At 58.2% G+C, this 112791-nt stretch carries 112 protein-coding genes, 1 tRNA gene and 1 pseudogene (1 of these 114 only partly in view); 61 read left to right on the top strand and 53 right to left on the bottom strand.

What is annotated here, in order from left to right:
- Together C7H10_RS09775 and C7H10_RS09770 are read left to right on the top strand one after the other, a co-directional pair.
- Window positions 1-581 carry the final stretch of a cryptochrome/photolyase family protein gene (locus C7H10_RS09775; protein ID WP_106694713.1) on the top strand. 952 nt of this gene lie to the left of the window's left edge, so only the last 581 of its 1533 coding nucleotides appear in the window; its start codon lies beyond the left edge, outside the window; the stop codon is at window positions 579-581.
- A gap of 237 nt (window positions 582-818) precedes the next feature.
- Window positions 819-1973 carry a type 2 periplasmic-binding domain-containing protein gene (locus C7H10_RS09770; protein WP_208622822.1) on the top strand — a complete coding sequence of 385 codons (1155 nt, stop codon included), beginning with the start codon at window positions 819-821 and terminating at the stop codon, window positions 1971-1973.
- 5 nt (window positions 1974-1978) lie between these two features.
- Here the strand turns inward: C7H10_RS09770 and C7H10_RS09765 are convergent, their stop codons facing one another.
- Window positions 1979-3667: an HAD family hydrolase gene (locus tag C7H10_RS09765; protein WP_106694712.1), complete on the bottom strand. Its 1689-nt coding sequence runs from the start codon at window positions 3665-3667 to the stop codon at window positions 1979-1981.
- Between the two features lie 69 nt (window positions 3668-3736).
- Here C7H10_RS09765 and C7H10_RS09760 point away from each other — a divergent pair, with 69 nt between their 5' ends.
- Window positions 3737-3880 (top strand): DUF2256 domain-containing protein, encoded by a 144-nt coding sequence (locus tag C7H10_RS09760; RefSeq protein WP_106694711.1) that lies wholly within the window; start codon window positions 3737-3739, stop codon window positions 3878-3880.
- Window positions 3877-5397, top strand: coding sequence for an FAD-binding domain-containing protein (locus tag C7H10_RS09755; RefSeq protein WP_106694710.1), 1521 nt, complete (start codon window positions 3877-3879; stop codon window positions 5395-5397). The genes C7H10_RS09760 and C7H10_RS09755 overlap by 4 nt, the downstream gene beginning before the upstream one ends.
- On the opposite strand, the gene C7H10_RS09750 is transcribed toward C7H10_RS09755, so the two are convergent.
- From C7H10_RS09750 to C7H10_RS09675, 16 genes are all read right to left on the bottom strand, one after another.
- A complete protein-coding gene (locus C7H10_RS09750; protein WP_106694709.1) occupies window positions 5380-6858 on the bottom strand; it encodes a complex I subunit 5 family protein in 1479 nt (492 codons plus the stop codon). The two genes, C7H10_RS09755 and C7H10_RS09750, sit on opposite strands and share 18 nt — an antisense overlap.
- Window positions 6858-8354 (bottom strand): complex I subunit 5 family protein, encoded by a 1497-nt coding sequence (locus tag C7H10_RS09745; RefSeq protein ID WP_106694708.1) that lies wholly within the window; start codon window positions 8352-8354, stop codon window positions 6858-6860. The genes C7H10_RS09750 and C7H10_RS09745 overlap by 1 nt, the downstream gene beginning before the upstream one ends.
- Window positions 8351-9817 carry a complex I subunit 5 family protein gene (locus C7H10_RS09740; RefSeq protein WP_208622821.1) on the bottom strand — a complete coding sequence of 489 codons (1467 nt, stop codon included), beginning with the start codon at window positions 9815-9817 and terminating at the stop codon, window positions 8351-8353. The genes C7H10_RS09745 and C7H10_RS09740 overlap by 4 nt, the downstream gene beginning before the upstream one ends.
- A complete protein-coding gene (locus C7H10_RS09735; RefSeq protein WP_106694707.1) occupies window positions 9814-10164 on the bottom strand; it encodes a cation:proton antiporter subunit C in 351 nt (116 codons plus the stop codon). Before C7H10_RS09735 ends, C7H10_RS09740 begins: the two co-directional genes overlap by 4 nt.
- Window positions 10161-10862: an MnhB domain-containing protein gene (locus tag C7H10_RS09730; RefSeq protein WP_106694706.1), complete on the bottom strand. Its 702-nt coding sequence runs from the start codon at window positions 10860-10862 to the stop codon at window positions 10161-10163. The genes C7H10_RS09735 and C7H10_RS09730 overlap by 4 nt, the downstream gene beginning before the upstream one ends.
- Window positions 10859-11143 carry a Na(+)/H(+) antiporter subunit B gene (locus C7H10_RS09725; RefSeq protein WP_072676423.1) on the bottom strand — a complete coding sequence of 95 codons (285 nt, stop codon included), beginning with the start codon at window positions 11141-11143 and terminating at the stop codon, window positions 10859-10861. Before C7H10_RS09725 ends, C7H10_RS09730 begins: the two co-directional genes overlap by 4 nt.
- Window positions 11136-11456 (bottom strand): cation:proton antiporter, encoded by a 321-nt coding sequence (locus C7H10_RS09720; protein WP_106694705.1) that lies wholly within the window; start codon window positions 11454-11456, stop codon window positions 11136-11138. Before C7H10_RS09720 ends, C7H10_RS09725 begins: the two co-directional genes overlap by 8 nt.
- A complete protein-coding gene (locus C7H10_RS09715) occupies window positions 11449-11739 on the bottom strand; it encodes an MrpF/PhaF family protein (RefSeq protein ID WP_072676421.1) in 291 nt (96 codons plus the stop codon). The genes C7H10_RS09720 and C7H10_RS09715 overlap by 8 nt, the downstream gene beginning before the upstream one ends.
- A complete protein-coding gene (locus C7H10_RS09710; RefSeq protein ID WP_106694704.1) occupies window positions 11736-12251 on the bottom strand; it encodes a Na+/H+ antiporter subunit E in 516 nt (171 codons plus the stop codon). The genes C7H10_RS09715 and C7H10_RS09710 overlap by 4 nt, the downstream gene beginning before the upstream one ends.
- Before the next feature lie 139 nt (window positions 12252-12390).
- Window positions 12391-13224, bottom strand: a complete 834-nt coding sequence (locus tag C7H10_RS09705; protein ID WP_058092659.1) for a cytochrome b5 domain-containing protein — start codon at window positions 13222-13224, stop codon at window positions 12391-12393.
- Window positions 13221-14540 carry a ferredoxin reductase family protein gene (locus C7H10_RS09700; RefSeq protein WP_106694703.1) on the bottom strand — a complete coding sequence of 440 codons (1320 nt, stop codon included), beginning with the start codon at window positions 14538-14540 and terminating at the stop codon, window positions 13221-13223. Before C7H10_RS09700 ends, C7H10_RS09705 begins: the two co-directional genes overlap by 4 nt.
- 24 nt (window positions 14541-14564) lie before the next feature.
- Window positions 14565-15074: a hypothetical protein gene (locus tag C7H10_RS09695; protein ID WP_208622820.1), complete on the bottom strand. Its 510-nt coding sequence runs from the start codon at window positions 15072-15074 to the stop codon at window positions 14565-14567.
- Between the two features lie 117 nt (window positions 15075-15191).
- Window positions 15192-18317, bottom strand: coding sequence for an efflux RND transporter permease subunit (locus C7H10_RS09690; protein ID WP_106694702.1), 3126 nt, complete (start codon window positions 18315-18317; stop codon window positions 15192-15194).
- Window positions 18317-19588 (bottom strand): efflux RND transporter periplasmic adaptor subunit, encoded by a 1272-nt coding sequence (locus tag C7H10_RS09685; protein ID WP_106694701.1) that lies wholly within the window; start codon window positions 19586-19588, stop codon window positions 18317-18319. The genes C7H10_RS09690 and C7H10_RS09685 overlap by 1 nt, the downstream gene beginning before the upstream one ends.
- A gap of 5 nt (window positions 19589-19593) precedes the next feature.
- Window positions 19594-20937 (bottom strand): TolC family protein, encoded by a 1344-nt coding sequence (locus C7H10_RS09680; RefSeq protein ID WP_244178243.1) that lies wholly within the window; start codon window positions 20935-20937, stop codon window positions 19594-19596.
- A 141-nt stretch (window positions 20938-21078) separates the two neighbouring features.
- Window positions 21079-21429, bottom strand: coding sequence for a DUF3147 family protein (locus C7H10_RS09675; RefSeq protein WP_058092654.1), 351 nt, complete (start codon window positions 21427-21429; stop codon window positions 21079-21081).
- Between the two features lie 167 nt (window positions 21430-21596).
- On the opposite strand from C7H10_RS09675, the gene C7H10_RS09670 reads away from it, so the two are divergent.
- The 3 genes from C7H10_RS09670 to chrA all read left to right on the top strand — a co-directional run bounded on the left by C7H10_RS09670 (window position 21597) and on the right by chrA (window position 24399).
- On the top strand, window positions 21597-22331 hold the full coding sequence (locus C7H10_RS09670) for a HupE/UreJ family protein (RefSeq protein ID WP_208622819.1): 735 nt from the start codon (window positions 21597-21599) through the stop codon (window positions 22329-22331).
- A 15-nt stretch (window positions 22332-22346) separates the two neighbouring features.
- Window positions 22347-23018: a hypothetical protein gene (locus tag C7H10_RS09665; RefSeq protein WP_106694700.1), complete on the top strand. Its 672-nt coding sequence runs from the start codon at window positions 22347-22349 to the stop codon at window positions 23016-23018.
- A gap of 79 nt (window positions 23019-23097) precedes the next feature.
- Window positions 23098-24399 carry a chromate efflux transporter gene (gene chrA, locus C7H10_RS09660; RefSeq protein ID WP_106694699.1) on the top strand — a complete coding sequence of 434 codons (1302 nt, stop codon included), beginning with the start codon at window positions 23098-23100 and terminating at the stop codon, window positions 24397-24399.
- Between the two features lie 2 nt (window positions 24400-24401).
- Here the strand turns inward: chrA and C7H10_RS09655 are convergent, their stop codons facing one another.
- From C7H10_RS09655 to C7H10_RS09635, 5 genes and pseudogenes are all read right to left on the bottom strand, one after another.
- Window positions 24402-26678, bottom strand: coding sequence for a heavy metal translocating P-type ATPase (locus C7H10_RS09655; protein WP_106694698.1), 2277 nt, complete (start codon window positions 26676-26678; stop codon window positions 24402-24404).
- Window positions 26678-26905 (bottom strand): hypothetical protein, encoded by a 228-nt coding sequence (locus tag C7H10_RS09650; RefSeq protein WP_106694697.1) that lies wholly within the window; start codon window positions 26903-26905, stop codon window positions 26678-26680. Before C7H10_RS09650 ends, C7H10_RS09655 begins: the two co-directional genes overlap by 1 nt.
- Window positions 26906-27067: 162 nt before the next feature.
- Entirely contained in the window at window positions 27068-27757 is a 690-nt protein-coding gene (locus C7H10_RS09645; protein ID WP_244178275.1) for a copper resistance protein B, read from the bottom strand.
- A 44-nt stretch (window positions 27758-27801) separates the two neighbouring features.
- The gene (locus tag C7H10_RS09640) at window positions 27802-29520 is read right to left on the bottom strand and encodes a copper resistance system multicopper oxidase (protein WP_106694695.1); all 1719 of its coding nucleotides are present in this window, start codon (window positions 29518-29520) and stop codon (window positions 27802-27804) included.
- A gap of 13 nt (window positions 29521-29533) precedes the next feature.
- Window positions 29534-30082, bottom strand: a pseudogene (locus C7H10_RS09635) (cupredoxin domain-containing protein).
- Window positions 30083-30287: 205 nt separating this feature from the next.
- Here C7H10_RS09635 and C7H10_RS09630 point away from each other — a divergent pair.
- The 4 genes from C7H10_RS09630 (at window position 30288) to C7H10_RS09615 (ending at window position 33457) form a co-directional block, all read left to right on the top strand.
- Window positions 30288-30956, top strand: a complete 669-nt coding sequence (locus C7H10_RS09630; RefSeq protein WP_106694694.1) for a response regulator transcription factor — start codon at window positions 30288-30290, stop codon at window positions 30954-30956.
- On the top strand, window positions 30940-32280 hold the full coding sequence (locus C7H10_RS09625) for an ATP-binding protein (protein WP_106694693.1): 1341 nt from the start codon (window positions 30940-30942) through the stop codon (window positions 32278-32280). The genes C7H10_RS09630 and C7H10_RS09625 overlap by 17 nt, the downstream gene beginning before the upstream one ends.
- Window positions 32281-32290: 10 nt before the next feature.
- Entirely contained in the window at window positions 32291-32740 is a 450-nt protein-coding gene (gene cadR, locus C7H10_RS09620) for a Cd(II)/Pb(II)-responsive transcriptional regulator (protein WP_106694692.1), read from the top strand.
- Window positions 32741-32815: 75 nt separating this feature from the next.
- Window positions 32816-33457 carry a cation diffusion facilitator family transporter gene (locus tag C7H10_RS09615; protein ID WP_106694691.1) on the top strand — a complete coding sequence of 214 codons (642 nt, stop codon included), beginning with the start codon at window positions 32816-32818 and terminating at the stop codon, window positions 33455-33457.
- 5 nt (window positions 33458-33462) lie between these two features.
- On the opposite strand, the gene C7H10_RS19100 is transcribed toward C7H10_RS09615, so the two are convergent.
- Both C7H10_RS19100 and C7H10_RS09610 read right to left on the bottom strand, forming a co-directional pair.
- A complete protein-coding gene (locus C7H10_RS19100) occupies window positions 33463-33705 on the bottom strand; it encodes a DUF6174 domain-containing protein (RefSeq protein WP_146136806.1) in 243 nt (80 codons plus the stop codon).
- Between the two features lie 49 nt (window positions 33706-33754).
- Window positions 33755-34678 carry an AEC family transporter gene (locus C7H10_RS09610; RefSeq protein WP_106694690.1) on the bottom strand — a complete coding sequence of 308 codons (924 nt, stop codon included), beginning with the start codon at window positions 34676-34678 and terminating at the stop codon, window positions 33755-33757.
- Between the two features lie 184 nt (window positions 34679-34862).
- On the opposite strand from C7H10_RS09610, the gene C7H10_RS09605 reads away from it, so the two are divergent.
- From C7H10_RS09605 to C7H10_RS09580, 6 genes are all read left to right on the top strand, one after another.
- A complete protein-coding gene (locus C7H10_RS09605) occupies window positions 34863-35312 on the top strand; it encodes a c-type cytochrome (RefSeq protein ID WP_072676399.1) in 450 nt (149 codons plus the stop codon).
- Between the two features lie 10 nt (window positions 35313-35322).
- Window positions 35323-36738 (top strand): cbb3-type cytochrome c oxidase subunit I, encoded by a 1416-nt coding sequence (locus tag C7H10_RS09600; protein WP_106694689.1) that lies wholly within the window; start codon window positions 35323-35325, stop codon window positions 36736-36738.
- A gap of 62 nt (window positions 36739-36800) precedes the next feature.
- Window positions 36801-37751 (top strand): 4Fe-4S binding protein, encoded by a 951-nt coding sequence (locus tag C7H10_RS09595; protein WP_106694688.1) that lies wholly within the window; start codon window positions 36801-36803, stop codon window positions 37749-37751.
- 13 nt (window positions 37752-37764) lie between these two features.
- Entirely contained in the window at window positions 37765-39588 is a 1824-nt protein-coding gene (locus tag C7H10_RS09590; RefSeq protein ID WP_106694687.1) for a nitric oxide reductase activation protein NorD, read from the top strand.
- Window positions 39589-39599: 11 nt separating this feature from the next.
- Window positions 39600-40175, top strand: coding sequence for a cytochrome c oxidase subunit 3 (locus C7H10_RS09585; protein ID WP_106694686.1), 576 nt, complete (start codon window positions 39600-39602; stop codon window positions 40173-40175).
- A gap of 12 nt (window positions 40176-40187) precedes the next feature.
- Complete coding sequence (locus C7H10_RS09580; protein ID WP_106694685.1) at window positions 40188-40427, top strand: cytochrome C oxidase subunit IV family protein; 240 nt, start codon at window positions 40188-40190, stop codon at window positions 40425-40427.
- A 216-nt stretch (window positions 40428-40643) separates the two neighbouring features.
- Here the strand turns inward: C7H10_RS09580 and C7H10_RS09575 are convergent, their stop codons facing one another.
- Genes C7H10_RS09575 through C7H10_RS09560 form a run of 4 tightly spaced genes read right to left on the bottom strand, consistent with a single transcriptional unit; the run spans window position 40644 to window position 43393 of the window.
- Window positions 40644-41018 (bottom strand): hypothetical protein, encoded by a 375-nt coding sequence (locus C7H10_RS09575; RefSeq protein WP_072676393.1) that lies wholly within the window; start codon window positions 41016-41018, stop codon window positions 40644-40646.
- The gene (locus tag C7H10_RS09570) at window positions 40990-41772 is read right to left on the bottom strand and encodes a CbbQ/NirQ/NorQ/GpvN family protein (RefSeq protein WP_106694684.1); all 783 of its coding nucleotides are present in this window, start codon (window positions 41770-41772) and stop codon (window positions 40990-40992) included. The genes C7H10_RS09575 and C7H10_RS09570 overlap by 29 nt, the downstream gene beginning before the upstream one ends.
- A gap of 36 nt (window positions 41773-41808) precedes the next feature.
- Window positions 41809-43011 (bottom strand): cytochrome D1 domain-containing protein, encoded by a 1203-nt coding sequence (locus C7H10_RS09565; protein ID WP_106694683.1) that lies wholly within the window; start codon window positions 43009-43011, stop codon window positions 41809-41811.
- 43 nt (window positions 43012-43054) lie between these two features.
- Window positions 43055-43393: a c-type cytochrome gene (locus C7H10_RS09560; protein WP_228263751.1), complete on the bottom strand. Its 339-nt coding sequence runs from the start codon at window positions 43391-43393 to the stop codon at window positions 43055-43057.
- Window positions 43394-43609: 216 nt separating this feature from the next.
- On the opposite strand from C7H10_RS09560, the gene C7H10_RS09555 reads away from it, so the two are divergent.
- The 11 genes from C7H10_RS09555 (at window position 43610) to C7H10_RS09505 (ending at window position 56151) form a co-directional block, all read left to right on the top strand.
- Window positions 43610-45337 (top strand): nitrite reductase, encoded by a 1728-nt coding sequence (locus C7H10_RS09555; protein ID WP_106694682.1) that lies wholly within the window; start codon window positions 43610-43612, stop codon window positions 45335-45337.
- 29 nt (window positions 45338-45366) lie between these two features.
- Window positions 45367-45831 (top strand): AsnC family transcriptional regulator, encoded by a 465-nt coding sequence (locus C7H10_RS09550; protein ID WP_106694681.1) that lies wholly within the window; start codon window positions 45367-45369, stop codon window positions 45829-45831.
- Window positions 45828-46364 carry a siroheme decarboxylase subunit beta gene (gene ahbB / locus C7H10_RS09545; protein WP_106694680.1) on the top strand — a complete coding sequence of 179 codons (537 nt, stop codon included), beginning with the start codon at window positions 45828-45830 and terminating at the stop codon, window positions 46362-46364. The genes C7H10_RS09550 and ahbB (C7H10_RS09545) overlap by 4 nt, the downstream gene beginning before the upstream one ends.
- Window positions 46348-46836, top strand: a complete 489-nt coding sequence (locus C7H10_RS09540; protein ID WP_106694679.1) for an Lrp/AsnC family transcriptional regulator — start codon at window positions 46348-46350, stop codon at window positions 46834-46836. Before ahbB (C7H10_RS09545) ends, C7H10_RS09540 begins: the two co-directional genes overlap by 17 nt.
- A complete protein-coding gene (gene ahbB / locus C7H10_RS09535) occupies window positions 46811-47317 on the top strand; it encodes a siroheme decarboxylase subunit beta (protein WP_106694678.1) in 507 nt (168 codons plus the stop codon). The genes C7H10_RS09540 and ahbB (C7H10_RS09535) overlap by 26 nt, the downstream gene beginning before the upstream one ends.
- 11 nt (window positions 47318-47328) lie before the next feature.
- Window positions 47329-48528, top strand: a complete 1200-nt coding sequence (nirJ, locus tag C7H10_RS09530) for a heme d1 biosynthesis radical SAM protein NirJ (RefSeq protein ID WP_106694677.1) — start codon at window positions 47329-47331, stop codon at window positions 48526-48528.
- A gap of 10 nt (window positions 48529-48538) precedes the next feature.
- Window positions 48539-49399 carry a uroporphyrinogen-III C-methyltransferase gene (gene cobA, locus C7H10_RS09525; RefSeq protein WP_106694676.1) on the top strand — a complete coding sequence of 287 codons (861 nt, stop codon included), beginning with the start codon at window positions 48539-48541 and terminating at the stop codon, window positions 49397-49399.
- A 40-nt stretch (window positions 49400-49439) separates the two neighbouring features.
- Window positions 49440-50945 carry a cytochrome D1 domain-containing protein gene (locus tag C7H10_RS09520; RefSeq protein ID WP_106695145.1) on the top strand — a complete coding sequence of 502 codons (1506 nt, stop codon included), beginning with the start codon at window positions 49440-49442 and terminating at the stop codon, window positions 50943-50945.
- A 264-nt stretch (window positions 50946-51209) separates the two neighbouring features.
- Window positions 51210-51908: a Crp/Fnr family transcriptional regulator gene (locus C7H10_RS09515; protein WP_106694675.1), complete on the top strand. Its 699-nt coding sequence runs from the start codon at window positions 51210-51212 to the stop codon at window positions 51906-51908.
- Window positions 51909-52105: 197 nt separating this feature from the next.
- Complete coding sequence (locus C7H10_RS09510; RefSeq protein ID WP_106694674.1) at window positions 52106-54604, top strand: Ig-like domain-containing protein; 2499 nt, start codon at window positions 52106-52108, stop codon at window positions 54602-54604.
- Window positions 54605-54624: 20 nt separating this feature from the next.
- Window positions 54625-56151 (top strand): OmpP1/FadL family transporter, encoded by a 1527-nt coding sequence (locus tag C7H10_RS09505; RefSeq protein WP_106694673.1) that lies wholly within the window; start codon window positions 54625-54627, stop codon window positions 56149-56151.
- Window positions 56152-56237: 86 nt separating this feature from the next.
- On the opposite strand, the gene wrbA is transcribed toward C7H10_RS09505, so the two are convergent.
- Window positions 56238-56837: an NAD(P)H:quinone oxidoreductase gene (wrbA, locus tag C7H10_RS09500; protein ID WP_106694672.1), complete on the bottom strand. Its 600-nt coding sequence runs from the start codon at window positions 56835-56837 to the stop codon at window positions 56238-56240.
- Between the two features lie 186 nt (window positions 56838-57023).
- On the opposite strand from wrbA, the gene trhA reads away from it, so the two are divergent.
- Window positions 57024-57701: a PAQR family membrane homeostasis protein TrhA gene (gene trhA / locus C7H10_RS09495; RefSeq protein WP_244178242.1), complete on the top strand. Its 678-nt coding sequence runs from the start codon at window positions 57024-57026 to the stop codon at window positions 57699-57701.
- 27 nt (window positions 57702-57728) lie between these two features.
- Here the strand turns inward: trhA and C7H10_RS09490 are convergent, their stop codons facing one another.
- Entirely contained in the window at window positions 57729-58292 is a 564-nt protein-coding gene (locus C7H10_RS09490) for a YIP1 family protein (protein ID WP_106694671.1), read from the bottom strand.
- A gap of 183 nt (window positions 58293-58475) precedes the next feature.
- Between C7H10_RS09490 and C7H10_RS09485 the strand changes: the two genes are divergently transcribed.
- The 3 genes from C7H10_RS09485 to C7H10_RS19200 all read left to right on the top strand — a co-directional run bounded on the left by C7H10_RS09485 (window position 58476) and on the right by C7H10_RS19200 (window position 61709).
- Window positions 58476-59591 carry an NnrS family protein gene (locus C7H10_RS09485; protein ID WP_106694670.1) on the top strand — a complete coding sequence of 372 codons (1116 nt, stop codon included), beginning with the start codon at window positions 58476-58478 and terminating at the stop codon, window positions 59589-59591.
- Window positions 59592-59860: 269 nt separating this feature from the next.
- Window positions 59861-61453 (top strand): MFS transporter, encoded by a 1593-nt coding sequence (locus C7H10_RS09480; protein ID WP_106694669.1) that lies wholly within the window; start codon window positions 59861-59863, stop codon window positions 61451-61453.
- Window positions 61454-61511: 58 nt separating this feature from the next.
- Entirely contained in the window at window positions 61512-61709 is a 198-nt protein-coding gene (locus C7H10_RS19200; RefSeq protein ID WP_167392889.1) for a hypothetical protein, read from the top strand.
- A gap of 109 nt (window positions 61710-61818) precedes the next feature.
- Here C7H10_RS19200 and C7H10_RS09475 read toward each other — a convergent pair whose 3' ends face one another.
- Entirely contained in the window at window positions 61819-63324 is a 1506-nt protein-coding gene (locus C7H10_RS09475; RefSeq protein WP_106694668.1) for an MFS transporter, read from the bottom strand.
- A 48-nt stretch (window positions 63325-63372) separates the two neighbouring features.
- On the bottom strand, window positions 63373-63834 hold the full coding sequence (locus C7H10_RS09470; protein WP_061332956.1) for a universal stress protein: 462 nt from the start codon (window positions 63832-63834) through the stop codon (window positions 63373-63375).
- A 17-nt stretch (window positions 63835-63851) separates the two neighbouring features.
- Between C7H10_RS09470 and C7H10_RS09465 the strand changes: the two genes are divergently transcribed.
- Entirely contained in the window at window positions 63852-65465 is a 1614-nt protein-coding gene (locus C7H10_RS09465) for an MFS transporter (protein WP_341865213.1), read from the top strand.
- A gap of 18 nt (window positions 65466-65483) precedes the next feature.
- Entirely contained in the window at window positions 65484-65942 is a 459-nt protein-coding gene (locus C7H10_RS09460) for an EVE domain-containing protein (protein ID WP_106694666.1), read from the top strand.
- A gap of 28 nt (window positions 65943-65970) precedes the next feature.
- Here C7H10_RS09460 and C7H10_RS09455 read toward each other — a convergent pair whose 3' ends face one another.
- On the bottom strand, window positions 65971-67323 hold the full coding sequence (locus C7H10_RS09455) for a hypothetical protein (RefSeq protein ID WP_072676374.1): 1353 nt from the start codon (window positions 67321-67323) through the stop codon (window positions 65971-65973).
- A gap of 216 nt (window positions 67324-67539) precedes the next feature.
- On the opposite strand from C7H10_RS09455, the gene C7H10_RS09450 reads away from it, so the two are divergent.
- Window positions 67540-68361, top strand: a complete 822-nt coding sequence (locus C7H10_RS09450) for an ion transporter (RefSeq protein WP_106694665.1) — start codon at window positions 67540-67542, stop codon at window positions 68359-68361.
- 5 nt (window positions 68362-68366) lie between these two features.
- Here the strand turns inward: C7H10_RS09450 and C7H10_RS09445 are convergent, their stop codons facing one another.
- A complete protein-coding gene (locus C7H10_RS09445) occupies window positions 68367-68744 on the bottom strand; it encodes a SirB2 family protein (protein WP_106694664.1) in 378 nt (125 codons plus the stop codon).
- A 125-nt stretch (window positions 68745-68869) separates the two neighbouring features.
- On the opposite strand from C7H10_RS09445, the gene C7H10_RS09440 reads away from it, so the two are divergent.
- A complete protein-coding gene (locus C7H10_RS09440; protein WP_106694663.1) occupies window positions 68870-70054 on the top strand; it encodes an NnrS family protein in 1185 nt (394 codons plus the stop codon).
- On the opposite strand, the gene C7H10_RS09435 is transcribed toward C7H10_RS09440, so the two are convergent.
- Window positions 70006-70539: an SRPBCC family protein gene (locus tag C7H10_RS09435; RefSeq protein ID WP_106694662.1), complete on the bottom strand. Its 534-nt coding sequence runs from the start codon at window positions 70537-70539 to the stop codon at window positions 70006-70008. The genes C7H10_RS09440 and C7H10_RS09435 overlap by 49 nt on opposite strands.
- Window positions 70540-70788: 249 nt before the next feature.
- Between C7H10_RS09435 and fabA the strand changes: the two genes are divergently transcribed.
- Together fabA and fabB are read left to right on the top strand one after the other, a co-directional pair.
- Complete coding sequence (gene fabA / locus C7H10_RS09430) at window positions 70789-71298, top strand: bifunctional 3-hydroxydecanoyl-ACP dehydratase/trans-2-decenoyl-ACP isomerase (protein ID WP_072676371.1); 510 nt, start codon at window positions 70789-70791, stop codon at window positions 71296-71298.
- 11 nt (window positions 71299-71309) lie between these two features.
- Window positions 71310-72521: a beta-ketoacyl-ACP synthase I gene (gene fabB / locus C7H10_RS09425; protein ID WP_072676370.1), complete on the top strand. Its 1212-nt coding sequence runs from the start codon at window positions 71310-71312 to the stop codon at window positions 72519-72521.
- Here fabB and C7H10_RS09420 read toward each other — a convergent pair whose 3' ends face one another.
- Window positions 72522-72878, bottom strand: a complete 357-nt coding sequence (locus C7H10_RS09420; RefSeq protein WP_072676369.1) for a helix-turn-helix domain-containing protein — start codon at window positions 72876-72878, stop codon at window positions 72522-72524.
- A 187-nt stretch (window positions 72879-73065) separates the two neighbouring features.
- On the opposite strand from C7H10_RS09420, the gene trhP reads away from it, so the two are divergent.
- The 8 genes from trhP to C7H10_RS09380 all read left to right on the top strand — a co-directional run bounded on the left by trhP (window position 73066) and on the right by C7H10_RS09380 (window position 81346).
- Window positions 73066-74388 carry a prephenate-dependent tRNA uridine(34) hydroxylase TrhP gene (gene trhP / locus C7H10_RS09415; protein ID WP_106694661.1) on the top strand — a complete coding sequence of 441 codons (1323 nt, stop codon included), beginning with the start codon at window positions 73066-73068 and terminating at the stop codon, window positions 74386-74388.
- Between the two features lie 509 nt (window positions 74389-74897).
- Window positions 74898-76346, top strand: a complete 1449-nt coding sequence (gene sufB, locus C7H10_RS09410; protein WP_106694660.1) for a Fe-S cluster assembly protein SufB — start codon at window positions 74898-74900, stop codon at window positions 76344-76346.
- Window positions 76347-76540: 194 nt separating this feature from the next.
- On the top strand, window positions 76541-77302 hold the full coding sequence (gene sufC, locus C7H10_RS09405; protein ID WP_072676366.1) for a Fe-S cluster assembly ATPase SufC: 762 nt from the start codon (window positions 76541-76543) through the stop codon (window positions 77300-77302).
- A 15-nt stretch (window positions 77303-77317) separates the two neighbouring features.
- Window positions 77318-78604: a Fe-S cluster assembly protein SufD gene (gene sufD / locus C7H10_RS09400; protein ID WP_106694659.1), complete on the top strand. Its 1287-nt coding sequence runs from the start codon at window positions 77318-77320 to the stop codon at window positions 78602-78604.
- A 4-nt stretch (window positions 78605-78608) separates the two neighbouring features.
- Window positions 78609-79862: an aminotransferase class V-fold PLP-dependent enzyme gene (locus C7H10_RS09395; protein WP_106694658.1), complete on the top strand. Its 1254-nt coding sequence runs from the start codon at window positions 78609-78611 to the stop codon at window positions 79860-79862.
- A gap of 12 nt (window positions 79863-79874) precedes the next feature.
- Window positions 79875-80231 carry a HesB/IscA family protein gene (locus C7H10_RS09390; protein WP_058090506.1) on the top strand — a complete coding sequence of 119 codons (357 nt, stop codon included), beginning with the start codon at window positions 79875-79877 and terminating at the stop codon, window positions 80229-80231.
- Between the two features lie 117 nt (window positions 80232-80348).
- Window positions 80349-80891 (top strand): putative Fe-S cluster assembly protein SufT, encoded by a 543-nt coding sequence (sufT, locus tag C7H10_RS09385; protein WP_058090505.1) that lies wholly within the window; start codon window positions 80349-80351, stop codon window positions 80889-80891.
- Complete coding sequence (locus C7H10_RS09380) at window positions 80888-81346, top strand: SufE family protein (protein ID WP_072676361.1); 459 nt, start codon at window positions 80888-80890, stop codon at window positions 81344-81346. The genes sufT and C7H10_RS09380 overlap by 4 nt, the downstream gene beginning before the upstream one ends.
- A 2-nt stretch (window positions 81347-81348) precedes the next feature.
- On the opposite strand, the gene C7H10_RS09375 is transcribed toward C7H10_RS09380, so the two are convergent.
- The gene (locus C7H10_RS09375; protein WP_106694657.1) at window positions 81349-82551 is read right to left on the bottom strand and encodes a flagellar assembly protein T N-terminal domain-containing protein; all 1203 of its coding nucleotides are present in this window, start codon (window positions 82549-82551) and stop codon (window positions 81349-81351) included.
- A 33-nt stretch (window positions 82552-82584) separates the two neighbouring features.
- Entirely contained in the window at window positions 82585-83124 is a 540-nt protein-coding gene (locus C7H10_RS09370; protein ID WP_106694656.1) for an LPP20 family lipoprotein, read from the bottom strand.
- Between the two features lie 248 nt (window positions 83125-83372).
- On the opposite strand from C7H10_RS09370, the gene traF reads away from it, so the two are divergent.
- From traF to trmL, 5 genes are all read left to right on the top strand, one after another.
- Window positions 83373-84617 carry a conjugal transfer protein TraF gene (traF, locus tag C7H10_RS09365; protein WP_106694655.1) on the top strand — a complete coding sequence of 415 codons (1245 nt, stop codon included), beginning with the start codon at window positions 83373-83375 and terminating at the stop codon, window positions 84615-84617.
- 162 nt (window positions 84618-84779) lie between these two features.
- A complete protein-coding gene (locus C7H10_RS09360; protein WP_106694654.1) occupies window positions 84780-85892 on the top strand; it encodes a tRNA nucleotidyltransferase/poly(A) polymerase-related protein in 1113 nt (370 codons plus the stop codon).
- Between the two features lie 15 nt (window positions 85893-85907).
- The gene (locus C7H10_RS09355; RefSeq protein ID WP_106694653.1) at window positions 85908-86648 is read left to right on the top strand and encodes a pteridine reductase; all 741 of its coding nucleotides are present in this window, start codon (window positions 85908-85910) and stop codon (window positions 86646-86648) included.
- Window positions 86649-86787: 139 nt separating this feature from the next.
- Window positions 86788-87966, top strand: coding sequence for an acetyl-CoA C-acetyltransferase (locus tag C7H10_RS09350; RefSeq protein ID WP_106694652.1), 1179 nt, complete (start codon window positions 86788-86790; stop codon window positions 87964-87966).
- Window positions 87967-87971: 5 nt separating this feature from the next.
- Complete coding sequence (gene trmL, locus C7H10_RS09345; RefSeq protein WP_061332976.1) at window positions 87972-88436, top strand: tRNA (uridine(34)/cytosine(34)/5-carboxymethylaminomethyluridine(34)-2'-O)-methyltransferase TrmL; 465 nt, start codon at window positions 87972-87974, stop codon at window positions 88434-88436.
- Here trmL and C7H10_RS09340 read toward each other — a convergent pair.
- From C7H10_RS09340 to C7H10_RS09305, 8 genes are all read right to left on the bottom strand, one after another.
- On the bottom strand, window positions 88394-89209 hold the full coding sequence (locus tag C7H10_RS09340) for a heme ABC transporter ATP-binding protein (protein ID WP_106694651.1): 816 nt from the start codon (window positions 89207-89209) through the stop codon (window positions 88394-88396). The two genes, trmL and C7H10_RS09340, sit on opposite strands and share 43 nt — an antisense overlap.
- Window positions 89209-90246 (bottom strand): FecCD family ABC transporter permease, encoded by a 1038-nt coding sequence (locus C7H10_RS09335; protein ID WP_106694650.1) that lies wholly within the window; start codon window positions 90244-90246, stop codon window positions 89209-89211. Before C7H10_RS09335 ends, C7H10_RS09340 begins: the two co-directional genes overlap by 1 nt.
- Window positions 90236-91090: a heme/hemin ABC transporter substrate-binding protein gene (locus tag C7H10_RS09330; RefSeq protein WP_244178239.1), complete on the bottom strand. Its 855-nt coding sequence runs from the start codon at window positions 91088-91090 to the stop codon at window positions 90236-90238. Before C7H10_RS09330 ends, C7H10_RS09335 begins: the two co-directional genes overlap by 11 nt.
- The gene (locus C7H10_RS09325) at window positions 91087-92160 is read right to left on the bottom strand and encodes a hemin-degrading factor (RefSeq protein WP_106694649.1); all 1074 of its coding nucleotides are present in this window, start codon (window positions 92158-92160) and stop codon (window positions 91087-91089) included. Before C7H10_RS09325 ends, C7H10_RS09330 begins: the two co-directional genes overlap by 4 nt.
- Before the next feature lie 3 nt (window positions 92161-92163).
- Window positions 92164-93288, bottom strand: a complete 1125-nt coding sequence (locus tag C7H10_RS09320; RefSeq protein ID WP_106694648.1) for an HmuY family protein — start codon at window positions 93286-93288, stop codon at window positions 92164-92166.
- A 37-nt stretch (window positions 93289-93325) separates the two neighbouring features.
- Window positions 93326-95329 (bottom strand): TonB-dependent receptor plug domain-containing protein, encoded by a 2004-nt coding sequence (locus C7H10_RS09315; protein WP_106694647.1) that lies wholly within the window; start codon window positions 95327-95329, stop codon window positions 93326-93328.
- A gap of 138 nt (window positions 95330-95467) precedes the next feature.
- The gene (gene secB / locus C7H10_RS09310; RefSeq protein WP_058090491.1) at window positions 95468-95965 is read right to left on the bottom strand and encodes a protein-export chaperone SecB; all 498 of its coding nucleotides are present in this window, start codon (window positions 95963-95965) and stop codon (window positions 95468-95470) included.
- Window positions 95966-96097: 132 nt separating this feature from the next.
- On the bottom strand, window positions 96098-96514 hold the full coding sequence (locus C7H10_RS09305) for a rhodanese-like domain-containing protein (protein WP_106694646.1): 417 nt from the start codon (window positions 96512-96514) through the stop codon (window positions 96098-96100).
- Between the two features lie 217 nt (window positions 96515-96731).
- Between C7H10_RS09305 and gpmI the strand changes: the two genes are divergently transcribed.
- From gpmI to C7H10_RS09285, 4 genes are all read left to right on the top strand, one after another.
- Window positions 96732-98279, top strand: a complete 1548-nt coding sequence (gene gpmI / locus C7H10_RS09300; protein WP_106694645.1) for a 2,3-bisphosphoglycerate-independent phosphoglycerate mutase — start codon at window positions 96732-96734, stop codon at window positions 98277-98279.
- Between the two features lie 53 nt (window positions 98280-98332).
- Entirely contained in the window at window positions 98333-99436 is a 1104-nt protein-coding gene (locus tag C7H10_RS09295; protein ID WP_106695143.1) for a murein hydrolase activator EnvC family protein, read from the top strand.
- Window positions 99437-99523: 87 nt separating this feature from the next.
- Window positions 99524-100918 (top strand): S41 family peptidase, encoded by a 1395-nt coding sequence (locus C7H10_RS09290; protein WP_106694644.1) that lies wholly within the window; start codon window positions 99524-99526, stop codon window positions 100916-100918.
- Window positions 100919-100953: 35 nt separating this feature from the next.
- On the top strand, window positions 100954-101733 hold the full coding sequence (locus tag C7H10_RS09285) for a divergent polysaccharide deacetylase family protein (protein WP_106695142.1): 780 nt from the start codon (window positions 100954-100956) through the stop codon (window positions 101731-101733).
- Here the strand turns inward: C7H10_RS09285 and hisF are convergent.
- The 5 genes from hisF to C7H10_RS09260 form a co-directional block, all read right to left on the bottom strand.
- Window positions 101730-102503: an imidazole glycerol phosphate synthase subunit HisF gene (gene hisF, locus C7H10_RS09280; RefSeq protein WP_072676352.1), complete on the bottom strand. Its 774-nt coding sequence runs from the start codon at window positions 102501-102503 to the stop codon at window positions 101730-101732. The genes C7H10_RS09285 and hisF overlap by 4 nt on opposite strands.
- A 9-nt stretch (window positions 102504-102512) precedes the next feature.
- Window positions 102513-103250, bottom strand: a complete 738-nt coding sequence (gene hisA / locus C7H10_RS09275) for a 1-(5-phosphoribosyl)-5-[(5-phosphoribosylamino)methylideneamino]imidazole-4-carboxamide isomerase (RefSeq protein WP_072676351.1) — start codon at window positions 103248-103250, stop codon at window positions 102513-102515.
- 209 nt (window positions 103251-103459) lie between these two features.
- The gene (gene hisH, locus C7H10_RS09270; RefSeq protein ID WP_106694643.1) at window positions 103460-104101 is read right to left on the bottom strand and encodes an imidazole glycerol phosphate synthase subunit HisH; all 642 of its coding nucleotides are present in this window, start codon (window positions 104099-104101) and stop codon (window positions 103460-103462) included.
- Window positions 104102-104128: 27 nt separating this feature from the next.
- A complete protein-coding gene (gene hisB / locus C7H10_RS09265) occupies window positions 104129-104722 on the bottom strand; it encodes an imidazoleglycerol-phosphate dehydratase HisB (protein ID WP_058090483.1) in 594 nt (197 codons plus the stop codon).
- A 106-nt stretch (window positions 104723-104828) separates the two neighbouring features.
- Window positions 104829-105290: an SRPBCC family protein gene (locus C7H10_RS09260; RefSeq protein WP_106694642.1), complete on the bottom strand. Its 462-nt coding sequence runs from the start codon at window positions 105288-105290 to the stop codon at window positions 104829-104831.
- A gap of 193 nt (window positions 105291-105483) precedes the next feature.
- Here C7H10_RS09260 and C7H10_RS09255 point away from each other — a divergent pair, with 193 nt between their 5' ends.
- From C7H10_RS09255 to C7H10_RS09230, 6 genes are all read left to right on the top strand, one after another.
- Entirely contained in the window at window positions 105484-107658 is a 2175-nt protein-coding gene (locus C7H10_RS09255) for an AsmA family protein (RefSeq protein ID WP_106694641.1), read from the top strand.
- Window positions 107655-108719, top strand: a complete 1065-nt coding sequence (gene mutY, locus C7H10_RS09250) for an A/G-specific adenine glycosylase (protein ID WP_106694640.1) — start codon at window positions 107655-107657, stop codon at window positions 108717-108719. Before C7H10_RS09255 ends, mutY begins: the two co-directional genes overlap by 4 nt.
- Window positions 108720-108802: 83 nt before the next feature.
- A complete protein-coding gene (locus C7H10_RS09245) occupies window positions 108803-109075 on the top strand; it encodes an oxidative damage protection protein (protein ID WP_061332992.1) in 273 nt (90 codons plus the stop codon).
- 118 nt (window positions 109076-109193) lie between these two features.
- Window positions 109194-109269 (top strand) — tRNA-Phe (locus tag C7H10_RS09240).
- A 196-nt stretch (window positions 109270-109465) separates the two neighbouring features.
- Window positions 109466-109987, top strand: coding sequence for an ImmA/IrrE family metallo-endopeptidase (locus C7H10_RS09235; RefSeq protein WP_106694639.1), 522 nt, complete (start codon window positions 109466-109468; stop codon window positions 109985-109987).
- Window positions 109988-110476: a hypothetical protein gene (locus tag C7H10_RS09230; RefSeq protein WP_106694638.1), complete on the top strand. Its 489-nt coding sequence runs from the start codon at window positions 109988-109990 to the stop codon at window positions 110474-110476. It abuts the gene before it with no gap.
- A 6-nt stretch (window positions 110477-110482) separates the two neighbouring features.
- On the opposite strand, the gene C7H10_RS09225 is transcribed toward C7H10_RS09230, so the two are convergent.
- Window positions 110483-111451 carry a phage integrase gene (locus C7H10_RS09225; RefSeq protein ID WP_106694637.1) on the bottom strand — a complete coding sequence of 323 codons (969 nt, stop codon included), beginning with the start codon at window positions 111449-111451 and terminating at the stop codon, window positions 110483-110485.
- A complete protein-coding gene (locus tag C7H10_RS09220) occupies window positions 111448-112713 on the bottom strand; it encodes a hypothetical protein (RefSeq protein WP_106694158.1) in 1266 nt (421 codons plus the stop codon). Before C7H10_RS09220 ends, C7H10_RS09225 begins: the two co-directional genes overlap by 4 nt.
- Window positions 112714-112791 lie beyond the last annotated feature (78 nt).

Below are 112791 nucleotides of genomic sequence, written 5' to 3'. Positions count from 1 at the left end.
TTTACTGGCTGCTGATGCCGGATTACGCCAAAGAGAACCGGCTGAACAACCAGCGCAGCCTGCCCTGGTTCTACTGGACCGGTGAAACCAACATGCGCTGTATGCACAAGGCCATTGATGCCACCGCCAGAAACGCCTACGCCCATCACATCCAGCGCCTGATGGTGACCGGCAACTTCGCCCTGCTGACCGGCATACATCCGGAGGACATCTGTGACTGGTACCTGGCGGTCTACATCGATGCCTTCGACTGGGTAGAACTGCCTAATACACTGGGCATGGTGATGCACGCCGATGGCGGCTATCTGGGTTCCAAACCCTACGCCGCCAGTGGCAAATACATCCAGCGCATGTCGGACCACTGCCAGAACTGCCATTACCGGGTGCAGGATGCCACTGGAGAGAAAGCCTGCCCGTTTAATGCACTTTACTGGCATTTTATCGACCGCCATCGGGATGACTTTGCCAACAATCCGCGCATGGCCATGATGTATCGGAACTGGGATAAGCAGCCAGATGAGCGGCGCCGTGCCATTCTCAGCCGCGGGGAGTGGCTGCTTGCCAATCTTGAGCAACTGTAACCTACCTGGGAAAAACAGCTAAGAGAAAATAAGCCGGTTGACTGCTATGCTGTATCCATTGGCAAATTGTCAGCAATAAGGACGCTGGAGTCCGGCATGTCTATCAGGCCCATAGCAGCAGGATTACTGTTCACCTTGATTCCGTGGACAGTTGCTGCAGACCATGAAACAATCAGTTTATATACATTTGACTCTCCCCCCTACCAGCAGGCCAACCCGATCCCAGGCGGCCCGGAGGTGACCGGGGAAACGGTCGAGACCGTTCGATGCGCCATGGAACATGCGGGGGCGCAGGTAAACATTCGCCTGATGCCCCAGAACCGCGCCCGCTTCGCACTGCAGCGTCAACTCGTGGATGGCTACTTTGCCGTAGATCCATCACCCGATATGGATGAGGCAGCGGATATCAGCCACCCGGTGGCATTGGAAAAATGGTACTGGTTCTACCTTGGCCAACGCCCTGACCCGACAACTGCAAAAATCGGTGTTGTCGGTGGCAGCAACGAAGAAGTCTGGCTCATCCAGAACGGCTTTGAGCCGTTTGTGACCGTCAGTTCAACCGAACAATTACCCGCTTTGCTGAAACGCCAACGAATTGACCTTGCACTGATGGATCAACAGGTGATGGAGACACTGCGCGAAGACTCACTGGCACTTGGCCAAACGCTGAACCGGGAATTCCTTCGTTACGCCCCGCTGCACCTCTATCTCAACCGACGATTTGTCAGCGAACACCCGGGGGTCCTGACCCGATTCAACCGTCAATTGCCGGCGTGTATGGAGCAGCACATGCTGCTGTCTGCAGATGAGTATCAGCATGTAGCAGGGCAAGCCAGGGGGCTCATACAAGACCTGGAGCAACGTCTGAATCTGGCTCAGGCAATTCATCAGGGGCCAGTCTACGACAGCTTCACAGAGATTCTCACCCAGGACACCCTCTGGCAGGCTCTCGCCCCTGAGCAACCGACACCCTTGGCCTCTGAGATACTCGGGCTACCGGCATCTCAGGCCCTGAAGCAGTGGCAAGACGAGCAAGGCGGATTGGTAACGGAACTTTTGCTGACCGACAACAAGGGCGCATTGGTTGCCATGAGTCAGCTGTCATCCGATTACTGGCAGGGCGACGAGCCAAAGTTCCAGGAAATTGCCGTTGAAACCGAACGTGGTATGGAGCGCAAATCCGATTTATGGATATCACCCATTCGCTACGATGCGTCTACCCGCCAGTTCCAGATTATCGTCAGTGTGCCCATCCCCCTGAAAGAGCCGAATAACGGCCTGGAAGGTATTCTGGCGATGGGGCTGGCCATCGAAAAAACGCTACACAACTACGAACGGCTGGCGCGGGCTCGTTCTGAGCAGGTCCCCAGGGAGTTACCGGTAGCCGAGTAACACCCTCAGGCCGGCCCTAGCTCACAGGCCAGCACCAGAGCCCAGAACTCGGAAAAATCATTCACCACCACGTCCGGTTTGTCCGGGTGTTTGTGAGTGCCCGGAAAAATCCGGTTCAGCCAGGGCAAGTCCCACTGGGCACCGTTGAAGAACACCGACGTCATACCTGCCCGCTTCGCGGCAATCACATCGGTAGTAGAATCTCCCACGTACCACACACTCGGGTCCGGCGGGTAATCCAGTTTCTGCACCGCCAGCAGTAACTGATCCGGGTGCGGTTTTCTCAGGGGCGTGTCGTCACCGCACACATCCACATCGAACAGATGGGTCCAACCGGTGTCTTCCACCGCCGCCAGCTCGTGCTCAAAGAACTCCCTATCCCGGTTGGTGATCACGCCCACCTGCATGCCCAGTCGTCGCAACCCCTCCAATACTTCCCGGACTTTCGGCTCAAAGGCCTTCACCGTGCCGTAGTGCTTTCGGTAGTGGTGGTTAAACGCCTTGTGGGCAACCTGCTTGGCTTGCTGATCTTCCCCAAACAGCACCTCGAAAATATCGGTGCGGGAGATTTTCCGGTCTGCCTTTACCTTGGGGTGCAACTTGGCGTACTCCCGTACATAGGCCACCAGCCGGGCATCTTCCGGAGTTTTGCTGTCTTCCGGCGCAACCATCCGGTTCATCAGCCCCAGCGTGTGGAAATCCGGCAGCATATCGTCCACCGCGTGGTACATGGCGTCCAGGGTGTCCACCAGGGTGGCATGCCAGTCAAACAACACCACCGCCGGGCGAATCAACTTCACCACCGCCGGGTGCCAATCCGGCTCAATACGCGGCTCCGGCCGTTCGGGTGGCGGGAAGGGCTTCGGGCGCACTTCCGCCGGGCTGGCGGCGAACGTCTCAGGCTGTTCCCGCTCCAGCAACGCCAGCAAATCCATAAGGTCTTCAAAACTGTCGAGCACCGCCGCCGGTGCATCCCGGGAGGTGAACCAGCTCGAAATCCGGTCTGACTCCCAGCAGGCGCCGTTGTAGAACACGCCGGACACCCCGGCACTGTGAGAGGTGAGCATATCGACGTAGCTATCGCCCACATACCAGGCCCGGGCATCTGCCGGCAGCCCCAACTTCTCCAGGGTTCTGAGAATCACCTGCGGGTCGGGCTTGTATTCGGTCACATCATCGGCGCATACCGTTGCATCGAACAGATGATGCCATCGGCCCTCATCCACCGTTTGAAGTTCCTTGTCCAGAAACTCCCGGTTGCGGTTGGTCGATACCGCCAGCTTGATGCCCATGGCTTTCAGCGCACACAGATACTCATAGGCACCCGGCTGAAATGGCTTCACCTGGCCAAAATATTTCCGGTAAGCGTTGTTGTAGGCTTCGTGGGCAACCAGTTTGGCGACTTTGTTATCACCGAAGATGGCATTGAAGATATCGGTTCTGGACACCCGCCGCTCCGCCAAAATCCTCGGATGCAAGCGCCGGAAGATACGGATGTAACGCACTAGCCGGGCATCATCCTGTGTGCGGCATTGCTCCTCCGGCAGCAACTTTTCCACCAGCCCCAGATCTTCCAGCTGCGGCAACATATCCTCCATGGCGCTGAACATGGCATCGTGGGTGTCCACCAAAGTACCGTGCCAGTCAAAGATCAGAACCGAGGGGGGTTGAATGCCTTCGTTCAGTGTGGTCATAACAAAACCTTTGCCGTTTCAGTCACGTATATCTGCCCACATTCATTCAGTTAAAACCAAAAACCGCGAATGCACAAAAAACCACACTTGCCCGAGAAAACCTGCCCGGTGTGCCAGCGCCCCTTCAGCTGGCGCAAGAAATGGGCAAAAGACTGGGACCAGGTTCGCTATTGCAGCGAACGATGCCGCCGTAACCGGAGCCTGCAGCCATGACCACCGTGGTCTGGTTCAAGCGGGATTTGCGCACCCGCGATCACGCCCCGCTGGTAGCGGCCGCCAATCTGGGTGAGCCGGTTATTGCACTGTACGTGATTGAAGACGACTACTGGCAGCAACCGGATACCAGCGGGCGGCAATGGTGTTTTATCCAGGATTCCCTGGATGACCTCGATAAGCAGCTGCGCAAAGCGGGCAACCAACTGGTGGTCCTGCGAGGGTCCGTCATCGCAGCCCTGAGAGAGCTCAAGGCAAGCCATGCCATTGAGCGTGTGTTTTGCCATCAGGAAACCGGCGGGCAATGGACCTTCGAGCGCGACAAAGCGGTTATCCAGTGGTGCTCCGACAACCAGATAGAGTTCAGGGAGTGGAACCAGTTCGGGGTGGTACGCCGGCTCAAAGACCGGGACATATGGGACAAAGCCTGGACAGAACTGATGAGGCAGCCCGTACTTGAGGCACCTGGCTCCGTGCCGTTTGCCGGCGCCATTCAGGGTGTAGCCTGGCGCGGTATCGAACCCGGCACCACCGCAGCAGACCGGTGCCCGGATCGACAAACCGGCGGCAGCATTCGCGGCGAAGCGTTACTGGCGTCGTTTCTGGAGCGCCGCTGCGTGGGTTACCAGTACAATATTTCCAGCCCCAATACCGCCGTGCGCGCCTGCTCCCGGCTGAGCCCTCATATCGCCTATGGCACGGTCAGCCTCCGGGAAATATACCAACAGGCCAAGGCTGCCGGCCATCACCGTAATACCCTGCCCCGGAAACAGAAAAGCCTGACCAGCTTTCGCTCCCGGTTGCACTGGCATTGTCATTTTATCCAGAAACTCGAAGACGAACCGGAGCTGGAATTCCGCGCCATGCACCGGGAACTGGAGGGCATGAAAACCGGGCCGAACGATTCCGAACGGCTGCAGCGCTGGCAGCAAGGGCAAACCGGTTGGCCTCTGGTAGATGCCTGCATGCGCAGCCTGCAACACACCGGCTGGCTCAATTTCCGAATGCGGGCAATGCTGATGGCGGTAGCCAGCCACCAACTGTGGTTGCACTGGCGTGAACCTGCCCTGCACCTGGCGCGACTGTTTACCGATTTCGAGCCGGGCATTCACTATTCCCAGACCCAGATGCAATCCGGCCTGACCGGTATCAATGCTCTGCGTATCTACAATCCGGTTTTGCAAAGCAAGAAGCTGGACCCGAACGGCGAGTTTATCCGCCGCTGGATTCCGGAACTGGCCGGGGTTCCCGCAGAAATGATCCATACCCCGTGGTTGATGACGCCCGCCCAAAAAGCGAAGTTCGGCGGCAACACTTACATTGCGCCGGTGTGCGATCACGAACAGGCCGCCCGGGCGGCGCGCAAAGCGGTGGGCGACTTCCGAAAACAACACGTCAGCCGGGAAGAGACTGGCCGGGTGCTGCACCGCCACGGCAGCCGCAAGGGGCCGCATCAAACACGGCCGAAACCGGCAAGCCAGCCGCCGCCGGACAACCAGCTATCGCTGTTTGACTGAACGCCAGGCCAGCGCCGCGATAACCGTGGCCGCCAGAATGGGCCAGAACAGGCTCCAGGCCTCATGAACCATGGTGGCTAGCCAGGCTTTATTCGGCACGGCCCCGGGCCAGGGCAACCACCAGAACAGTACCAGGCTGCCAGCCGTGGCCAGGCCCCAACCCAGACACATAAACGCAGGATTGCTGCCAACACTGGCAGCTGCCCGCTGCACCCACAAAAAACGCCATACCAGCAGCATGGTGGCCACAGCCCCCGCGCTCATCAGCATGGGCAGGTAGGGCGCCATGGCAAACTCGAAGTTGCCCGGCTTGAGCAGTTCCTTCATGGCCAGCTTGCTGGCAGCGCCACTGGTAAACGGCAGCCCCGCCAGCGACAGCCCCGGCAATGCGATCAACAGCCACAACAGCCATTGACCACCCCGTCCCGCCGGCAACGCCATGGCAGTAGAGAGGAACAAGCTACCTTTGGCCAGGCCATGATGCAGCACGTACAGCGCCATCACCGCAAACAGCGGGCCCGCATACTCGGTATTGGCCAGCGCTGCGCCCACCATCAGTGTCATCAGGCCCATCTGGCTAATGCTGGAATAGGCCAACACGGTTTTCGGGCGCCGCTGGCGAACACCCAGCACAGCACCACCCAGGGAACCGACAGCGCCCAGGATCACCAGCGCATTGCCCCAACCCGGCAAAGACACCTCACCAAACGGCAAAGTGACCAGCCAGCCCAACAGGCCGGCTTTGATCATGGCGCCACTGAGCACTGCACTGGCTGGCGTCGGCGCTACCGGGTGCGCCAGGGGCAACCAGAAATGCAGAAGCGGCAAACCCGCCTTTACCCCAAAACCCGATAGCAACAGCAGCATGATCAACCAACGCCGGTCGGCCTCCGCCACTGCGGCAGGCAGATCGGCCAACAAGCCACTACCTGCCTGCTGGGCGGCCATCAGAAGGCCCGACAGAATGGCCATTTCACCCACCACCGCCATGGTCAGGTAGACGCGCCCCGCGTGGTTGGCCTCTCCCGTTCCCTCGTGCACCACCAGGCCATAACCGGCAAAGGTCATCAGGGCGAAGAAGCTATAGAAGCTGGCAATATCCTGGGCCATCACCAGCCCCAGATTCCCGGCCAGGGTGAGCGCCCAGAACACACAGAAACGCCGCAGGTAATGTACCTTCAGATAGCCGACGGCGAAGACACCGGCCACCAGCCAAAGCGTTGCCGTCAGAACCAGGAATACCTGGCGCAGCTCATCCAGCCCCCACCGGCCGCCTAACAGCAGCCCCGGCAATTCAAGGGACGCGTCTGGCCCCAATGTCAGGCCTGCCAACAAGGCGGGCAAGGGCAACAAGGGCAAACAGTAACGATAAGCCTGCTGCCAATCGGGTCGCAGCGCCAGTAACAACGAGGCCAGCGGCAGGATAATCACCAACAACAGCAAGAGGTTTGACGCAAACATCACAGCGCCACCTCCCTTGCCACAATCAACTCAGCCCAACTCAGGGGGCTGAATGGCAGGTTGGCAATCAGCCCGGCTACCAGCATAAGAGCGGCAGTAATCAACGGCGGCCATAGCAGCCAGGCGCTGGTTTCAAGGCGCCCCCAACGGCGCTCGTGGGGCCACGGCTCGCACTGTTCAGCAAACCAGAGCCGGTGCAGTATCGGGAGAAAATACGCCGCATTGAGCAGGCTGCTGATCACCAGCACCGCCACTACCCAATCCATACCGACCGCCAGTGCACCGCTGCCCATGGTCCACTTGGTAATAAACCCCGCCAAAGGTGGTGCGCCAATCATGCCAAAGGCCCCGAGGGTAAACGCCACCGAGGTACCTGGCATGCGTTTACCGGCGCCGTCCAGTTCATCGATGCGGTGCACTCCGAGGGTTTCAGCGTAATTACCAGCACAGAAAAACAGGGTGATCTTCATGATCCCCTGATGCACCAGATGCACAAGGCCACCGGCCACGCCCACGGGCCCGAACAGGCACAGCCCCAGCACGATATAGGACACCTGGCTGACCGTTGAAAACGCCAGTCGACGTTTCAGGTCAACCTGGTACAAGGCACGGGTGGAGCCATAGATAATGGTGAAGGCTGCCACGACCGAAAGCCCGGCCAGCAGCCCCATGTCTTTGGCCGCTTCCAACCCGTAGATCTCAAAGACCACGCGGATAATGCCAAAGGCACCAGCTTTCACCACCGCCACGGCATGCAACAGGGCACTGACCGGTGCCGGCGCTACCATTGCCTGGGGCAGCCAGCCGTGGAATGGTACCAGGGCTGCTTTTACCCCCAGTCCGACAATCATTAGCACGAAAATGATCGTCAGAGGCCCCTGCATGGATGGGTCAATGTCTGAGAAGTAGCCCCCTTCCTGGAACCTGAGATCCCCCACAAGGCCGTGCAGCCAGGCAATGGCAAACAGCAAAACCGCACCACCGGTCAGGGTGTAGATGATGTAGTTACGCCCGGCTCGCAGCGCTTTGGTCGTGCCACGATGGACCACCAGCGGATAGGTGGAGAGGGTGAGCATTTCGTAGAACAGAAAGAAGGTGAACAGGTTGCCCGCCAGGGCAATACCCATGGTGCTGGCCACACACAGACTGAAGAACCCGAAGAACCGGCTCCGGTTCGGGGAGTCCTCTAGATAGCCAACAGCATAGATGGTGGTCAGTAACCACAGCAGGGCAGACAACCCGGCAAACAACATTGACAGCGCATCGGCCCTCAGCACGAATTCCACACCGGGTACCATGGTGAACGCGGCCTCGTACTCGCGCCCCTGGGCCACACCCCAGATCATCACACCCACCAGGGCAATCTTCAGAATGGCGGCTGCCAGGTTAATGATGGTTCTCAGACGATGCCCTTTCTCCGGCAGCGCGAACAGAACCACCGACGCCAGCAACGAAGTCATCAAGGCGAAAACCGGCATTAATACACTCAGGGTCATTGGCTGGCCCCCTCAAACGGCAGGGACATCACCGACAACACCGGCTCCGCCACCAGGCCAAGGCCAAGCGACATCAACGCCAGAATCATCGGTATCACCTCCAGGCTCCTGGACGGGTGATAGAACTGGTCCGTGTCTGTCGCTTCAATGAACGACGCCCGGTAAACCCGGAAGACATAGGCGGCAGAAAGCAAGCCGCCGGCCAGCAGAACCCCCAGCCACCACCATTGGCCACTGGCCAGGCTGGCCTGGAGGAGCAACCACTTCGCTGCAAAGCCCCCGGTAGGCGGCAGCCCCATCAACGACACCCCGGCCAGCCCGAAGGAAAACAGCGAAAATGGCAGGAACCGGCTGACACCCGCCAGGGCATCTACCCGGTTGCTGCCTACCGACATGATCAGATTGCCGGCCGCCAGGAACATCGCGGCCTTGGCCAGGGCATGGCTGACCACCTGCAGGGTAATGCCCTGTTGCGCCTGTTGGGATATGGCGTCGGTGACGCCCCAGGTGAGCGGGAACAGCAAAAACAGATAGCCAATCTGCGCCACGGAGGAATAGGCAACCACCTGTTTCAGTTTGGCCTGCCGGAACGCCAGCCAGCTACCCCAGATAACCGCCAAACTACCCAGCACTCCTATCAACTGAGCCAGGGCGTAGCCACCCAGGTCGCCTCCCAGGTCCAGCCAAAGCCTGGCTGCAATGTAGAACGAGGCTTTGACCACTAACGCAGACAACAGCGCACTGACCGGCGACTTGGCAATGCCATGGGCCGGCGGCAACCAGCCGTGCATCGGGAACAGCGCGGTTTTCAGGGCCAGGCCCAGCAGCATCAGAATCAGCGGGAAAGTCAGGCCCGACTGAACATCACCGCTATTGATCAGCTCGGTCACACCTGCCAGCGACAGGGTGCCAAACTGGCCGTAGATCAGGGCCACACCAAGCAGGTACGCCAGGGAACCCAGCAAAGCCGCCATCAGGTAGCGAATGGCAGCCCTGAGTGCATCCGCCTGGCCGCCCAACGCCACCAGCCCCACGGCGGCAAGGCTGATCAGCTCCAGCCCCACATACAGATTGAACAGATCGCCGCCCAACCAGACCGCATTCAGCCCGGCCCACAGAAACCAGAACAGCGGCCAGAAATAGCGGTGCCACGGCTTGCCAGGGTCCAGGTAGATGCTGGCGTGCCAGCCGCAAGCGGCCGCGACCAGGGCCGTCAGCAACACAAAGGTTACCGCCAGGCCATCCACCCGCAGCTCAATTCCCAGGGGCGCCTGCCAACCGCCGAGCAGGTAAAGAAACCCGCCGTCGCTGGCCACGGCGGCCCACAAGCCCAGAGACACCAACACCTGCACCAGGATTCCAAGCCAGGTCACCACCCGGCCTTTGCTGAAATCCAGCAACAGGGTCAGCACCGCCCAGGCCAGGGGTGTGAACAGCAATCCCGCCATTAACCACAGGGTCATTCGGGGGCGCCCTCCCGGTTCACAGACCGAGCCTTGGGCCTGAAGCTCTTCGCGGCAGGCTCGGCCAGCGTCGTCTGGCCTGACAAATGGTAGTACCGGCGGATTAACACCACGGCCAGTGCCGTCGCTGCAATAGCCACCACAATGCCCGTGAGCACCAGGGCCTGGGGCACAGGATCTGGCTGACCGTTGCGCTGGGCGAGACCAACCATGATGAGGAAGACGCCGGAACCGATCAGGTTAAACGCCATCAACTTGCGCAGCAGGTGCTGCAGGCGCAGAAACCCGAACAGGCCAATACCACACAAGGCAACGCCAGCGAATGCATACAACAGGGCCGAGGTCATCCGCGCTCCCCTTCTTCCGGCTCTTCAGCGCCGTTTACCGGTGCCGACACAAACAGAGCCAGCAATACCATCGCAATGGAGAAGGTCAGCACGGTTTCGATGACCAGAATCAAGGGTTTGTTAAAGGCTTCCGGGTACGCCAGGAACGCATCGCCGGCCAGGGCACTGGCCACCGCCACCAGAAGGAATACGGAAAAGCCCAGGGCCAGCCCCAAACGCAACAACACGCCAGGGCGCAGGAACTCCATCGGGATCCCGCCAAGGCGCATCATCACGCCCGACGCCGCCAACACGGCCCCAGCCTGGAACGCTCCCCCGGGGCGGTCGGAACCCGCCCACAACAGGTAGCCGGCAAGTACCAGCATCAGCGGCACAAACCAGCGCTGCAGGGCATACAACAAGGAATCTGAAGTGCGCAGGAGAGGATCTTCCAGGGACGTCGTTTTCGCCATGGAGATACCCGCAATCCCGGCGATGACCAACACGCCGATCTCAAGCAGCGTGTCGTAACTGCGAAAGTTCAACAGCACAGCGGTGATCGGATGCTCTACCCCACTGGCCTCCAGGTTCTCCACCAGCAGTCCGGGCAGGTCGACCGGCGCCTGGGTACCAGAAATGTGCCAGACCGTGATCATGAGGGCACCGGCAAAGGCCAGACACACGGCGGCGAGGACGGTAACGCCAAAAAAACGCCTCATCCCGACGCCCCACCCTGGTCATTGCCTTCACCACCGCAACGCCGGTTGTAGCCCAAATGTCTGGCCGCATCCAGCAGCAACACGCCGGTCAGGCCGGCGCCGATGGCGGCTTCTGCCAGGGCAATGTCCGGCGCCTGCAGGCGAACCCAGGCCAGTGCCATCAGCAGGCCAAAGGCGATAAACATCACCACCGCCCGAAACAGGTTTGCAGACCACAACACCCCGATCGCGGTCGACAACAGCGCCAGCACCAAGATGGAGTCCACCAGCCAGTCAATCATCAGCTGCCTCCTCAACCGCGGAATGCTCCGGGCGCACATGAACGGCGCGGGCAATCAGGTGCGCAGACGTTGCGCTGGCAGCCAGAGCTGCGGCCCAGATCAATACCATTTTTACGCCACCCGCCAGCGACGGCGCCAGTGGCAAAAGCGCCAGCACAATAAAGCCCAACCCGAGGTTGTCCACCTTGGTCAGGGCATGGATACGAGTCAGGGTGTCGGAGAATCGGAACAGGCCGAGGGTGCCCACGGCAAAAAACAGACAACCAAGAACCAACAACACCACCTGAACCGCAATCACGGCAGAATCAATCATGGCGGCCTCCGTCATCATCCACGGGCTGTTCGATGCGCACCACCCGGGTCACAAACGCCACGATCGCGAGTACCGACAACACCGCCAGTGTCAGCGCCACATCCATCAGTGCGGGCATGGATTGGGCATAGGACAGCACCAGTAACAGGGCCACGCCGGTTGTGCCAAACAGTTGTGACGCCAACATCCGGTCCGCCGGTTCCGGCCCCCGCCAGATGCGGATCAGGGCAATCAACAGGGTCAGCAACAGGAAGGCCGCAACGGCATTGAGTATCAGGGTCACTGCACCGCCCTCCCGATGTCGTTCAGGGAGAGCCCGAAAACCCGCGCCACCTGCCGCTCAGTCTCCCGCACGTCCTGCTCTACTGGCTCTCGGGTATCCAGGCAGTGCAGAGTCAATTGATCGCCCTCAAGCAAAGCGCTCAGGGTGCCGGGCATAAGGGACAGGGTGTTGGCCAGCAGCCAGCGAGGGCTGCCCTCGGGCAAGTGAAGGGTCAGGGTGATTTCACCCGGGTGAACCGGCAAGGCCGGTGACAGCAAACGCCGCGCGACATCCAGCCCGGCCACCACCGAGCGGGTGAGAAAGTAACCGAGAAACGACAGCAGCCCAAGGGGCTGGAGGCGATAGCCGGATGGGGGAAACAGGCGTACCGACAGCCAGGCCACGAGGGCGGTCACCCCCAGGCCAAAACCCAGGGCAGACGTTTCACCGAGCGTTAGCGCCCACCAAACCACCAATAACGCAGCGCCACGAAGCAACAAACTGAGGGCGGGTAACGATGGCGCTGACTGCATAGGGTCTCCTGTCCCGGGGTTCAACAGGGTCTTGGTTCGCTAACTCCCTGTTAAAGTTCCCAAAAGCCTAACACAGTCTGCCCGCCGGCCGGAAAACAAGCCCCGCAGGCAGCGCAGTCACCTGCCCACTACTACCGGCTTACCAGCTGTAGACGCCCCGGTTCAGACCATCGCGAAAAGCACTGATCACCTTGGCTCCACGAAGCGTTGCGCCGGTGTAGCCGTCAATATCATCCACCACGTTCTCTGGCTCATACAACCGGAAAATTGCCTCCATCGGCTCGCCCTCCAGGCGCTCCGTGATCTGCTGATACTGACGCAAAACCGGGTAAAGCTCGGCGGAACTGTCCATCTTCAAATAGTCTTCATCCCGATAGAACAGGTGCCGGTAGGACATTCCCTTGATTCGCCCGCCTTCAAGCCGGAACTGCAGGCTTACCTGAATCAGCCCACGGTCGATAAAGTTGCCACGGTAGGTGCCATCAAGATAATTACCCGGCGCCAAACCCAACAGCATTCGCCCAAGGCGGTCATCGCCAGTGGCGGGCTGTGTAGCCGAATCTGCGGTTTCAACCGGTGCTGGTGCCGGGGCGCCGCCTTCAAGCACACCTATCCGATAATCCTCCAGCCGGGCTGCGGCCCGAGGGCTGTGGGGCCGGCCGTTGCCCTTATCGAGCCAGGCCGACGTTGCCTCTTTACCGCACCAGCGGGTGAAGACCTCTTCCTCGGTGGGGTGATTCGGCAGGTACTCGGTGAGGTCGTACACCACACCGTTAATCACCTTCCAACAGCTGCCGGCATGATTGTGTTCCGCCACATCATCGAGCCGGAAAACCGACTCACCATCGGCATTCTCAGCGGTACCACCTGCTGTGGGTTCGGGGTTGCCCTGAACCAGGTTAACCACCACCAATGTCAGAACTACGCTGACAAAGGCAACAAATCCTGTATAGGCAATTCGGTTGCTGGTCATAGGAAATCAAACGCCTCCGTGTGAATGCGATGGGCAGGCACGCCTTCCTGCCTGAGCAGGGTTTGCAGGTGATTGATCATGCCCGGCGGCCCGCACAGGTAGATGTCCCATTCGGCGAAATCCGGGCAGCGCTCGGCCAGATAATCCCGGGTGATCACGCCGTGTTCGTTCATGTAGTGCGTGTGAACCTCAAAGCCATCACAGGCCTCGGCAATGCGGACCAGCTCGTCCAGGTAATAGGCCCTTTCCGGCCGGTTTGCCAGATAGAACAAACAGGTATCCGGCGCCTGAACCGCTCCGTTCCCGACCCTGTCCCGTGCGCCAGAGACAAACGGCGTAATACCTATACCGCCGGCCAACCACAGTTGCTTGCGCGGTTCACCGGGCAGGCTATCACCCTTTTGTGCCAAAGCCGCATTCTCAAAAAAGGTCCCGTAAGGGCCTTCGATTCGCACCTCTGCCCCCGGCTTGATGTCCAGCAACGCCCGCGTGGCATCGCCGACCGCTTTAATGCCGATTTTTAGTTCATCATCCCTGGAGCCCGAGGCGATGGTGTAAGGGTGTTCTTCCCTGTACCCGGCCACCAGGGAAGAGTCCATCGGTGTCAGATACACAAACTGCCCGGCCTGCCAGCGAATCCCCTTGCCCTTCGGGCGCAGGCGTAGCTCCACCACATCCCGGGCAAGCTGGTCGATGCCGTCTACCACATAGGGTTGCCTGGCCAGCCGGGGTGACAATAACTTACGCCAGGCGATGGCAGCCAGAGCCAGTGCCGAGAGCAACCACCAGACCCAGGCAGTGGCCGAGAGCATCATGGTATGCACCAACGCCAACACCAGTGCCGGCGCAGACAGCAGGTGCAGGCGTTTCCAGTTTTGATAGTGCAGAGTGCCAATGAACCCCAGCGTGGGCGCGATGAAAACCAACATGGTGAGAAAGGCGGCCCAGCCAACCCAGACCTCCCAATGACTAAGGGGCGGGAACAGCGTGGCAACACTGGTGCCAAGAGACATCGGCAAGGTGGCCAGTGCCAACAACAGCGCATGGACCATCACCAGCATAAAGGCCGAGAACCCCAGCCAACGGTGAATGGTCCATAGCCGCACCAAGCCGCCAAACCAGGGATCCATACCGGGAACACGGGCCGACAGCATACCCGCCAGCAGAAACGCTGACAGGGCAAACACCCCGGCTAGCTCCGCCAGCGAATACAGCCAGCCCTGACTGCCCCAGGGCAACGCCGGAGCAACAACAACGACAGGCAGTAAAAAGAGCCCCAGCAACAACAGATCGCCAGGGTATTTTCTAAGGGTCATAAACGCTCCATGTCAGTGAGCTATTTAACGTCCTGTCTGGCCCTGCGCCTGGTGCTCCAGCATTTGCTCCATCATCATCTGCATATGCTCCAGGCGCTGTTCCATCATTTCCATTCGCTGTTCCGGCTCCATACCCGCGCCACCCGAACGAGGCCCTTTGCCGCCGGACTGACCTTTCGGCTGGTTACCCATGCCCTGGCCACCGCCCATCTGGCCCTGGTGCTGCCCCATCATGCCCTGCCCTTGGCCCTGGCCCATGCCCTGCCCTATCATGCCACCACGCATCATCTGCATGTGCTGCTGCATGGACTCCATGTGCTTCTCACGAATACGCTGGCGCTCCGCATCCGACTTGGCGTTGCGCATTTCCTGCATCATTTCCTGCATCTGCGACATGTTCTGTTGCATCTGCTGCATCTGTTCCTGGTTCATCATGCCACCCCGCGGCATTTGCCCGGAGTTGCCCTGGGCAAACACCAGAAGGGGTGCGGAAACGAGAACGGAACATGCGATTAACCTTGTAAACCTGTTCATGACATTCTCCTTTTCATCACAGTTGATGAGTGTCTACTACAGTTAAGACCATAAAACTGAATCGAACCTGAAATAGCGGCCAAACCTACAACCTCTCTTGGCAAGAATTGACGCAGGTCATCGGTGCGCAAGGCCCCTTCGTTTCCAGAGGTAGAACAATACGGGAATGACCAACAATGCCAGCAGCATAGCGCTGACCATACCACCCACCATCGGGGCTGCGATGCGCCCCATTACTTCCGAGCCCGTCCCGGTGCCGAACATGATGGGTAACAGCCCAATGATGATGGAACTTCCGGTCATCATGATCGGCCGAACCCGCAACCCGGCACCATGCAGAACGGCATGCCGGAGAGTTTCACGCCTGGGCTCAAGACCTTTTTGCTCGCAACTCTCAAGCATCGACTGGTAAGACTGGTTAAGGTACACCAGCATGATGACCCCGATCTCTACGGCAACCCCCGCCAGGGCAATGAATCCCACTCCAACGGCAACCGAAAAGTTGTAACCCAATAGATACATAAACCAGACTGCGCCCACCAGAGCAAACGGCAGTGTGCCCAGGATCATCGCCACCTCAGCAATGCGGCGGAAGCTCATAAACAACAGTATGACAATGATCGCCAGGGTCAGCGGGACCACATAGGTCAGCCTTTCCTTGGCCCGGAGCATGTATTCATATTGGCCGGACCAGGCCACGGAGTAGCCTGCCGGCAGCTGCAGTTCATCATTTACAACCGCCATGGCCTGCTCTACGTAGCTGCCCACATCAACACCCTCGATGTCCACAAAGGTCCAACCATTAAGCCGGGCATTCTCACTTTTTATTGCTGGAGGGCCGTCCTCAATCCGAATGTCGGCCACATCCGCCAAGGCAATGCGTTGGCCGGACGGCGTCACGATCGGCAGCTGCCGGAGCTTCTCGGGGGAATCGCGGTAGTCTTGCGGATAACGCACATTGATAGGGTATCTTTCCAACCCCTCGATGGTTTGAGACACGTTAATTCCGCCCACCGCCGAAGCGATCACCTGCTGAACATCGGCAATGTTGAGGCCATATCTCGCCGCCCGTAATCGGTCGATATCGGCCTGAACATAACGGCCCCCGGCAACGCGCTCCGAATACACAGATGCCGTACCGGGAACCTCCGAAAGAATGGCTTCCAGTTGCTTGCCCACTGCCTCAATGGTTGCCAGCTCAGGCCCGGCCACCTTGATGCCAACCGGCGTTTTTATCCCCGTCGCCAGCATGTCAATCCGGGTAATGATTGGCATCACCCAGGCATTGGTAACGCCGGGAAATTGGATAAGGGCGTTCAATTCCTGCTTCAGTTTTTCGGTGGTCATCCCCTCACGCCACTGGTCGCGAGGTTTAAGTTGAATAAACGTTTCAATCATCGTCAACGGGGCGGGATCTGTGGCGGTCTCTGCCCGGCCAACCTTGCCAAACACCGTTTCCACTTCCGGCGGCGAGGCAATCAACCGGTCGGTCTGTTGCAGCAATTCCCGAGCCTTGCCGATAGAAATACCCGGGTAGGTGGTTGGCATATACATCAGATCGCCCTCATCCAGAGGCGGGATGAATTCGCTGCCTATCCGGGAGGCAGGCCACACCCCCACCGCCAGAATCAGAACCACCACTACCAGGGTTGTCACCGGATACTTCAGGACACCCTTCAGCATTGGCAGATAGCCCGACACCAATAACCGGTTTACAGGATTTCGGTGCTCCGACAGCACCTTGCCACGAATGAAGTAACCCATGAGCACCGGCACCAGCGTGACCGCCAGAGCGGCACTGGCCGCCATGGCATAGGTTTTGGTATAGGCCAGCGGCGAGAACATGCGGCCCTCCTGGGCTTCCAGCACAAACACCGGCACAAAGCTGACGGTAATAATCAACAATGAGAAAAACAGCGCCGGCCCCACCTCGGCCGACGCCTTCGCCACCACTTGCCAGCGATTTTCCCTGGTCAGCGGTGTACGCTCCATGTGTTTGTGCATGTTCTCGATCATCACGATGGCACCGTCAATCATGGTGCCTATGGCAATGGCGATGCCACCCAACGACATGATGTTGGCATTGATGCCCTGCCAGTACATCACGATGAAGGCTGTCAGAATGCCGACTGGCAGGCTGATCATCACCACCAGCGAAGACCGCACGTGGAACAGGAAGATCACGCACACCAGCCCGACAACGAGAAGTTCTTCCAGCAATTTGTTCCAGAGGTTGGTCACAGCGCGATCGATCAAACCGGAACGGTCATACACCGTGACCACTTCGACACCGTCCGGCAGACTCCCCTGCAAAGCCTCCAGTTTGGCTTTCACACCCCGTATAGTCTCCTGGGCGTTTTCACCAAAACGCATCACTATAACGCCGCCAACCGTTTCGCCCTCGCCATTCAACTCGGCAATGCCCCTGCGCATCTGTGGCCCCACTTCAACGCTGGCCACATCCTTTAACAAAACGGGGGTGCCGTTGTCGTCGAGTCCCAGCGGGATCGAGAGCAAATCTTCCCGGGACTGGATATAGCCCGAGGCCCGCACCATGTACTCGGCCTCTGCCATTTCAATGACAGAGGCCCCCACTTCCTGATTGCCGCGCTTTATGGCGGTTTCAATATGGGACAGCGGAATCCCCAGGGTACGCAGCTTTTCCGGGCTCACCTGTACCTGGTATTGCTTGACCATGCCACCCACAGTGGCCACTTCCGAAACGCCGGGTACCGTCTGCAGCTCATACTTCAGGAACCAGTCCTGAAGGCTTCGGAGCTGGCTCAGGTCGTGCTGCCCGGTGCGGTCTACCAACGCGTACAGGTACACCCAGCCCACACCGGTAGCGTCAGGCCCCAATTGCGGCCGGGCCTGCTCCGGCAGATTCGGCGCCACCTGCGACAGGTATTCGAGCACCCGAGAGCGGGCCCAGTACATATCGGTGTTTTCGTCAAAGATCACATAAACGTAGGAGTCACCGAAGAACGAATAGCCTCGAACGGTTTGCGCCCCCGGCACCGACAGCATGGCGGTGGTCAGCGGGTAAGTAACCTGGTCCTCTACCACCTGAGGCGCCTGTCCCGGATAGCTGGTTTTAATGATGACCTGGACATCCGACAGGTCCGGCAGTGCATCCACTGGCGTGTTCTTCAGGGAGTACAGTCCCAGACCGGTCAGCAGCAGTGCTGCCATGACGACCAGAAAACGGTTACGAACCGACCAGTAAATCAGCGACGCGATCATCAGTGGCCCCCTTCATGCTGCATACCATGGGCTCTGTGATCCATCTCCGTCGGTCGGGGCGACATACGCAGAAAGTCAGAGGTTTTGCTGGATTCCGAATCGATCAGAAACTGCGCAGAGGTGACCACCGTGTCGCCGGGCCTTACCCCTTGCAGAATTTCCACATACTCCTCACCTACCCGCCCAACATAGACGTTAACCGATTTGAACGCTCCTTTTTCCAGAGCCAGCACCAAACGGTCACTCTGGCCGGTGCGGATCACGGATTCCCGGGGCACTAACATTCGCCGGTCACCACGCTCTCCCTGTATGTTCAGCCGGGCGAACATACCCGGGCGCAAAGCGCCGTCAGTGTTTGTGAAACGCAGCCTGACCCGGGCCGTGCGGGTGGTGGTGTTGATCTCCGGATAGACGTAATCCACCTGCCCCCGCCACTGCCGATCCGGCATGTAATCCAATGTCATCACCGCCCGGTCACCGGGTTTTACTGCGGCAATCTGGCTCTCAAACATTTCCCCCAGAACCCAGACCTCATCCAGAGAGGCAATGGTCACCACCTGGTCGCCGGGTTTGATGAACATCCCTTCGCGCACATTGAGACTCTCAATAACCCCGGTCGCCGGTGCGTAGACGGTCAGGGTACGGCGCACTTCGCGGGTATCCTTCAGGCTCCGTACCAGGCTGGTTGGAACATTCAGCGCCAATAGACGCTGCTCTGCAGCACGGACCAGGTTCTCATTGCCCCGGTTCAACGCCAGAACCAGCTCCTCCTGAGCGTTAACCAGGGTGGGCGAATACAACGAGTACAAGGCCTTGCCCTGTTCAACCGGCTCCCCCTCCGCCTTCACATACAGCGCCTCAATCCAGCCCTCAACACGGGGATGCACATGGGCCATGGCGTCCTCGTTATACTGGACGTGCCCGACGGTGGTGATGTTTAGTGGCAGGCGCCCCTGGATAACCGTGCCGGTCCTCACACCCAGGTTGTTGGTTACCGCGGGCGATATCCGGACGGTGCCCGCTGGGTCATCCGCGGCTCCGCCGTCCGCATAAACCGGCACAAGGTCCATCCCCATGGGCGACTTGCCCGGTTTGTCCCTTCTGAAATCAGGGTCCATGGGGGCCACCCAGTAAAGCGGCTCACGGGCCTGTGAATGTGCAGGATCCAAGGTGTGGTCCATGCTTGCGCCAGCCGCCAGCCACCAACTAGCACCGGCACCGGCAAAACCACCCAGCACGAGAAGGCCCAGAGGGCGAATGAAATTGGCCATAGTTGTCAGTCCTGATAACGAGTCGATGAAAAGAGGGGGGCGTTATCCGCGCCGGCGGTGACGTAATTGAAGCTGGCTTGCGACCTGGCACGCTCGGCCACCACCTGAAACAGCTCGATGCGGGCATTGAGCTCGGCAATACGCGCGCGCACGGCTTCGGCAAAATCACCATCGTCAGAGTTGTAAGCACTCAGGGCGGCTTCGGCCTGCTGCTCCATCTGAGGCAGCAGGGTTTCCCGGTAACGTGTAATGCGTTCATCCAGGCGCTCGATGCGCGCCACTGCACTGCGGGCTAACGCCTGCAACTGGCGCAGCTGCAGCATACGCTCGGTTTTAACGGTCTCTGCCCGGGCCACGGAGGCGTTGAGGTTCCGGTCTTGGCGGTTACTGGTGAATAGTGGGAGATCAACGCTGATACCGACGGAGAAAAGATCGGCCCGGTCCTGGCCGTTAGGAGCCTTGTCGCGGTATCCATATTGCGCAGACAGTGACCACTCCGGTTTGTAGGCCTGTTTCGCCAGGTCAACCTCCAGAGTACGCACCTCAATCAGTTCATCCGTGGCACGAATCATCGGGTGGTCGATCGCCAGCACGCTATCGACCTTCGGACTGCCGTTCGCAGACAGTGCTGTCAAATACGGCGGTATGGTGTCGTCAACAGACAGGAGGTCGGCACGGATTCCAGCATGTTCGTCAATCCATGCACCCACCCACTCCGCCAGCGCCGCACGGCTGGAACTGAGCTCTGCTGACAGCGCCGTTAGCCGGTCATCCAGCCGGGTCAGCTCAACGGATGCGCGAATCACGTCCTGCTGCCGGGCGCTCATTGTGGCCGAGCGGTAGCCAGCCTGGGCAACGTCTTCCAACTGCTCGAACAGGCTACGGCTGCTCTCGATCAGCTGCACACTTTGCTGAGCGCGCCAGACCTCCAGCCACAGGTGGGTGACTGTTTCAGTCACCTTGAGTTCGCGATTGTCTCGCTGGCGAGGCTGTATTGAAGCCATCTGCAGCACCTTGGCTTTGGCAATCCGGCGGCTGTCCCCCCGGGGAAAGCGTTGGGTAATGCCAACGGTGGCCTGTGTCATTGCCTCTTGCCCGAGGTCGAAGGTGTCTGTTGGCAGGTTTGCCAGCCCGAGCGTCAAGCGGGGATCAGGCAGCGAGCCCTGCGCCACCGCTTCTTCCCTGAGGGCCTGTTCCTGATAAACACTGCCTTGCAGCCAGGGGTCATTCCGTATGGCGATTTCAATGGCCGACGTCAGGCCCAGCTCCTGCTGGGCCGCTGCGGGCAAGGCTGAGATGGCCAGCATCGTGGCCATGCCCAGTTTTGGAAGGTGTCTGAGATAACGCAAAGTGAGTTCTCCGCAAAAGGCTGTTATGCGGAGAATGCTAGAGGGGCAACCTGAACTGTGACTGAAAGATTTATCCTAAATAATGGATTTTTTGATCTCGCTCAAAACAATCAGACACGTGCTCTGATCTGGCTATTGAATTTACATCAAACCAACGCCGAATCGTTTCATTACGAGTGCCAGGGAAACAAAACAGATCATGGTCAGCACGGCACTGACCGCCAGCGACAACCAGAATCCCAAACGGGGTAACAGGAACGGAAACAACAGAAACATCGGCAAGGTAGGCAACACATACCAGAAGGTGTACCAGGCATGGTTGGAGATTTTGTCCGCAGGCTGATGCTCAACATACATCCAGACCATCGCCAGTACAGTCACCATGGGCAGTGCAGCAATCAGTGCGCCGAGTTTGTCGCTGCGCTTGGCAACTTCCGAAATCAGTACCACCAGGGCGGCGGTGATGGCGTATTTGGTTATGAGCCAGGTCATTGCAGTTATCTCCGTGTTACCTGTCGAAGGGCCGAATAGCCAGAACCAAACTACCGCGACAGCGAACATTTTTCACATTTAATTTCCAATCAGGAAAGCGGGCAAGGTATGGTCTTCGACCGTCGAATCAAACCGCGCAAACAAAAAGGCAATTCACAGGAGTCACTATGCGCTCAACCTTACTTGCTGATCGCAAGCATGTGCTCAGAGCTTCCCCCACATACCGTCTGTTCTGGATTTTTCTGACCTTCGGGCTGTTCGGCATGAGCGCCGATGTGCTCGCACATGCCGTCGCCGAAGGCGATAAAGGCTATATCCAGGAGATCACCGGGGTTAACCTGATTGCTTTCATGTATCTGGGCGCCAAGCACATGGTCACCGGCTACGACCACCTGCTGTTCCTGCTGGGCGTCATCTTCTTCCTCTACCAGATGAAGCACATCGCGATCTACGTGAGCCTGTTTGCGGTGGGCCACTCCACCACCATGCTGCTGGGGGTGTATTTCAACATTGGCATCAACAGCTACATAATCGATGCCATTATCGGACTGTCCATCGTGTACAAGGCGCTGGACAACATCGGTGCCTATCAACGGTGGTTTGGTTTTCAGCCCAACACCAAGGCCGCCACCCTGATCTTCGGGTTCTTCCACGGCTTTGGCCTGTCTTCAAAGATCATCGAATACGACATCTCGCCGGACGGCCTGGTGCCAAACCTGCTGGCGTTTAACGTCGGGGTGGAAATTGGCCAGCTCATCGCCCTGACCATGATCCTGATTGCCATCAGCTTCTGGCGCAAAACCGACGGCTTTTTCCGCCACGCCTACACCACCAATGTAGCCATGATGAGCGCGGGCTTCCTGCTCTTCGGTTATCAGCTCACCGGTTATTTTGTCGCCTAATTCTGGAGATTCGTTATGTACAACACCGATAGACCAAACCGTGAAGAACTACCCTCCACCGCCAAACTGATTCGATCCACCATCATCGCCGCTATCGTTGCACTGGTGCTGCTGGTGACGGTGGTTATGCCTGCCGAGTATGCTCTGGACCCGACCGGTGCCGGCCGGGTTCTGGGCCTGACCGAAATGGGCGAGATCAAGCAACAGCTGGCCGAAGAAGCGGCCGCCGATGCCGCCGCGCAAATGGTGGCGGTGCAACCCCAGACAGAAGCGCCGGCGCCAGCATCGGTTGAGCCCGCCGCCACTGCCGAAGCAGCTCCGGAAGCTGAGCCTGCGCCGGAAGAGCCTGCTCCAGCCACCACCAACGAAACCGAATGGAAAGATGAGGTTCGTTTTGTGCTGACGCCGGGCCAGGGTACGGAGTTCAAACTCACCATGAATGAGGGCGCCATCGCCCGGTTCTCCTGGGAATCCGAAGGTGGCCCGGTTAACTTTGACACCCATGGCGATGGTGGCGGCCGGTCCATCTCTTACGAAAAGGGCCGGGGCGTTCCGGAGGATGAAGGCGAACTTGAGGCCGCCTTTACCGGCAACCATGGCTGGTTCTTCCGGAACCGCAACAACAACGATGTGACCGTGGTACTGCGCACCGGCGGTGATTACGGTGAACTGAAGAAAATGCTGTAAAAGTACGCACCACTGCGACAGCCTCAGGGACGAGGCACAAATAAACGATATTGAATAATGTAATCAAGGAAAAGGGCTAATGAGTGAAGTTTCTTTCAGGGAAGCGCTGATAGTCTGGATTAGGATCGGTCTTCTCAGCTTCGGCGGCCCGGCAGGGCAGATCGCGTTAATGCACCGGATTATTGTAGACGAGAAGAAGTGGCTGGATGAGTCTCGATTTCTACACGCCCTGAACTATTGCATGCTGTTACCCGGGCCTGAGGCTCAACAACTTGCCACCTACATCGGTTGGCTAATGCATGGTGTGAAGGGCGGGGTTATTGCAGGCCTGCTGTTTATCATTCCTGGGGCTCTGGCAATTTTCCTTTTGTCCTGGGCGTATGTCACCATCGGTGACCTGACTCTTGTTGAAGGTGTTTTTTTCGGCCTGAAAGCGGCGGTGCTCGCGATTGTTGTTCAGGCCCTGATACGAATCGGCAAACGAGCACTCAAGGGCACTTTGAGGCCGTTCCTCGCCGTTGCCGGTTTTCTGGCTTTGTTTGTTTTCAGCGTACCGTTTCCGATCGTGGTTCTGACGGCGGGCATTGCGGGCTACCTGGTAGCCCGTAGACTTGGGCCGGACAATACGGAGGCCAATCATTCGTTGGTCAGCACAGAAACCGTTGTACGCCCCGGAACCCGGCGTGCAGCCCTAACCTGCCTGGTACTTTGGGCACTGACCGTGTTTGGGTTGCTGGCCGCCCTGGGCTACGGCCATGTGTATTCGCAGATTGCCGTGTTTTTCTCAAAGATGGCAACAGTCACCTTTGGCGGCGCCTACGCGGTGCTGTCTTACGTGGCCCAGCAAGGGGTTGAGAACTATCAGTGGCTACAGCCCGGTGAAATGCTGGAAGGCCTCGGCCTGGCGGAGACGACGCCAGGGCCCCTTATTCTGGTCACACAGTTCGTTGGATTTCTCGCAGCCTACCGCGATGCTGCCGGCGAGTCTGCGCTCCTCTTCGCCTCTATTGGCGCCCTGCTGACCACATGGGTGACGTTTCTGCCCTGCTTTCTGTGGATCTTTGCCGGTGCGCCCTACGTGGAGAAACTACGCGCAAACCAAGCCATTTCTTCCGCCCTTGGGGCCGTCACTGCCGTCGTCGTTGGAGTGATTGCCAACCTGGCACTTTGGTTTGCGATCAGCGCACTGTTCGCCGAGCAATACGCCCTAACAGGATTTGGTGTCGACATGCACCTGCCCTATCTTGCCAGTGTGGACATTCCAATGCTGGTGCTGTCTGCCGTGGCGTTTGTCTGCGCCTTCAAATTCAGGATGGGCGTCATTGCCCTGGTGGGCACATTAGCCGGTCTTGGGGCGAGTTGGATGTTGTTTGTGGGCTGACGCTATATCCGCGTCCGCTCATAACGCCGCCTCAGCAACATCGAATTGCCAATCACCGAGAGCGAACTGGCGGTCATCGCTACCACGCCAATCATCGGGTGCAGCAACCCGGCAGCCGCGATGGGAATGGCGGCCGCGTTATAGCCGCTGGCCCACAGCAGGTTTTCAACAATCTTTCTGAAGGTGGCGCGGGACAACACCATGGCGTCGACAACGCCCGACAGCTCGCCACGCACCAGAGTGACGTCTGCAGCTTCGATGGCCACGTCTGCACCGGCACCGATGGCGATCCCCACGTTCGCCTGCTTCAGGGCCGGAGCGTCGTTGATGCCATCACCCACCATGGCAACGTGGTTGCCATAGGTTTTCTGTAGCTCCCGAATGGCATCGACTTTGCCCTCCGGCAACACTCCGGCACGTACTTCATCAATACCGACTTCTCTGGCAACCGCATTGGCAGCACGCTCGTTGTCTCCGGTAATCATCACCACGTGCAGGCCATGCGCGTGCATGGCTTTGATGGCGGCCACAGACTCATCTTTCAGCGTGTCGGCCACTGCAACAATGCCGCAGGCTTGGCCATCGCGAGCGACAATCACAGCGGTTCTTCCCTTGCCCTCAAGCTCGTGAAGATCTTTATCAAGAGCATCCAGCCCCGTTACTTCGTTCTCTTCAAGAAGCAACCGGTTGCCGATCAGCACGGACTGCCCTAAGACCACACCAGACACGCCACGGGCACCGGTGGAGCGAAAGCCTGACACCTCACCAGGCTTAACGCCGCGCTCCCGGGCACCGTCGACAATGGCACGGGCAATGGGATGTTCTGAAGCATTTTCCACGGCCGCAGCTAGTTCCAGCAGCTCGGTTTCCGACACCCCCGAGGCGGCAACGGTTTCGGTAAGTTTTGGCTCGCCACGGGTGATCGTTCCAGTTTTATCCAGCACCATCACCTTGATGTCCTTGAATGTCTGGATAGCCTCACCGGAGCGAATCAGAATGCCCCGCTCAGCACCAATTCCGGACCCCACCATCAGCGCCGTTGGCGTGGCCAGTCCCAGAGCACACGGGCAGGCAATCACCAGTACGGCAATCGCCGCGAGAATCGCCAGCACCGGTGTCGCCGCTGCAGGATCAACCCAGGGCAGAAAACCGGCACCCCACTCCAGAATCGGGCGCAAGGAATCCGCGGCAAACAGCCAGACCAGAAGGCTGCCCAACGCAATGATCAAGACCAGCGGCACGAAGCGGCCGGTCATGCGGTCGGCAAACTCCTGGATCGGCACCCTGGAGCCCTGGGCCTCGTCGATCAGCTTTACCACCTGGGCCAGGAAGGTATCTCCACCAACACGGGTTGCCTTTACCCTCAGGCGCCCCTCCTTGTTAATGGTCGCGCCGATAACGGTGTCGCCCTCGCTTTTATAGACCGGGATCGACTCGCCCGTGGCAATGGATTCATCCAGGTGACTCTCTCCATCGACGACCTCACCGTCGGTGGGCACCTTATCGCCGGGCCGAACCACCATGATGTCGCCGGGTACCAACTCCTTTATTAAAATTTCGATTTCTTCGCCGTCCCGCTCAACGCGGGCGGTCTTGGCGCCGAGTGTCAGCAACCTGCGGATCGCCTGAGACGCCTTGCCTTTGGCTTTGGCTTCCAGGTACCGGCCTACCAGGTGGAAGGTCATAATGGTCGCCGCCATCTCGATAAACGAAGTCATCGGATAGACAAAGCCCACCAGACCAATGATGAACGGCGGCAGGCTGCCCATGGAGATCAGCACATCCATGTTGAAGGTGCCGTTTTTCAGGGAGCGCCAAGATGCTTTATGAGTCGCGGCACCGCCGTAAAGAAACACCACCGGAAAGGCCAGCACGGCGACTATCGCCAGGTAACCTGGAATAGGCTGCCAAAACATGTGGGGCATCATCAGCAGCATGATCAGGGTGGTCGGCACTGCCGCTATCCATAGCCTGCGCACCGCCTGTTTCAGATACTGCTCTTCATCTTCCGCTTGATGGTCGGGGTTGGCATCGGCTTGTGTGGTCACCCTCGCCACATCGTAGCCGGCCCCTTCCACCGCGCGCTTCAGGGCATCACCGTCCGGGCCGTCAGCGCGTGTGGTCACATGCACTTTGTGATTGGCGATGTTAGTGGTAACGCCTTCGATACCGTCCAGGCGGTTAAGGGTTTTACTGACAATACCTGCGCAATGATCCGAACCCATGCCTGGCACCGTCAGTTCATAGACGCCGGGTTTTGCAGTTGAGGTGTCCATCATCAGGCATCGCCTCCACTCTCCTTGACACCCGGCCAGTCGGAGAAGGCCAGGAAGTAGAGCAGTACCAGATTAACCACCGGGATCAGAATCAGGACACCGAGCCAACCGGGATACCCGGTGCGCTGGCAGATCCGCCAGGCTGGAATAACCACCGCAATGGCAATGACCAGCATCCAGAGCCAGTGGCCTGCCCACATAGTGTAGCCATACATGTCGTCGTGCATCATGACGAATCCTCCGTTGGTGACATGTCACCATCCCAACAGGCGAAGCTGAAACCAGCCTGAAAAAGGGTAGAACGGATAAGACTTACTTGCTGGGTCGTGACTTACATCAATTAAAAGAAGGGAAGAAAGCCCTGCGTCCTGCCGGGCTTTCGAATGGGAGGTTCAGAATGCCAGCCGTGCGCCAACCACCGCGAACCAGTCTTCGGTACCTCCGCCACTGGCGCGAGCGAAATCGGCTGTGTCGCCGTATTTGCGCTCATGGACCACCCCCACATAAGGTGAGAAGGCGCGGTCGATCAGGTCGTAACTCAGCCGCAACCCGACTTCTGTCGAGTTGATCCCTTTACCCACGCCGATTTCCCGGTCCTCAGAGAACGCCAGCAGGGTTTCAAAGGTAGCGGATACAATCCAGTAGTTGGTGATCAACAGCTCGTACTCAGCCTCAAAATCCACCGAGGCGTCGCCCTTGTCACTGACATACAGGTTGGTATCGATCTCGAACCAGTACGGTGCCAGACCGGTCAGCCCAATGACGCCGTAAACCCGGTCCGGGCCCTCCGGTGTATCAATGCGAATACCTGCCTTGGCATCCCAGAACTCGCTGATCGGTGTCTGGGCCAGAAACTGGTTTTCCAGGGTTTCCCACGCGTTGTGGTTTTCCTCCCACTCCCCCGTGAACTGCCACCGGAATTTCAGCTCGTCACTACCGTACCAGGCATCGGTTTCAATCACTGCCAGCTTTTCATCGGAGTCGCTGTAGCGGTACTCGAGTTTTTCAGCACTGACACCCCAGAACGCGTTAACGTTGTGCGCATCAATCGCCTCGTCTGCCTGCACGATGGCAGAACCCATCAGCGTCAAAGCACAAATCCGGGCGAGCCATGGGTTACGCGTTTTCATGCGTCACCTCCCTTGGCCTGTGCATCGCCAGAGGCGACGTCCTCATTCGGGCCGCCCTCAACTACAATCTTGCGGAACATACCGGCCGCTGCGTGATAGGAGAGATGGCAATGGAACGCCCACTCACCCGGTGCATCCACCTCGGTTTCCATATACACCGTGGTCGCCGGCGCCACGCTGATCACGTGCTTGATCGGATTCCATTTGCCTGCCCCGACGTCCAGGATTGACCACATGCCGTGCAAGTGCATCGGGTGCGTCATCATGGTCTCGTTCACGAACTTGAACCGGACCCGCTCTCCGTATTGCAGCACCACTGGGTCAGCATCCTCATACTTCACGCCGTTGATGCTCCACTCGTAACGCTCCATGTTGCCAGTCAGGCGCATTTCGATTTCACGGGTCGGCTCACGCTCTTCATAGAGCGGGCTTTGAGCCCGTAGATCGGAGTAAGACAGGAACTTACCGCCATTGCTGGCCGTTGGCAGCAGGCCACTGCCGCTGGCGTAGAAGGGGTCTTCCGGCATTCCGCCACCGTGGGCTGAGTGGTCCATGCCTGCGTGATTCATGCTTCCCTGGTCCATCGAGCCGTGGTTCATACTGCTGTGATCCATCGCCCCATGGTCCATACCGCCATGATTCATCGAGCCGTGGTCCATATCGCCATGATCCATGTGGCCCGCCATGTCTGCCATGGTCAGCATCGGTGCTTTGCGCAGTTCCGGCACTTCAGCCACCATGCCCTCGCGGGGTGCCAGCGTGCCACGGGCATAGCCGGAGCGGCCCATGGACTCGGCGAAGATGGTATAGGCCTGCTCATCACGGATGTGCACAATCACATCGTAGGTTTCTGCCACACCAATCCGGAACTCGTCCACATTCACCGGCTGGACGTTATTGCCATCGGCCTGGACCACCGTCATCTTCAAGCCAGGAATCCGAATGTCAAAGTAGGTCATGGCGGAGGAGTTGATAAACCTCAGGCGCACCCGCTCACCGGGCTTGAACAGCCCCGTCCAGTTCTGCTCTGGTCCCTTGCCATTGATCAGGCCAGTGAAGCCCTGCACGTCTTCAATATCCGCTTTCATCATCCGCATCTGGCCCCACATCCTGCGATCATGCAGCGTAGCCATGAAGCCTTGCTCACGGGATTCGGTAAAGAAATCCATCACCGTTTGCTGCTGGCGATTGTAGTAGTCAGGCGACGACTTCAGATTCCGCATGATGCGGTCACCGGAATGCGGGTGCTTGTCGGTCAGCTGCACCACGTACTCGCGGTCATACCGGAACGGCTCCCGGCCTTCAGGCTCGATGATGATGGCCCCGTAGGCGCCATTCGGTTCCTGGAAACCGGAGTGGCTGTGGTACCAGTAGGTACCCGCCTGCACCACTGGGAATCGGTAGGTAAAGGTTTCACCCGGCTTGATGCCGGGAAAGCTGATGCCGGGCACACCGTCCTGCTCAAACGGCAGAATCAGGCCGTGCCAGTGTATCGAGGTGGTCTCTTTCAGGTTGTTGGTGACGTTGATCACCACGTCCTCGCCCTCTTTGAACCGGAGGGTCGGGCCGGGCGAACTGCCGTTGTAGCCAATGCCTTCCTTGACGAAATCGCCGGTATCAATCTTTACCCGGTCAACCGTCAGGTCATACTCCCCTGCCATACCGATGGCTGGCAAAAACAGCGCCAGGGTGACCGTTATCAGGCGTCTGGTCATGGTTCTACTCCTGTTACTGTTGGAACCTTACATCACCGTACATGCCTGCCTGGTAATGGCCGGGCACGTTGCAGGCGAACTCCAGGGTGGTGTCACCGGAAAAGCGCCAGATCAGTTCACCGCTCTGGCCGGGCTCCAGCAGCACGCTGTTCGGATCGTCATGCTTCATGGTGTGTCCGTCCCCCATATCCATCTCCATCATCTGGTGGTTGATGGTTCCACCCTGGATAACCCCGTGCTCCACCATCATGACCATTTCTTCCTGATGGGCTTCGTGCATATCGGCCGTTCCGATATTGAACTCGTGAACCAGCTGGCCGTGATTTTCCACCACGAAACGCACCACCTCACCTTTCTGAATGTCGATGGTTTCCGGCTCGTAGTAGTTGTCATACATAGCCACCGTGACGATGCGAGTGGCTTACGAAGCGTTTGCCGGTTCGCCAATGGCAGCGCCAGAGCCGTGTCCATGCCCGTGGCTGTGCCCATGGGCGCCGGCGCCAAAGGCGGTAGCAGAAAGTGACAAGGCGGCCGCCGCAGTGATGAACTTTGTTATTCTCATGGAAATGTCTCCTGTATTGTGACGGGTGTGAAATGCATGCCCGGAGTGAGCAACATTCAAGTGCAGAGCGAACAGGCGATACCATGGCCCACCAACCTGAATTCTTTCTGAAAAAGCCGATTAATTGCTGTTCAGGCTGAATTCAGGCTACTGCGGCATAGTGCTTTGGGGTACAACAGGAACCGCTGCAATCGAGGCGAGTGAGATGAGATTACTGCTGGTAGAGGATGACCGCTTATTGGCTGATGGCCTTTCACGTCAGCTTGAAAAATCAGGCTTCAGTGTCGATATCGCAAGTACAGCGAAAGAGGCTGGCATTCTCGGCTCGCAGGAGAGCTATCGCGTGTGTGTGCTGGATCTCGGCCTGCCAGATGGCAATGGTTTGACGGTGCTCAAACAATGGCGCGCTCACCACATCGATTTTCCAGTGCTGATTCTGACCGCCAGAGGCGATTGGCAAGATAAGGTTGACGGCCTTAAAGCAGGTGCCGATGACTACCTGGCCAAGCCGTTCCAGACGGAAGAGCTGGTCGCCCGCCTTAATGCAATCATCCGGCGCGGCGATGGGCGCGTGTCCTCTACCGTTAGAGCGGGCCGGTTTGAGCTGGATGAAAACCGTCAGAGCCTGAAAATGCAGGATGGCACCGAACACTCGCTCACGGGTACCGAGTTCCGCCTGCTCCGATGCCTGATGAACCGCCCGGGGCATGTCTTTTCCAAAGACCAGCTCATGGAACAACTCTACAGCCTTAACGACAACCCGAGTGACAACGTCATCGAAGCCTACATCCGTCGATTGAGGAAACTGGTGGGCGCTGAAACCATTGCGACCCGGCGGGGCCAGGGATATCTTTTCAATGATGCCGATCACTAACCCCCTGTCCGTCAGGACCACCCTGCTGACGCTCCTGTTGCCATCAGGCATTGTGTTAATGGCACTGGCATGGATAGTCCATGGCTTGCTGTTGGACCGCATGTCCCGAGACTTCGTGGAAGGAAGGTTGCACGACGAGGTCGCCTTCCTGGAGCTACAGGTGCGACAGTCCGGTGGCCAACTGGACGCCCTGCAGACTGGGGACTATTTCGAGGAAGTTTTCCACCATGCGTTCGCGCTTCATTCCCCCGACATAACCACGATTTCTCCCGAGTCCTGGCGCCCCTTGCTGGAACCACTTCTGGAGACCGAGCAGCAAGGGAGCATCCGGGTTCAGAGCTCCGGAGCGACAGGTGCACCAACAGACATCCTTGCTTATCGCCGACAGATTACGGTTGATGGCATGCCCTATGTCATCATCGTGTCAGAAGACATGGACGCGCTCAGGTCCAGCCAGGCGGAGTTACACGCATGGACGGCCATCGTATCGATTCTGCTCATTCTGTTACTGGTTGCCGTCATCTGGGTTGGTATCGCGCTTGCCCTGAGGCCAGTGGCCTCGCTGCAGTCTGCGCTGACACAATTGCAGGGTGGCACCATTTCTCGAATTGATGTCCGGGCGCCAGAAGAATTCCGGCCCCTGGTGAACCAACTAAACCAGCTGTTGGATTCGCTGGATCAACGCCTGGAGCGCTCCCGGGACGCCCTGGCCAACCTCTCCCACAGTGTCAAAACCCCCATTGCTGCGGTCCGCCAGATACTTGAGGACGACAGCCGGCCACTGGATACAGCCTTGAGGGACGAAATGGCGCGCCGGCTCAGCCACATCGACAAGCAGCTTGAAACCGAGATGCGCCGGAGTCAGTTTGCCGGGCCGCAGGTTGGAAAAAGTGCATTACCCGTCAAGCAGGCCAGGGATTTGTTGTGGATGCTGGGCCGCTTGTACCCTGAAAAATCGTTTGAGCTGACGACGGATTTAACAGACGAACACCGTTGGCCGATTGAAGAGCACGACCTGAATGAAGTGTTCGGCAACCTGCTCGATAATGCCGGCAAATGGGCCACCCAAAGCATAGAGCTGTCACTCGGTGAGTCAGCAAACACCGTGAGGATGGTTGTGACCGATGATGGCCCGGGGGTCGCTGCAGCAAACCTGGATCACCTTGGCAGCCGAGGGCTCAGGCTGGATGAGCAAACACCCGGCCATGGCCTGGGGCTGGCCATTGTCCGGGATATCGTGCAGCGCTATGGTGGCCGGATAAACTTCAGCGATGGCACAAAAGGCGGCCTGCGCGTTGAGGTTGATCTGCCACGTAAATCCTAGGGGGCTGAAATTGAAAATCGGCGAACTATCAAAGACAGCGGGCCTGCCGGTAGAAACCATCCGCTACTATGAAAAAATCGGCCTGATGCCAGCGCCTGAGCGCAACGCCAGCGGCTATCGCCAGTACCGTTCTGATCACCGTGATCGACTGTTGTTCATCAAACGCTGCCGCAATCTGGACATGACCCAGGACGAAATCCGGGAACTGATCCAGCTTACTAACCAGCCCGAGGCGGACTGCAGCGAGGTAGATGCTCTGCTTGCCCGACACCTTAACCATGTACGGGAGCGCCTCGCGGAACTGACCCGGTTGGAGAAGACGCTGGAGCGACTGCAAAAGGCCTGTTCTCGAGGTAGGACCGTCAGCGAATGCGGGATTCTGGATGGTCTTAACTCAGAAATCGGCCAACTTGAAGATAACCACCCTGCTAACCACGTTCCCGGCACCCATGGAAAATAATCTCAGCTGAAGCGTTGACCCTGTAGCAACTTCAGGGTTTTTAATAGAGACAATCTGATTCAAAGGAGGTCTCTGATGGCATGCAGCTGTTCCGTACCGGAACCCCAAGGCCCGGCTCCGGGCTTTCGCAAAGCGCTCTGGATTGCCCTGTGGGTGAATCTCGCCATGTTCTTCGTCGAAGGCCTGGCAAGCCTTCAGTCCGGCTCCGTGGCACTCATGGCGGATGCCATCGACTTCTTTGGCGACAGCGCCAACTACCTGCTTTCCCTGAGTGTGCTCAGTATGGGCATGCTCTGGCGTGGGCGGGCTGCCTTGGTCAAAGGATTAACCATGGCTACCTTTGGGCTGGTGGTCTGGGGCCGTGCCATCTGGGTGCTCCAGAGCGGCGTTACACCGGAGCCACTGACCATGGGGCTTGTCGGGTTACTGGCCCTGGCGGCCAACGTAGGTGTGGCGGTTATGCTGTTCAAGTTCCGGGAGGGTGATTCCGATATGCGCTCAGTCTGGCTCTGCAGCCGCAACGATGCCATCGGCAACCTGGCGGTGATGGGCGCAGCGCTGGGGGTGTTTGGCACCGGCTCCGCGTGGCCGGACTTGGTCGTAGCGGGCATTATGGGCACCCTGGCACTGACTGCCGGTATCAGCGTGGTTCGACATGCCCGGTCAGACATCGCCAATGCCCGGGCGGCAAACCGGCTGATCGCCCAGGAAAACTGAGGCGATCAGTAGGCCTGGAAGTCGGTCAGCCGGTAGGAAAATTCATCATCGGCGATGAACGGGCTGTAGTCGACTTCCAGCGATGCCGGAAAGCCATAGTGCGGATCGTATTCCACCAACAGTTTGTCGGGACTGCCAGGATAGTGATGCCCTTTGGTCTGCTGCGCCAGGGCCAAGGCCAGCCAGTTACCGTAAAAGTCTGTATTTATGAGGAGTGTGTCCCACTTGGGGTATCGAACGGTTAACAAGTCCGCACTGGCAACCCTGGCGGGATAGTATTCGCTGGGCTGAGCCGGCTTACGCCCCGAACACCAAGGCAATCATCACCGGAATAAAACCGAGCGCAAACAGCGTACTGAGCAACGTGGTGCCTGCCGCCTGCCGGGGTGCAGCATCCAGCAGCGTGGCAATCACCACCGTGTTGGCGGCAATCGGCGTGATGGAAATCAGGAAAATGGCCTGGTGCACCGCCAGGTCGTAAATGCCCAGCACCTGGGCATCCAGCCACCAGAAGGCCAGCGCCAGCGCCGGCCAGCTGACGAACTTGCCAAAGAAGGCCAGGCCGGTGAACACCGGATTGCCGGCCAGGCCCCGGAAACTCATTATGCCCATGCCGATAATCATCATGCCCAGAACACTGTAGGCACCGCGCAGATTATCGAACAGCGGCACAAACGTCTCCGGAATCGACACCCCTGACAGATTCAATGCCGCTGCCGCGGCAAACGCATACACCGACGGCAGTCGTGCCACGCGCACCAGTGCGTCGCGAATGCTGTACTTGCCCCTTGCCGCCAGATAGAAACCCACCGAATTCTCGAACAGCGTGGTGCCCAGCATGCACACGATATAGAGGGCCAGCCCCTGCTCTCCAAACAACAGCAAAGCCACAGGAATACCGAAGTAACCCGTGTTGCCGGTACCCACCGATAACGGGATAACGGATGCACTGCCGTCGGTCAGTAGTTTGCGGGCAATGGCCAGGTGAATCAGGGCAATCAGGGTGCAGAAACCGAATACCAGGGCGGGCAACAGAATGACCTGAGGCGTCAGCGGTGCAGCCATGACTCCTGAGAACACTACCGAGGGCGTCACGATGTAAAGCATGATCCCGGCGATATGTTTTCCACTGGCCTCCAGGTAGCGCCCGGCAACCCAGCCGAGAGCAACGGTGACGTACAGGGGAAGGAGTTTTACAAACAAAGCCAACGCGGCCGCCATGGCGCCTCCAAAAGACAATCTTTCACCTCAAGCGCAGCAGTCTAACACCTACCCATGAAGAGGTAACTCCCCGGCGCAATGGAGAAATCGGCGATCTTCTTTGATAATCATCAATAGCATTACCAATACATCTTTATATCCTAGCAGGGCAGTCAGGTATTCCAACAAGCAAGGAGTGAGACCAATGGCCGAGCGCTTTACCAAAAGCATGGCCAGGAACATCTATCTGGGAGGAAGTGCATTCTTCGTCCTGTTGTTCCTGGCCCTGACTTTTGACACACAGGTCCGGGCTATGCCCGAGCGGGATAACCGCGATCAGCTCACCGAAGAGGTGGTGCGCGGTAAACACATCTGGGAGAACAACAACTGCGTGGGTTGTCACTCCATCATGGGCGAAGGTGCCTATTTTGCTCCAGAGCTGGCCAACGTGTTTGACCGCCGTGGCGCGGGAGACACCGAGGTCTTCAAGTCTTACATGCGAGCTTGGATGAACGCCATGCCTACCAACATCCCAGGCCGCCGCCAGATGCCGAACTTCAATCTGAGCGATGAAGATATCGATGCGTTGTCTGCCTTCCTGGAGTGGACATCCAAGATCGACGACAACAACTGGCCACCCAACATCGAAGGCTGAGGGAACAAGCATGAAATACGAATCGCAAAGGGTGTCCATGCCCTACTTCATCTTTGCCCTGATCCTGTTTGTCGGCCAGATTGTGTTCGGCCTGGTTCTGGGGCTTCAGTACGTCGTCGGTGATTTCCTGTTTCCGGAAATCCCCTTCAACGTGGCCAGGATGGTTCATACCAACCTGCTGATTGTCTGGCTGTTGTTCGGCTTCATGGGCGCCACCTACTACATGGTGCCGGAAGAAGCCCAAACTGAACTGCACAGCCCGCTGCTTGCCTGGATTCTGTTCTGGGTGTTTGCCGCTGCCGGCACCCTGACCGTTCTTGGCTACCTGTTTGTAGACTACGCACGTTTGGCGGAGCTGACCTTCAATGAATACTTCCCGACCATGGGGCGGGAGTTTCTGGAGCAGCCCACCATCACCAAGATAGGTCTGCTGCTGGTCATCCTCGGCTTCCTCTATAACGTCATCATGACTGCCCTCAAAGGCCGCAAGACCGTCGTCAATATCATTCTGATCACGGGGCTGATCGGCCTGGCCGTGCTTTGGCTGTTCGCGTTCTACAACCCGAGCAACCTGGCCACCGACAAGTACTTCTGGTGGTTTGTTATTCACCTGTGGGTAGAGGGCGTGTGGGAACTGATCATGGGTGCCATCCTGGCCTATGTGTTGATCAAACTGACCGGTGTAGACCGTGAAGTAATCGAGAAGTGGCTGTACGTGATCGTTGCCATGGCTCTGATTACCGGCATCATCGGTACCGGCCACCACTTCTTCTGGATCGGGCCGCCTGAATACTGGCTGTGGCTGGGCTCGGTGTTCTCGGCACTGGAACCGCTGCCGTTCTTCATGATGGTGGTGTTCGCCTTCAACATGATCAACCGTCGCCGCCGCAATCACCCGAACAAGGCCGCCATGCTCTGGGCCATGGGCACCACCGTGATGGCGTTCCTGGGCGCGGGCGTGTGGGGCTTCCTGCATACCCTGGCCCCGGTGAACTACTACACCCACGGCAGCCAGATTACCGCGGCCCACGGCCATATGGCCTTCTACGGCGCCTATGTGATGATCGTACTGACCATCATTTCCTACGCGGTACCCATCATGCGTGGCCGCCCCTACGGCAACAGCAACACGGCGCAGGTGGTGGAAATGTGGGGCTTCTGGCTGATGACCATCTCCATGGTGTTCATCACCCTGTTCCTGACCGCGGCAGGCGTACTGCAGGTGTGGTTGCAACGCATCCCCGATAGCGGTGCTGCGCTGTCCTTCATGGCCGGCCAGGATCAGATTGCCCTGTTCTACTGGATGCGATTCGTCGCTGGCGCCTTCTTCATGGCGGGCCTGGTAGTGTACCTCGGCAGCTTCTTCATCAAGGGCCAGGCAAGCCCGGAAGAGGAAGTGCGCGGTCCTGCGACGGCTGACGCCTGACCAAGGCTGATCGCCGGGGCCTTCCGGCCCCGGCATATCCCCCGAACCCCTGGACAACCCAAGTGCATGCGCAAACCGTCAATCCCAAAGACACCCTGCAGCAGAAGCGGCTGATCACCCGCGCCGCCTTTTTCCTGCTGTTCCTGCTTGCGCCTGCCCTGAATATTTTCCGATACGATCTGACCGAAACCCGGTTTATTCTGCTGGGCTTTCCCCTGTCGTTTAACCTGAATCTTGATTGGGTGGCCCAAAGCACCCCGGCCGAAGTGGCTGGTCAGATCCTGTTCTGGTTTGTGCTGCCCATACTGACCCTGGTCCCCTTGGTACTCTGGATATCCCTGAAATGGGGGCGAATTTACTGCGGCTGGCTTTGCCCGCACTTCTCGGTGGTGGAAACCATCAACAACCTGATGACGCGTATCACCGGCCGCCCTACCCTCTGGGAAGCCCTGAAAAAAGGCAACACCGGTAAGGCAATGCACTGGGCAGGCCTGACTCTGGTATGCGCAGCCATAGGCTTCTCCTGGGCCTTGGCCCTGCTGTCTTACCTGTTACCGCCGATCCCTTTATACCTGAGCCTGATAACCGGCCAACTAAGCCTGTACCCGGCTATCTTCCTGGCGGTTGCCACCGCCGTCTTCACCTTTGATTTTCTCTTCGCCCGGCACCTGTTCTGCAAATACGGCTGTGCTTTCGGGTTGATTCAAAGCATTGCCTGGATGGCCAACGGCAAAGGGCGGGTGGTGACTTTCGATACCGAAAGGGCCGCCGCCTGCCGGGATTGTACCAAGGCCTGCGATGAAGCCTGCCCCATGCGCCTGCCTACCCGCAGCCACAAGCGGGCCAAGTTTTCCTGCACTCAGTGCCTGCAATGTGTGAGCGCCTGCCGTGAGGTGCAAAAAGACAACCCGCAAGGTTCCCTGCTGACCTGGGAGCCCGGAACCCCTGGCAAACAAACCGTACTGATTCCGGTACGCCAGATACATTCCCCTCCGCGCCAATCCCGCGCCTGATTCAGGAGTCGATATGGAAGAGTGGGTCGGATTAAAGTGGCACGAATACGTAACCCGCCAGGCCATGGGCGAGTTCCCCGAACACACCGTGCACCTGAAAGACGAAGCACGCACCCTGGGCGTGCTGTTCCGCGCCATGGGCGGCGACCCGGCCCTGAGCCTGGTGACAGCCGAGCCCCGGCATTTCCAGATTCGCCGACGATTCGTGCAGAAACTGGCCGGCACCCACCGCAAGTTTGAACTGGCCTGGCGGGATGAAGAAAGCCTGCGCCTGCCGGAACAACTGGCCCTGTTCCCGTCCCGAAAGATCAATCGGGAACTGTACCTGTGGCTTGCCGCCCTGGCCTCACTCGGAGAGATCCATCACCACAGCTGGCTGCAGGGCAACCAGGCCATGGTTCAACAACTACTTGGCCAGTGGCCGGGGCTGGAACCCATGTACCAGCGGCTGGTTCGCCACACCCTGCATTGGCGACCTCGCCCGGACACACTCCGGGGCAACGAAGCGGAGCGTGAAAACGCTATTCGCCAGGCGCTGATTCACCCCGGCAGCGTGACCGACCTGCCCGAGGCCCTCACCGACCCCTGGCCGGTGGTGCTTTGGCTGTACCCGATACTGGGGCGCGGCAAACTGAAAGGCCAGATCATTGGCGACGACAACACCCAGTCCAAATCCGGTGGCCTGGCCAAGAAACGCAAGCGCCGCCGGGCCGAACGGGTGGATGCCTTTGATAAAGACCAGGGCATCATGCTGTTCCGGCTTGAAAGCCTGTTCTCCTGGTCCGAGTTCATACCCGTGGACCGTGCCGGGGACGACAGCGAGGAAGACGATGCGGAGTCCGTGGCCGATGACATGGACATGATTTCCATCTCCATGGACCGCCGGGAAGCCTCATCCGCCATCAAATTTGACCTGGACCTGCCCTCGGAAGAAAACGACGATCTGTTCCTTGGCCCGGGCATCCACCTGCCCGAGTGGGACTGGCGCCGTCAGGGTTTCCGGGAAAAATTCTGCTGTCTGCAACCCATGCTAAGCAGAGAAGCGGTGCCCTCACCCCTGCCGGAGCGTCTGAAAAACCCGGCGCAAACCCTGCGCCGCCAGTTCAGCGCCCTGAAACCCCTGCGGCAATGGGAGCGACGGCAACGGGAAGGCGAAGAGCTGGATCTGGATGCCTGCCTGGAGCGGGTGGTCCAGCAACGGCGCGGGGCCGGCGACATGGACCAGAAGCTGTTCCGCCAGTGCAAACAGAACCAGCGCGACCTCGCGTGCCTGGTACTGGCCGACATATCCCTGTCGACCGACACCTACATCAACAACAATCAACGGGTGATCGACATCGCCCGGGATGGCCTGCAATTACTCAGCGAAGCCCTCACCGCCAGCCGTGATCCTTTTGCACTGTTTGCGTTCTCCTCACGGCGACGGGACCACATCCGCTTCCATCACATCAAAAGCTTTGATGAACCCTACAACGACACCAGCCGGGGCCGCATACAGGCCCTGGAGCCGGGTTATTACACCCGAATGGGTGCCGCTATCCGCCAGTCCACCAAACTGCTGCAGGCAAGACCAGAACACCAGAAGATCCTGCTGTTGCTGACCGACGGTAAACCCAACGACCTGGACCTGTACGAAGGTCGATATGGCGTGGAAGACACCCGAATGGCCGTACAGGAAGCCCACAAAGCCGGCCTGACCCCGTTCTGCGTCACCATTGACGAAGAGGCCAACGAGTACCTGCCCTACGTGTTCGGCAGCACCAACTACGTGGTCATCAAAGACCCGACCCAACTGCCCGCACAGCTGCCCAAGCTGTACCTGAACCTGACCCGATAACGGAGGATGTGATGGCTGACAGTCAGGCCGCCCGATCACCGCACCTGCCCGGCGACCTCGCCGTGTGGTTCTTCATCTTCGCGGAACTGGCCGTGTTCGGCATTCTGTTCATCGGCTACGGCGTCGCCCGCAGCCTCGACCCGGCCACCTTCGCCGCCGGCAAAGAAGCCCTGCACCCCTGGACCGGCCTGATCAACACCATCGGCCTGATCACCGCCAGCTACCTGGTGGCCCTGTCCGTTCATCGTCTGCGAGACCGCAAACCCGGCGTAACCGGGCTGCTGTGGGCCGGCATCGCCGCCTCCTGTGTCTACACCTTCGGCAAACTCTGGGAGTATGCCGACTTGTACAGCAACGGCTACAACCTGGGCACCGACACGTTTTTCATGTTCTATTTCTTCCTCACCTTCTTCCACTTCATGCACGTGGTTCTGGGCCAGATCGTCCTGGTGGTATTGGCGGTGAAAGTAAAAAAGGGAGAATACAACGGCGACGACATGAACGGCATGGAATCCGGCGCCTCCTACTGGCACATGGTCGACCTGGTTTGGCTGGTGCTGTTCCCCATGTTGTACGTGTTGGCGTAAGGAGACCAAACCATGTTCGCGGTTTACATCATTCTGATGCTTTGCACCATGGCACCGGTGATTGCCATGCAGATGGGGGCGGATATCACGGGTCTTATCTGGCTGGTGTTTGTGCTGGTGCTGGTTAAAGCGCTGTTACTGGTCGATCACTTTATGGAAATGAAACACGCACCCTTCGGCTGGCGATTGGCGTCGCAGGGCTGGGCGGTTGTGGTTGTTGCGGTGCTTGCGGGGATTCATTTTGTTGCCTGAATTACCTATGTTGAGTAAGCCACAGGCCGGTGGGGGAGGCTTTCCAAAACACGCTGTGAGTACGCGGAACTCCCTGACGCAGTCCGAAGGCCGGGCTGGGTAGGGCTTTCCAAAACCTTGCGGAGCCATGGATGGCGGAGCAGAGCGTACACGGATGTATTCACAGCGTGTTTTGGAAAGCCCTACCCAGCATGGCCCACCGCATAAATCAGAATCTCACAACAGGCGCCGTGGAAAATAAGGCGGCTTATCACCAATAGCCTGCGCCAAAGCAATCATCCCCCAAAGTACAAACGATGTGTGAAGAACGATGGCCCAGACGATGGCGAAGGTCCAGAAGCTGCCGGTATTGCCGTGTATCAGCCAGGCAATCAGGACGCCAGAGCTGATCAGCACGGCGCCCAGTATGGACATATAGACACCCGCCTTGCTGTGGGCCCGGCGTATCGGATTATCGTCTCCAGACTTCATCGCAATCGAAAGCAACACTAGAAAACCAATCACCGGCAACGCCAGCAAATTCAGCAGGTACCAGATCACCGGGGCCACCGCCCCCGGGGTTTCACTCTTCTGACTGGCCGAATAAGGCATACACCACCTCCATGAGTGCATTGACAGTCACCGCGTCGTCCGACAACGGCTCGATAAGACCAGCGCGGCAGGCTTCAACAGCCGGCACGCCGGAGCGGATCAGATAGGCAGTGTGAATCAACAACCGGGTCGACGCCGCCTCCTCCAGGTCGTGGTCTTTCAGCTTGCGCAAAGAAGCCGCCAGGCTCACCAGCTGCTTCGCCAGATCAGCGTCACAGCCGGCCTCTTCCTGCACAATCGTCTGCTCAGTCTCCGGCTTCGGATAATCAAAACTCATGGACACAAACCGCTGCCGGGTGCTCGGCTTCATACCCTTGAGCAGGCTCTGGTAGCCCGGGTTGTAGGACACCACCAGCATGAATCCGGGCGCCGCCTGCAGCAGTTCGCCGGTGCGTTCGATGGGCAGTTCCCGGCGATCATCGGCCAGCGGGTGCAACACCACGGTGGTGTCTTTTCGGGCCTCCACCACTTCATCAAGGTAGCAGATGCCACCTTCACGCACCGCCCGGGTCAGGGGGCCGTCCTGCCAGTAGGTGCCGTCCGGGCCAATCAGATGTCGGCCCACCAGGTCCGAGGCGGTCAGGTCGTCATGGCAAGCGACGGTGTACACCGGCCGGCCCAGTTTTTCGGCCATGTAACGGACAAAGCGTGTTTTACCGCAGCCCGTCGGGCCTTTAATCAAAACCGGTAAGCCGTTATCGGCTGCGGCGCTGAACAGTTCCACTTCATTGCCTACTGGCTGGTAGAAAGTCATGGAGCACTATCCTTTTCTTGCGTGGATTCGGGAGAATCAAAGCCCCAGCGCATGGGCCCGACTGGTAAAGAAAATACCCGACGGCTTGCGGGCCGGCAGGGTGGCAACGGCCTCCAGCGTGCGGGTGCTGTAGACGGTTATCCGATCGCTGTCCCGGGACGACACCCAGACCTCTTCACCGCGGGGTGTGAATTCCATATGCAGCACAGACTTGCCCGGCTCGAGATCCCGGATGATCTCCCTTGTGCGGGAGTCAATGACCTGCACCACGTCATTATTCGGATGGGCGAAGCTGACCCAGATCTGCCGGTTGTCCGGGCTGGCCATCACAAACACGGGCTGTCCTTGTACCGGTATGCGCTGCACCATGCTCCAGTCATCCATCGTCGCCACCAGCACTTCATGGCGACCAACCGCCGGCACAAACGCATGGCCATCGGCGATGGCCCAGCCTTCCAGGTGAGGCATCTTGTATACCGGCAGGCGCTGCTCGCCCTTGCCGTAATCCGGCAGAATGCTTTGCACACCGTTCTCCGGTGCCCACAGGTCCATCATGGACAAGCCGTCTTCACCAAACAGGCCGGCAATGTAGTAACGGCCATCCGGGGTGATCAAGGCATCGTAGGGCTGCTTACCGGCCGGGTGGCGAGACACTGCCGGGGGTTGTGACACCATATCCACCGTCCAGATTTCGCCGGCTTCAAACAGACTGAAAACGAACTGATTGCCCGGTGCGTCCACCAACCCTACGGTTTTGGACTGGGCCTGCTCTCCGCTGGCATTGGTGTAGGTTGCCGGCAGCATCAGCACGTTTTCCAGGGTGCGACTGTCAAAGATGTTCACGCCACCAGGCTCGTAATTGGACACCGCCACATAACGGCCATCCTGGGAAATGGCGCCGCCGATGCTGTTGCCAGACTGGATCACCCGGTTGGCGATGGTCTGGGTCAGCAGGTCGACCTTGGTGAGCCCACCATCGCGACCGAACACATAGCCATAGCGGGCATCACGGGAATACACCACCGAGGCATGGGACAAATCACCCAGCCCCTCAACCCGGCCGAGAATCTCATATTCCGAATGATCAATGACCAGCACGGAACCAGTGGCACGCTCAATGATCAGGCCCAGGTCACCAGTGCCCCGCAGATTGTCAGCCGGTGTGGAGGCCGCAGACTGGCAGCCCGTCAGCAAGGCCAACATCAGCAGCGGGAGCGCTAAACGAAACAATGCTTTCATGGCAGTTCCTTGGTTAGTGACGAAGGGGCGGTTTCGCGCTTCGTCAGTCACTCAGTAAAGCACCGGACTTCAGCTGCTCGCTGATCCAGTCAATCTCGTCATCCGTTAGCAGGGCCTTCCACGGTGGCATAGCCGTACCGGGTACCCCTTCTCGGATGATGGCTGCAATCGCGGCTTCTGGCAGCATGGCCAGATCGTCCGGGCGCAATGGTGGCCCCAGGCCTCCACGCATTGTCAGGCCGTGGCAGGAACCGCAATCCTGAATCACAAAATTGGCTAGCACTTCCTGTTCTGCCGGCTGCCCGGCAAGCACGGGTAGCGCTGAAGTCATAAACATCACGAGCACTGAGCGCTTCGCCTTTGATGGCCACAAGATACTCATTTCACCGCCTCCCCTGCCTGAGATTCCATGCTGAGGAACACCCAACTTCTTAACCTTGATATTGATTAAATTTTTACTTCCAGGCCAGAGATCTTTGGGCATACCCACCTAGGGGTACTCTCTTGAAAAGATGTAACCCCGTGACATTAATCAATGTTCAGAAACACCAACAGGAGAAACCTAGTAAGCACTCTTGAATACCAAGGAGAGAACCTGATGAGAGTGACCGACATGATGATCAAACCTCTGGCCTTTGCCGTGGCCATTACGTCTATGGGCGTGATGACGGCGCAGGCTCAGCCACACAAGAATGTTGATGAATCCGCCGTAGCCTACGAAGGCACCCCAAGCTCAATCGATGCCGCGTCTGCCAAAGTCGTCCGCACCCCTGGCGCGCCTGACCTGACCGACGAAGAGTTCGCCCGCGCAAAGCAGATCTACTTTGAGCGCTGCGCCGGCTGCCACGGCGTTCTGCGTAAGGGTGCGACCGGCAAGCCGCTGACCACCGATATCACCCAGGAACGGGGCATGGATTACCTGAAAGCCCTGATCAGCTTCGGCTCCCCAGCTGGCATGCCGAACTGGCTTACCTCCGGTGACTTCGACGAAGAGACCGTGGAGCTGATGGCCAAGTACATCATGCATGAGCCTCCGCAGCCCCCGGAGTTCGGTCTGGCCGATATGAAAGCCACCTGGGAGGTGGTGATCCCGCCCGAGAAACGCCCCACCAAGCAGATGAACAAACTGAACCTGGAAAACCTGTTCAGCGTGACCCTGCGTGATGCCGGCGAGATTGCCCTGATCGATGGCGACACCCATGAAATCGCCAAGATCATCAAGACCGGTTATGCGGTACACATTTCCCGTATGGGTGCTTCAGGCCGCTACCTGTTCGTGATCGGCCGTGACGCCCTGGTGAATATGATCGACCTGTGGATGAAAGAGCCGGAAACCGTCGCCAAGATCAAGGTAGGTATGGAAGCTCGCTCGGTTGAAACCTCCAAGTTCAAGGGCTGGGAAGACAAATACGCCATCGCAGGCACCTACTGGCCACCCCAGTTCGTGATCATGGACGGTGAAACCCTCGAGCCCAAGAAGATTGTGGGCACCCGGGGGATGACCGTGGGCGACCAGGAATACCATCCGGAACCCCGTGTTGCCGCTATCGTGGCCTCCCACGCGCATCCGGAGTTCATTATCAACGTTAAGGAAACCGGCAAGATCCTGCTGGCCAACTACGAAGACCTGGACAACATGACCATCACCTCTATCGATGCAGCCAAGTACCTGCACGACGGAGGCTGGGACGCCAGCATGCGTTACTTCCTGACCGCCGCCAACAACTCCGACAAGATCGCCGTTGTGGATGCCCAGGACCGTAACCTTGAGGCCATCGTGGACGTTGGCAAGATCCCTCACCCGGGCCGCGGCGCCAACTTCGTGGATCCCGAGCATGGCCCTGTCTGGGCGACGTCACACCTGGGTGACCCGACCATTCAACTGATCGGCACCGACCCGAAAAACCATCCAGACAAAGCCTGGAAAGTGGTTCGCACGGTCAATGGCCAGGGCGGTGGTTCCCTGTTCGTGAAAACCCATCCCAAGTCCAAGAACCTGTGGGTAGATACCGCCCTGCACCCGCTGGAAAGCATCAGCCAGAGCGTGGCGGTGTTTGACATCAACAACTTTGATGCCGGCTACGAAGTGCTGCCCATTGCCGAATGGGCAAATCTGGGTGAAGGACCAAAGCGGGTGGTTCAGCCTGAGTACAACGTGAAGGGTGACGAGGTGTGGTTCTCTGTCTGGAATACCCAGGACAAGAAATCCGCCATCGTGGTGGTGGATGACAAGACCCGCAAGCTGAAGAAAGTCATCGACGACGAGCGCCTGGTCACCCCGACTGGCAAGTTCAACGTCTACAACACGCAGCACGACGTGTACTGATCCCGGCCCCGGCCCGGAGGAGCTATCTGATGAGACTGGACATGGCAGACAGACAACTGATCGACAGGTACCAGCGTGACCTGCCCGTCAGTGAACGCCCCTACGAGGACATGGCCCGAGCACTGGGCCTGACTGAAGAAGAGGTTATCGAAAGACTGTCTGCCCTGCAGGAACAGCAGATACTCAGCCGGGTTGGACCGGTGTTCGAGCACAGCCAGGCGGGCGCCAGCCTGCTGGCTGCCGTGGCGGCACCCGATGAACAGATGGATCTGGTGGCCGCCCGGATCAACCGTGCCCCGGGGGTAAACCACAACTATGCCCGGGAGCACACCTACAATCTCTGGTTCGTGATGACAGCACCCAATGGCGACATTCTGGAAGAGCGTCTGGACGAACTGGAACACCATTTGAAGCTACCCATGCTAAGACTTCCAATGGTTGAGGGTTATCACATTGATCTTGGCTTCGATATCGACTGGGAGGCGCTGCCATGAATCTGCCCGCCACCCGCCAGGATCAGAACTACCTGTTTGACACCCAGTCCATCAGCGCTTGGGGCTTACTCCGGCTCCGGGAGCAACTGGAAAACGGTCTGCCACTGACCCCAAGGCCTTACCTGACCCTGGCCGAGCGCACCGGCCTGACCGAACAGCAAGTTATGCTGGCCGTCAGCCAATGGCAGCAACAAGGACTGATCAAACGCCTTGGCCTTGTAGTGAAACACCGCACCCTGGGGTACCGCGCCAATGCCATGGCCGTCTGGAATGTATCAGACGAACGGGTATCCGAACTGGGCAAAGCCCTGGCCGCCTCACCGGTCGTTACCCTGTGCTATCAGCGCCCACGGCGCCTGCCAGACTGGCCCTACAACCTGTTTTGCATGATTCACGGCATTGACCGAAACCGAGTTCAAAGCCAGCTCGAACAGCTTGTTCTCGAGCACGGGCTGGAAGGCATCCCCCATGCCGTGCTGTTCAGCAACAAAGCCTACCTCCAGCGCGGAGGACGCTATGTCAGCGACCGCTGAGCAACGCAGCCGTATCGAAGCCTCGGATTTCACACCGGTCGAGCGGGCAATCATCAACCGCCTGCAAACAGGGCTGCCGTTAACCAGAACGCCCTATAAAGATGTGGCCGAGGAAATCGGCATCACCGAACAGGACTTGCTGGACCACCTCAAGGCTCTGCTCGCCAACGGCACCCTGACCCGCTTTGGCCCCATGTTCCACGCCGGCGAAATGGGGGGCGGCCTGACCCTCGCCGCCATGCGCATTCCCGAACAGGACTTTGAACGGGTAACGGAGCAGGTAAACCGCTTTGACGAAGTGGCCCACAACTACCGCCGGGAGCATCAGCTGAATATATGGTTTGTACTGGCCACCGAAACTCCGGAAGCGATTGCCGACATCATCAGCCAGATTGAAGACCTCACCGGCTACCCGGTTTACAACATGCCCAAGGAGCAGGAATTCCATGTCCACCTCCACTTCCCGATCTGATCACCAACTCTGTGACCGGGATCGGGAACTGATCCTCGCCACCCAGGGCGGGCTGCCTCTGGTGCCCGACCCCTGGGCCGAACTCGGGCACCAGCTCGCTATGCCCGCCGACGAAGTGCTTGCCCGATTCCAGCGTATGCAGGAAACCGGAATTATTCGCCGGGTGGCAGCTGTGCCAGACCATTACAAACTCGGATACCGTTTCAACGGCATGACCGTATCGGATGTCCGCGACGAGGCCATCACTGAACTCGGTAAGAAAGTGGGCGAGTTGCCGTTTGTCAGCCACTGCTACCGGCGCCCCAGGCACCTGCCTTACTGGAGCTATAACCTGTTTGCCATGGTTCACGGCACCAGCCGGGATGAAGTGGAAAACAAGGCACAGCAGATTCGGGAACTACTCGGGGCAAGCTGTTCGGGCCACACCATTCTCTACAGCTCCGCCATCCTGAAAAAAACCGGATTGCGGCTGAGGAAATAGGGAGCAACACCATGTTTCGCATGACCCGCTATATCAAGAGTCTGATGAACCCGGCACCGGTGCGCACACTGCCCAAGCCCAGTGGCCCGGTGGTGATCTGGAACCTGATCCGCCGCTGTAACCTCACCTGCAAACACTGCTACTCGATCTCTGCCGATATCGATTTCAAGGGCGAGCTTAGCACCCGGGAAGTCTACGCCGTGATGGACGACCTCAAAGCGTTTGGGGTGCCCGTGCTGATTCTCTCTGGCGGTGAGCCCCTGATGCGCCCGGATATTTTCGACATCTCCCACCGCGCAAAGGACATGGGGTTCTATGTAGGCTTGTCCACCAACGGCACCCTGATTACCGAAGACAACATTGGCAAGATCAAAGACGTGGGTTTCGACTATGTGGGCATCAGCATCGATGGTCTGGAGGCCACCCACGACGAATTCCGCCAGAAAAAGGGTGCCTTCAGGGAATCCATGAACGCCGTGGCCCTGTGCAAGCAGGCTGGCATCAAGGTAGGCCTGCGCTTCACCCTGACCCAGGACAACTACCCGGAACTGCCGGCCATGCTGGAGATGCTCGACGAGCACCAGATCGACAAATTCTACCTGTCGCACCTGAACTACTCCGGCCGCGGCGGCCGCAACAAGAAGCGCGACGCCTGGTACGACATGACCCGCGACGCCATGAACCTGCTGTTCAACCACTGCCACGACGAACTCAAGCGCGGCATCGAGCGGGAATACGTCACCGGCAACAACGACGCCGACGGTCCCTTCCTGATCGAGTGGGCCAAGGAACACTACCCGGACCAGGTAGGCGCCCTCACTCAGCGGCTGACCAACTGGGGTGGTAACTCCTCCGGCGTGAACATTTCCAATATCGACAACCTGGGCGTGGTACACCCGGACACCTTCTGGTGGGACCACAACCTGGGCAACGTGCGCCAGACCCCGTTCTCAAAAATCTGGTCTGAAACCACCGACCCGCTGATGCAAGGCTTCCGCCAGCACCCGCGCCCGGTGAAGGGCCGCTGCGCAGACTGCAAATACCTGAACATCTGCAACGGTAACACCCGGGTACGGGCCTATAACGTGTCCGGCGACTTCTGGGAAGAAGACCCCGGCTGCTACCTCACCAATGACGAAATTGGTGTGGTTGGAGACCTGCCACGAAGAGTGGCCGCCCCGATTGTCGAAATCCCGGTTCACAACCTGTAAGGAACACGCCATGAACACACATCCACGGAAAAAATGCCTGGTGGAATTCCAGCTGGCGGAACAACCCTTGCGGGCGGGCGAAGTGGCCATTGTCGGCGCCGGCCCCGGTGATCCGGGACTGCTGACCCTGCGGGCCCTGATGCTGATCCAACAGGCAGATGCCATCGTCTACGACCGGCTGGTCTCACCCCAGATCATGGAACTGGTCAACCCCCGGGCCGAACGCATCCATGTGGGCAAGGCCAGTGGTTGCCACTACGTGCCCCAGGAAGAAACCAACGAACTGCTGGTACAACTGGCCATGAAACAGCGCCGGGTGGTTCGCCTGAAAGGTGGCGACCCCTACATCTTCGGCCGCGGGGGCGAAGAGGCCGAGTTCCTGGTGGAGAACGACATCGACTTCCAGGTTGTGCCCGGCATTACCTCTGCCGCTGGTTGCGCCTCTTACTGTGGCATCCCCCTGACCCACCGGGACTATTCCCAGAGCGTGACCTTTGTCACTGGCCACCGCAAGGCCGACCATAGCCTGGAGCTCAACTGGCAGGTACTGGCTGCGCCGGGCCAAACCCGGGTGTTTTACATGGGGTTGCACAACGCCCCCACCATTGTCCGGGAACTGACCGCCCACGGCCTGTCCGGGCAGTGCCCGGTGGCCCTGGTAGAACGGGGTACGACTCCGCTTCAGCACATGACCGTCACCACCCTGGACAACCTGGTGGAGACCATTGCCCGGGAAGACTTCCAACCACCCACGCTGATTATCGTAGGGGAAGTGGTACAGCTGGCGGAAAAACTGGCCCGCCCGGCACAAGCCGGCTGGAACAGCGCCCTGACCGGCCCGGCGGCAACCGTCGCCCGTCGGCCGGCCTGAACACCTTATTCTGAACAATCTGGACCGGGAGCCGTTGCTGGTGAACCTCAACAAAGCGCGCATTCAACTGACCAAAGCACTGGTGATTGCCACCGCACTGATAGCAGGCCCGGCGGCCAGCGAAACCTTGGATACAGACACCCTGTACCTGCAGCACTGCGCCGCCTGCCATGGCACCGACCGCTTGGGTGGCATGGGCCCGGCCCTGTTGCCGGATAATCTGTCCCGGCTGAAAAAGGCAGACGCCGAAAAAGTCATCCGCAAAGGTCGGCCCGCCACCCAGATGATCGGTTACGAAAGTATCCTGACTGACCCGCAGATCTCGGCACTGACTGAGTTCATGTACCAGGCGCCAACACACCCACTGAAATGGGGCGAAGCCGAAATCCGCAATAGCCGGGAGGTTATCCACCCTGAAGGCGCCTTACCCGACGACCCGGTATTCGAAGCCGACCTGATGAACCTGTTCCTGGTAGTAGAAATCGGCGACCACCACGTCACCCTGCTGGATGGCGACAGCATGGAACCGATTCACCGCTTCCCCAGCCGCTTTGCCTTGCACGGCGGCCCCAAATACAGCCCGGATGGCCGCTATGTGTACTTTGGTTCACGGGATGGCTGGATCACCAAATACGACATCTACAACCTGAAAGTGGTGGCGGAAGTCCGCGCCGGCATCAACATGCGCAACATCGCTGTCTCGGCTGACGGCAACTACGTGATGGCCGCCAACTACCTTCCTCACACCCTGGTATTGTTTGATGCCGCCAATCTGGACATGCTGGATCTCATCCCCGTCGACAACGACGCCGGTGAAACCTCCCGGGTCAGCGCCGTCTACACCGCGCCACCACGCGGCAGCTTCATCGCCGCCCTGAAAGACATTCCGGAAGCGTGGGAAATCACCGTTGAAAACCGCAAGGCCAAAGTCCGCCGGATGACCACCGACACCCTGCTGGACGACTTCTTCTTCGACCCTGGCTACCAGCACCTCATCGGCGCCGCCCGCGACGGCAAACACGGCGTGGTGATCGATCTGAATACCGGTAAAACGACCGCCGAACTGCCACTACCGGGCATGCCCCACCTGGGCTCCGGCATCACCTGGGAACACGAAGGCCGCCGCGTAATGGCCACCCCCCACTTCCGGGCCGGCGCCATCTCCATCATCGACATGGACACCTGGGACGTGATCAAAACCCTGGACACCGAAGGCCCCGGTTTCTTCATGCGCAGCCATGAAAACTCCCGCTACGCCTGGGCCGACGTATTCTTCGGCCCCAACGCCGACAAGGTCCACATCATCGACAAACAAACCCTGGAAATCGTCAAAACCCTGCAACCGGAACCCGGCAAAGTCGCCGCCCACGTGGAATTCGACCGCCATGGTGAGAAACTACTACTAAGCATCTGGGACGACGACGGCGCCATCATTGTTTACGACGCCGACACGCTGGAGGAAGAGAAGCGCATTCCCATGAAGAAGCCCTCCGGCAAGTACAACGTGTGGAACAAGATTAATTACGAAGAAGGGACCAGCCACTGAGCAGTGATGTCGGGACCACTGCGATGCTTGGGCCGCAGGTGGGGATCCTCCTCCCGAAACTGTGCGGAGCCATGAATGGCGGAGCCCAAGCGCCACATGGATGTGCCGCAGGAGCGTGTTTCGGGAGGAGGATCCCCACCTGTGGCTTGCTCCAAATCTGACAGCTTATCGATTCAGTCAAATATCCTTAATGATTTAAGTCATTTTGGATGTTTGTTTTATGGTAGGATAATTGACCTACGCCAATGTCGCGAAGGTTAGATTATGAACAGCAGTTTCAGGCCACCCATGGCCTCCGCACCCTGCTTGCTGGGGGATGAAACCAACGAGATAATCCGCTACGACGCAGCCCCGGCGGAAGTGGCCTTGTTAAATGGCCTGAGCCATGCGTTCGGGATCTGCCTGAATGAAAAACAGGACACCCCCGAAGCCCTGTTCCTCAGCGACCTGGCCCGCCTGTTCCACCAGAAACGCATCGACGCCGAAACACCACTGGAAAAACACGACCGCCCCTGGGCCAACGTGTACCTCATCCAGTACGGCATCCTCCGACTGTTCAGGGAATCCCCGACCGGCAAAGTGGCCATTCATCACTTCTTCACCGAAGGCGACCTGATCTGGCCAGTGTTCGGGCGCAGCCGCACCGTGCGCAATACTCTGTGCCTTACCAGCGTGCTGCCCGCCACCGTTTGGGTTGCCGATTTCGCGGCTTTCCGGTCAGCTATTCAGAGCCACGGCGACGGATTGTGGGCCAGATTTGCCCTGGTGCTCACAGAGGAAATGGCAGAGCTCACCAGCATGCGGGAATATCGCAAACACACTATGTCTGCCAAAGAGCGCTACGCGCTGCTGGTGGATGAGTACCCGGAGTTGATCAAGCGGGTGCCAGACAACCAGCTTGCCTCATGGCTTGGTGTTGTACCCGCCACTTTCTCCCGACTCAAAACCGCAGCGAAGTCTTGAACCGGCCAATTTGAGACATCACGCACAAAATCGCCCAATGACCGCCATGCCAAGGGCCTGAGACCCGTCAACGCGCAAATTATGCCATTCTGACGCGGCCCTTTGCTGATCAGGCCAATAAACCTCTCCGCCACATACGTAACATCCTGTTCCGTTCCGTAAACAAATACGAAAAGTCGTAACAGGGGTGTTGCACAATGAAGTTGCAGTCAAGTCGTCTGCCGGTTGCTTCGATAAAAGGAGTACTGGCAAGTTCCATTGCCATCATGCTGGCCGGGTGCCTGAGCACAGGAGGTGAAGCCACCTCTAACGATGCCACAGGCGCCGGCAACGGTTCCGAAGGTCAGGATGGGCGCGCGTTTTCCACAGTGAACGTGGCCTTCGACCCAGCCAACCAGGTTCTGCCGTTTCCCACCAATCTGCTGTTTGAGGCAGATGCCAATGCCCCAAAAGACGGCACCATCAACGCCCCGGTAGCAGACCCGGAGGCCTCTTCCGCGGCACTGGTCCAGGGCCTGAACGAGCTGGATGGTTTCTCCACCATCGCACCCTGGCGCGTCACCTTCACCGGTGATGTAGATGCCGCCAGCCTGCAGGCTGGCGATACCGTTCGTGTGTTCCGGATGACCACAACCAGCACCACCTACCCGGAGCGGGTTCAACCCACCGCCGTAGACCGTGAGCTGGAGCCAGGCGCGGAGTACCATGTGCAGTTCAACGCGGAAGCCCGCGAGCTGTTGATCGTTCCCACCCGCGCCCTGGACAAGGGCACCAGCTATACCGCCGTCATTACCAAAGGCGTGCTGGACCCTGACGGCGCGTTGGTTGGCAGCCCGTTGCAATGGTCCATTGCCAAAGGCACCAATCTGCTGGACCAGTGCGACAGCCCGGACCGGTCCGACCCAGCCCTGTTGCAGTGCACCACCAACCCGGCTATTGCTCCGGTGGTGACCGACAGCCGCTTTGATCTAAGCCGGGATGACCTGTTGCTGGGCTGGGGTGTAACCACCCAACAGCAGGATGACACCTTCCTTGAGCTGGCGAAGGCGATCAAAAACAACGGTTTCCCAGCCCCAATTGACGGTGACGTGAAGTGTGAAACCGCGATCTGTTTTCTGACCATCAGTTCGCTCCCGGGACGCGACGCACCAAAGGCACCGGGCGACAAAGCGATTATCTTCCCGGGCACGATTAAACTGCCCTCGTTTATCGCAACGCCCCAAAATACCGATATCTGGGGCAACACCCCAACCGCAGACGACGTTGTGCTGTCGACAAAGTGGACCTGCGACGCCGGTAGCTGCAACACCGACGAAGCGAGAGGACTCACCGATGGAGCGAATGCCCAGGTACCTCAATTATCCGGTTGGAACACGGTTCCTATTGTGCTTGCTGTACCAGACCCAGACGCGTCCGGAGTGCCGGCGCGCCCTGAGGGTGGTTACCCCCTGGTGATATTCCAACACGCCATCCAGCAGGACAGAACCAACGCCCTGGCCATTGCCTCCGAGCTGGCCCGCAAAGGTTTCGCAGTGATTGCCATCGACATGCCCCTGCACGGTCTGGTACGCAACCAGTTGCCAGAAGGCGACAGCCGGTTGGATCTGCATGCAGCCAATCTCAACGACCAACTCTTTAACTCTGACTTAAACGCGGCGCGAAACATCATTCCCCTGAAAATCGAGCGCACTTATTATCTGGACCTGACGGGTGGTGAAGAGGACACCGCCGATGGTGTGATTGACCGCTCCGGCGCCCACTTCCTGAATCCATCCCAGCCGCTTACCCAGCGCGATACCTTGCGCCAGGGCGGCCTGGATCTGGTTTCCCTTGTCCATTACATTCGCAGTAATCAAATTAGCCAGTGCGGCACGGCTGACGGTGTATTCGACGATTTCGGGCTGACCAAAACCTGCAGTTCGAGCCGCTTCTCAATCAAGCTCTTCGAACACGTCAACTTCGACGAACTCCACTTCCTCGGCCATTCCGTGGGCAACATCGTTGCCGCACCCTTCCTGGCCCAGGACCCGGACATTCGTTCCGTTGCCATGTTGACCCCCACCGGCGGCATCATGGAGACCCTGGCGGCCTCTGACACCATCGGGCCACAACTGGCTTCAGGCTTGGCGGAATCCGGCGTGTTTCCGGGCACCGAGGACTACTTCCGATTCTTTGCGGTGGTGCAGGCCGCCATTGATTCGGTGGACCCGCTCAATCACGCACAGGCCATCGCCAACCCGGTGGATGCCAATGGAGAGAGTTTCGCCCGCCCGGTATATCTCTCGCAGGTAGTCGGCAATGATGGCAGCGAGGCCAGCCCGTCTGACCTGGTGTTGCCACCATCGGTTGGCCAGAACGCACCGCTTGCCGGCAGCACCCCCCTGGCCAATGCCATGGGGCTGGAGTTCGTCCGCCAGGGCAACCTGAATAATGGCAAGGTTACCCCATCAACCCGGAGCGACGGCACCACGCCGCCGGATCTGCAAATTGCCGTGCCTTTCCGTTTCGGCGCTCACTCCTCGCCACTGTTGCCAGACACCCTGGTAGACGACCCTCGCAGCGATGAACCCGATGCCACCGTGGCGCTGCCAAACGGAGAGGAAGTCCACTTTGAAATGCAGATGCAGGTGGCGGATTTCTTCAGCACCCCATCTGAACTCACCGTTATCGAAGAATTTATCGACGTTCGTCTGTGACCCGTTAACAGGACAGTATTATGTTTTCTGCAAACACTCCGCTGCGGGCATGGCTGCCCGTAGCCATCATGGCTGCTTCATCGACTGCACACGGCGCCGGTCTGGAGCTGACCCAGCACGGCACCAAGGAAACAGGCCATGCCTTTGCCGGCACTGCGGCCCTGCTGGAAGACGCTTCGGTGGTTGCCCACAACCCCGCAGGCCTGCTGCGCTTGAGCGGCACCCAGACCAGTCTGGGCGTCAGCGCCATCTACGCTGACCTGAACTACAACGTGCGCGTGCAGCGGGAAAAAATCGAGCTGCCCTACGGCCTGGATCCAACACCGGTCAGTGGTCCGGGCAACGCCACCAGTAAGGAAGTCTCCATCGCGCCCCACCTGTACCTGGCGCACCGGATCAGTGACGATGCTGCTGTGGGCGTCGGCATCTATGCACCCTTCGCCTCGGGCAGTGATTTCCCCGCAGGTTGGGCTGGGCGCTATCACTCCGAGGAAACCTCCCAGACTACGGTGAACATCAATCCAGTGTTCGCGTTCCGCGCTACCGACACGGTGACGGTTGGTTTTGGTGGTTTCATCCAGATGTACGACGCAAAACTCACCAACCAGATTGATACCGGTTATCTGGTAGCGGAAGCCCTGGTGGATCGGGTTCGGGAACAGGAAGGCGAAGCCGCGGCCCGCGCCACGGCGGAAGATGCCGTCGCCCGCATTGGCTCCCAGTTCGATATCGAGAACGACATTGAAATCGACAGCATGGCCTTCGGCCTGAGCTTTGGCCTGTTGTGGGAATACAGCGACCGGACCCGCTTCGGGCTGAATTACCGCAGCCGCACCGAGCACGTGGCCACCGGCCAGGCCACGCGTAAAGAAGTGTTTGACCCGGAGTTCCGGGAACGCCTGGTACAGACGGTTCAGGGCTTCGCCAACATCACCGAGGAGGATGCCCGGGATGCCGTTGCCTCCGCGTTCGATGAGCGTGGCGCCCTGGGCGGCGACCTGGAATCCACCATCACCCTGCCCGATGTACTGACGCTGAGCGCCTTCCATCAGTGGACCGATCGAATTGCGGTAATGGGCAGCGTCACCTACACCAACTGGAGTGTGTATGACGAACTGCGTTTATCGTACGTAGACACCTCTGCCCGGGGTGGCTCAGACATTACCGAAAGCGGTGACGATGTGCGCCGGCGAGATCTGGTTCAGCCTCTGGAATTTGAGGACAGTTACCGTTTCGGCGTTGGTGCAAGCTATGCCTGGGATGACCGCCTGACCCTCAGGACCGGCGCCAGCTTTGACCAGAGCCCCCTGCGCAACTCGGATTTCCGCACCCCGAGGGGACCGGATAACGACCGCTACATCGTCGGCCTGGGGGCCAGCTATCAGTGGTGGGACAACCTGTCGGTTGATCTGGCCTACTCCTGGATTCGAATCACTGAGGGTGATGTAACCGCGGTGGAGAACCCGGCGGGCAGCAATCATCGGGCTATCGGCACCAGTGAAGGCACACTGCACAACCTGGCGGCCCAAGTGAACTATCGGTTCTGATCGCGCCGCAAAAAAACGCCAGAAACAACAAGGGCAGAGGTCACCCCCTGCCCTTGTTCGCGTTTAACGAATCACAAATCCGTTAATCAGCCACGCAGCTTTACTGCCAGCTCCGCCACATGCTTGCCCTGATAGCGGGCAATGTTGAGTTCTTTTTCACTGGGCTGGCGTGAACCATCACCACCAGCAATGGTGGAGGCGCCATAGGGCGTGCCGCCATTGACTTCGGAGATATCGAAAAAGTCGGGAATGCCGTAACCCAGCGGCACGATCACCATGCCGTGGTGCGCCAGCGTGGTCCAGAAGGAGCTGATCGTGTGCTCCTGCCCGCCACCGGTGCCGGTTGAGGTAAACACACTCGCCACTTTGCCGTGCAGCTTGCCTTCGGCCCACAAGCCGCCGGTCTGGTCCAGGAAGGTGCGCATCTGACCGGCCATATTGCCGAACCGGGTCGGGGTGCCAAAAATGATCGCGTCATAGTCCGCCAGCTCGGTCGGAGTGGCCACCGGGGCTGCCTGATCGGCCTTGCCGCCGGCGTTCAGGAACGCCTGGTCTGCCATGGTCTCCGGCACCCGCTTTACCACCACATCAGCACCTGAAACGCTTTTTGCACCCTCAGCCACGGTGTTTGCCATGGTTTCCATGTGACCATACATTGAATAATAAAGAACCAGTACTTTTGCCATCGGATAATCTCCTTGTTCGCTATGAATGATCACAGCGTAACGGGCCGGGGCAAATGGTGAAAACGGAAGATTTCCGACAGGTCATTCAGTTTTTCTGAACATGGTCACAGGATGTTCATAGCATTTATTTGCGTACACGTGTACGCTGAGCTGCATTATACTTTCCGTTCGTACAGACAACCGCAGATGAATATCCCTATGAACCAGGCCCAGACCACCGCAGAATCCCTCCACAACCGCATCGAGGAATGGATTAACAGCGCTACCCACGGCCTTGGCGCTGTTCTCAGCGTTATCGGAACTGTCGCCCTGATAGTGGGCGCCAGCCAGATGGGGGATGTCTGGAAGATTGTCAGCTTCAGCGTGTTCGGGGCCTCCCTGATTCTGCTGTATATGGCCTCTGCGCTTTACCACGGCACCCGCCATCCGAAACTGAAAACCGCATTCAAAACCCTGGATCACTGCGCCATCTTTCTGTTGATCGCTGGCACCTACACACCTTTCCTGTTGGTCAATCTGCGCGGCACCACCGGCTGGACTTTATTTGCAGTCATCTGGTCCCTGGCGCTGACCGGGGTGGTGCTGAAAGTAATCTTCAAGAACCGATTCAAGCTGGCCAGGGTGGGCATTTACGTGGCCATGGGCTGGCTGATCATCTTCGCCTCATCCGATCTGGTCGCCAACCTGAGCGAAACCGCCCTCTACCTGACCATCGCCGGGGGCATTGTCTACACCGCCGGCGTGGCGTTCTATCTGGCTGACCGTATTCCCTACATGCACGCCATCTGGCACCTGTTTGTCATCGGCGGCAGTGCCTGCCATTTCAGCGCCATCTATTTCGGTGTTCTGCCCCACACCGTCTGAACAGGTTCAGGCTCGGCTGCGCCTTGGTCAGAATGCCCAGATGAGTGCCATCAGAATCCCCCAGGCCAGCAGAGACGCCGCCATGATTGTGTAGGTAGCTGACATGGTGACCACATCATTGTCACTACGATGGCAGAGCGAGCGTACGCCCTGATAAACAAGGGCACAGGACAAAACTAGTCCAGCCATCACCGCCACAACACTAACCGCCAACACTGGCACCAGTAGTGCCAGGGAAGACAACCACAGAGGCAAAGGCGCTATGGCCGCCAACAGGTAGGCATCCTGATACTCGATATCAAGCTTGTGGCCATGAAGAACCGACCGGATCAACCACCCCATCACGAAAAAGGTGAGCAACTCCGCCAAAAACAGAATCGTTGTAATAAAGCGCCACTCTTTTTCGGCAAATCCACTGATGAAGCTGTCGCCATAATGGGTACCGGCGTAGTACAGCAACACCGGGGGCAAAAACGACATCGGAACAACAATTACCCACGCCAGAAAAGGCACAGACAGGTCCAGTCGTTTCAAATCCTGCCAAACTCCGTTACCGGAGAATGGCAAACTCAGAAGCTGGGTTATGTTCATGGCACCCCTCATGTCCTGAACGATTTTAATAACAGTTAATACCCAAATCATCGCCGGGCATAGTCAGACTCATGACCTGGATCATCTTCCGGAAGTGCCAACCAGGGTTAAGCTACCGGCACAACCGTTCTCCAATGCCCATTAGACGCACACCGCATGAATGCTTATCAAAGACACAAGCCGATGCATGCTTTCTGGCTTTTCTTTCCTGCTGCCGCATTATGGGCAGCCCTGGTTGTACCGCTGTCGCTTTTTTCAGTCTTGTCCGGAACCGGCTGGCCACCGGGCCTGTTGGGTGCCGGCCATGGGCACGAACTGATTTTTGGCTTTGCCCTGGCGCTGATTGCCGGTTATACCCTCGGCCCGCAACCCTGGAGACTACTTGCGCCCCTGTTTGGCCTTTGGCTTGCTGCCCGGTTCAGTTGGCTGCTGGCTCCGGAGTGGCTACTCAGTCAGCTGCTCAGCCCGGCCTTTGCCCTGCTGCTGGCCTGGCAGGTAGTGCCGCGCTTTCAGGCTGCCAAAAAATGGCGCAACAAAATTGCCGGACCGCTGATCCTGGCTCTGTGCCTGCTGGCGCTGGCCTATGCCCTGACGGATTGGATACCTGCGGTGCTGACCAAAAGAAGCCTGATGGAAGTCGCCATTCTGGGCCTGATGTTGCTGATGACGTTTATGGGGGGCCGAATCATCGCGCCGGCGGTGGCTGGCACCCTGGAGAAACGGGGCATCCCCCTGGAAGCCAGGGTTCAGCCTCGGATTGAGGGCGCTTTGCTGATTGTGCTGCCCCTCGTAATGATTTGTCTGCCTTTTTCTGGCACCCGCCTGATATCCGGTGCCCTCCTGTTGCTAGCCGCCACCCTGATCATTGTCCGAACGGTCCGCTGGAAGCTCTGGCGTTGCACCGACAGGCAGGATCTTCTGGTCCTGGCTCTCGGCTACCTCTGGCTGGCTGCGGGAGCCGGGGCCACAGGGGTTCACCTGTTTACGGGCCAATCATTGGTGCCGGCCCTGCACCTGATCACTATTGGCGCCCTCGGTACTTTATCTGGCAGTGTCATGCTGCGGCTGGCCTGGCAACGGGCTTGCCGCACCTTCCCTCCGGCCTGGCAGGTGCTGGTACTGGCGAGTGCCATGGCCATTGCTGCTATTAGCCGCTATCTCACTGGTGACGCGCCGTACTCTCAATCCAGTTTGCTCTGGCTGGCCAGTGGCGTCTGGGCTCTGGTCTTTGCCGGTTTGGCCAGCCAGTTACTGGCGCTGTTCCTGCTCAGCAAAAGTTCCTCAAATCGCGCCCTGTAAAGCCTGGAAATCATTGGCTACCTCTACTGCACCGTTTCGCTCTCCACCTACCACCGACGAAGTACCACCCATATAAGGCACTGTTTTAAATAAATTTATTGACTACTTGAGCAAAGCGCACTGAGCACCGCCTGGCTAGCTCAAGGCACCCGAATTTTTCACTGATATTTATCAAGAATGGTTCTGCGGCTTCGTTTGCACAATGGGCTCATAGTCCGTAAACCACGACGACCGTGGCTCCGGCATGTTGTCACCAAGGAGCAAACACCATGGCAAAAACCAACGCAGACATTGAACACTGGGATGTCGAGAATGAGGAATTCTGGGAACGGGAAGGCAAGAAAGTTGCCTCCCGCAACCTGTGGATATCCATACCCAGCCTATTGATGGGCTTCGCCATCTGGCTGATGTGGGGCATGATTACCACCCAGATGGCCAACCTGGGCTTTTCATTCTCTACGGATCAGCTTTTCCAGTTAACGGCAGTGGCCGGCCTTGCAGGGGCTACCCTACGTATTCCCGCCTCGTTCATGATCAAGATCGCCGGCGGCCGTAACACCATCTTCCTGACCACCGCACTGCTGATGATTCCGGCTTTCGGTACCGGTGTCGCCCTGATGAATCCGGACACTCCGTTCATCGTATTCCAGGCACTGGCACTGCTGTCCGGTATCGGTGGTGGTAACTTTGCCTGTTCCATGAGCAACATCAGCTCGTTCTACCCGAAGAGCAAGCAAGGTTATGGCCTGGGCATGAATGCCGGCCTGGGTAACTTCGGCGTAACCACCATGCAAATCCTGATTCCGCTGGTGATGACAGTTGGCGTCTTCGGTGCCCTCGCCGGCGGGCCGCTGGAACTTCAAAGCGCCAGCGGTACCCTGATCGGCCGTATTGAGGCAGGTACCGAAACCTGGATTCAGAACGCAGGCTTCATCTGGCTGGTCTTCCTGATCCCACTCGCCTTTGCCGGCTGGTTTGGCATGAACAACCTGAAAGTTGTCACTCCGAATCCAGGCTCCCCCATTTCCGCGTTCGGCAAGATTCTCGGGCTGTATGGCGTTGGTATCCTGGCGTCCATCGTTGGCGTCTGGGCGCTGTCGATCATGAGCATGTGGGTCGCCTTGCCCCTGACCATCGTTCTCACTGTGGTGCTTCTGCGCCTGATTCCGGGCGACATCAAGCCCAACATCAAAAACCAGTTCGCCATCTTCAGCAACAAGCACACCTGGTCCATGACGGTGCTGTATATCCTGACGTTCGGCTCATTCATCGGTTTCTCCGCCGCCTTGCCGCTGTCTATCAGCATTATTTTTGGCAACATGATGGAAGTGGCCGCCGACGGCACGGTTACCCGGGTAAGCAATCCCGACGGTCCGAGTGCTCTTACCTGGGCGTGGATGGGCCCCTTTGTTGGCGCCCTGATTCGCCCGGTTGGCGGCTGGATTTCTGACAAGATGGGCGGTTCCATTGTTACCCAGATCATCTCCATGATCATGGTGGTCGCGTCCGTTGCTACCGGCTATGTGATGATGCTGGCCTACAACTCAACGGATCCCAACGGGTACTTCCCGTTGTTCCTGGGTCTTTTCATCCTGCTGTTTGCCGCCTCCGGCATCGGTAACGGCTCTACCTTCCGCAGCATTGGCTTTATCTTCAATCAACAACAGAAGGGCCCGGTTCTGGGCTGGACCTCAGCGGTTGCCGCCTACGGTGCGTTCATTGCTCCGATTGTGATGGGTCAGCAAATCAAGGCCGGCACACCCGAGGTCGCCATGTACGGATTCGCCGTGTTCTATGCTGTATGCCTGGTGGTTAACTGGTGGTTCTACCTGCGCAAGAACGCCTACATCAAAAACCCGTAATTGCACCAACCAACGCGTTAGACCTCTGTTTGCCGGCCCCACAAGGGCCGGCTTTTTTGTGCCCAGACATCCTGCCGTCAAACGCTGGCACCCGGACCAACAACGCCCACCTGAAGCCTCTGACGAGCGCCTGCAGCATCGCAAAACCACCCCCTATCACCCCCTACACACCTCAAAAACACACAACCAGCGCAGTCGCACCGCCCTCTGGAAAGCATGGCAGACCATCACCACATCCAGTCCATCCAACCGTTGATCAAAATGCAGGGTCGCTCGAAAAACCCTGACCATCCGTTTATCACAAGTACAAAAAAGCCCGCCAGGATTGCTCCGTGGCGGGCTTGGATTGCTCGAGCTTTAAGGCATTACTTCGCCCCAAGCAGTGCCGCTCTCTGGCGCTCTTCCTCTTCAATCTGGAGATCCACAGAAGATACATGGTACTCATCAGAAAACGCGCTTTCAGGCTCCTGCAGCCAGAGGATACACAGCACCCAGCTGATGAACGCCCCGGCAGAGATAATGAAGAAGAACTGAGACGGTGTTACGAAGGTGAAGATGGTGAGGTAGACCACCGCCCCGACGTTACCGTAGGCCCCGGCCATACCGGAAATCTGGCCAGTCAGCCGGCGCTTGATGGACGGGATGATGCCAAAGGTGGCGCCTTCTGCACCCTGCACGAAAAACGAGGTGAATACGGTGATTCCCACGGCGATGATCAGCGGCCAGTTGGAGTTGAGCAGCCCCATCAGCGCAAAGCCCAGACCAATACCAAACATATAGCTGAGCATGACAAACCGGCGGTTGCCCATACGGTCAGACACCAGACCACCCATCGGGCGCGCCAGCAGGTTAACGAAGGCAAAGGAAGCCGCGATCAGACCCGCCGCAGTGGCACTCAGGCTCCAGGTTTCCTCGAAGAACATCGGTAGCATGGAGACCACCGCCAGCTCGGCACCAAAGTTGGCGAAATAGGTGCTGTTCAGGGCAGCCACGCTGCTGAACGGGTATTTGTCGTCTTCCGGAACACCTTTCTTCAGGATCGGAATGTTCACCCGCAGAATCTGGATAATCTGATAGCAAACAATAGCGAAGATCACGGCGTAGCAGATTGCGGCTGCGGTCGGGCTCAGATAGCCAAGATTCTGGATGCGCCACACCAGAATGGCCAGCACGCCAATCAGCGGAATAGTCCACAGAATCAGCTTGACCAGGTCTCCCCAGCTACTGACTTCCATGGCAGACGCCTTGCGTGGCTTGCGGTGCACGGTGCCTTCCGGGCCATCGGTAATGGCAAACCAGTACCAGATGCCGTAACCGGCCATCACAATGGCACTCTGGGCAATCGCCCAGCGCCAGCCATCATCGCCACCGTACATGGTGATGGCGATGGTCGGCAAAGACATCGCCGCAGCCGCAGAGCCGAAGTTGCCCCAGCCGGCGTAGAAGCCTTCGGCAAAGCCGATGTCCTTGGGCTTGAACCACATGGCGGTCATGTGGATACCCACCACGAAGCTGGCACCGATGGAGCTCAGCACCAGACGGCTGATCAGCAGCTGGGCCATGGTGTTACCGAAGGCAAACACCAGGGCGGGGATGGCCATCAACACCATCAGCACCGAGAACACGCGGCGCGGCCCAAATCGGTCCAGAGCCATGCCGACGATGATTCGGGCAGGAATCGTCAACGCGACGTTACAGATGGCGAACAGGCGTAGATCGTCTTTGGTCAACCAGTCGACGCTTTTGAGCATACTGGATGCCAGGGGCGCCATGTTGAACCAGACGTAAAAGGTAATGAAGAACGCAATCCAGGTCAGGTGCAGGGCCCTGATCTCCGGATTGCGGACGCGGAAAACGTCAGCGACTTTCATTTTGAGCCTCCGGGGCTAGCAACAAGGGGGAACAGAAACCCGGCCATTTCAGCGGCTGGGAAGAATCAGGAGCGGGCACTGGACACGGCGGGCCAAGAAGGAGCTGACGCTGCCGAAGGTCATGTAATCCAGTTCGTCCACGAAATAGGTCAGGGAACGGGCGATAAAGCCGCCATCAGGCTCATGGCTGTGGCGAGCCAGTACCAGCATGTCGGGCCGTACTTTTTTCTCGGCTGCGAACAGCAGCATCTTGCGGGCATCGCCATCCAGCAGCATGGTTTCTGCTTCCACGCCCTGGCTCTGACACACTTCCAGCGCCTCCTTGAGGTGGCCCTTGAGCTCACTGACCTCTTCCTGGAACAGGTCTTCGTTACTGGATGTGATATCCCGGGGATTTTCTGCCACCGCCACCAGGGTCAGCCTGGGCGACAGTGCGCGAAACATGGTGATGGTCTGGGCCAAGGCCAGCCTGGCGTTTCTGGAACCATCGTAGGCAATCATGATGTTCATGGGGTTCTCCGAGGCATTTGCCGCCGGCGGCATCCGGCAGGACTTTGACTTTCCTCCGCATTACCCCACAGCGCGCGGGCCCCATAATTGACGTACATCAAGAGGCTCTGCGGGTACCCCACCAGAGAAATCCTGCAGCTATCCCCTTCCGCGTTATCGCCCCAGAACCCATACCACCACTGCACCCAGCAGGAGGTACCTCCAATGCACCAGAAGCCAAACCAACATATTTGATATCGTTTACCGGAAGCCATTCACACCGTTCGAGAGCGGCCATGACCACCACTCCGACACCCAAAGACCAGTACCGGGCGCTGGGGTTATCCACCTTTGCGTTCACCCTCTGCTTTGCGGTCTGGACCATCTTTTCCATCATCGGCATCCGTATCAGCGAAGAGCTGGGCCTGACCGACACCCAGCTTGGCCTGTTGATGGCCACCCCGATTCTGACCGGCTCTATCAGCCGCCTGTTTCTGGGCATCTGGACAGACCGTTACGGTGGACGCTGGGTATTCGGCATCTTGATGCTGACGACGGCAGCCTGTGTTTACCTGCTGACCTTTGCCACCACCTACCCCATGATGCTGCTTGGCGCCTTGGGCGTTGGCCTGGCCGGCGGCGCGTTTATCGTGGGGGTCGCCTACACCGCTGCCTGGTTCGAGCCCGCCAGACAGGGCACGGCACTGGGTATTTTTGGTGCGGGCAATGTGGGGTCGGCGGTCACCAATTTTGGTGCGCCTTTTTTACTGGTTGCCTTCGGCTGGGAAAAAACCGCCCAGATCTACGCCCTGGTACTGGCGCTGATGGGGGTGTTTTTTATTGTGTTCGCAAAAACGGACCCGCTGGCCCAGGCACGGGCCAAGGCCGAGCAAAAATCCTTTGCCGAGCAGATGGCACCACTGAGAGAGCTCAGGGTCTGGCGTTTCGCGCTCTACTACTTCTTTGTGTTTGGCGCCTTTGTCGCGCTTGCGCTCTGGCTGCCCCACTACCTGATTGGGGTTTATGGGCTAAACATCCAGACCGCCGGCATGATTGCTGCCATGTACACGGTGCCCGCCTCCCTGTTCCGCATCCTCGGCGGCTGGCTATCTGACCGCTACGGCGCCCGCAGGGTGATGTACTGGACCTTCACGGCCTCAGTGATATGCACCTTCCTGCTCAGCTACCCGCCAACGGAGTACGTTATCCACGGCATTGAGGGCGACATCCGCTTCAGTTTCGAAATCACTCTTGTGGTGTTCGTGGTGCTGACCTTCGTGCTCGGGTTCTTTATGTCCCTGGGCAAGGCGGCCGTGTATAAACACATCCCGGTGTACTACCCTATGCATGTTGGCGCGGTAGGCGGTGTGGTCGGTATGATTGGCGGGATCGGCGGCTTCCTGTTGCCACTGGCGTTCGGTGTGCTGAACGACATGACCGGCATCTGGCAAAGCAGTTTCATGCTGATGTTCATGATTGTCGCCACTGCCCTGGCCTGGATGCACTATGCGATTCGCAAGGCTGAAAGGGCCGAGTGGGCGGCCCATGAAGAACGCACAGACCTGCCGGAATTGGCCTCGCCGCAACTGTTCTACCCACTCAGCCGGCAGCACCAGGAGGCACCGCTGGTGAAGCCGCCACCACAGTCCTGACAACGAGAGACCTTACCCATGGCCAAGTGGCTGGTAAAAACCGAGCCTTCGGAATGCAGTATTGACGACTTTGCCGCCAAGTCCGGCAGCAGCATCCCTTGGGACGGCGTGCGCAACTACCAGGCGCGCAATTTCATGGCACAGATGGCGGAGGGTGATGAGGTGTTTATCTATCACTCAAGCTGCAAGCACATTGGTATTGCCGGCATCGTGACCGTCACCCGGAGCGCTTACCCAGACCCTGGTCAGTTTGACCCGGAATCGCCCTACCACGACAGCAAAAGCACGCCGGAGAAACCCCGCTGGCAGGCGGTGGATATGGCTTTTGAGCGTAAACTGCCGCGCCTGATCCCCCTTGATGAGCTGAAATCACTTCCGGGGCTGGACAACCTGCCACTGGTCAAAAAAGGCAGCAGGCTGTCGGTGATGCCGGTCAGTGATGAAGAGTGGCAGATCATTCTGAAACAGGCTGGATAGCCATTGCTGATCCAGCCTGTGCACCACCTCATTCGTCGTGGGGAATCGGGTCAGGGCTCCGGTCCCAGCCGACCAATGCCAGAGTAGCCACTACACCCAGCAACAAGCCTTGCCAGGGTTCAAAAAACGCCAGCGCCGCGCCAATCAGCACCACAGTGCCCCGTGATGCATTATCCCGGGGTATCGACATGGCGATGTAGGCACAGGCAAAGCCGGTGAGCACCAGAGTCAGGGACAACGCCACGCCCAGCAGGGGCTTGAGCCCAGTCAGCAATGGCAGCAGGAAGTAAATAAACGGCAGGCCCATCAGGTAATAAGACGCCAGCCCACTGTGCAGGCTGTTCATGGACTTGGGCCCCTGCTTCCAGCGCTGGACCACGATAACGTGCACGCCGGTCCACACGGCGCCCTGAGTGGGGAAGAACGGCGCCACAATGCCCATGATGGCGTTGCGAATCGACAGGGAAAAGTGGGTACGGTTCAGGTTAATGTCGATGTGCTCGTCCTTGCGGACTTTCAGGCCTTCCCGCAGCACTTCGTTACCGGTGACCAGGTCACCGAAAAGGATGATATAGGCAATCAGGGCCAGCGGAATACTCTGGATGATCATCTCTCGTGACGGCCAGCCATTGACCAGTGGCGATGCCTTGGCCAGCGCCTCTCCCAACGGCGGCACGACAAAGCCCCACTGGATATCAAAGCTCACCTCACCTACCAGCGGCCCGATAATTGCGGCGGCCAGAAAGCCCGGCAACAAACCCAACGCCCCCAGCATGAAGAAGAACCGGCTTCGAGCCTTGAGCTTTTGCATAGGCACTGAGAAAGTGAAAATCAGACAGATGGCGCAGGCCAACCCGGTGGCAATTGGCTGCTCCAGCAGGAAACGCTCGGCATCATCCACGAACACCCGCTTGAGTGCGGCAATGGAGGCACCCAGGATAATCCCGGCTTTCAGGGTATCCGGCAACCAGATAATGAATCGCCGCCCCAACCCGGTAATGCCCAGCATCAGAACCAGGGAGGCAAACACCAGACTCAGGGCAGTCATGGCCTGAAACCGGCTGGAGGGGTCGTCGTAACCGCCAATCACAAACGCCAGGATCAGCGGCAGCGCCGGCGTTATCCAGCCCCCCGCGTAGGGTTCGCCGAAAACAATGACTGCCGAAGCAATCAAGGAGGCATGAATCATGGAAAGCGCAACCGCCTCCTCAAAACTCAAACCGAAGAAGGCTGTCATCACCGGTATCAAAGCCAGGCCGGTCGCCGCAGAGACAAAGAGCCCCTGCAGAAACTCCGACCAGCATAACCGGGTGTGGTAGAACGGCACGCGGAAGGTAAACGGGCCCCAGCGCCAGCCGGCTAACTCAGGTCTTTCTGCCATGGGAAGTCACTCTCTTGTATTTGTTGTGAGTCACCTGATTATGGAAACCCTTTCCTCATAGCACGAATGAATAATTCTGATCATGTGAAATAAGCACTGTTTATAAAATGCATACATCTCTCACAGGCCAATGCTGATCAACATTCAGGCTACCCAATACCCTCCCGGCGCTTTAGAATCCGGCTCCTCGCGAATTTTCTGGAGCCTTTGTTTGCCATGTCGTCCGAACTAAGCCCTGTTTCCGGTTTTGAGCAACTGCGCCGCATTGAGTCCAGCAAACTCTTTCAGGGCGCGGTGATTGCCATCATCATTCTTTCGGCACTGACCATCGGTGCCAAAACCTACGATGTCCCGCCACTGGTGGAGCGAAGCCTGAGCGTTCTGGACAACGCCATCACCCTGTTCTTTCTGGTGGAGATCCTGTTCCGCTTTGGTGTCTGCCAGAACAAGAAACGCTTCCTGTTCGATGGCTGGAACCTGTTTGATACCCTGGTGGTGATCGGCAGCCTGATTCCTCTGGATAACGCCGAAGCGGTGCTGCTCGGCCGCCTGCTAAGAGTGTTCCGGGTGCTGCGACTGGTATCGGTGGTGCCTGAGCTGCGTTTTTTGATCAACTCTCTGCTCAAAGCCATTCCCCGCATGGGCTACATCGCCCTGCTGATGTTCATCATCTTTTACATCTATGCGGCCATGGGCTCCATGTTCTTTGCCGATATTGACGAGTTCTTGTGGGGGGATGTATCCATCGCCATGCTCACCCTGTTCCGGGTCGCGACCTTTGAAGACTGGACTGACGTGATGTACGACACAATGGAGGTCTACCCGTTAAGCTGGATTTACTACCTCACCTTTATATTCCTGACGGCGTTTGTGTTTCTGAACATGATGATCGGGGCAATACTGGAAGTGATGGGCGAAGAGCAGAACGCCAAGGAAGCCGAGAAAGCCCACGACGAGCGAGACGAGATCGCCCGCCAGCTACAGGCTGTTCAACAGCAGCTCCAGGAGCTGACCAGGCAGATCAGCGAGAGGAAATAGGCGTTTTAGCCAAAGAACGGTTTGGCCATGGCCAGGTGAAGAATCGCGAGCACCTGGGCCAGGGCCAGAATAGAAGCGACAATCCGCACCGGTTTGGCCACGGTGGTTTTCAGAGCAAACACCCCGGCAATAATGTAACCAATCAGCAGCACGATCTTGGCAATCAGCCAGCCCGGCATGGCGTGGATGTAACCGACCACAAACAACAGGGAGATGGCAGACACCAGCAAAATGGTGTCGTTGATGTGGGGAATAAACCGCATCGGGGTTTGCCGCCAGCCCGGTCGACCCGCCGCATCAAGAACCAACCGCAGGGCGAACAGAATAATCGTCAGGTAGGCGGTGGCCATATGCAGCATCTTCAGCAATACGTAGGCACTCATAGAACATTCCTTTCCTAATCAAAATGATGCTCGCATTGTACGCAAAATACCCCCAAGCAGGTATGGTTTCTCAATCCCATCACCTTTAACATATACTGCATATACATGTATTTGGGAGATTAGTTATGCAGTCCATTCCAGCCTCTCCTGAGCGCGCCTCAGCCAGCGTCAGCCAGCTCTTCAGTTACCCGTTCCGGATTTTTTTCCTGTCCATGACTGTACTGGCTATTGTCGCCATCCCCCTTTGGGTGCTGGAGGTGTCCGGCACGGTGCGGCTGCCCCTGGCTATGCCGGGCCTGTTCTGGCATCAGCATGAGATGCTGTTCGGTTTCCTGTCTGCGGCTATCGCTGGCTTTCTGCTGACGGCAGTGTGTGTCTGGACCCAAACCGAACGCACCCATGGCTCCCTGCTGGTGGGTCTCTGGGGCGTCTGGCTGGCTGGCCGCTTGCTTCTGGCCTTTGGCGGCAACCTGCCGGAATGGCTGGTACAGGGCGTTAACCTCTCCTTTCTGCCGCTGGTGATGATCGATGCCGGCTGGCGCGTCTGGAAAGCCCGGCAGAAACGGCAGGTGATGATACTGGTGGTACTGGGGCTGCTCTGGCTGATGCAGATCGGCTTTGTGACCCGGCTGGATATGTCCTTCAGCTATGGCGCGCTGATTATGGCCATGGCCCTGATCAGCATCATTGGCGGCCGTATTACACCTGCCTTCTCCGCCGGCTGGCTTCGCCAGCGAGGCGGCAACGCCGAGGCTGTCAAAATGATTCCAGCCCTGGATATGGCAGCGGTGTTCTCCATGATCCTGCTGATGGCCTCACTGATTACCGGGTGGCAAACGGTAACCGCCATGCTGGCGGTGGTGGCTGCTGTGCTGATGCTGGTTCGCCTGGCGAACTGGAAAGGTTGGCTGGTACGCAGTGAGCCCCTGCTGTGGATACTGCACCTGTCCATTCTCTGGGTACCGGTGGCCCTATTGCTGCTCGCCGGCTCTTTGCTGGCAGGCTGGCCAAGCAATGCCTGGACCCACGCGGCAGGAACCGGCGCTGTTGGCTGCCTGATTCTGGGGGTAATCGCCCGGGTATCCCTCGGCCACACCGGCCGCCCATTGGTTCTGCCCAAGGGTATGGTGCTGGCTTTTGTGGCGGTTCAACTGGCAGCGGTTATTCGAGTTGTCACGGCATTTGATGTCATCCCCTGGCACCCCGGCATCGGCACCAGCACAGCCCTGTGGGTGATCGCCTATGTCATTTTCCTGGTCCGCTACACCGGCGTGTTGGCCAGCCCCAGGGCCGATGGCCGGGAGGGGTAAATAGATTCAAACCGGGCTCGCGCCCGGCGGAAACGGTCCGCCGGGAAATGTATGCTGATGCCTTCCAGGGCGGCCATCAGCATTTCCATATGGGCATCCCACCCGGCACAGGCAATAGGAACCAGCTCATCATCTGGCAGCAGCAGGGTCAACGTCAGCCGTGTGCCGCCCTCCTCAGGCTCAAGGCGCCACTCCAGCGGCCGCTCCGGCGCATCCCCGGCGCTCCAGGAGTATGCCAGTAAACGGTTTGGTTCACAGGCAGTAATCTTGCAGTCAATGGGCGTGCCACTGTTACCGAAATCCAGCTGCACCCGGCCACCGCGCCTTGCTTCCAACATTCCTGGCGCCAGCCACTGGGCCAGGCAGACAGAATCCGTCAGCATCCTCCACACTGCTTCCGGTGAGTGGTCAAGAGCCCGCACAAGCGTGGCAGCAATCCGGCCGTTCATCGGTGTTAACTGGCCATCAATGGTTTCCTGATCCATCCTGTCACCCCCTTTACAAGCCCGGTTTTCTGTAACCAGGCTGTCAACTGAAAGCAAAGCCCATAGGCGCGACCAAAGTAGCAAGCCGCCCGTGCGAGCACCTTGATGACTATCAAAACAGGATTTTTGCGAACTAATTGTGAACCAAGGGGAACTTCACGCCGGCTATCATCCACTAAAGGTCAATAGCTCTTCTGGCGATAGGCGCTAAAGTAGAGGAAATGATTCTGCAACAGAGACACAGGCAATATGTATCCTGATCACTTTGAGAAAGAAGACCTGATCCGCTGTGGTCATGGCGAACTGTTCCCTGGCGATATGCGCCTCCCCATCGATGAAATGCTGATGGTAGACCGCATTACCCACATTGCGGCAGACGACGGTGAATTCGGCAAAGGTAGCCTGGTTGCTGAACTGGACATCAATCCGGACCTCTGGTTTTTCAAAGTGCATTTTCAGGGTGACCCGGTGATGCCTGGCTGCCTGGGCCTGGACGCCATGTGGCAACTGGTAGGGTTCTTTCTGGCCTGGACCGGTGGCGAAGGCAAAGGCCGCGCCCTGGGTGCCGGCGAAGTGAAATTCTTTGGCCAGGTGTTGCCGACCAACAAAAAGGTTACTTACCGCCTGGACATCAAACGCCTCATCCGCCGTAAGCTGACCATGGCAATTGCGGATGCCCGTATGGAAGTCGACGGCCGGGAAATCTACACCGCCAAAGACCTTCGGGTTGGCCTGTTCACATCTACTGATGACTTTTAGGAGTTAGCACGATGCGTCGCGTTGTTGTAACCGGCATGGGGATTGTCTCCAGCCTCGGAACCAACCAGAAAGAAGTAGCCCAGTCCCTTCGGGAATCCCGCTCCGGCATTGCCTTCAGTGAAGAGGCCAGGGACAACGGCTTGCGAAGCCACGTTGCCGGCAAGATCGACCTGAACCTGTCGGAACTGATCGACCGAAAAATCTGGCGCTTTATGTCCCCGGCGGCCGGCTATTGCTACCTGTCAGCCAAAGAAGCCATCGAGCAGGCAGGCCTGACCGACGAACAGATTCGTGCCAACAGTACCGGCGCGGTGTTTGGTACCGGCGGTGCCTCTACCGTAGAGCTTCTGGACGCCATCGACACCCATCGCGACAAAGGCATTCGCCGCGTTGGCCCTTATCGGGTACCCCGCACCATGGGTAGCGCGATCAACGCCTCCATTACCACCGCCTTTGGCATTACCGGCATCAACTACGGCATCACCTCTGCCTGCGCCACCAGTGCCCACTGCATTGGCCACGCGGCAGACCAGATCGCCCTGGGTCGTCAGGAAGTCATGCTCGCCGGTGGCGGTGAAGACATTCACTGGACCCTGAGCCTGATGTTCGACGCCATGGGTGCTCTATCCACCAAGTACAACGACACCCCGGAACTGGCCTCACGCACCTACGATGCGGATCGCGACGGCTTTGTTATTTCCGGCGGTGGCGGTGCTTTGGTACTCGAATCCCTGGAGCACGCAGAAGCCCGCGGCGCGACAATTCTCGCGGAACTGGTTGGCTTTGGTGCCACCTCAGACGGCGCCGACATGGTCGCCCCGAGCGGCGAAGGTGCAGTTCGCTGCATGAAGCAGGCCATGGCGCAGGCTGGCGGTGAGATCAAATACATCAATACCCACGGCACCAGCACCCCGGCCGGTGACATCACCGAGCTGAAAGCTCTGAAGGACACCTTTGGCGACAAGATCCCGCCACTGAGTTCCACCAAGCCCCTGTGCGGCCATGCTCTGGGTGCCGCTGGCGTGCACGAAGCCATCTACACCCTGATCATGCAAAGGGAAGGTTTTATTGCCCCGTCTGCCAACATCCAGAACCTGGACGAAGGCGCCGAAGGCTACCCCATCGTTCGGGAACGCCAGGACAACCAGAACCTGGATCTGGTGATGAGCAACAGCTTCGGCTTCGGCGGCACCAACGCCACCCTGATTTTCAAGAAAGTCTGATCAGGACAGCCTGAGCGAGCGATATTCAGCCGGCGGAGTGCCCATCCAGCGCTTGAAAGCCCGGCTGAATGCGCTGAGTTCCGAAAAACCAAGCTGTTCGGCAATCTCCACCAGCGGCTTGGTTTTATCCTTCATATAGGTGATGGCCTGTTCGCGGCGCACCTGCTCCAGCAGCGACGCAAACGTCAGCCCCTCTTGCCGCAGCTTCTTGTGCAACGTGTAGCGGCTCATATTCAGCTGCCCTGCCACCGTCTCCACACCCACCTTGCCACGCGCCAACTGAAGCCGGATCAGGACACTGACCCGATTACTCAACGAACGCTTTGAAACCTCAGGCCCCAGAGGCTCCGATGCCATGCCAATTCCCCCTGCCATTCTGTTTTAATCCACTGTGAAAGTTTGTCAGCGTACACATGTTAGCCGAGATCAATCAATACGACCTTTGAGCAAGATCAATGGCGATGCACTCAGTTTAGGGCAAAATCCACATTTTTCATGATGCCCTTCCTGCAACCACTGATTACCAGAACCACCCGGAGCCCCCATGACCACCCCGGAACTGCTCGCGCCCGCCGGCACCCCCGAACACCTTGAAACCGCCTTCGCCTATGGCGCCGATGCCGTCTATGCCGGCCAACCACGGTACTCGCTGAGAGTAAGGAACAACAGTTTCAAAGACATTGCAGCCCTTGGCGCTGGCATTGAAAGGGCTCACGAACTTGGCAAACAGTTCTATCTGGTCTCCAACATTGCCCCCCATAACGACAAAGTGCGCAGCTACCTGCGAGACCTGGCGCCAGTGCTGGAGCATAAGCCCGACGCCCTGATCATGTCCGACCCGGGCCTGATCATGCTGGTGCGGGAACACTGGCCGGACCAACCGATCCATCTTTCAGTCCAGGCCAACGCCGTCAACTGGGCCACCGTCGAATTTTGGCGCCGTCAGGGCATCAACCGGGTGATCCTTTCCCGGGAACTGGCCCTGAACGAAATCCGCGAGATCCGTGAAAAAGTCCCCGAAATGGAACTCGAAGTCTTCGTACACGGCGCGTTATGCATGGCCTACTCCGGCCGCTGCCTGCTGTCCGGCTACATGAACCACCGCGACGCCAACCAGGGCGCCTGCACCAACGCCTGCCGTTGGAACTACAAACCGGTACAACACAGCCACGACCAGACCGGCGACCTGATCGCCACCTCCGCCGACGCCGTGGAAACCTTCGAGCCGAAAGAAATCCTCCTGGAAGAACCCAACCGCCCAGGCGGCTTTATCCCCGCCTACGAGGATGAACACGGCACCTACATCATGAATTCCAAAGACCTCCGCGCCGTCCAGCACGTCGCCGAACTGGTCAACATGGGCGTCCACTCCCTGAAAATCGAAGGCCGAACCAAAAGCACCTACTACGTTGCCCGCACCACCCAGGTCTACCGCCAGGCCATCAACGACGCCCTCGCCGGCAAACCCTTCGACATGCACATGATGAACGAACTCGAAGCCCTCTCGAACCGCGGCTACACCGAAGGCTTCCTCCGCCGCCACGTACCCCAGGAATACCAGACCTACGAACAGGGCTCCTCCCACCTCGGCACCCAGCAGGTAGTAGGCACCATTACCGATGCGGATGACCGATGGCTCACCATCGACGTCAAAAACAAATTCGCCCCCGGCGACCAACTCGAACTCATCACACCCGCCGGCAACCTGCGCTTCAGCGCCGACACCATGGAAAACCGCCACGGCGAAGCCATGGACTACGCCCCGGGCAGCGGTCACATCGTTAAAATCCCCAGGCCAGATAACTTGCCGGAGAAGCTGGACTTCACTTACCTGACCAAGATTTTCCCTGATAGCCCAGCGAGTTAAAGAGGAGCTTAGTGGCGGTCCGCGCAATGTCGCCGGAGCTGGGCGGGTACGCCTTCCCAAAACCTTGCGGAGCCAGGGATGGCGGAGCAGAGCGTACACGGACGTATCCACAGCGTGTTTTGGGAAGGCGTACCCGCCCGGCGACCAAACCAATCCTGAAAGCTACAAAAGCCCAGACTCCAGGCCAGAAAACAAACCAAAGTCTATCAAGGCAATAACCGCCCCCTTAGTGCCCCGAGGGCCGATTAAGGTATAATCCCTACACAACCGATTTAATACCTGACTAAAATACTCTGGTATTGTATAATCGCTCGCCAGAAGCAACGGGAAACCGGCCCAAATGCCCTCTCCCGTCATCCAAAAACCGATTGCAGGGCGTACTCAAGGACACGAGCGACCATTGCAACGCCAGCAAACAGATGACATCCGCCGACACCACCCAGCCAAAGGTATGCTCGGCGAAACACAGGGCACCATGCCCAAGATGAGAGAATTACGGAGCGACGATCATGGCGACCACCGACAACGAGGTGAAAGAGCTGATCAAACGGGAATACGAGCACGGATTCGTCACTGAAATTGAATCCGACACCTTCGAACCCGGCCTCAATGAAGATGTAATCCGCCGCCTGTCTGAAATCAAACAGGAACCGGAATTCATGCTCGAATGGCGCCTGAAAGCCTACCGTCGCTGGCTCGAAATGGACGAGCCCGAATGGGCCCACGTTGACTTTCCGAAGGTCGACTACAACGCCATCTCCTACTACTCGGCGCCCAAGAAGAAAGAAGACATGCCCCAGAGCCTGGACGACGTTGATCCGGAGCTGCTGCGCACCTACGAAAAACTGGGTATCCCCCTGCACGAACGGGCCAAACTGGCCGGCGTTGCGGTTGATGCCGTTTTCGATTCCGTTTCTGTGGCCACCACCTTCAAAGAACCGCTGGAAAAAGCCGGCGTGATCTTCTGCCCCATCTCAGAAGCGGTACAGAAGTATCCGGAACTGGTGAAAAAATACCTGGGCAGCGTGGTCCCGGCCGGCGATAACTACTTCGCCGCCCTCAACTCCGCAGTGTTCTCCGATGGCTCCTTCGTATACATCCCGAAGGGCGTCCGCTGCCCCATGGAACTGTCCACCTACTTCCGGATTAACGCCGCCAACACCGGCCAGTTCGAACGCACCCTGATCATCGCCGAAGAAGGCAGCTACGTAAGCTACCTGGAAGGCTGCACAGCCCCCATGCGGGACGAAAACCAGCTGCACGCAGCAGTGGTGGAACTGGTTGCCCTGGACGACGCCCAGATCAAATACTCCACCGTACAGAACTGGTACCCGGGCGACGAAAACGGCAAAGGCGGCATCTACAACTTCGTGACCAAGCGCGGCGCCTGCATCGGCAAGAACTCCAAGATCTCCTGGACCCAGGTAGAAACCGGCTCCGCCATCACCTGGAAATACCCGAGCTGCGTGCTGCGCGGTGAGAACAGCGTCGGCGAGTTTTACTCCGTCGCCCTCACCCACAACTACCAGCAGGCCGACACCGGCACCAAGATGATTCACCTTGGCAAGAACACCAAGAGCACCATCATCTCCAAGGGCATCTCCGCCGGCCGCAGCTCCAACGCTTACCGCGGCCTGGTAAAATTCGGCCCGGGCGCGGAAGGTGCCCGTAACTTTACCCAGTGTGACTCGCTGCTGATCGGCGACCGCTGCGGCGCCCACACCTTCCCGTACATCGAAAGCAAGAACAAATCGGCCATCGTGGAGCACGAAGCCACCACCTCCAAGGTAAGCGACGAGCAGATGTTCCTGTGCCGTCAGCGTGGTATCGACCCGGAGCAGGCAGTGTCCATGATCGTGAACGGTTTCTGTAAGGAAGTGTTCAAGGAGTTGCCGATGGAGTTCGCCGTGGAAGCCGGCAAGCTTCTGGAAGTCAGCCTTGAAGGCTCCGTTGGTTAACGAGACGGCATACACACAAGTATCACGGAAGCCGTCAGGGTGTCCCTTCCGGGATCGTCAAAATCAGGGATGATTTTGTCGAGCGTACAGGGACGTATTCACAGCGTATCCCGGAAGGGACACCCTGATGGCTGACTCCCCCATACTTGGGGCAGGAAAAGAATTCAGACGGTTAAAAAGAGAGAAGCGTACAAATGCTGAGCATCAAAAACCTGCACGCCTCCGTTGAGGGCAAAGAAATCCTCAAGGGCATCAACCTGGAGATCAAAGCCGGGGAAGTTCACGCCATCATGGGCCCGAACGGTTCTGGTAAGAGTACCCTGTCACAGGTTCTGGCAGGCAACGACGCATTTGAAGTCACCAGCGGCGAAGTCACCCTCAATGGCGACAACCTGCTGGACCTGGAAACCGAAGAGCGCGCCCGCGAAGGCATCTTCCTGGCATTCCAGTACCCGGTGGAAATCCCCGGCGTCAGCAACCTTCAGTTCCTGCGCACCGCTGTGAACGCCATGCGCAAGCACCGGGGTGAAGAAGAAATGAACGCCGCGGAATTCATGAAACTGGCCAAGGAAGTCTCCAAACAGGTAGACCTGGACCCGGCGTTCCTCAAGCGTGGCGTCAACGAAGGCTTCTCCGGCGGCGAGAAAAAGCGCAACGAAATCATGCAGGCGCTGCTGCTCCAGCCGAAACTGGCCATTCTGGACGAAACCGACTCCGGCCTGGACATCGACGCCCTGAAAGTGGTGTCCGATGGTGTTAACGCCCTGCGCTCCGAAGATCGCGCCATTTTGATGGTGACCCACTACCAGCGCCTGCTGAACCACATTGTGCCCGACTACGTGCACGTGCTGGCCGGCGGCAAGATCATCAAGTCCGGCGGCCGTGAGCTGGCCCTGGAACTGGAAGAGAAAGGTTACGGCTGGCTGGGCATCAAAGACGAAGACACCAGCAACTGATCAGGAGGTCGCGGAATGAAATCAGTACCCACGCTTTCCAGCGCCTTCCTGCACCCGGCCGGGCAATCTTTGCCGGAGCCGTTGCTGGCGCTGCGTAAACAACGGGCCAGCGCACTGGTGGACATGCCACTGCCGACCCGAAAAACCGAGAACTGGAAGTATTCAAGCAAGTACCTGAAGCTGGCCGACGATATGGCCATCTCCTTGCCCGCTGAAGGCAAAGGCGGCAACAGCCTGGCGGTGCCGGGTTACAAGGTTGTTTTCAACAACGGTGTGATGATCCCGGAAGCCAGTGAATACCCAGACCTGAACGGCATTATCATCCAAAGCTTCAGTGACCTGGATGAAGACGATGCCAAGGCGGTGTCACTGCAACTGGGCAGCACGCTGGACCACGATCAGGCACAGTTCGCCCGCGTGAACGGCGCCCGCTTTGAGGACGGCCTGTTTATTCGCCTGGCGCCAGGTGCCGTGCTCGACCAGCCGCTGTTTGTGATCCACGAAACCACTGCCGATGCCAGTGGTTCGGCCTATCCGCGCATATACGTGGAAGCCGGTGCCAACAGCCAGATGACGCTGGTGGAGGAATACATTTCCAGTGGTGACGCAAGTGCCCTGGTTAACACCGTTACCGAATTCAACCTGGCTGATGGCGCCAACATCACCAGCATTCGCCTGAACATGGAAGGCGAGAACGTTCAGCACATTGGCGCCACCGGTGTTCTGCAGCAGCGCAGCTCCCGTTTCGAAAGCCACTGCGTGGGCTTCGGCGGCCCGTTGCGTCGGCACGACCTGCAGGTTCGCCTGGAAGGTGAAGGGGCCGAAACCAAGCTTAACGGTGTGGTGGTTACCCAAGGCAAACAGCATTACGACAACCACACCTCCATCGACCACGTGGCCGCCCACTGCAACAGCGAAGAGACCTATCGCAACATTGCTGCGGACCAATCCCACGCCATCTTTAACGGCCGGATTCATATCCACCAGGACGCCCAGAAGTCCAACGCGGATATGAACAACAAAAACCTGCTGTTGTCTAACGGTGCAGAGATCGATACAAAGCCGGAACTGGAGATCTATGCGGACGACGTCAAGTGCGCACACGGTGCCACCATTGGCCAGCTGGATGAAACCTCGGTGTTCTATCTGGTATCCCGCGGCATTGGCCGCCGGCAAGCCAACGTGTTGTTGACTATGGCGTTTATCAACGAGCTGGTGCAGCAGATTCCGGTGGAAGCCGTGCGCGAAACTGCCCAGGCGCGGCTCAACGATTTCTTTGAGCAAACCTTTCAGGAGGCCTGAGGGCATGACTGACCTGTCCGTGGTAAAGAACACCAACTCCCCGGCGTTTGATGTAGAAGCCATCCGCCGAGACTTCCCGATCCTGGCACAGGAAATCAACGGGAAGCCGCTGGTGTATCTGGACAACGGCGCTTCGGCCCAGAAGCCGCAGGCGGTGTTGGATGCCATGGATCGCTATTACCGGGAAATGCACTCGAACGTGCACCGAGGCGCCCATACCCTGGGAGACCGCGCCACAACGGCTTTTGAAGGTGCCCGGGAAATCGTGCGGCACTTCCTGAACGCCCCCAGCACCAAAGAGATCATCTGGACCCGGGGCACCACCGAAGCCATTAATCTGGTAGCCAATGGCCTGGCTCCGCGCCTGAAAGCCGGCGATGAGATCCTGGTCAGTCATATGGAACACCACGCCAACATCGTGCCGTGGCAGATGATCGCCGAGCGCACCGGCGCCAAAGTGGTACCTGTGCAGGTGACCCCCGAAGGTGAGCTCGACCTGGATTCGTTCAACAGCCTGCTGAACGAGCGTACCCGCGTGCTGGCCCTTACCCACGTATCCAACGTGCTGGGCACGGTAAACCCGGTGGCGCCACTGATCGAACAGGCGAAGAAACAGGGCGTGATCACCCTGATTGACGGCGCCCAGGCCGTGCCCCACTTCAAGCCGGATGTGCAGGCGCTGGGTTGCGATTTCTACGTGTTTTCGTCCCACAAACTGTTCGGCCCCACCGGCATCGGTGTGCTGTATGGCCGTGCAGAACTGCTGGAAGAAATGCCCCCTTATCAGGGTGGAGGCGAGATGATTGAGCGGGTGTCGTTCGAGCGCACCACCTGGAACATTCTGCCCTACAAGTTTGAAGCTGGCACCCCGGCAATTGCCGAGGCCGTCGGCCTCGCGGCCGCGATAGACTATCTGGACGGGCTGGACCGCCAGGCCATGGAAGCGGCTGAAAATGCCCTGCTTATCCGTGCCAACGAGCTGGTAGAGACGGTTCCGGGCATGGAGATTATCGGCACCGCGAGGCAGAAAGTACCGGTAATGTCCTTCAAGATTGCGGGCCTGCACCCAAGCGATATAGGCACCCTGCTGGACCAGCAAGGCATTGCCATCCGCACCGGCCATCACTGCGCCATGCCATTAATGGATTTCTACGGAGTACCCGGTACAGCCCGGGCTTCGTTTGCGTTCTACAATACGCTGGAAGAGGTCGAGAAACTGTTTACCGGCCTGCAAAAGATCCAGCGCCTGTTTACCTGAGGAGGTGGAAACATGTCAGCCGAAGTCTTCACCCCAAGCGATGTGAACGTCACCATGACCCCGACGGCGGTCAAACACGTTCGCAAACAACTGGATAAAAAGCCGGAAGCCAAGGGCATTCGCCTGGCCATCAAAAAGAGTGGCTGCTCCGGCTTCAAGTATGAAACCCAGTGGGTAGAAACCCCGGAATCCGATGACCGTATTTTTACCATCGACGGTGTGGATGTGTTCGTAAAGCAGGAACACCTGCCACTGGTGAATGGTATTGAAATCGATTTTGTTACTGAGGGCGTTAATTCCCTGTTCCGCTTCCGCAACCCCAACGCTACCGCGGAGTGTGGGTGTGGTGAGAGTTTTACGGTAGCTTGAAATACAAATTAGCCACGGACGACACGGACCATTACGGACGGAAAGATAAAGGTTTTTTTAGTCCGTGTTCGTCAGTGCCGTCTGTGGCCAAAAGAGCTTTAGAAAGGCTGATAGAGCATGCAAGAACGCGAAGTCGTACTGACAAAACGCGAAGTGGAAGCCCGGCTGGTGCCTTCCGGTACGGAAATCATGATTCCGTCGGACACCTTCGTGACCATCACCCAGTCCCTTGGCGGCACCTTTACCGTCGCGGTGAACGGCAACCTCGCCCGTATTGAAGGCCACGACGCAGACGCCCTGGGCAAACAGCCCCTGGAAAGCAGCTTTGACACCCCGGAAGACGGCACCATCAACGAAAACCAGGTGTGGGAAGCCCTGCGCAACTGCTACGACCCGGAAATCCCGGTCAACGTGGTGGATCTGGGCCTGATTTATGAGTGCAAGATCGAAAACGGCACTGAACACGGCAATCACGTTTATATCCGGATGACCCTCACCGCCGCGGGCTGTGGCATGGGCCCGGTCATCACCAACGATGTGCAAACCAAGGTGGAGCATGTCCCCAATGTCGACAAGGTAACGGTAGAGCTCACCTTTGATCCGCCCTGGAACAACGATATGCTCACCGATGAAGCCAAACTCGAACTGGGAATGCTATGACCGCCAGCAAGGAACAATTCCTCGACAACCCCCTGGGCACCAAAACCACCCTGGAAGACGTTCTGGATGCCTTTGAGTTTCTGGACGACTGGGAAGAGCGCTACGCCTACATCGTAGACCTGGGCAAACAGTTGCCGGCGTTCCCGGATGACGAGCGGACAGAAGAGAATTACGTGCATGGCTGCCAGAGCCAGGTGTGGCTGGTTCACCATCACGATGAGGACAGCGGCAAACTCTTCCTGCTGATCGACTCAGACGCCATCATCGTGCGCGGTCTGGCAGCCATTATTCTGGTGGCCCTGAACGGCAAAACACCCCGGGAATTGCTCGCCACCGACATCGATGAACTATTCGAACAGCTGGATCTGTTCCGCCATATCTCCCCGACACGGGGTAACGGCCTGCGGGCGATGGTCGGCAAGATCCGGGACATCGCGGCGGCCGAAGCCGCCTGATCTCACCAGATTATAGCAATATCGTCCCTCTGGATATTCACCTGGCCACCGGTCACCGGCAGGCGACCGGTGCTGAAATCCGGGTGGACGTTATCCAGAGTAATGGACACCTTCGCATCCGTCAGCTCGGGTGTGCCGTCCAGTGAGTCGAAATAACGCTGACTGCGGTAGATATTGAGCTCGTCGCCTGGCCGTAACCCGGCCGTCGCGCCGGAAGCCAGGGTCACACGGTTGCTCTCAACACGGGTCACACGGGCCATGAACGGTTGGCACGCCAGCGCATTGTTAACGGCTATCGCCATGTCATCAATCACGCCAGACACCGCCTGCCCCCACTCCGATTTTTCAAAGCCTGCCGAAGCAAAGCCACCAGTGCCGGCACCTTTTGGGTCCCATCGGGCCGAGGTTTCAAACCGCTGACGAAATACCGGCGAACCGCTGAAGCCATCGAACACCATCACTTCTGCTTCAAACCGGCGACTGGTATCCACCAGCCCGATCCCCCGCTGCATTCGGTTCACGATGGAACTGCCCCAGGCATTGGGGTCAGCCACACCGATATCCCTGATGACGCCAGACACCACAAACTGCGCGCCGAGCTCCCGGGCCAGTTGGACCACATTGGTCAGATGATTCGCCGCCAGATTCTGGCGCGAGGTCGGAGCGTCTGGCAAATCGCTGAAAAGTTGCAACGAGGTAGAACCCAACACCTGCATTCTGCCCTGAGACTGCAGGCGGGCAATCAGTGCCTGCGGCAATTTCTCTCCGGCGTCATCGAGCCCCGGATTCCCTCCCTGCTGCGGCCGGACAATCGGAAAGCCTGTCACCGCGACTCGCTTGCGCAGCCCGGAGGCCTCCCCGGCCTTGCAGCTTTCGGTGCCGGAAGCATCCGCCATCTCGGCCCGCACCACCACCCGCAAAAGGTTGCCGCTGCGGTATTCATCCACGATGGTGGCGTTACGTAACTGGGCCGTGGCCGAAAGTCGCGTTCGGGACTTGGTCAGCTCACCGTTTTCAAGCGTATCCTGGGTGCTTACGCTGGCTTCGTACTGCAAAGCGAGATCACGCATGGCCGCCTGCCGGGCCTCGGCGCGGGCCTGGTCCAGATTGTTCTCCCGGATATTGGCATGGCCCACTCCCTCAAGCACAGCGGCACTGACCACGCCCGAGCAGACCCACAGCAACAATAGGACAATGGCTTTCATACTTCTCCCGCCTTCCGCCAGGGCATCAGAGGATTAATCCAGATAATAGAGTGATTGGGTGCGCCGGGTTTCCACATCCCCTACCCGGTCGTTCTGACGCGGCATGGGGATCATGCATTGATCCCGAACCTGATCATCCAGCACCCGTGAAACGCACTCGCGAAACCTTGGTTCCAGCTTGAGCTCCATCACTGTCTCAATCACACCATCGCTGTGCTCGTTCACCGCCACCATCCGTGCACCGCGTATATAACTGTCTACATAGGTGCGGAAGTTGTCATTGTTAACGACAAAATCATTCACCGTGGAGCTGCCGTAAATCACCGTACCGTATACCCGCTCAGCCAGGTTCCGATAGGCATCCAGCTGCGAAGCACGCCTGGCCATCAACCGCTTTCGAGGATTTACGCGGTCTTCACGGACATCCTGGTAGGTGCCAAAACCACTGACCCGAACGGTGATGGGTTCAAATTCGGTACGGGTATCCTGCGAGCTGTTCTGATAGCTGCCCACCGGCGCGCAGGCTGCCAATGTAAAAACCAGAACAGGCACGAGAGTCCATCGCAGTGTCATTATCTTGTCTCCGGAAAACACTTTTGCAGTACCCATGAAAAAATCACGCCAGCATCAGCAACCCAATGATGTTACTTGCTTTTTCAAAATCAACGATCTTTCTCCCTTGGGAAAGCGGCAACAGTCTGCCTTCGTTTACAGTTCGGGAACAAACCGTTACCCGTTGTGAGCTGCTTCACGGATTAAACTCGTCTAACCTTTCAAGTACTTAATTGTTTGTACCTGCATATAACAACTCAGGACTGTTCATGAAAACAAACCGCCTTTGCAAATTGTCCCTGGCCATCAGCCTTTCCATTGCCACCACCTCTGCCCTTGCGAGCCCGCAGGCACCCATGTCTGCGCGCTCCTTCGCCATGGGCGGAACTGGCGTCGCCGTAGCACATCCCTCTGCTGCCCCCTTGGCCAACCCGGCCATGATGGCGGCACCCCAGCACGACTGGGCGGATGATTTCGGCCTGATGCTGCCTTCGGTCAATGCACGATTTGCGGATGAAGAAGAAGTTGTTGATCAGATTGATGATATTCAGGACACAATTGACGAACTCGAGCAATCCATCAACAGCCTGAATCAGGGATCTGCCCAGGATAATGCCGGAAAGCTGCGTGAGCAGCTTCAGAATTTCGACCGTGATACTGTCCGAGTGAATGCCGGTCTCGGGTTGGCCGTTGCTCTTCCCGGGCCTAGCCTGTCGGTTGGAGTGATGGCGAACGGCAACCTAACCGCAACAGTTCGAGGCGAGTACAGCGAAAACGATGACGCCCGATTGGCAGCTGTCGAAGCCGGAATCCTGACACCTGGCATTACCGACGAACTGGAGTCCAGAGGCAGCATCCTTGCCTCTGCAGTTGCAGAGGTTGGTTTGAGTTTCGCCAGATCCTTCGAGCTCAATAACGGCGAGCAGCTTCAGCTAGGCATAACCCCCAAATACATCGAACTCCGAACCTTCCAATACACCGAACGAGTCTCAAGATTTGACGACGATGATTTCGACGGTGACGAGTTCGAAACCGACAAAAGCGGCTTCAACCTGGACATTGGTGCCGCCTATGCCTTCGGCGAAAACCGCGAGTGGAATGCGGGCATTGTTGCCAGAAACCTGATACCCATGGAGCTGGACTCTGCCCAAGCTCGAGGTGAAGAGAAACGCACCCTCGAACTCAACCCCATGGTTACCGCCGCCATCGCCCACAAGAGCGACTACCACGTAGTCACCGCCGAACTGGACCTGACCAAGAAAAAGGCCTTCGGCTTTGAAGACGATACCCAATGGCTGGCGGTCGGTGCCGAATTCGACGCCTGGCGCTACGCCCAGCTGCGCGCCGGTATCCGCCACAACCTGGCCAGCAACAGCGACAACGACGGTATTGAAGAAGATACCCAATTCACCGCTGGTCTGGGACTGAACGTTCTCGGCGCGCGTCTGGATATTGGCGCCCTGTACAGCAGCGCTGATGTGGGTGCCGCGATCGAGCTTGGCACCTCCTTCTGATATCGCCGTAGTTCCAGAGCCCGGCCTGCCCCGCAAGCCGGGCTTTTTTTGTGCCTCACCGCGTCCTTGCCGCTCAAAGTCAAGGTTGGGGTTTGCCTACGGCAGACTGTGGCCGGATAATCTACCGATCTGCACCCACACACCAAAGGAAACCCCAGCTCCATGCAAACCTATCTGGTAGGCGGCGCCGTTCGGGACAAACTGCTCGGCCTTGAGGTAAAAGACCGTGACTGGGTGGTGGTCGGCAGCACACCAGATGAAATGCGAGCGAAGGGTTTCAAACAGGTAGGGGCCGATTTCCCGGTTTTCCTGCACCCGAAAACCGGCGAGGAATACGCCCTGGCCCGCACCGAACGCAAGCAGGGCCGGGGCTACCATGGGTTTACCGTATACAGCGCCCCGGATGTCACCCTGGAGCAGGATCTGAAGCGCCGGGACCTGACCATCAACGCCATGGCAGAAACCGAAGATGGCGAGTTGGTCGATCCTTTCCACGGTCACGGCGACCTCGAGCAGAAAAAGCTTCGTCATGTGTCCGAAGCCTTTGCGGAAGACCCCCTGCGCATCCTGAGAACCGCACGGTTTGCCGCACGCCTGCAACCCATGGGTTTTACCGTATGCCACGAAACCAGGGCCCTGATGCAACAGATGGTCCGTGAGGGCGAACTGGAGGATCTTGTCCCGGAGCGCGTATGGCAGGAGGTTCAGCGAGCACTGCATGAGAAAGCGCCCGGTGTCTTTTTCGATGTGCTCAAAGACGTTGGCGCCCTTGAGGTTCTAATTCCAGAGCTCGCCAGCCCGGGCATTCTCCAGCACGGGCTTCAGGCACTGCATTGCGTGCACCGGAAAAACGGCAACACGGCCCAGCGCTTCGCCGCATTGCTGTGCGCCGTGCCGGAACCCGCCGCTGTCGCTCGCGCAAAAGCCATGAAAAGCCCGAATGACTGCAAAGACATGGTCCACCTGGTCTGCCTTTATATGGAGCACCTGGGCGATCAGGGCCCGAAGGCCCTTGCGCCGGAGCAAGCGTTGGAGCTGCTGGAGAAAGCCGACCTCTCGCGCCGCCCGGAGCGTTTTCTCCACTTGCAGGAAACCCTTGCCTGCGCCGTCAAACCCGGCCAGTCAGACAGACTTGACCGGCTCAACCTGGCCGCACGACACGCCTCAGCGGTCAACCCGCAAGACCTGATCAAACAGGGCCACAAAGGAAAAGCCCTGGGCGATGCAATCCGCAACGAGCGGCTGGCACGTATCAAACAGGCATTGACCAACTGACCAGAGGAATTCTTTATGGCAGCTCCTGTTGTTCTGATCACCGGCGCCGCCCACCGTCTCGGCGCCCGTACCGCGGAGGTCCTGCACGCCCGGGGCTGGAATGTGGTCATCCACTATCGTTCGAGGGCGGACCAAGCGGCCGAACTGATGGAAAAACTGAACCGGGAACGGTCTGACTCAGCCACCTCGATACAGGCAGACCTGACAGACATGGAACAGGTTGCCAGGCTGGCCAAAACCGCCTGCCAACATTGGGAGCGGCTGGATGGCCTGGTCAACAACGCCTCAGTCTTCTATCCCAGAACCACCGAAGACTCCGGTGAAGACGACTGGAACGCCATCATGGGCGCCAACCTGAAAGCGCCATTCTTTTTGCTCAAACACTGCCTGCCTGAGTTGAAGAAGAACAATGGGGCCGTGATAAATCTGATCGACATCTACAGTGAGAAACCGCTGAACGATCACCCCCTGTACTGCGCCAGCAAAGCGGGCTTGGCCGCCCTCACCCGATCCTGGGCCAAAGATCATGCCCCAGAGATCAAGGTAAACGGTGTATCGCCTGGCGCTATCCTCTGGCCAGAGGGCGATGCCGCGATTGATCCAACTTATCAGCAGGCCATTCTGGACAAAACACCCCTGGCCCGTACCGGCAACCCCGACGACATTGCCGGTGCCATCGCCTACCTGCTGTGTGATGCCCCCTTTGTGACCGGTCAGATTCTCTCCGTCGACGGCGGTCGTAGCCTGAATATGTAAATCACTCCCGGCAGGCTGAATCAACCCATACCTTGGTTGTTTTGGCCGAGCCAGGCTTTCCCGCTACAATGCTTGCCATCTTGTATTCACACGCCGGCAGGCATCGTCCTGATCCTGCCCTTTGCAACGGAGAATTCCCATGCGTGATGTCGTGATTGTTGCCGCAAAACGTACTGCTGTTGGCAGCTTCGGTGGCGGTTTGTCCAGCCTGCGGGCCGACCAACTCGGTTCCGCCGTGATCAAGGCGCTTATGGAAGAAACCGGCGTGGCCGGCGAGCAGATCAATGAAGTCATCCTGGGCCAGGTACTGACTGCCGGTTGCGGTCAGAACCCTGCCCGCCAGGCAGCCATCAATGCCGGCCTGCCAAGCTCCACACCAGCGATCACCATCAACAAGGTATGTGGTTCCGGCCTGAAAGCGGTTCATATGGCGGTGCAAGCCATTCAGTGCGGCGATGCCGAGATGATTGTCGCTGGTGGCCAGGAAAGCATGAGCCAGGCGCCACACGTTCTGCCCAACAGCCGTAATGGCCAGCGCATGGGCAACTGGAGCATGGTCGACACCATGGTGAACGATGGCCTGTGGGATGCCTTCAACGATTATCACATGGGCATCACCGCCGAAAACATCGTGGAGAAGTACGGTATCAGCCGGGACGAGCAGGACGAATTCGCCGCAGCCTCCCAGCAAAAAGCCGTAGCGGCCCAGAACGCCGGCTATTTTGACGGCCAGATTGTTCCGATCACCATTCCCCAGCGCAAAGGCGACCCGCTGGTGATCAGCAAAGACGAATGCCCCCGCGACGGCGTGACCGGAGACAGCCTTGGCAAACTGCGCCCGGCGTTCAAGAAAGACGGTTCCGTGACCGCGGGCAACGCTTCATCCCTGAACGACGGTGCCGCCGCCGTGATGGTGTGCAGTGCCGAGAAAGCCAAAGAACTGGGGCTGACCCCGCTGGCCACCATCAAGGCCCACGCCAATGCTGGTGTTGACCCCACCATCATGGGTACCGGCCCGATTCCCGCCAGCCAGCGCTGCCTTGAGCGGGCCGGCTGGACGGCCGCAGAGCTGGACCTGATCGAAGCCAACGAAGCTTTCGCGGCCCAGGCCATCTCAGTTAACCGGGACATGGGTTGGGACACCAATAAAGTAAACGTAAATGGCGGCGCCATTGCCATTGGCCACCCGATCGGCGCTTCCGGCTGCCGTATTCTGGTTACCCTGCTGCACGAAATGTCACGCCGCGACGCCAAGAAAGGCCTGGCGACTTTGTGCATCGGTGGCGGCATGGGCGTTGCCCTGGCAGTGGAACGCTAAGCCCGGTGCTGCACGTTGTACTCTATGAGCCGGAGATACCGCCCAATACCGGCAATATCATCCGGCTCTGCGCCAACACCGGCTGTCAGCTACACCTGATTGAACCGCTGGGGTTTTCCCTGGAGGACAAACAGATGCGCAGGGCCGGGCTGGATTACAGCGAGTACGCCACCGTGAAGATCCACCCGGATTACGCCAGCTTTCTGGAAACCGAGCAGCCTGCGCGACTGTTCGGGCTCACCACGAAAGGCAGCCGTCATTATCACGAGGCCGCTTTCCAGGATGGCGACTACCTGATGTTCGGGCCAGAAACCCGAGGGCTGCCGGCAGACGTTCGGGAAGCCTTGCCAGAACAGAATCGGCTGCGGGTACCCATGCGCCCGGAGAGCCGAAGCCTGAACCTGTCCAATACCGCCGCCCTGGTGGTTTATGAGGCCTGGCGGCAGACCGGATTCAACGGCGCAGTCTGAGCACTCCCGCTGGCAAGGGGAATGACCAGCGGATAGCCCTCAGGGAGTTGAATAACCCGAGTCCGATAGCCGTAAACCGCTTTCAATAGTGACGGCGTCAGGACCTCACTGGAGCCCCCTTCATGAAAGCAGCGGCCAGACTTCATGACCACCATTCGGTCTGCAAACTGAGCCGCAAGATTGAGGTCGTGGACGATGGCCAGCACGGCCACCCCGTGCTCCCTGGCCATTGCGCCTACCAGCTCCAACACCATCTGTTGGTGCGCGGGGTCCAGCGCCGACGTACACTCGTCCAGCAATAACAGTCGATCCTGTCGGGTATCCCATATCTGCCCCAGCACTCTTGCCAGCTGCAACCTCTGCTGTTCCCCGCCGGACAATCCCGGCACCAGTCGATGCCGCAAATGCTTGATCTCCAGGGCTTCCATCAGGATTTCTGCCACGGAATCCGCGCATCGGCGGGTTGCGGCCGGACGACCAAGGGCCACCACTTCCTCCACCGTTAGTGGGAAGTTAACCTCAACACTCTGAGGCATAATCGCCCGATGGCGTGCCAGCTCACCCGGGCACCAGCCACCAAGTTCGCGGCCGGCAAGTCGGATCCGGCCCCGGTACGGCAATTCTCCAGCCAGTGCTTTCATAAGCGTTGACTTACCCGCACCATTCGGCCCCAGCAGCATCAATACTTCACCAGCAGACACCGTCAGATTGATTTCGCTGACAATCTCCGTTCCCGCTAGAGATACACTCAAGTTCTGAATTTCCAGGACCATCACATCACCTTTCTCCGCATGAGCAAACCCAGAAAAAACGGACCTCCGATCAGAGACATCATCAGCCCGATGGGCAACTCGGCGGGTGCAACAACAACTCGCGCGATGGCATCAGCCGCAACCAACAGGGTTCCCCCCATCAGCGCACTGACTGGCAACACCACTCGATGACTCGCTCCCAGCAGCTGCCTTACCAGGTGCGGCACAACCAATCCGACAAAGCCGATCAGTCCGCTAACGGCCACGGCTGCGCCAACACCTAGCCCGACAACCAGTATCGCAACCTTCTTAACGGTGGCTGTTCGATACCCCAAGTGGCCCACTACCGATTCGCCCAACAAAAACGCGTCCAGTGGTCTGGCCAGCCAGGGTGCTGCCATTAAAGCCAGGATCATGAAAGGTGCGCCCAAAACAAGATCGTCCCAGGCAGCGTGGCCAAGGCTCCCCATTGTCCAGAACGTCAGGGATCGTAATTCCTCATCGCTTGCGTAGAACGTCAGCAAACCGGTTGCTGCGCCCGCCACTGCGTTGATGGCAATACCCGCCAATAGAAGCGTTGCCACAGCGGTCTGGCCAGCACGACTGGCAATCCGCCAGGCCAGAATGACGGTGCCACTGCCGCCGGCAAATGCAGCCAGAGGTAACGCCCACTGTCCCGCCAGGGTCACCCAACCACCAAGGGCCGTCCCGCCAAGAACGATAACGGCAATGGCTGCCAGTGACGCACCAGCAGAGACACCAATCAGGCCAGGATCTGCCAGGGGGTTTCGGAAAAGCCCCTGTAGGATCGCGCCGGAAACCCCCAATACAGCTCCAACCAGAAAGCCGAGCAGAAACCGGGGTAACCGGACTTCCAACACAACCATAGCCGCTACCGGATCCGAAGCTTCCCGGCCAGCAACCACCTTGAGAATATCCATCAGTGCAAGGTCGTAGGCACCACTACCTATCGATGCCAGGGCCGCAACCGCCAGGAGAGCTCCCAGCAACAAGAGCGCCGGCGCCAACGGCAAACGACCGGAATGGTCACGGATCATTGGCGGCTATTTCCCTTTGGCCGGGCAAGGCATCGTTAAGCGCCGCCATAGCTTCCGGCAAGCGAGGGCCGAAGCCGAGCAGGAACATACTGTCGGCCACCAGCCGATGCCCGGACTGCCATGCTTCAAGGCGCTCAACCTCTGGCCACCCCGCAATGTCGAACTGCCCCGGAGTGGATTCCGCAATCACCACCGCATCGGGGCGGGAAGCAAGAATCGCCTCCCGGTTGGCCGGTTTGTACCCTTTAATACCCTGGGCAGCATTTTCGGCCCCGATCAGTTCAACCAGCGCATTCGCTGCAGTATCCGACCCGGCCAACATGACCGAGTGGTTGCCCGCAGCGAGGATGAACAGAATTCTGGGCTGGTAATCACGGTTTCCGGTGTTCTGTAGAATCCGGCGGATATCCGCCTCTACGCCAGCCACCAGAGCCCGCGCTTCCTCGGTTGCCCCGAGCAGCTCGCCAACAGACAATATGCGCTCCAGCGCTGCCTCCGCGGTCCACCGCGACGACAGTTGCGCAACCCGAACCCCGGCGCGCGCGAGGCGCTCAAGATTCCTGGCGGGCGCAGCCTGCTCTGAGGTAATCAGCATATCCGGCTTCAGTGCCAGAACACCCTCGAAAGGCAAAGCGCGCAGATAACCAACCTTGGGCAACTCAGCCGTTTGCTCCGGATAACCGCTGGTGGTATCCACTCCAACCAAGCGCGACTCCTGCCCAAGGCGATAGACGATTTCGGTGATAGCTCCGTCTGCAGTCACCAGACGGCTCGGTTCGGCAAACACCGAGCCCGATGCCAGCGACAATCCAATCAGAATGAACAGGAGCCACCGCAGCCTCATGACAAAGCCTCAAGCGTTGCGACCTGTTCACGCCAGAGTTCGGATTCCGGAATGCCGGGTTTACGTTCACCAAAAACCGTCAGAACCAGTTCTCCGTCTCCATTGAAAGCTTCCACAGAGGTGATCAGACCATCGGTGGACGGACGTCGTACCAACCACCAGCGTTTGATACCGTCGGTGTTAGCGTGCAGATTGAAGCCCGGATCCAGTACGTTCATCCAGGGGCCAGTGCGGCGAACATTTGTGACACCCCCGGTAAAGATCTGGACAATCCCGGGATTGCCGACAAAGAACATCGCCGGGCATTGGTTGTCTCTCAGCAATCCCAGCAACCGATCCAGCACATTCTGATCCCCTGACTGGAGCTCCGTGGCCCACTCACCACGCACCAGCTCGAGCGCTGTCAGGCGGTCAGCACCGGCACGCTTTAACAGGGCTCCAAAATGATGGACATCCTTGAGTTTCTCCCAGCCGGTGCGCAGCGCATCAACATCCACGGTTTCCGGGGACGAACGCTGCAATGTCTCTCGCCGGCCTACCGGTTTAAAGGCTTCCTGGCGGGCTGCTGTAAAGCGTTCAACCATTTTTTCCCAGGCATCAGCATCGGTCGTGTCCACTCGATAAATCTTGTGAATGGCCGTGCCGTACTGGTCGAAAAACTGAAGGCTCTCCCGTAGCCCAGACCGCACCTGCTCCAGTACCCGGTAGCCCCAGGCCCAGTGTTTGAAAAACACCCGTATGTCAATCTCTCCAACCGCCAGCCCCATAGCTCCAGAGCCGCCGACCGTGAAGTCTCTGAAGCAACCGGTAACTTCATGAACTACCTCGTTGTTGCGGGCAAGAATCATCACCGGTCCGACCTGCTCCAGGGCCCCAAGGATCTGACTAAACTCATTTACCAGTGGAACGACGGCATCACGCTCCCGGAGCCGTACAAGCTCCATTTCGCTGACCCCAAGCCGGTCTGCGACCTGGCGGATCCTGAGATTTGGCTCCTGTTGTCTTATGGCTTCCCATCGTGCCGGCAGGTTGTCCGGCACACCTACTGAATCGGTTATTGCCTGTTGCATGACTTACTCCTCGGCTTGCTGAAGTTCCACCGGCAACCAACGCACCGTAGGCTGTCCGCTGGTTCCGTTCTGGTCGTAGTATCCGACGATCTGCAACGCCCAGACCGTGGACTCAGGATCATCAGCCTCAGCCTTGATCAGGAAGGTTCGGAAGTTGGGCCAGATCTTGTGTTGGTTGGTCAGGTTGTAGGCGTACCAGGTGTTATCCGTGAATACCCCGCCGGTTGAGTCCGTGTTGTAGAGCTGGGGTACACCTGGATCGCTGTCATTGGCGGCAAGTTCGCTCCAGGTCATCGGGTCGGAGGCCCCGCCGTTACCAGCGCCAGACACACCGCTGTTGGATTTCAGGTACCAGTCCCGACCAGAGAAGCCGACCTGGACATCCCAGTTGTCGCTGGTATCACAATCAACAACGGCGTCTGAGTCAAAATCGAAGCATACGTCGCCGCCGTCATAGCCTGCAGGGGGCGTGAAAGTGACTGGTGTGGCACTGAATTGCGACGCGCCAGAGGCCTGCACGTCAAACTCCAGTGTGAAATCTTCAATACCTTGTCCTTCGCGGGTCGGGAAATTGAAGTCGACAACCCGCATTCGGGCATAGCTATTTCCCTCGGCAGAACGCACCAGATAACCAACATCGTCTGCCTCGCTGATCACGCCCGTGGCGAAATCGTATTGAGACCAGGTATCTGAGGCCCCAAATGCACTGGCAAAGGCATCCTCCTGCCAGCTAGCCGGCTCTTCAAGAATGCCCAGCAGGTGCTCCTGCTCTGAGTTGGCGGTGGCGTTGATGAACACATTCGCGATGGGGTCGCCATTACCATCGTAAAAATCGTCCTGGGCAATAGCCAGAGCGCCGACAACGCTTCCGCTTCCGGAAGCACCGCTGTTCACCTTGAAGCTCAAACGGTTGGCGGCAATGTGCCAGTCGCCACCGTCTTCCACCATCGCTCCGGTTTCCAGATTGAGGTAGACGGTCTCCGTTGCCGCGGGCAGCAACTGCTCGGAAAAATTGCTGACATTATCTGTATCGTCCTCCGCGATGGAGTTGTCACTACCTCCACCACAGGCCGCCAGAGCCAGGGTGGCCAGCACAACGGCCAGAGGCCTGTTATCGAAAAATTCCATGGATGTCTCCTTCATATGTTTTTCGGGTGTTCGGGCATCATTGGCCAAAGGAAACCGTCAGCCCGGCGTAGAGGAAACGCCCGGCAACCGGTCTGAAATCTTCATTGGCATTGGAAAAATCACGCTGTTCGCCGGTGATGTTCTCGGCACCGGCGAACAATCGAAGCTGGTCGGAGAACTGGTAGTTCAGCTTCAGGTCGGCCGTTGTATACCCCGGGGACTCGGTTCCCGAGGCCGCATTCACGAACTCTTCACTCTGGTACCGAAGCCTTGCACTCCAGGACAGTCCGGGCAGCCAAAACGGACCATCCAGCCCGAGGCGCGCCTGATGCCTTGGGCGGCGATTAAGCTCATCGCCTGTTGCCACGTCTTCGGTTCTGGTCAGGGTATAGCCGGCGGTGAGTCGCCAGTGCTCGGAGGGTTCCCAGCCAGCCGTGGTCTCGAATCCCCAGGTCCTTGCCTCGGCAAGGTTTTCATAGGAGAAAACCTGAACTCCGTCGTTCCGCGCCTCGGTAGCCTCGGCATCCGGCGAGGTCTGGATCAGTTGCTCGATATCATTAAAGAAGGCGTTCGCTTCCAGCCATGCAGACCGGTTCCAGGACAGGCCTCCTCCAAACTGGTAGCTGACGGATTGCTCCGGCTCCAGATCAGGAGTCCCCTGCACGATGTAGCCAAGCTGGCTATGGTCAAAAGTGAAGTGTCTCTCCTTGAGATTCGGCACCCGATATCCGGCGCCAACGCCACCTCGGAGGAAGCCGGTCAGGGAATCGGTCCGGATCAGGTCGTAGCGTGCATTGATCTTCGGGGCGGTGTGGGTTCCGAAATCGGAGTCATTCTGGAAACGGACGCCGGGCACCAACTCAAGATTCGCGGTGGGCATCCAGGTGTCCTGAACCCAGACCTCCTGGCTCCCACGCTGTCGGCGAGGCTCAGCACCCAGCTCGGAAGCGCCGTCCTTGGTCTGCTTGAGGGTTTCGCGGTTAACATCGACACCAGCCTGCAAGTGATGACTGAGCCCCACCGGCTTGCCCAAATGGGCAGAAAAACGGGACAGAGTAGATTCGGCACGACGGTCATCAAAGACACTGCTGGCCGTGTATTTCAAGGTATCGTCGTTGAGGGTCTCATGGACAGCGGCCCAACCGGCACGCAAATCTGAATTGCGACCATGGTCGCCAGCCAGGGTATAGCGGGTGCGAGTGACCGTTTCATCCTTACCCTGATTGATAACAAAAGGCGGGTTGCGTTCGGTAAACCGTGACCCGGACTCCTCTTCGAATCGGGCGACCGCAGCGCTCAGCCGGTGGTTGCTGTTTGGAGACCAGTCGGTGCGGAAGCTGAGATCGGTTCGGTCGTATTCATCGCCCGGTCGGGCCCAGGTCTCTGGCTGCGGGTCGATGCCATCGGAATGCTGGTGTGATGCGGATAACCGAAGGGCCAGCTGTTCATTGCCACCCTGGACCGAGGCTCGGGCCGAATAGCGCGCGGGGTCGGCGTCACTCCCGGAAGGGTTCTGATCGCCATAGGTACCGACGTCAGCGGTGAAATGACCAGAGAACCCGGAAGCTGGCGGACGGGTAATGATGTTGACCACCCCACCGATACCGGCGCTGCCGTATTGAGCAGACACAGCTCCCTTGACTACTTCGACACGCTCGATATCAAGGACTGCCAACTGACTGACATCAACGGATGAACCCGTCGTCGCCGTCATCGGCATACCATCGATCAGCACCAGAACCCGGTCAGCCTCAACTCCCTGCAACCAAACCTCATACCCGGGTTTCCCGTGAACCTCCCGCAGCTGAACCCCGGGCACGTTCTCCAGCGCTTCTTTCATGCTCCGGGCGTGAGTTCTCTCAAGCTCCTTCGCGGTGACGACCTCGGTGCGCACAGGAGTGTCCAGCAACTGACGCTCCGTTCTTGTTCCAGTGACAACCAGCTCATCCAGGTACAAGGCCTCGGCAACCGTGTTACCGGAACCTCCCAAAAGCAAAAGGAACAGCGACCACCGCTGGAGATCAGCTTTCGAATTCAACATACCACACACCAATAATCGTAATGCGAACGATTATTGTTTTGTTTATTAAAAATATCAACCCTTTGATTGATGAATATCAAGCGCGCACAAAAAAACCGGCCTCAGCCGGTTTTTTCATATTTCCAGAAAACCAAACGTTTAGTGAGTCTGCTCTTCCTTGGCCTCACCTGCCGCCTCTTCCTGCTTGCGCTTCAGCGCCTGGGCGTAGATGGCGTCAAAGTTCACCGGCGCCAGCATAAGGGCCGGGAAGCTGCCCTTGTTGACGATGCCGTCGATGGCTTCGCGGGCGTAGGGGAACAGAATGGTCGGGCAGTACGCGCCCAGCATCTGACCGAGCTGCGGGCCTTCAATGCCAGACACCATGAATACACCGGCCTGCTGGATCTCAACGATGTAGGCAACCTTCTCGCCGACCTTGGCAGTCACGGTCAGCGACAGCACCACTTCATACTGATTATCACTGATCTTGTTGTGGGCGGTATTCAGATCCAGGTTCACCTGCGGCTTCCACTGCTCCTGAAACACCAGGGGAGCGTTCGGGGACTCAAAAGACAGGTCCTTCACATAAATGCGCTGAAGGGCAAACTGGGGTTGGTTCTGGTTTTCGGTGCCTGCGGCTTGCTGATTCTCAGCCATGATCAGTCCTTTCGTTCTGGTAAAAAGGGCAACAGCCCGTTGTTATGGTCACGTGAGCCGAAACAGTCTACTGCGTGGTCCCGGCAGGTAATGTGAAACAGTGCGACAGATCGGCAATCAGATCAAGCCCTGTTACTTTTTCACCAGCGGCAGATTGCTGGCTCTCCAATCGGTGATACCTCCATTCAGGCGCACCACATTGGCGTAGCCCTCAGCATTCAGCTGCTTGACCGCCATGGCCGAATGCTGGCCCATTTTGTCCGCCACAATAATCTGCTTGTCTTTGAACTTGCTTAACTCATTGGCGCGGCTCTTGAGGCTGTTCAACGGGATATTGATGGAGCCGGTAATGCGACCTTCGCCAAACTCCTTGCGATCCCGGATATCCACCACTACCGCCTCATCCTTGTTGATCAAAGTAACGGCACCCTGAGCCGAAATTTTGGTGCCACCCCGCCGGGATTCCAACACCAGAATGGCCACCAGGAATGCCACGAACAGTGATACCAGAATGTAATGATTGACTACGAATTCAAACAAGCGGTCCATGAAACTACCCTGAAAATTTGATTTGGCGGGATTATACACACCCGTAACGACTCAAAGAAGGCAAGCGTCTTCGCCGGCAGGCTGCAAGCCCCGAGCCTCAAACCATAGTGCCAATGCATGATACCGATGTGCGCCCTTACGTGGCCTGCGCAAATGAAAACGGTTACAATCTGACCCACTTCAAATCCGTTACTTTCGCAATCAACCGGACGAAATGATGACCGACACGCGCAAGCCCACTGCACTGATTATTCTCGACGGCTGGGGCCACCGGGACCCGGCTGAAGACAATGCCATTTCCAACGCCCAGACTCCGTTCTGGGACAAGCTCTGGCAGAATCAGCCCAAGACCCTGATCAACACCTCAGGGATGTTTGTGGGCCTGCCCCAGGGCCAGATGGGCAACTCCGAAGTAGGCCACATGAACCTGGGTGCCGGCCGGGTGGTCTATCAAAGCCTGACGCGTATCGACAAAGACCTTGAAGACGGCAAGTTCCAGAGCAACGACGCCCTGTGCAACGCCATTGATAAAGCCGTAGCCAATGGCAAGGCCGTTCACATCATGGGCCTGTTGTCCCCCGGCGGCGTACACAGCCACGAGGACCATATGCTGGCTGCCGCAGAGGTTGCCGCGGCCCGTGGTGCCAAAGAGGTGTACATTCATGCGTTCCTGGACGGCCGCGACATGCCCCCGCGCAGTGCTCGCCCGTCCCTGGAAAAAGCCGCAACCAAAATGAAAGCCCTGGGCGTTGGCCGGGTGGCGACTATCGTGGGCCGCTACTTTGCCATGGACCGCGACAACCGCTGGGATCGGGTGGAAGCCGCTTACAACGCCATGACGTTGGGCGAGGCGGAATTCACGTTTGAAGATCCGCTCACCGCGCTGGATCAAGCCTATGAGCGGGGCGAAAACGACGAGTTCGTAAAAGCCACTCACATTCGCGCCGAAGGCCAGCCGGAAGGCACCATCAACGACGGCGATTCGGTACTGTTCATGAACTTCCGGGCCGACCGCGCACGGGAAATGACCCGCACCTTCGTGGAACAGGACTTCGACGGCTTTGACCGCCGAAAGCACCCGGCACTGGCCGACTTTGTCATGCTGACCGAGTACGCGGCAGACATCAAAACCTCCTGCGCCTACCCGCCGGAGCAGCTGAGCAACGGCCTGGGTGAATATATGGCCGCGCTTGGCAAGACCCAGTTGCGCATCGCTGAAACCGAAAAGTACGCCCACGTCACCTTCTTCTTCAACGGCGGCCTGGAAACCCCGTTTGAAGGCGAAGACCGCATTCTGGTGCCGTCCCCGAAAGTCGCCACCTACGACCTGCAGCCGGAAATGAGCGCACCGGAAGTCACCGACAAGCTGGTCGAAGCCATCAAGAGCGGCAAGTACGACCTGATCGTATGCAACTACGCTAACGGCGACATGGTTGGCCATACCGGCAAACTGGACGCCGCCATCAAAGCCGCTGAGTGCCTGGACCAGTGCGTGCAGCGGGTGGTGGAAGCTTTGGACGAGGTGGGCGGTGAAGCGCTGATTACCGCCGACCACGGCAACTGTGAGCAGATGACCGACCCGAACTCAGGCCAGCTGCACACCTCCCACACCATCGGCCCGGTGCCGCTGGTTTATACCGGCCACCGCAAGGTCACTCTCAAGGATGACGGCAGCCTGTGCGATATTGCACCGACCTTGCTCGCCCTGATGGGCGACGAAAAGCCAAAGGAAATGTCCGGGCACAGCCTGGTCGATTTCAGCTGACCCGGCTGCCGGAATACGTGTTCACGCGGCTCGCCATACTGGTAGTGGCCCTCATGCTGGGGGTCACGCCACTGCACGCCCAGCAGGAGGTCACGCCGGCCCAGGTCGAAGCGCTTAAAAAGCGTATCGCCACTATCGACAAATGGCTGGTCAGCGCCGAGAAGAACCGGTCCGACCTTGAAAAGCAGCTGGTTGCCACCGAACGCAGAATCAGCGACCTGACCCGTGAGCGCCGCGAACTTCGGGCCCGGGCGGATGAACAGCAGCAACGGCTTGGCGAACTGCAGACGCAGGAAAATGAACTGGCCGAGACCCTCGACAAACAACGGGACAGCCTGAAGAAACAAATACGCGCCGCCTGGATGGAAGGCGATGCACCAGCCCTGAAAGTTCTTCTTAATGAAATCGAGCCGGGCATGATCGCCCGCACCCTGACCTACTACGAATATCTCAGCAAAGATACCGTTGAACGGCTTGAAGCCTTCCTGGCCAGTCTTCAGGAACTCAAAGCCGCCCGCGCGGCTGTCCAGGCCAGCCGGGTGGAATTGGCGAAAACCGAAAGCAACCTTGAGCAGCGCCAGAAGCAACTGGCGGACACCCGCAAGGAGCGCGAGCAAACCCTGGCGGCCCTGAATGCCGACATCCGCACCCGCCGCGGCGAGCGGGATGATCTGGAGGCAGACCGCAAACGTCTGGAGCGGCTGCTGGAAGAGGTTCAGGAAGCCATTGCCAGCATTCCCGCCCCCAACGAGTCGCGCCCCTTCAAATCACTGCGTAACCGCCTGCCATGGCCGGTCCAGGGCCGGGTTGTGAGTAACTACGGTGCAACCTACGCCGATGGCAAGCTTCGCCGTAATGGCCTCATCATGAACACCTCGGAAGAAGCCGAGGTCAAAGCCGTGCACTACGGCCGCGTCGTTTTCGCCAACTGGCTTCGCGGTTTTGGTCTGATGACCATCATCGACCACGGCGACGGATATATGACATTGTATGGTCATAGCAGCAGCCTGTTCACCGCCCCCGGGGACTGGGTAGGTGCTGGCGAAACCATTGCCCTGGCCGGGCGCACCGGAGGCACGGAAGATCCGGCGGTGTATTTTGAAGTGCGCCAGAACGGCAAACCGGTCAACCCCCGCAGCTGGCTTGGCAAACCCTGAACCAAAGGGCTGACAAACACCGCGCCGGGCGCCATACTGTCGGGAGCCTAGCTGGTCCAACTTGCGGAAACACAACAGGATATGTGAATGAAACGGGTTAGAAGTACTCTCCAGATCTCACCACTACGCGCCATCGCACTTGCGACCTGTTGTCTGGCCGCCCCCGGACTGGCCCTGGCACAAGACCAGGAAGCCCAGACCCAGCAGATTCTGGAAGGCATCCAGAACGGCGAGCGGGTACAGATTCAGCTCCCTGACCCGGAAGAACAACTGCCCCTGGATGACCTGAGGAAGTTCACCGAAGTCTTCAGCCGCATTAAAGCCGCCTACGTGGAAGAAGTGTCAGACCGCAAACTCCTCGAAAGCGCCATCAAAGGCATGCTGTCTGACCTGGACCCCCACTCCACCTACCTTGCCCCCAAGGATTACGAGGAACTGGAAGAAAGCACCTCCGGTGAGTTTGGCGGTCTGGGCATTGAAGTGGGTATGGAAAACGGCTTTGTAAAAGTCATTGCACCCATTGACGACACCCCCGCTCACAAAGCCGGCGTACTGGCAGGTGACCTGATCATCAAACTGGACGAAAAGCCGGTCAAAGGCATGTCGCTTGAGGAAGCCGTGAAACTCATGCGCGGCAAACCGGGCACGGTACTGACCCTGACCATCATGCGGGAAGGCGAGAGCGCCCCGATCGAGATCGACGTTACCCGCGATGTCATCAAGGTAACCAGCGTTAAATCCCGGATGATTGAAAACGGTTACGGCTATGTGCGGATTACCCAGTTCCAGGCCGAAACAGGACGGCAATTCCGCCAAGCCCTGACCAAACTGGAAGAAGAATATGGCGGCGACCTGGATGGCCTGATTATCGACGTTCGCAACAATCCCGGCGGCGTATTGCAGGCAGCCGTCGAAACCGCAGACGCCTTGCTGGATGAAGGGCTGATTGTTTACACCGAGGGGCGCATCCAGAGCTCGCGGCTTCGCTTCAGCGCCAAAGCCGGCGACATTATGGAAGGCACCCCCATCGTTGTTCTGATCAACGGTGGCTCGGCCTCCGCCTCCGAGATCCTGGCCGGTGCGCTGCAGGACCACGGCCGTGCGGTGATTATGGGCACCAAGTCGTTCGGCAAGGGCAGCGTGCAAACCGTTATCCCGCTGGACGAAACCCACGCTATCAAGATGACCACCGCCCGCTACTACACACCGGAAGGCCGCTCGATCCAGGCCACCGGCATCAAGCCAGACATCGAAGTTCGCCCCGCCGAGCTGACCGAACTTGACGGACGTCCCTTCTTTACCGAGGCAGACCTGAGCGGCCACCTGCAAGGTCAGGATGAGGAACAGGAACGCCTGGAACGGCAACAGCAAGCCGAAACTCCGGCTTCTGCAGCTGAGCGCGATTACCAGCTGCGTTCCGCGCTGAACCTACTGAAAGGCATGAACATTCTCAACCGGCGGGATCAGGGCAAAAATCAGTGAGGCTATTGAAAACCGTTATTCTGCTGGCCGGCTTGATGGTCGGGCCGGCAGTCTTTGCCGCGAGCCCCGGGGGAGATCAGTATCCCCCGACGATTGCTATTATCATCGATGATATGGGCCATAACCTGTACGAAGGGCAGCGGCTGGCGCAGATGGAACAGCCGCTGACACTGGCCTTCCTGCCCTTCCGCAAACACACTACCTCTCTCGCCAAGCTCGCCTATCAGCAGAACAAGGAAATCATGCTGCATGCGCCGATGGCCAATACCCGGCACTTTGGGCTGGGGCCCGGGGGGCTGACACCGGATATGGACGAAGCGACCCTGACCAAAACTCTGAGGCGCTCGCTGCAGTCCATTCCCCATGTCAGCGGGGTGAACAACCACATGGGCAGCCTGCTTACCCAGCAATTGCAGCCTATGGACTGGGTGATGAAGGAGCTTTACCGATACCCGGTGTATTTTGTTGACAGCCGTACCATCGCCAACTCCATCGCAGGGCAAGTGGCACAGGCCTACCAGATTCCCAGCCTGACCCGGGACGTATTCCTGGACCACGAACAAACCGAAGAATTTGTCGACCACCAGTTCCAGCTTCTGATCAAAACCGCCAAAGAAAAAGGCACGGCCATCGGCATCGGCCACCCTCACAAAGTGACTGTGGATTATCTGGAGAAGCACTTGCCGAAACTGGATGAACAGGGCATAGCCGTCGCGACCGTGAGCGGCATCTGGGCCATGCGTAATGGCAACCGGGAGATGTTTGCGGAAGGCGAGAAGCAGGCCATTCGGCCTGCCTACGCTAAAGGGGATTAATCCCGAACTTCGATACCCTGTGCCTTCATAAAGGCCTTGGCCTCGGGAATGGTGTGCTGGCCGAAGTGGAAGATGGAGGCTGCCAGTACCGCATCGGCACCACCCTGAGTAACACCATCCGCCAGATGCTGCAGCTCACCCACACCACCTGAGGCAATCACCGGCACCGCCACAGCATCGCTGATGGCTCGTGTCAGCCCCAGATCAAAACCGATCTTGGTGCCGTCGCGGTCCATGCTGGTCAGCAGCAGTTCACCCGCCCCCAGATCCACCATCTTTTTGGCCCATTCAACGGCATCCAGGCCGGTGGGCTTGCGGCCACCGTGGGTGAAGATTTCCCAGCGGGGTTCTTCGCCTTCTGCACTCACGCGCTTGGCGTCAATGGCGACCACGATGCACTGGCGACCAAAACGCTCGGCAGCTTCTTTCACGAATTCCGGATTGAAGACCGCAGCCGTGTTGATGGACACCTTGTCGGCACCAGCATTCAGCAGCTTGCGTATGTCGTCAACGGTGCGCACGCCGCCGCCCACGGTCAGCGGGATAAACACTTCTGCGGCCATGCGCTCTACGGTTTCGTAGGTGGTGTCTCGGCTTTCACTGCTGGCGGTGATGTCCAGGAAGGTGATTTCGTCCGCGCCCTGTTCGTTGTAGCGTCGGGCCACTTCAACAGGATCGCCGGCATCGCGGATATCCACGAAGTTGACGCCTTTAACCACGCGGCCTTTGTCGACGTCCAGGCAGGGAATGATGCGTTTTGCCAGTGCCATGATCTGTCCTCAGTTTTTCAGGCTGTCGCAGTAGGCTTGCGCTTCGGCCACATCCAGGGTGCCTTCGTAGATGGCTCGGCCGGTGATGGCGCCGATCACGCCTTTGTCCGCTACGGTGGCCAGGCGCTTGAGGTCGTCCATGTTGGTGACGCCGCCGGAGGCGATCACCGGGATGCCGCCCTCTTCCGCCAGTTTGGCGGTGGCTTCCACGTTCACGCCCTGCATCATGCCGTCGCGGGCGATGTCGGTGTAAACAATGGAGGATACGCCGTCGTTGGCGAAGCGCTTGGCGAGGTCTACCGCCATGACTTCGGAGACTTCGGCCCAGCCGTCGGTGGCGACGCGGCCGTCTTTGGCGTCCAGGCCGACGATGATGTGGCCGGGGAATTCTTTGCACATTTGGGTGACGAATTCAGGCTCTTTAACGGCTTTGGTGCCGATGATGACCCACTGCACTCCGGCCTTGAGGTAAGCTTCGATGGTTTCGGCGGAGCGGATACCGCCGCCGATCTGGATGGGCAGGTTCGGGTACTTTACCGCAATGGCTTTGACAATTTCGCCGTTGACGGGTTCGCCGGCGAAGGCACCATTGAGGTCGACAAGGTGCAGGCGGCGGGCGCCGGCGTTGACCCATTTGGTGGCCATGTCGACGGGGTCGTCACCGAATACGGTGGAGTCTTCCATGCGGCCCTGGCGCAGTCTTACGCATTTGCCGTCTTTCAGGTCGATAGCGGGGATAATCAGCATTTTGTTCTTCCTCGGAGTTTGCCGTCTGGGAGATGGCCGCCCGCCCACTGCCACGGGGAGAGCCCTCCGGGACACGCTGTGAATACGTCCGTGTACGCTTGACTGCAGCATCCTTGCTGCAGACAGTCCCGGAGGGCTCTCCCCGCATCAGCGGGCTACTCGTTTCTTGCCCGCAAAATCATCCGAGCAGCAACGAACGAGTTTCTCCCTCAGCTTTTTCCAGTCCAGTTCGTGAAGTTTTCCAGCAACTGCAGGCCTGCCCGGGCGCTTTTTTCCGGGTGGAACTGCGCTGCAAATATGTTGTCTTTTGCAACCGCCGCAGCCAGGTCGACACCGTAACGGGTGCGGCCGGCCATGTCGGCGTTGCCTTCGGCTTCGGCGTAGTAACTGTGCACAAAGTAGAAGCGGTCGCCGTCCGGGATGTTGTGCCAGAGCGGGTGGTCTACGGTGTGGTACACCTGGTTCCAGCCCATGTGGGGCACTTTCAGGCGTTCGCCGTTTTCGGTGAGGTTGTCACCAAAGTAGCGGACTTCGGACGGAAACAGGCCTATGCCTTCCACGCCGCCGTTTTCTTCGCTGCGGGCCATCAATGCCTGCATGCCGACGCAGATGCCGAGGAACGGGCGGTCCTGAGAGACTTCTTTAACAAGTTCAACCACGCCCAAACGGTGCATTTCGGCCATGCAGTCGCGGATGGCGCCAACGCCGGGCAGGATCACCCGGTCGGCTTCGCGGATTTTGGCGGCATCGTCTGTAACCAGCACGGTGCAGTCCGGGGCCACGTGCTCTACGGCTTTGCGGGCGGAATGCAGGTTGCCCATGCCGTAGTCGATGATGGCGACGGTCTTCATGGTGTATCTGTTCCTTTCGGTGACCGGTTACAGGGCGCCTTTGGTGGACGGGGTGATGCCCGCCATGCGCTCGTCCATTTCAATCGCCATGCGCAGTGCGCGGCCGAAGGCTTTGAACACGGTTTCGATCTGGTGGTGGGTGTTCTTGCCCTTCAGGTTGTCGATGTGCAGGGTCACCATGGAGTGGTTGACAAAGCCCTGGAAGAACTCTGCAAACAGGTCGACGTCAAACCCGCCCACGCTGGCGCGGGTGTAGGGTACGTCCATGAGCAAACCGGGGCGGCCGGAGAGGTCGATGACCACGCGGGACAGGGCTTCGTCCAGGGGCACGTAGGCGTGGCCGTAACGGCGGATGCCTTTTTTGTCGCCAACAGCCTGTTTGAAAGCCTGGCCGAGGGTGATGCCGATGTCTTCCACGGTGTGGTGATCGTCGATGTGCAGGTCGCCCTTGCAGGTGATGTCCAGGTCTACCAGGCCGTGGCGGGCAATCTGGTCCATCATGTGCTCAAGGAAGGGCACGCCGGTGTCAAAGCAGGCTTTGCCGGTGCCATCGAGGTTGATCTCGACAGAGATCTGGGTTTCAAGGGTATTTCGCTCTACCCGAGCCTTGCGTTCAGCCATGGAGACTCCGTCTAGAAAACAGGCTTGCTACTGTAAACATTCAATTCGCAGATTATACCTGTTAACACAGCCGGAGTCCCGCAACCGCATCAATCGCCCTGATAGCTCAGAACGCGTTCTTCAGGTTGTTCATGTAGGTGTCTACAAGGCTGTTGAACTCGTGTTTGATGACCGGGCTGATGGCCAGCTTGAGCAGGCTGGGCAGGGGCACTGTCAGTTGGGCGCTGGTCTGGAAACGCACTTTGGTTGAGTTGTCGCCGTTGGCAGTGAGTGTCCAGGCGCCGCTGACCACGCCGTTGCCTTCGCCTTTTACCGGCTCCCAGGTGATCTTTCCGTTGTCTTTGTCTGCGTGATAGGTGCAGGCATACACAGACTGGATGGCGTGCTTGTCGACACCCACTTTTTCCATTTCCCAGCGGTAGGCGTTACCACCGAGATCAACCAGCTTGTCTACTTTCGGGAAGTGGCTGGCAGATTTGGGGACGTCTGCCAACAGATCGAATACTTCGTTATAGCCTGCCGGAATCTCCAGGTCCCGGTTCAGCTCAATCGATACGGTAATGGCCACAGCCGACTCCTTCTTGTGCTTATTTATGTGCCGGGCGTTCGCGCCGGCCTCGGAAAAGAGGGTATTTTGAACCAAGACTAACGCATTGTCATATTCCTGCACTGTTAATTTACTAACCCTGCGTTATCCTTTGGGTTATTCATCCGTAATAGTCAGGTACCACACCCTGCCGGGAAGACAAGGAACTCGTACCATGAAAGTTATTCGCTATGCGCTTTATGCCGTGATCGCCCTGATTGTGCTGGCGGTCGCCGCTATTGCCATTGCCGTTGCCGTCATCAATCCGAATGCTTACAAGCCCCAGATTGAGGCTGCGGTTGAGAAACACACCAACCTGGATCTAATTCTGGAAGGCGACATTGGCTGGTCCTTCATTCCTCTGGGCCTTGAGCTGAACGATGTCGAGGCCACTCTGGAAGGCGAGCGGCTGGTTGCGCTGGAGCGATTGGTTGCCCAGATCGATTTCTGGTCGCTGATTGCCATGGCGCCGCGGGTGAATACCTTCCTGCTGGACGGCCTGGATGCGCGACTGGTGGTGAACGAACAGGGCGAGGGTAACTGGACGCGAATCATGCCCGGAGGTGAACCCGCCGAGGCGCCTGAACCGGCGGCAGCGGAGCCAGACACAGCATCCGAGGAAGCCGCGGGCGGCGAGATGCTCGACTTCAACGTTGAAAACATCGAAATCACCAACGCCCGGATTCACTACAACGACCTGGGCACCGGCCAGTCTGTGACCCTGCAAGATTTCACGGTTTCCGCCAGCAATATCACCCTGGGCTCCGAATTCCCCCTCGACATTCGCTTCAAGGTGGAAACCGCCCAACCGCAATTTGCTGTTGATGGCGGCATCAGTGCCCGTGTGAACGCCAATCAGGCGCTGAACGAATTTGCGGTATCCGGCCTCAAAGCCGTCTTTGACATGAACGGCGAACCGTTCGGTGGCAAATCCGTGAAGGCGGAAGTGGCCGGCTCGCTGCAGGCCAATCTGGAGGAGGAAACCGCCTCTCTAAACGATTTCACCGCCAGCCTGGCTAACCTGAAGCTGAGCACCAACCTGAATATCAGGGGTTTCGGCGATCAGCCAGCACTGGATGGCCGCCTGGAGATTGCCAGTTTCTCGCTCAAGCAACTTCTGAGCAATCTGGGCCAGCCGGCAATAGAAACCGACGATCCGGATGTGCTCAAAGCCATTGCACTGTCCACCAACCTTGGCGGCCAGCCGGGCACCGTTGCCCTGAGCGACCTGAAAATCACCCTGGATGACACCACCTTCAACGGCGGCGGCAGCTACAATCTGACCAACGGCGGGCTCACCTTTAACCTGCAGGGCGACAAGATCAACGCCGACCGTTACCTGCCGCCAGCCTCCGATGAAGAAGAGGCGGCTCCACAGCAAACCGCCGAAGCGGGTCCGGAAGGCGACCTGTTGCCACTGGAAACCCTTCGTGACCTGCTGCTGGATATCGATTTTGGCCTGGGCGAGCTGATCATCAGCAACCTGACCATCAACGAGATCAAGGCCAGCACCACCGCCAAAGACGGCCTGCTGCAAGTGGATGAGTTCAGCGGCAAACTCTATGACGGCAGCTTCGGCGCCAACGTCACCATTGATGCCCGCACAGACAATCCGAAATGGCGGGTTCGTTCTGATGTGACCAATGTAAAAACCTTGCCGTTGCTTACCGACCTTGCCGAAGTAGATATGCTGTCTGGCGCGGCCAACCTGAAAGTGGCTGTCGACACCAACGGCAACCGCGTCTCTACCCTGCGCAACAACGCCAAGGGCGAAATCAGCTTCAACCTGGCCGAAGGCATGCTGCGCAACATGAACCTGACCCGCATGGCCTGCCAGGGCATTGCTCTGGCCAACCAGGAAACCCTGGGCACCACCGACTGGGGCACCCACACCCCCTTCAACGATATGCGTGGCACCCTGAAAATTGATGGCAACACCCTGAACAACACTGACCTGGTTGCCGCACTCGCCGGTATGCGCCTGGAAGGCGATGGCACGGTAGACATGGAGCAGAGCCAGCTGGATTACGAACTGGGCCTCAGAATTGTGGGCGAGATTCACCGTGACAATGCCTGCCGGGTAACCGAATACGTTCAGAACGTCGTGATTCCTGTGGAGTGCCGCGGCAATTTCGTTGAGAACCCCGCAGGCCTGTGCTCATTCGACGGATCACGTTTCCGTGACACCCTCAAAGACATCGCCGCCAATGCGGCCCGAGCAAAGGTTCGGGAAGAGACAGATCGCGCCAAGCAGCGGGCCGAGGAGAAGGCTCGCGAGGAAATCGACAAGCGCCTGGGCGAAGATGGCGAGCGTGTGCGGGATGCCGTTCGGGGGCTGTTCAACCGATGAGTGACCGGTTCGCCGACCAGCTACTGGCGTGGTACGACCAACACGGCAGGCACAACCTGCCGTGGCACCATAACCGCAACGCCTACCGGGTGTGGGTCTCTGAGATCATGCTTCAGCAGACCCAGGTCACCACTGTCATCCCCTACTTCGAAGCTTTCATGGCAAGCTTTCCGGATGTGCATGCCCTGGCCGCCGCGCCAGAAGACGATGTGCTCAGCCACTGGTCCGGCCTGGGCTACTATGCCCGCGCCCGCAACCTGCACAAAGCCGCCAAACAGGTGGTTGAGGAATTCGGGGGCGAGTTCCCCTGCACCCAGGAGCAACTCGAATCCCTCACCGGCATTGGCCGCTCAACCGCCGCCGCCATCATTGCCCAAGCCTTCGGACAACCGGCCACCATTCTGGATGGCAATGTAAAACGGGTCCTCGCCCGCTATCACGCCGTACCCGGCTGGCCCGGGCAAACCCAGGTGCTCAATACACTCTGGGAACACGCAGAAACCCATACGCCCGATGACCGGGCCAGAGACTACACCCAGGCCATCATGGACCTGGGAGCCATGGTGTGCACCCGCAGCAAACCCGCCTGCGACTCCTGCCCGATCAGTGATGGATGTGCAGCCAGGGAGCGCAATGAGGTAAAACTTTACCCGGGCTCAAAGCCGAAAAAAGCCAAACCGGAAAAAACCACCTGGATGCTGATCCTTGAAGACGGCGAAGGCCGCATCCTGCTGGAGCGCCGGCCTCCCAGCGGCATCTGGGGCGGCCTGTGGAGCCTGCCGGAGCTGGACCCGGCATACGGCTCGGAAGAGCTGCAGGACGCCTGTGAGAAAGAACTGGGCATCACCTGCCAGAACCCGGACCTGATTACCGGCTTCAGGCACACGTTCAGCCATTACCACCTGCACATCCAGCCCGCGCGATTGCCAGTCATAGACGTATCCGGCATTGCTGATTCCGACAGGCACCGCTGGCTGCATCGCGATGAAGCATTGTCTCTGGGCTTGCCTGCCCCTATTCGCACCCTGCTGACAGAACCGGAGCAAGCCGCCCTGCTCTGACCCCAGCAATTGCCGATGCTCAAGTCACACCCGGAATTGATCTGTTATCATTCGCCAAACTGAACATCAACACAGGAGCCGCCATGAGCCGCACCGTATTCTGCCGCAAATACCAGAAAGAAATGGAAGGCCTGGCCATGCCCCCCATGCCCGGCCCCAAAGGCCAGGAGATCTATGACAACGTCTCCAGGCAGGCCTGGGAAGAATGGCAGAACCAGCAGACCATGCTGATCAACGAAAAGCACCTGAGCATGATGGACCCGAACAACCGGAAATACCTTCAGGCACAGATGGAACGCTTCTTCAACAACGAGCCGTTCGACAAGGCTGAAGGCTACGTTCCACCGGAAAAATAGCCAAACTGATCAAGGCCTGAACAACCGGAAAAGATTCTGAAAATTTTTGCCGGGCGGCCTTGACTACCCAACCCTAAACCGGTTTAATAGCGCCCCGTTGCAGCACATAGCTCAGCACGCCCGGATAGCTCAGTTGGTAGAGCAGGGGATTGAAAATCCCCGTGTCGGTGGTTCGATTCCGCCTCCGGGCACCATGAATTCAATGACTTAGCCCGCCTTGTGCGGGCTTTGTTGTTTCTGGGTGTCAACCAAGTGTCAACCGAGTTTGACGAGACGATCTTAACTGCCGCCCCATACAGGTTTGCCTTGCCCTACAATCACAGGTAAATTCCAACACTGTGGTAACATACAGTATGTGTGAGTCGATAATTTGCGCAAACAGGTGCAAAGATGACATCTTCCAAAGCTGTCAAGTTCGCTAGAAAAGCCCTCGAGTTTGCATGGGACAAACAGTTCCCTGTTGATCCTAAAAGGATAGCAGCGGGATTAGTAAAAAAAGAAGATGGAAAGGATTTCAAAATTGTCGTAGAGACAAAATCTCCTTTTGATGAAGAACTTGGTTCTGCAAGCGGATATGCAGAATTCCGGGAAGGTACGCCGGGCAGTTTCGTATGCGCATACAATGGCCTAGAACCCCCATACAGAAACCGCTTCACAATTGCTCATGAACTGGGCCATGTCCTTTTGGGACATGTAGCACCAGGCAAGAAGCGAAAGCGAGATACTACGTTCAATTCCAATGGAGATTGGGATGAAGTCGACGCGAACGCCTTTGCTGCAGAGCTACTGATGCCCGAGGCTTACGTGCGAGAAAAAGCCAAAACCATGACCGACATTTCTGACTTGGCCTCTTTCTTTGGTGTGTCACCAACAGCGATCAAAAACCGCCTGAAAAACCTTGGAATTCTGTAAATGTCTGATGAAAGCGATACTCCATTTGGTGCTGCCGAAGGCGGAGATGAAAACGCCAAGCGAGATGAGGCAAGCGACGAGCGGTATGACTTTTCAAGCGACCAACAAAGCATTGACTCAGAGATATTGAAAAGGCAGAAAGCTGCCAGAATTATGTCGATAACCATTGCATGCTTGATGGGAACGCTTTCGCTTGTATTTTTCGCATTAGCAATATGGTTTGCGTTCCGGTTCGCAGATAACTATTACCTGCACTTTCACTCCGATGCTAGCCACATAAATCCGACCAAATTAGTGCTAGCTGCATTCTTGATCCCTGTCGTACCGGCAACCTTCTTCTCAGTACTGGGGATAATTACGCTGGTTACGACATCGCGGTTTGTCACAGCTTTTACCAACCAAAATGAGCGCAATGAGGACGACGTTGGCACAATACAAACGCTCATGCGAGAAGTCGGTTCAATTATTAAAAACATCAAAGGCGGCTAATTGACTTTAGCCAACAGGGCTTAATCCGACCACGATTTCCAGATGGTCAGGAGAAAGATGAGCGTATCGCATAGTAAGCTTGATATCTGAATGCCCCAAGATCTTCTGCAGGGTAAGAATATCGCCCCCCTTCATTACAAAATGACTCGCAAAGGTATGACGGCAAACATGGGTTAGCTGACCGCGAGGTAGGTCAATCTTCGCTCGCTCGATCGCCTTCCGAAATGCCGCGCTACAGCTGACGAATGGCACCTCTTCTATCAGTTCTTTGTAGAGCTTTTCCGAAAGCGGAACGCTGCGTGATTTACCAGATTTCGTGTAGTTATAGGTCACCCTGTATGGCGTGAAATTAGACCTGGTAACGCCCTCCGCTTCCGACCACCTGGCGCCGGTTGCTAAAGCCAACCGTGTAACGTGGTAAAGACTCGGATTCGACGATGCCTTGCATTCCTCCAGTAGGCGAGAGATTTGCTCCTGGGTCAAAAACGTTAGCTCGTGCTCATCAAGCTTGAACTTGCGGAGATTCTTAAGCGGGTTTGGGTAACTCCATTCTCCCTGGCGAATCAGTTCATTGAACACAGCGCTTAAATACGTGTGTTCATGGTTAAGGGTGTTCTTCCCTACCCCGTCGTTCTCCATTCTGAGACGCCGATACATGGCAAACTCTGAAACCGTGAAACTGGTGGCCCTGGGGTTTCGCAGTCGTTGCGCGATGTCATCAAGCTTCTTCTTCCGGCTTGCGCCATCTTTTAGTGTATGCCCGTGGGAGTCATACCATTGCTGGATTAGGTCTTTCAGGGTTCTCTTATCCGGACTCGGATTCCATTCTTCACCCGATGCCAGGTTACTGAGCACCCAACGTTCAAAACGCAGCGCCTCTGATTTCGCATCAAAGGATTTCCGGACACGCTTCTGCCCTCTTCCACCTGGCTGGATGTCTACCTGCCATCGTCCCGATGGTAGCTTTTTGATCATGCCGCCACCTTGGTCAGTAGTCGTCGTTTCGTGAGTCCGTCCTGGACGAGCTGGAAGAGTTCGTTTTCGTAGATTTCCCGTCGTCGGTAGTAATTACACAAGTCCTCCCAGAGTCCGGACTTTTTGAGGCAGTCCCAGGCCTGTCTGGCGTTAAATCGGTTGCGCGCATAAATGCTCAGGAGATTGCCAAAGGCCAGGGAGACGTTCTTTTCGTTGCCGCAACCGGGTTCCTTTTTTGCGCGTTTGTACATCAGATCAGGGGCGCTGTAGCCGAAGCCGATGTCGTCACGCAGTTTGGTCCAGATGGGGTGACACCATTCGCGTTTGACCTCATAGCGGTTGGCTTTCAGGGCGTATTGCCAAAGGCCCGTCAGGTGCGGAACCGCGTCCATGTAGGTGTAGATGGGCTTCATGTTCGGTGTGCCCTGAGAGACCTCGTTGACGATCCGGTGATGGAAGCGGATTTCCAGGCGCCAGACGGGTTTATCTGGGTCGTAACAGGTGTCCGGGAAGGTGTCTTCGTTCACGGCGCATTCCCAGATGCTTTCCATGAAGGCGCGTTTGTCGGAGACGTCGATTTCTTTCGACTTGTCGTAGAGGCACACCTGGAGGCTGTTGGCTTTACCAAAGGTGTAGGTTTCACCGCGTCCGTTGATGGTGGCACCGTCCAGGCCTTTGAACACCAGGTCACTGAGGCCGTTGTGGACGCTGATGGTTTTGGCACGGGTAACGAAGTGGCTGGCAAAGTCCTGGGGCGGCTCCCAGCCCTGGAAGTCGACAGCCAGATGTAAGGCGATGCCAACGGGTTTGATGCCGGTCAGGAAGAACATGCCCCACTCTGCCAACTCGTCGTGTATCTGCTGGCTGGAGCGTTCATAGAGCCATCTGGGGGAGGTTTCAATTTTAACGTGGGTGCCGGGGTTGTCGGGTTCGGCGTAGAAGTTCTGCAGAAGGATGGTCAGGCCGTATTCCCGGTTTTGAAGGATGTATTTGAAACCACCGCGTCTGCCGGACTGGACTTTGAACTCTATGTCTTTGACGGTGATGGTGGCGTCGTAGCTTTCGTTGTAGGCCTCGACGATCTGGGCCAGGGGTTCGGGTTTGAGTCTTCCCTCAAACAGTTGCCTGACGGTGTCTACGCCGGTCCAGAGTACGTTAACGTTCTGCAGGTTGACCTGCTGACCTTCCGGGCCGATGAACAGATCCCCTTTGCCGATTTCTCCGGTTCGGATGTCCATTCTTTCAAAGTCTTTGATTTTCATCTGTGGCCTTCTGTGGATGTCTGTGGTGTTAAATCGACTGTCGTCGTTTTCTATGAGACGTGTTACAGGGACGTCTCT

Source organism: Marinobacter shengliensis, assembly GCF_003007715.1.
Taxonomy (GTDB): domain Bacteria; phylum Pseudomonadota; class Gammaproteobacteria; order Pseudomonadales; family Oleiphilaceae; genus Marinobacter; species Marinobacter shengliensis.
This window is presented reverse-complemented; position numbering and strand designations above follow the sequence as displayed.

Excerpts from the sequence above, each read along its gene's own strand:
- C7H10_RS09765 (WP_106694712.1), bottom strand. The coding sequence starts at position 3,667 with ATGACCACACTGAACGAAGGCATTCAACCCCCCTCGGTTCTGATCTTT.
- C7H10_RS09760 (WP_106694711.1), top strand. The coding sequence starts at position 3,737 with ATGCACAAAAAACCACACTTGCCCGAGAAAACCTGCCCGGTGTGCCAG.
- C7H10_RS09755 (WP_106694710.1), top strand. The coding sequence starts at position 3,877 with ATGACCACCGTGGTCTGGTTCAAGCGGGATTTGCGCACCCGCGATCAC.
- C7H10_RS09750 (WP_106694709.1), bottom strand. The coding sequence starts at position 6,858 with ATGTTTGCGTCAAACCTCTTGCTGTTGTTGGTGATTATCCTGCCGCTG.
- C7H10_RS09745 (WP_106694708.1), bottom strand. The coding sequence starts at position 8,354 with ATGACCCTGAGTGTATTAATGCCGGTTTTCGCCTTGATGACTTCGTTG.
- C7H10_RS09740 (WP_208622821.1), bottom strand. The coding sequence starts at position 9,817 with ATGACCCTGTGGTTAATGGCGGGATTGCTGTTCACACCCCTGGCCTGG.
- C7H10_RS09735 (WP_106694707.1), bottom strand. The coding sequence starts at position 10,164 with ATGACCTCGGCCCTGTTGTATGCATTCGCTGGCGTTGCCTTGTGTGGT.
- C7H10_RS09730 (WP_106694706.1), bottom strand. The coding sequence starts at position 10,862 with ATGAGGCGTTTTTTTGGCGTTACCGTCCTCGCCGCCGTGTGTCTGGCC.
- C7H10_RS09725 (WP_072676423.1), bottom strand. The coding sequence starts at position 11,143 with ATGATTGACTGGCTGGTGGACTCCATCTTGGTGCTGGCGCTGTTGTCG.
- C7H10_RS09720 (WP_106694705.1), bottom strand. The coding sequence starts at position 11,456 with ATGATTGATTCTGCCGTGATTGCGGTTCAGGTGGTGTTGTTGGTTCTT.
- C7H10_RS09710 (WP_106694704.1), bottom strand. The coding sequence starts at position 12,251 with ATGCAGTCAGCGCCATCGTTACCCGCCCTCAGTTTGTTGCTTCGTGGC.
- C7H10_RS09705 (WP_058092659.1), bottom strand. The coding sequence starts at position 13,224 with ATGACCAGCAACCGAATTGCCTATACAGGATTTGTTGCCTTTGTCAGC.
- C7H10_RS09700 (WP_106694703.1), bottom strand. The coding sequence starts at position 14,540 with ATGACCCTTAGAAAATACCCTGGCGATCTGTTGTTGCTGGGGCTCTTT.
- C7H10_RS09695 (WP_208622820.1), bottom strand. The coding sequence starts at position 15,074 with ATGAACAGGTTTACAAGGTTAATCGCATGTTCCGTTCTCGTTTCCGCA.
- C7H10_RS09690 (WP_106694702.1), bottom strand. The coding sequence starts at position 18,317 with ATGATCGCGTCGCTGATTTACTGGTCGGTTCGTAACCGTTTTCTGGTC.
- C7H10_RS09685 (WP_106694701.1), bottom strand. The coding sequence starts at position 19,588 with ATGGCCAATTTCATTCGCCCTCTGGGCCTTCTCGTGCTGGGTGGTTTT.
- C7H10_RS09675 (WP_058092654.1), bottom strand. The coding sequence starts at position 21,429 with ATGACCTGGCTCATAACCAAATACGCCATCACCGCCGCCCTGGTGGTA.
- C7H10_RS09670 (WP_208622819.1), top strand. The coding sequence starts at position 21,597 with ATGCGCTCAACCTTACTTGCTGATCGCAAGCATGTGCTCAGAGCTTCC.
- C7H10_RS09665 (WP_106694700.1), top strand. The coding sequence starts at position 22,347 with ATGTACAACACCGATAGACCAAACCGTGAAGAACTACCCTCCACCGCC.
- chrA (WP_106694699.1), top strand. The coding sequence starts at position 23,098 with ATGAGTGAAGTTTCTTTCAGGGAAGCGCTGATAGTCTGGATTAGGATC.
- C7H10_RS09655 (WP_106694698.1), bottom strand. The coding sequence starts at position 26,678 with ATGATGGACACCTCAACTGCAAAACCCGGCGTCTATGAACTGACGGTG.
- C7H10_RS09650 (WP_106694697.1), bottom strand. The coding sequence starts at position 26,905 with ATGATGCACGACGACATGTATGGCTACACTATGTGGGCAGGCCACTGG.
- C7H10_RS09645 (WP_244178275.1), bottom strand. The coding sequence starts at position 27,757 with ATGGGTTCTGCCATCGTGCAGGCAGACGAGGCGATTGATGCGCACAAC.
- C7H10_RS09640 (WP_106694695.1), bottom strand. The coding sequence starts at position 29,520 with ATGACCAGACGCCTGATAACGGTCACCCTGGCGCTGTTTTTGCCAGCC.
- C7H10_RS09630 (WP_106694694.1), top strand. The coding sequence starts at position 30,288 with ATGAGATTACTGCTGGTAGAGGATGACCGCTTATTGGCTGATGGCCTT.
- C7H10_RS09625 (WP_106694693.1), top strand. The coding sequence starts at position 30,940 with ATGATGCCGATCACTAACCCCCTGTCCGTCAGGACCACCCTGCTGACG.
- C7H10_RS09615 (WP_106694691.1), top strand. The coding sequence starts at position 32,816 with ATGGCATGCAGCTGTTCCGTACCGGAACCCCAAGGCCCGGCTCCGGGC.
- C7H10_RS09610 (WP_106694690.1), bottom strand. The coding sequence starts at position 34,678 with ATGGCGGCCGCGTTGGCTTTGTTTGTAAAACTCCTTCCCCTGTACGTC.
- C7H10_RS09605 (WP_072676399.1), top strand. The coding sequence starts at position 34,863 with ATGGCCGAGCGCTTTACCAAAAGCATGGCCAGGAACATCTATCTGGGA.
- C7H10_RS09600 (WP_106694689.1), top strand. The coding sequence starts at position 35,323 with ATGAAATACGAATCGCAAAGGGTGTCCATGCCCTACTTCATCTTTGCC.
- C7H10_RS09590 (WP_106694687.1), top strand. The coding sequence starts at position 37,765 with ATGGAAGAGTGGGTCGGATTAAAGTGGCACGAATACGTAACCCGCCAG.
- C7H10_RS09585 (WP_106694686.1), top strand. The coding sequence starts at position 39,600 with ATGGCTGACAGTCAGGCCGCCCGATCACCGCACCTGCCCGGCGACCTC.
- C7H10_RS09580 (WP_106694685.1), top strand. The coding sequence starts at position 40,188 with ATGTTCGCGGTTTACATCATTCTGATGCTTTGCACCATGGCACCGGTG.
- C7H10_RS09575 (WP_072676393.1), bottom strand. The coding sequence starts at position 41,018 with ATGCCTTATTCGGCCAGTCAGAAGAGTGAAACCCCGGGGGCGGTGGCC.
- C7H10_RS09570 (WP_106694684.1), bottom strand. The coding sequence starts at position 41,772 with ATGACTTTCTACCAGCCAGTAGGCAATGAAGTGGAACTGTTCAGCGCC.
- C7H10_RS09565 (WP_106694683.1), bottom strand. The coding sequence starts at position 43,011 with ATGAAAGCATTGTTTCGTTTAGCGCTCCCGCTGCTGATGTTGGCCTTG.
- C7H10_RS09560 (WP_228263751.1), bottom strand. The coding sequence starts at position 43,393 with ATGAGTATCTTGTGGCCATCAAAGGCGAAGCGCTCAGTGCTCGTGATG.
- C7H10_RS09555 (WP_106694682.1), top strand. The coding sequence starts at position 43,610 with ATGAGAGTGACCGACATGATGATCAAACCTCTGGCCTTTGCCGTGGCC.
- C7H10_RS09550 (WP_106694681.1), top strand. The coding sequence starts at position 45,367 with ATGAGACTGGACATGGCAGACAGACAACTGATCGACAGGTACCAGCGT.
- ahbB (WP_106694680.1), top strand. The coding sequence starts at position 45,828 with ATGAATCTGCCCGCCACCCGCCAGGATCAGAACTACCTGTTTGACACC.
- C7H10_RS09540 (WP_106694679.1), top strand. The coding sequence starts at position 46,348 with ATGTCAGCGACCGCTGAGCAACGCAGCCGTATCGAAGCCTCGGATTTC.
- ahbB (WP_106694678.1), top strand. The coding sequence starts at position 46,811 with ATGTCCACCTCCACTTCCCGATCTGATCACCAACTCTGTGACCGGGAT.
- nirJ (WP_106694677.1), top strand. The coding sequence starts at position 47,329 with ATGTTTCGCATGACCCGCTATATCAAGAGTCTGATGAACCCGGCACCG.
- cobA (WP_106694676.1), top strand. The coding sequence starts at position 48,539 with ATGAACACACATCCACGGAAAAAATGCCTGGTGGAATTCCAGCTGGCG.
- C7H10_RS09515 (WP_106694675.1), top strand. The coding sequence starts at position 51,210 with ATGAACAGCAGTTTCAGGCCACCCATGGCCTCCGCACCCTGCTTGCTG.
- C7H10_RS09510 (WP_106694674.1), top strand. The coding sequence starts at position 52,106 with ATGAAGTTGCAGTCAAGTCGTCTGCCGGTTGCTTCGATAAAAGGAGTA.
- C7H10_RS09505 (WP_106694673.1), top strand. The coding sequence starts at position 54,625 with ATGTTTTCTGCAAACACTCCGCTGCGGGCATGGCTGCCCGTAGCCATC.
- wrbA (WP_106694672.1), bottom strand. The coding sequence starts at position 56,837 with ATGGCAAAAGTACTGGTTCTTTATTATTCAATGTATGGTCACATGGAA.
- trhA (WP_244178242.1), top strand. The coding sequence starts at position 57,024 with ATGAATATCCCTATGAACCAGGCCCAGACCACCGCAGAATCCCTCCAC.
- C7H10_RS09490 (WP_106694671.1), bottom strand. The coding sequence starts at position 58,292 with ATGAACATAACCCAGCTTCTGAGTTTGCCATTCTCCGGTAACGGAGTT.
- C7H10_RS09485 (WP_106694670.1), top strand. The coding sequence starts at position 58,476 with ATGCATGCTTTCTGGCTTTTCTTTCCTGCTGCCGCATTATGGGCAGCC.
- C7H10_RS09480 (WP_106694669.1), top strand. The coding sequence starts at position 59,861 with ATGGCAAAAACCAACGCAGACATTGAACACTGGGATGTCGAGAATGAG.
- C7H10_RS09475 (WP_106694668.1), bottom strand. The coding sequence starts at position 63,324 with ATGAAAGTCGCTGACGTTTTCCGCGTCCGCAATCCGGAGATCAGGGCC.
- C7H10_RS09470 (WP_061332956.1), bottom strand. The coding sequence starts at position 63,834 with ATGAACATCATGATTGCCTACGATGGTTCCAGAAACGCCAGGCTGGCC.
- C7H10_RS09460 (WP_106694666.1), top strand. The coding sequence starts at position 65,484 with ATGGCCAAGTGGCTGGTAAAAACCGAGCCTTCGGAATGCAGTATTGAC.
- C7H10_RS09455 (WP_072676374.1), bottom strand. The coding sequence starts at position 67,323 with ATGGCAGAAAGACCTGAGTTAGCCGGCTGGCGCTGGGGCCCGTTTACC.
- C7H10_RS09450 (WP_106694665.1), top strand. The coding sequence starts at position 67,540 with ATGTCGTCCGAACTAAGCCCTGTTTCCGGTTTTGAGCAACTGCGCCGC.
- C7H10_RS09445 (WP_106694664.1), bottom strand. The coding sequence starts at position 68,744 with ATGAGTGCCTACGTATTGCTGAAGATGCTGCATATGGCCACCGCCTAC.
- C7H10_RS09440 (WP_106694663.1), top strand. The coding sequence starts at position 68,870 with ATGCAGTCCATTCCAGCCTCTCCTGAGCGCGCCTCAGCCAGCGTCAGC.
- C7H10_RS09435 (WP_106694662.1), bottom strand. The coding sequence starts at position 70,539 with ATGGATCAGGAAACCATTGATGGCCAGTTAACACCGATGAACGGCCGG.
- fabA (WP_072676371.1), top strand. The coding sequence starts at position 70,789 with ATGTATCCTGATCACTTTGAGAAAGAAGACCTGATCCGCTGTGGTCAT.
- fabB (WP_072676370.1), top strand. The coding sequence starts at position 71,310 with ATGCGTCGCGTTGTTGTAACCGGCATGGGGATTGTCTCCAGCCTCGGA.
- C7H10_RS09420 (WP_072676369.1), bottom strand. The coding sequence starts at position 72,878 with ATGGCATCGGAGCCTCTGGGGCCTGAGGTTTCAAAGCGTTCGTTGAGT.
- trhP (WP_106694661.1), top strand. The coding sequence starts at position 73,066 with ATGACCACCCCGGAACTGCTCGCGCCCGCCGGCACCCCCGAACACCTT.
- sufB (WP_106694660.1), top strand. The coding sequence starts at position 74,898 with ATGGCGACCACCGACAACGAGGTGAAAGAGCTGATCAAACGGGAATAC.
- sufC (WP_072676366.1), top strand. The coding sequence starts at position 76,541 with ATGCTGAGCATCAAAAACCTGCACGCCTCCGTTGAGGGCAAAGAAATC.
- sufD (WP_106694659.1), top strand. The coding sequence starts at position 77,318 with ATGAAATCAGTACCCACGCTTTCCAGCGCCTTCCTGCACCCGGCCGGG.
- C7H10_RS09395 (WP_106694658.1), top strand. The coding sequence starts at position 78,609 with ATGACTGACCTGTCCGTGGTAAAGAACACCAACTCCCCGGCGTTTGAT.
- C7H10_RS09390 (WP_058090506.1), top strand. The coding sequence starts at position 79,875 with ATGTCAGCCGAAGTCTTCACCCCAAGCGATGTGAACGTCACCATGACC.
- sufT (WP_058090505.1), top strand. The coding sequence starts at position 80,349 with ATGCAAGAACGCGAAGTCGTACTGACAAAACGCGAAGTGGAAGCCCGG.
- C7H10_RS09380 (WP_072676361.1), top strand. The coding sequence starts at position 80,888 with ATGACCGCCAGCAAGGAACAATTCCTCGACAACCCCCTGGGCACCAAA.
- C7H10_RS09375 (WP_106694657.1), bottom strand. The coding sequence starts at position 82,551 with ATGAAAGCCATTGTCCTATTGTTGCTGTGGGTCTGCTCGGGCGTGGTC.
- C7H10_RS09370 (WP_106694656.1), bottom strand. The coding sequence starts at position 83,124 with ATGACACTGCGATGGACTCTCGTGCCTGTTCTGGTTTTTACATTGGCA.
- traF (WP_106694655.1), top strand. The coding sequence starts at position 83,373 with ATGAAAACAAACCGCCTTTGCAAATTGTCCCTGGCCATCAGCCTTTCC.
- C7H10_RS09360 (WP_106694654.1), top strand. The coding sequence starts at position 84,780 with ATGCAAACCTATCTGGTAGGCGGCGCCGTTCGGGACAAACTGCTCGGC.
- C7H10_RS09355 (WP_106694653.1), top strand. The coding sequence starts at position 85,908 with ATGGCAGCTCCTGTTGTTCTGATCACCGGCGCCGCCCACCGTCTCGGC.
- C7H10_RS09350 (WP_106694652.1), top strand. The coding sequence starts at position 86,788 with ATGCGTGATGTCGTGATTGTTGCCGCAAAACGTACTGCTGTTGGCAGC.
- C7H10_RS09340 (WP_106694651.1), bottom strand. The coding sequence starts at position 89,209 with ATGGTCCTGGAAATTCAGAACTTGAGTGTATCTCTAGCGGGAACGGAG.
- C7H10_RS09335 (WP_106694650.1), bottom strand. The coding sequence starts at position 90,246 with ATGATCCGTGACCATTCCGGTCGTTTGCCGTTGGCGCCGGCGCTCTTG.
- C7H10_RS09330 (WP_244178239.1), bottom strand. The coding sequence starts at position 91,090 with ATGAGGCTGCGGTGGCTCCTGTTCATTCTGATTGGATTGTCGCTGGCA.
- C7H10_RS09325 (WP_106694649.1), bottom strand. The coding sequence starts at position 92,160 with ATGCAACAGGCAATAACCGATTCAGTAGGTGTGCCGGACAACCTGCCG.
- C7H10_RS09320 (WP_106694648.1), bottom strand. The coding sequence starts at position 93,288 with ATGGAATTTTTCGATAACAGGCCTCTGGCCGTTGTGCTGGCCACCCTG.
- C7H10_RS09315 (WP_106694647.1), bottom strand. The coding sequence starts at position 95,329 with ATGTTGAATTCGAAAGCTGATCTCCAGCGGTGGTCGCTGTTCCTTTTG.
- secB (WP_058090491.1), bottom strand. The coding sequence starts at position 95,965 with ATGGCTGAGAATCAGCAAGCCGCAGGCACCGAAAACCAGAACCAACCC.
- C7H10_RS09305 (WP_106694646.1), bottom strand. The coding sequence starts at position 96,514 with ATGGACCGCTTGTTTGAATTCGTAGTCAATCATTACATTCTGGTATCA.
- gpmI (WP_106694645.1), top strand. The coding sequence starts at position 96,732 with ATGACCGACACGCGCAAGCCCACTGCACTGATTATTCTCGACGGCTGG.
- C7H10_RS09295 (WP_106695143.1), top strand. The coding sequence starts at position 98,333 with ATGCTGGGGGTCACGCCACTGCACGCCCAGCAGGAGGTCACGCCGGCC.
- C7H10_RS09290 (WP_106694644.1), top strand. The coding sequence starts at position 99,524 with ATGAAACGGGTTAGAAGTACTCTCCAGATCTCACCACTACGCGCCATC.
- C7H10_RS09285 (WP_106695142.1), top strand. The coding sequence starts at position 100,954 with ATGGTCGGGCCGGCAGTCTTTGCCGCGAGCCCCGGGGGAGATCAGTAT.
- hisF (WP_072676352.1), bottom strand. The coding sequence starts at position 102,503 with ATGGCACTGGCAAAACGCATCATTCCCTGCCTGGACGTCGACAAAGGC.
- hisA (WP_072676351.1), bottom strand. The coding sequence starts at position 103,250 with ATGCTGATTATCCCCGCTATCGACCTGAAAGACGGCAAATGCGTAAGA.
- hisH (WP_106694643.1), bottom strand. The coding sequence starts at position 104,101 with ATGAAGACCGTCGCCATCATCGACTACGGCATGGGCAACCTGCATTCC.
- hisB (WP_058090483.1), bottom strand. The coding sequence starts at position 104,722 with ATGGCTGAACGCAAGGCTCGGGTAGAGCGAAATACCCTTGAAACCCAG.
- C7H10_RS09255 (WP_106694641.1), top strand. The coding sequence starts at position 105,484 with ATGAAAGTTATTCGCTATGCGCTTTATGCCGTGATCGCCCTGATTGTG.
- mutY (WP_106694640.1), top strand. The coding sequence starts at position 107,655 with ATGAGTGACCGGTTCGCCGACCAGCTACTGGCGTGGTACGACCAACAC.
- C7H10_RS09245 (WP_061332992.1), top strand. The coding sequence starts at position 108,803 with ATGAGCCGCACCGTATTCTGCCGCAAATACCAGAAAGAAATGGAAGGC.
- C7H10_RS09235 (WP_106694639.1), top strand. The coding sequence starts at position 109,466 with ATGACATCTTCCAAAGCTGTCAAGTTCGCTAGAAAAGCCCTCGAGTTT.
- C7H10_RS09230 (WP_106694638.1), top strand. The coding sequence starts at position 109,988 with ATGTCTGATGAAAGCGATACTCCATTTGGTGCTGCCGAAGGCGGAGAT.
- C7H10_RS09225 (WP_106694637.1), bottom strand. The coding sequence starts at position 111,451 with ATGATCAAAAAGCTACCATCGGGACGATGGCAGGTAGACATCCAGCCA.
- C7H10_RS09220 (WP_106694158.1), bottom strand. The coding sequence starts at position 112,713 with ATGAAAATCAAAGACTTTGAAAGAATGGACATCCGAACCGGAGAAATC.